Genomic DNA, 111,660 nt, shown 5'->3' with positions numbered 1-111,660 from the left:
TGGTGATCGGCGGTGGGGCCATTGGCCTTGCAGCAGCCTTGGCCCTGCGGGCACAGGGTATTGAAGACGTTACAATCGCGGAACCAAACGCGTTGCGCCGGGCTTATCTGGCGGAAATCGAAAGTTTTGCGCTCGTGGATGCGCCCAATGGGTCTTTCCCGTTGGTCATTGATGCTGTTGGATATGCCGCGACACGGTCGGTCGCTTCGGCCCTGGCCGCGCCGGGTGGCGTGATCGCGCATGTCGGATTGGGTGAAGATGCCGGAGGTCTGGACGTGCGTCGCATGACCTTGCAGGAGATCACTTTTATCGGAACCTACACCTACACCGCGCAGGATTTCCGCGACACGGCTCAGGCGATCTTTGACGGCCGTCTTGGCGCACTGAATTGGGTTGATGAGCGTGCACTGGCCGATGGCGCGCAGGCGTTTCGCGATATCCGCTCTGGCTCCGTAGCCGCACCAAAGATTATCCTGAGACCCTGGGGATAAACCTGACAGAACTGGAGGCCACCATGTACAAGAAAATTCTGGTCCCGATGGCTTTGGATCACGGCATTTCACAGCATACGCTGGAAGTCGCGCGTGCCTTGTCCGAAAACGGGGCCGAGGTCATCGGCTTGCATGTCTACGAAATGCCTCAGGGATCGGTCAGCACCTATCTGGACAAATCCGCAGTGGCCGAAGGGTTCGAGCGCGCGAGGCAGGCCTTGTTGCAAAAGGTTGACGGGCTGGATGGTGTGAAAGCCGAAATCATCAAAGGGCACACCGCCCGCACCATCATTGACTACGCGACCAGCAACAATGTGGACTGCATTGTCATAGGTTCGCATAAACCGGATCTAAGCGACTACTTTCTGGGATCGACAGCGTCACGCGTTGTTCGTCATGCCCCCTGCGCTGTACATGTGCATCGCAGAACCTGATTTCCTTAATCGCGCCAAGCGCCCCAACAGGACCAACAGCCCGACCATGAACATAGACAAGAAGATAACCGACGATCTGGTGGCCAACGATATCTCGTTCGTCACCACCGTCCCCTGCAAGCAACTGGCAGGCGTCATCGCTGAAATCGACCAGCGAGAGGACATCTATCACATCCCGTCCAACAAGGAAGACGAGGGGATGGGCCTGTGCGCCGGGGCATGGATGGGCGGCAAGCGTCCCGCGATCATCATGCAAAACACCGCAATCGGTGTGACGATCAACACGCTGGCGACACTGATCCAGTTTTACCGAATGCCTTTGCCCATGCTGATTTCCTATCGCGGAGAGCTGCGCGAACCGGTTGCCTGCCAGGTTGAAATGGCTGTGCATACCAAAGCGCTGCTGGCTCAGCTGAATATCCCGACTTATCACTTCCACCATCAGTCAGATGTTGAGGAGCTCGACACGATCCTCAAATACACCTTTATGTGCAACAAACCGGTCGCCATTCTGACCGATGCCAGTTTCTGGGGAGGCTATGGCGACCAATGATCCGTTCTGAGATTCTGAAAGAAATTGCTCCGATCCTGCGCGATCAGCTTGTTGTTTGTAACATCGGCATTCCAAGTCAGGAACTGCATGCCATCGATGACCAGCCTACCAATTTCTATATGCTGGGCACGATGGGGCTGGCCTCATCCATCGGTCTGGGTCTGGCCTTGTCGCAGCCCAAGCCGGTTATCGTGATCGATGGGGACGGGTCGGTTCTGACCAATCTGGGTACCTTGCCGACCATCGCCAACAACGTGGCGGACAACTATATCCTGTTGATCGTCGATAATGGGTCATACGGGTCCACAGGGGATCAGCCGACATATGCTGGGCAGAAGACCTCTCTGGCGAAAATGGCGGAAGCCGCAGGATGCGAGCGCGTCATCGAATGCCAGGCCGAAGACACCGGCCGCGTGCTGCAAGAAGCGCTGGATTCGAAACAGATGACCATCATCGTGGCTAAGTGCGAAAGCGGAAATGCCAAGATGCCTGTTATCACGATGGATCCGGTGGTGATCCGCGACCGGTTCATGAAGGCCGTACAGGCCTGATGTTATCCAGCGCTATCCACAGTTCCGAGGACGCCCGCCGCCTCGCGCGGCGGCGTCTGCCGTGGATGGTATTTGACTATATCGACGGTTCCGCCGGGGCCGAGGTTGGCGCAGCCCGAAACAGGGCTGCACTGGATGCGCTGACCCTTCGTCCTAGAATTCTGAAAGATGTCAGCGAAAGGTCGCTTGCTTGTTCCGTCTTTGGGAGGTCGACCCAACGCCCGTTTGGCATCGCACCGATGGGCATGTGCAATCTGTCGGCCCCCGGTGCAGATCTGATGTTGGCACGTCTTGCGGCGCGGTACGAGGTGCCGCTTGGGGTATCAACCGTCGCATCAACCCCGATGGAAGACCTGATTGTCGAGGCAGAAGGACATGCCTGGTTTCAGCTGTATTTCAGCGGCGATGGCAGTGGCACGTTCAAGCTGGTCGAGCGCGCAAAGTCTGCGGGGTACGAAACGCTGGTGCTGACGGTGGATGTGCCCGAAGTGGGACGTCGCCCGCGTGAATTGCGCCATGGGTTCAGGATGCCATTCAAAATGGGGCCGAAACAGGTGCTTGATTTTGCGTTTCACCCCCGGTGGTCGCTATCAACACTACTGCGGGGCAAGCCCGAAATGGCGAATTTCCTGATGGACGGATATGATTTTGATCGCCGGGAAAGCCGGGCCAAGGCGACGTGGGAGATATTGGCCCGTCTGCGCGACCAGTGGGCCGGGACACTGGTGGTCAAGGGCGTTCTGGATGCAGAGGACGCGCTGAGCCTCAAGTCGGCAGGTGTCGATGCCATTCAGGTCTCAAGCCACGGTGGGCGCCAGTTGGACAGTGCGCCCGCGCCGATTGCCGTATTGCCTGAAATTCGGAACGCCGTCGGTCCGGAATATCCGCTGTTTTACGACAGCGGTTTGCGCTCGGGCGAGGATGTTTTGAAAGCCTTGGCAAACGGCGCAGATTTTGCCTTCTTCGGCCGCATCCTGCAATTTGCAATCGCGGCAGAAGGGGAAGAAGGGCTTGAGCAACTGTGGTCTGTGCTGAGTGATGAAATGAGTATTGCCATGGCGCAGATGGGCGTTTCGTCGCTGGACGAGGTGCGTCTCGAAACCTGAAACCAGTTTGGGGAACGACCCGAGGCGTACTTGCGAGTCGTTCCTATGCTGGTCTAACCGCGGCGTCTGCGACGGCGCCCACCGCCTGTTTCGCTCTCTCCACCTGTGTTGAAGCTTGGATTGGGCAGCGTGACAACCTGCGCCAGTTCCGGAAACGGATCGGTTTTGTGCGGGATCGCGTTGGCGGCCACGAAATGATCCTGGAACTTCGGCTCAATTGCGGTTTCGATCTTGGTGATCTCGCGCACGACGCGTTCGATTTCAGCGCGTGATCCGATATTGCACAGCGCAATCCGCGCACCTGTACCAGCGGCGTTACCCGCGCTGGTGACCTTGTCCAGCGGTGCATCAGGGATCATGCCCAGAACCATGGCGTGCTTGGTCGAGATATGAGCGCCAAAGGCACCGGCCAGAACCACACGATCCACCTTGTCGACTTCCATCTCGTCCATCAGAAGGCGCGCACCGGCATAAAGCGCGGATTTTGCCAGCTGGATGGCGCGGATGTCGCCCTGCGTGACAGTGATGCGGGGGCCGCCTTCGGCGCTGGCATCGTGAATCAGGTAAGCATGTGTGCGGCCTTCAGGAATGCAGCGGGCCGTTCCAGTCTGCTCGGCCGATCCGATCAGGCCGCTTTCGTCCAGAAGGCCAGCCATACGCATCTCGGCCACAGCTTCTATAATGCCCGATCCACAGATACCGGTGATACCAGTGGTGGCGACATCAAGGTCAAAGCCGTCTTCGTCCGACCATTTCTCGGACCCGATGATGCGAAAGCGGGGTTCCTTGGTAAGGGGATCGATTTCGATCCGCTCGATCGCGCCGGGTGCCGCGCGCTGGCCAGAACTGATCTGTGCGCCTTCAAACGCAGGCCCTGTGGGCGAGGAACAGGCCAGAACGCGGCTGGTGTTGCCCAGCAGGATTTCGGCATTGGTGCCCACATCGACGATCAGAACCAAATCCTCGGACTTGCCGGGTTCTTCGGACAGGGCAACTGCCGCACAATCCGCGCCTACGTGGCCCGCGATGCAAGGCAGGATATAGACCTGCGCGCGGGGGTTCATGGTGGTCAGTTCCATCTCGCGTGCAGGCAGGGACATCGACTCGGACGTGGCCAAGGCAAAGGGCGCCTGACCCAGTTCGACCGGGTCCAGACCCAGCAGCAGATGGTGCATGACCGGGTTGCAGACAAACACCGTTTCAACGATCAGCGCGGTGTCAATCCCAGCTTCTTCAGCGATTGAGGTGGTCAGATCATTGATCGCCTCGCGCACGGCTTTTGTCATTTCCTGATCCCCGCCGGGGTTCATCATGGAATATGAAACACGGCTCATCAGATCTTCGCCAAAGCGGATTTGCGGGTTCATCAGACCCGATGACGCCTTGACCTCGCCGGTTTCCAAGTCGGTCAGATGAGCCGCAATCGTAGTTGAGCCAAGGTCGATGGCCAGCCCATACAGCCCGCCTTCGTGCAGGCCGGGCCAGATTTCGACAATGCGTGCGACGCTGTCCTTGTGACCTTTGTGAACGGCCACAGTGACCTCCCATTTGCCTTTGCGCAGAACCGGTTGCAGCTTGGACAAAAGTGACAGATCCGCTGTGACCACGTCAATTTTCCACTGCTGGCGCAGTGCGCGCTCAAGGCGCTCCAGATCGCCGGTTGGCGAATGCATGTCGGGTTCTTCGACCACCACGAAATACAGACGCGTTGCTGAATCCATGGTGATGGCGCGTGCCGTGGCGGCCTTGCGAACGACCTGACGATGTACCTGGCTTTCTGGCGGTACGTCGATCACGACATCGCCCTGAACCGAAGCCTGACAGCCCAGTCGACGACCGGGTTTCAGACCGCGCTTGTCGTCGTATCGTTGCTCGACAGCGTTCCATTCGCTCAGCGCATCCTTGGCCACCGTGACGCCGTGCTTGGGAAACTCGCCATAGCTTGGGGTGATCTGACACTTTGAACAGATACCACGGCCCCCGCAAACCGAATCCAGATCCACTCCCAATTGGCGGGCTGCGGTCAGAATGGGCGTTCCGACAGGAAAATGCCCGCGTTTGCCGGACGGGGTAAAGACGACAAGTGGGTCGGTGGTCATGAGTGACATGCCTTTTTGTGTTCGCGCGTTTTCCCGGCAAGATATGGGTTTGAGCGCAAAGGGAAAGGGCTATCAGCGGCACGATTTGCGCGGCATGCGTCGTTTTCTTCGGCTGTATAGGCAACTGGAGCCACAGAGTTGCCCCCAAGGGCTTTTCCTTTGGTTCAATCCATGCAATAGGGTCACCGCCAAACGGGCTTTTGCATGGGGTATTCAGATGCAGATTCGTGAGGCACTCACCTTTGACGACGTTCTTCTGGTTCCGGCCGCATCTTCAGTGCTGCCGGCAACAGCGAACACCACCACGCGTGTCACGCGTGAGATTACCATGAACATCCCGCTGCTGAGCTCGGCTATGGACACTGTGACCGAGGCGCGCATGGCCATTGCCATGGCACAGGCGGGAGGTATCGGGGTCATCCACAAGAACCTTTCCGTAGAAGAGCAGTCTCGCGAGGTTCGCCGCGTCAAACGGTTCGAATCGGGTATCGTCTACAACCCCGTTACCTTGCGTGCGGATCAGACCCTGGCCGATGCGAAGGCTCTGGTCGAGCGCTATAATTTCACCGGTTTCCCGGTGGTTGACGCAGATGGTCGCGTGGTTGGTATCGTGACCAACCGGGATATGCGCTTTGCCAATTCAGACGACACGCCGATCAAGGCGATGATGACCTCGGAAAACCTGGCAATGCTGAAAGAACCCGCTGATCTGGAAGAGGCCAAAAGCCTGATGCGGGCCCGTCGTATCGAAAAACTGCTTGTCGTTGATGGCACGAGAAAACTGACAGGTCTGCTGACGCTGAAGGACACCGAACAGGCCGTTCTGAACCCAACTGCGTGCAAAGACCGGCTTGGCCGCCTGCGAGTGGCTGCCGCGACTTCGGTTGGAGACGCGGGATTTGAGCGGTCCGAGCAACTGGTGGCTTCGGGCGTGGATATCATTGTCGTCGATACGGCGCATGGTCATTCTCAGGGCGTGCTGGATGCGGTCAGACGGGTCAAGACCCTGTCGAACGAGGTCCAGATCATTGCCGGAAACGTGGCCACAGGCGAGGCGACCAAGGCACTGATCGACGCGGGTGCTGACGCCATCAAGGTGGGCATTGGCCCCGGCTCGATCTGTACAACACGCATGGTGGCGGGCGTTGGTGTACCTCAGCTGACCGCGATCAGTGATTGTGCGGCTGCGGCGGGGGATGTTCCGGTCATTGCGGATGGTGGCATCAAGTTCTCGGGCGATTTTGCCAAGGCAATCGCGGCTGGCGCGTCCTGCGCCATGGTCGGTTCGATGATCGCGGGCACAGACGAAAGCCCGGGTGAGGTCATTCTGTATCAGGGCCGGTCGTTCAAATCCTATCGCGGTATGGGCAGTCTTGGTGCGATGGCGCGCGGATCGGCGGATCGGTATTTCCAGAAGGACGCAGCAAATGACAAGCTGGTACCCGAAGGGATTGAAGGGCAGGTTCCTTACAAAGGATCAGCCAGTGCAGTGATCCACCAGCTAGTTGGTGGTTTGCGCGCCGCGATGGGATACACCGGCTGCGCGACTGTCGAAGAGATGCGCAGAAACTGCCAATTCGTAAAGATCACGGGCGCAGGTCTGAAAGAGAGCCACGTGCACGATGTTCAGATCACACGTGAAAGCCCGAACTACCGGGTGATGTAAGCCGTTGCGCATGACATACGGCACCCATACTCGGGGTGCCGTAGTGATTTTGGATTGGCCTGTCATGGCCTGTTTCAGTCAAGGTAATCCGTGATGACACCTGCTGCCCGCGTTCAGGCCTCGATTGAAATATTGGATCAAATTCTGGCCGGGGCGCCGGTTGAAAAAGTGCTGACCGGCTGGGCGCGGCGAAGCAGGTTTGCGGGCTCCAAGGATCGGGCAGCTATTCGCGATCATGTGTTTGACGCTTTGCGGTGCAAACGCTCGTTTGCTGCGTTGGGTGGTTCCGGAACTGGCCGCGGCCTGATGATCGGCGCAATTCGCGCATCGGGTGAAGATCCGGTTGAGTTTTTTACCGGTGACCGCCACGCGCCAGAAGCCCTTCAAAATGACGAAGTATCAAGGGATTTTACATCCGACGCCGAGAGATATGATCTTCCCGACTGGCTGTGGCCAAGGTTCGTTGCATCCTTGAACGATGCCGCCGTGCCTTGCGCATTGGCAATGCAAGAGCGCGCCCCGGTTTTTCTGCGGGTCAATCTGTTGAAAACGGATGCAACCCGGGCGATTGATGCTTTGGCAACCGACGGTATTTCAGCCCGTCCAACACCGATATGTGAGACCGGGCTGGAGGTGACAGAGGGCGCGCGCCGGATCGCGCAAAGTCAGGCATACGCTCAGGGCCTGGTCGAGCTTCAGGATGCGGCAAGTCAGGCGGTTGTTGCCGCCTTGGATCTGCGCCCTGGAATGCGCGTTTTGGACTACTGCGCAGGGGGCGGTGGCAAGTCGCTTGCGATTGCGGCCAACAAGGGTGTCGAGGTTTACGCTCATGATGTGAATGCGCGCCGAATGAAGGATATTCCAGCGCGGGCAGAGCGGGCAGGGGCCAGAATAACCATCCTGAACAGCGCGGAACTTGCTGGTCACGGGCCTTTTGACGTCGTTTTGGCCGACGCCCCGTGTTCTGGCAGCGGTTCGTGGCGGCGCGCACCGGCAGGCAAATGGGCGTTGACTGAAGAACGTTTGCAAGAACTCACGGTCATTCAGGCTGACATTCTCGCAGATATCACGCCATTGGTCCAAGCAGGTGGAATGCTGGCTTATGCAACGTGTTCGGTTCTTGCCGACGAGAACGATGCGGTTGTCGACAGGTTTCTGACAAAACATGCGGGCTGGCGTGAAACCTTCCGGCAGGCGTGGCAGGTAACGCGCGGGTCCGACGGGTTCTTTACGTCACACTTGACGCGCTGATCTTTCGGTAAATACAACCCTGGGTAGCTGATTTGTTTTTTAGCGCCGTTAGGCGAGTGTTAACCAATTCTACCTGTTATTACCGCAAAACCTGTGCCCGAGCCGTTTATGCCTGACATCACTGAATTTGTTCCAGTCCCTTCAACCGCCGATACTCCATCGGTGTTTCGGATCGGGTCGTTGGTGTTTGTGGCGCTGTTGATCAGCTTGGCACCTGCGGTTGGGTTTCTGCCGTCGGATTGGACAAAAGGTTTGCTGGCAACAGGCATTTCACTGCTGGTTGTGGCGCTTTTGTTTGGGATCAAGGGGGCGATTGCAAACAGGCATTTGCAACAGATATCAGCCCTTTTTGTCGCTTTCGCAGAACGCGAGGATGTTCCAGTTGTGATCTCAAACGGGTATGGTGATATTTTGGCCGCAAACGTCCTGGCGGAGAAAAAGCTGGGGGCCGTACGGGGCGAAACCCTGGCCCGCTGTTTGCGCTCCAAGTTTGCCAATCCATCGGCGATTTTACTAAGCCTGCAATCGCGGGCGCAGTCCGCGGGACGCGCCCAGAGCGAGTTTCCCGGTGGCGACCGGACCATTTCGGTTTCCGTGCATCAATTGAGGCCGGGGCTGTTCTGCTGGAGTTTCAGCTGTGTTCAACAGGAGAGTTGGCAAACCCTTGGTTTGCCGGTTGTAACCCTTGGACGGGAAGGTGACGTGTTGCGCGTCAATGCCACGGCCGAGCGTTTGTTTGGTGCACACCCTGCCGGGGCGCAGGATATTTTCAGCGAAGCCGAACCGCGGATCGGGGCTGTCAACGCGGTCAGGACCCGCGATGGTCATGTTCTGGCAGCCGTCTCCGTACTTTCTCAATCCGGGTCAGAACGAAGCCTTTGTGTGTTACCGATCACGCAGAGACCCGCACAGGATGCGGTCACGTCCTTCTCTGACCTTCCGGTTCCAATCCTCAGGCTTTCCGAGGACGGCATCATCCTTGACAGTAATCGGCTGGCGGTGAAACTGTTGGGAAAGAAGCAGCTTGAAGGCAGTAATATCAGCGACATCATGCGGGGCATGGGTGGCCCTGCGCTGGATTGGTTGAAACGGACCGAAGCACATGAAGAAACGCTGCGATCCGAGTTTTTGCGGTTCATTAGGGACGACAAAGAAATATTTGTTCAAGTCACCCTGAGCCGCGTGTTTGTCGACGGAAAGATATGCCTGATCGCGGTTCTGAACGATGCAACTGAACTGAAGACGCTCGAAGCTCAATTCGTTCAGGGCCAGAAGATGCAGGCCGTAGGGCAATTGGCCGGAGGTGTTGCACATGATTTCAACAACCTGCTGACGGCCATTTCCGGTCACTGCGATCTGCTGCTGTTGCGCCATGACCAGAATGACCCGGATTACGGGGATTTGGTGCAGATCAATCAGAATGCCAACCGGGCCGCCGCGTTGGTCAGTCAGCTTTTGGCGTTTTCGCGAAAACAGACCCTCAGGCCCGAAGTGTTGGATCTGCGTGACACGATCTCGGACCTTATTCACCTGCTGAACCGTCTGGTTGGCGAGAAGGTGCAATTGACGCTGAGCCACGATCCGGTGCTCAAACCCGTGCGGGCAGACAAGCGTCAACTCGAGCAGGTGCTGATGAACCTTGTCGTTAATGCGCGGGATGCCATGCCGGACGGAGGCGAAATTCGCATTGAAACCAGTGTGTTGACCCTTTCGCAGCCTCTGATGCGGGACAGGGCAACCGTGCAACCGGGCGATTATGTGGCAGTCAAAGTTGTAGATAGCGGCGTTGGTATCCCAGCAGACAAGCTGCAGAAGATTTTCGAACCTTTCTACACCACGAAACGAACTGGTGAAGGCACTGGCCTTGGGCTGTCAACGGCCTACGGGGATCGTCAAGCAAACCGGCGGGTTCATATTTGTCGACAGTGCGATTGAACGGGGCACCGAGTTCACTGTCTTTCTTCCGATTTGCGAGACAGCGACCCATGTCGAAGCCGAATTGCCAGTCCAGCCCGAAGCCCAGAGCACCAGACAGGGTGAGGGCGTGGTGCTGCTGGTTGAGGATGAGGCACCAGTTCGCGCCTTTGCAACGCGCGCGCTGCGACTGAAGGGTTACACCGTGCTCGAGGCGGACTCGGCAGAAGAGGCGCTTCGACTGCTTGAAGATTCCGCGTTAAGTGTCGACGTATTCGTCACAGATGTTGTCATGCCGGGAATGGACGGGCCCACATGGGTTCGCAAGGCTAGGGAGACGCGCCCGGACGCGCGTGTGATCTTCGTGTCCGGGTATACTGAAGGTGTATTCGGCGATACTGGACCGGATATTTCCAACTCAACCTTTCTGCCCAAGCCGTTTTCCCTCAACCAACTGACTGAGGCCGTGTTTCAACAACTCAACTGATGGATCACATTGCGGCTTTGTGCAGCGCAAATTCTTCCGGGAAGGCATTTCGAAACTTCTGTTCGGTCGCAGGTGACAGATGCAAATCTCCCGGAGGCGAAACGTTTTCGCGCTTCAGGTCGATCTGCATGTCCAGACGTGTTTGCAGAAAGTCCAACACCTTGTCTTGATGCTCGAATTTGAAGATATGACGAGCGCCAGAACTGTCGTTGCGAGTACGGAAGAATTGCGCCTGGCTGCCGACATTGGCGAACTCGGGACGTGTGTCCTGCAAATAGGCTTGCACGAAGGCGTCAAAATTCATGTCACGTGTCGAGCGCGGTTGACCTATCAAGTCTTCGCGACTGCGGAACCGGTACCAGCTGCCCAGCCAATCCAACGGTTCGCGCACAACGGCCATAATTTCCATCTCGGTATCAAACAGTTTTCGAAACATGGTCTGGAAAAACCGGTCATACCGACGCACCGGGGCGTGTTTCAGCTCTGGCGGATGTGTCACGATGAGATCGGCCCGGTCACGCAACGCCGTGTGATAAGCCGTGCTACCGGTCTTGGGGACTGAAAGAAAAGCTAGTCGTTCTTTATAAAAAACAAGCATCTATCGGTTCCCAAGGTTGCCATGTTACTTGTGCAGATTGTCGTAAACGACTCTTTAACACAATTGCAGAAGACTGATTTCTGTAAGTTTTAGTTGAAATGTTCTCTTTTTGATCTCATAAGGAACAAGAGGCGAACAAAGCAGCGATTGCCGCCCGATTAAGGGTGTGACAAAAGGGAAGGCGACAGGACAATGGCGGATCTTCTGACAATGAGCGACAAGAAAAACGCAGACAAGCAAAAGGCGCTCGACAGTGCGCTGGCCCAGATCGAACGGCAGTTCGGCAAAGGGTCGATCATGAAGCTGGGCGAAGATGCCCGGCAGGACATCGAGGCGTGCTCGACCGGCTCGCTGGGTCTGGATATCGCGCTGGGTATCGGTGGACTGCCGATGGGGCGCATTGTTGAGATCTACGGGCCTGAGAGCTCGGGCAAAACCACTTTGACCCTTCATTGCATTGCTGAGCAGCAAAAGCGGGGTGGAGTTTGCGCGTTCGTGGATGCAGAACACGCACTGGACCCGCAATATGCCCGAAAGCTGGGTGTTGATCTGGATGAGCTCCTGATCTCGCAGCCCGATACCGGTGAGCAGGCGCTTGAAATCACCGATACACTGGTGCGCTCGGGCGCGGTCAATATGGTTGTTGTCGACTCGGTCGCTGCCCTGACGCCGAAATCGGAACTCGAAGGGGACATGGGCGACAGCAGTGTCGGTGTGCAGGCCCGGCTGATGAGCCAGGCGATGCGCAAACTGACCGGCTCGATCAGTCGCTCGAACTGCATGGTCATCTTTATCAACCAGATTCGGATGAAGATCGGCGTGATGTTCGGCAGCCCGGAAACCACAACCGGTGGCAATGCGCTGAAATTCTACAGCTCGGTTCGGCTGGATATCCGCCGGATTGGCGCGATCAAGGATCGGGACGAAGTTGTCGGGAACCAGACCCGTGTCAAAGTTGTGAAGAACAAAGTCGCACCGCCGTTCAAGCAGGTCGAGTTCGACATCATGTATGGCGAAGGCATCTCGAAGATGGGCGAGTTGCTGGATTTGGGTGTCAAAGCCGGTGTTGTTGAAAAGTCGGGATCCTGGTTCAGCTATGGTGATGAGCGGATCGGGCAGGGGCGCGAGAACGCCAAACAATACCTGCGGGAAAACAGCCGGGTGGCGCTGGACATCGAAGACAAGATCCGCGCGGCGCATGGGCTGGAATTCGATATGTCGCCAGACGTTGCCGAGGATGACGATATTCTGGAGGCCTGATGTCCTGAGGTGGGTAACCCCTGACATCTGCGCAAAGACTTTAACAGTTGAAACAAGGCGACCTGATCGGGTCGCCTTGTTTCGTTCCTGTGTGCCTCTCCTGTGGACACTCACCTGACAGGGGGCTAAACCAACGGAGACCAAGATATATGTGCGCCGAGAGAGCCCTATGCCAATCCTGAACGACATCCGATCGACTTTTCTGAACTACTTTGAAAAACAAGGGCATGAGGTCGTCGCGTCCAGCCCGCTGGTGCCGCGCAATGACCCGACGCTGATGTTCGTGAACTCAGGTATGGTGCAGTTCAAGAACCTGTTCACCGGTCTGGAAACCCGCGATTACAAACGCGCCACTACGGCGCAGAAATGTGTGCGTGCGGGTGGCAAGCACAACGATCTCGACAATGTTGGCTATACGGCGCGTCATCATACGTTTTTTGAGATGCTGGGAAACTTCTCATTCGGGGATTATTTCAAACATGAAGCGATCCCATTTGCCTGGGAACTGATCACCAAGGAATTCGGTATCGACAAGACCCGCCTGTTGACGACCGTCTACCACACGGATGATGAAGCCTTTGAAATCTGGAAAAAGGTCGGTGTGCCCGAGGACCGGATCATTCGTATCGCCACCAATGACAATTTCTGGCAGATGGGTCCGACCGGACCTTGCGGCCCGTGCACCGAGATCTTCTATGATCACGGCGATCACATCTGGGGTGGCCCTCCGGGATCACCCGAGGAGGATGGCGACCGGTTCATCGAAATCTGGAACGTCGTTTTCATGCAGAACGAGCAGTTCGAAGATGGCTCGATGGTCGAGCTTGACATGCAGTCCATCGATACCGGTATGGGGCTCGAACGGATTGGGGCGCTGTTGCAGGGCAGTCATGACAATTATGACACCGACCTGTTCAAGACCTTGATTGAGGCTTCGGCAGACGCGACCGGTGTCGACCCCTATGGCGACCAGAACGTGCATCACAGGGTGATCGCGGATCACCTGCGGTCGACCTCGTTCCTGATTGCAGACGGTGTGATGCCCAGCAATGACGGCCGCGGATACGTTCTGCGCCGGATCATGCGCCGCGCCATGCGCCATGCGCACCTGCTGGGCGCAAAGGATCCTGTCATGCATCGCCTGGTGCCTACGCTGGTGCAGCAGATGGGTGGGCATTATTCTGAACTGAAACAGGCGCAACCGCTTATCGAAGAGACGCTGCTGCTGGAAGAAACCCGGTTCAAGCAGACACTGGACCGTGGTCTGAAGTTGCTGGATGATGAGGTTTCGGGGCTTTCCGAGGGGGCGCCCCTGTCAGGTGAAGCAGCCTTTAAGCTTTACGACACTTATGGCTTCCCTCTGGATCTTACGCAGGATGCGCTGCGTGAAAAGGGCCTGAGCGTTGACACGGACGGTTTTGATACCGCGATGGCCGAACAAAAGGCCAAGGCACGTGCCGCATGGGCCGGGTCAGGTGAAGCAGCGGATCAGGTCGTATGGTTCGATGTTCTGGATGCAGCCGGTGCGACGGATTTCCTGGGCTACGATACTGAGAAAGCCGAAGCGCAGGTTGCCGCCCTCGTTGTTGATGGTTCGCTGGTCGACAAGATCGACGCGGGCAGCAGCGGTTGGGTCGTCGTGAACCAGACCCCGTTCTATGGAGAGGCCGGTGGTCAGGTCGGTGATACTGGCGCGTTGCGTCGGCTGGAGGATCGCGATCACCTGAGCCGCGTGGAGGACACGAGGAAGTTTGCCGACGGCAAGGTCTATGCTCATAAGGTGGCGGTTCAAAGCGGAGTCATTTGCAAGGGCGACGCGGTAGAGCTTGAAGTTGATCACGCCCGCCGTTCCGCCATTCGCGCCAACCATTCGGCCACGCACCTGCTGCATGAAGCGTTGCGCGAAACGCTGGGTGATCACGTGGCGCAGCGCGGCTCGCTGAACGCGGCGGATCGTTTGCGGTTTGACTTCAGTCATTCCAAAGCGCTGAGCCTGGAGGAAATTCAAAAAGTCGAACGTGAGGTGAACGATTTCATCCGCCAGAATTCGATCGTTGAAACCCGGGTCATGACACCTGACGACGCGCGCGCATTGGGCGCGCAGGCCTTGTTCGGCGAGAAATATGGTGACGAGGTTCGTGTCGTCTCCATGGGCAAGGCGCCAACAGGCAAAGGCCATGAAGGCGATACATGGTCGATAGAACTCTGTGGCGGCACACATGTGCGCCAGACAGGTGATATCGGCACCTTTGTTGTGTTGGGTGACAGCGCCAGCAGTGCAGGTGTGCGTCGGATCGAAGCGCTGACCGGGGGTGAAGCCTTCCGCTATCTTTCAGCTCAGGATCAACGTCTGGCTCAGGTGGCATCGGAACTGAAAGCGCAACCGGACGACGTGGTGGCGCGCGTGAAAAGCCTTCTGGACGAACGCAAGGCCTTGCAGAACGAAGTGGCTCAGTTGCGCCGGGATCTGGCTATGGCTGGCGGGGCCGGTCAGAGCGGTGGTGCCGAGGCGCGGGATGTAAACGGTGTGAAATTCCTGGCACAAGCGCTCAGCGGTGTTTCAGGCAAGGACCTTCCCGCGTTGATCGACGAACACAAAAACCGCCTTGGATCGGGTGCGGTGTTGCTGATTGCGGATACGGGCGGCAAGGCGGCCGTTGCGGCTGGTGTGACAGAAGACCTGACCGGACAGATTTCGGCGGTGGATCTTGTCAAAGCTGCGGTAATCGAGTTGGGCGGAAAAGGCGGCGGCGGTCGTCCTGATATGGCCCAGGGCGGCGGCAAGGATGCATCAAATGCAGATGCGGCAATCAAGGCCGCACAACAGGTTTTGGGAGGATAATATGGCTGCTCTTTGGATTGCACATGTCACGGTGACGAACACTGAGGCTTACGGCAAATACGCGGAACTGGCCGGACCGGCCATCGCCAAGCACGGGGGCGAGTTTATCGCCCGTGCTGCACGGTACGTTCAGCTGGAAGGTAAGGAACGTCCACGAAACGTAGTGGCGCGCTTCCCAACGCTGGAGGCTGCGGTTGAATGCTATCACTCGGATGAGTACCAGCAGGCCCTGAATCACGCGCGTGGAGCAAGCGAACGTGAACTGGTTGTGGTGGAAATCACCGAGTGACATTCGGGGCTTGCTTCCAAGGCACTGATATTTCCAAGAAAACCGGCAGTGAATGAGCAAGATTCGGCTTATGTCATGTTTGATTGATACTGATTAGCCCGCGACAGCGGGCTGTTTTTTGCTTAATTGATTTAATTCAATCACTTATCCTTCAATGCTCCTGTTCTGTTGAATGGTTCCTGGCCGAATTGTGGCCCCGCCAACAAAATTCTTACGTGAAATTGTCAGATTCTCGGACGAATTTCTGCCCTGTTTCCTTTGCAAGGTCTCAAAAGATTGCGCGTAACACCTGATCACAGATAGTTTCAAGAAACAGAATGTGGTGCAGGTGGCCATGTAATCATTCGAAGAACATCGGATCGGGGAACTCGCATGATTTCATTAGCGAATTTAACCAAGAGGTGTGTTTCCGTGCCTGTATCGGTTGCGGCGCGTGCATTGGGTATCTGCGCCGTGTGCATCGGTGGCTTGGCTTTAGCACCTGCTGCCCACGCTTCCGACGGTGTCTTTATTCCATTCATCGCGTCTTCGCCACCGCCTTCAGGTGCAATCAACCTTTGCAGCCAGTATGACTGGGCTTGCGCCGCTAAACGCTCGGTCAAACTTTCCAGCCAGCAAGAGCTGAAGGTGGTAAATCAGGTGAATCGCCGCGTAAACGCGTCGACCCGTGAAGTTACAGATCAGTCCCAGTATAAAATGCGAGAGCGATGGGCGCTGCCAACATCCAGAGGCGGTGACTGCGAAGACTTTGCTTTGTTGAAGAAAAGAGATCTGATCCATGCCGGGGTTGATCCAAGAAAGCTTTTGATTGCAACCGTACTGGACACACGTCGGACACCTCATGCGGTTCTGGTTTACCGTTCGGCACAGGGCGACCTGATTCTGGATAATCTTACAAACCGGATCAAACCCTGGACAGCTACGCGCTACCTGTTTTTGCGAATGCAGAATCCGAAGCGGCCCAGTCAATGGGTTGGCGTTTACGGACGCAGCTGATATCAGCGAAGAACTAAGTGTTGTCGTGGGCGCAGCGGTGATCTGCGCCCGACAGTGCTGTCGATAACCTGACGTTCGGAAAGGGAAATCCGGACGTTTTGCTTATCGGCGCTCTCTATTCCCGAGGCCACGGCCAGCGGAGTTTTTGCCATCAAATGCGCTCCGCATTCCTTGGGCGCGTTCGCTGACTTGTTGCTCCATATTCTTGGGCTCTTCACCACCGGGCTCTTCACCACCGGGCTCTTCTCCGCCGGGCTCTTCACCACCGGGCTCTTCTCCGCCGGGCTCTTCACCACCGGGCTCTTCACCGCCGGGCTCTTCACCACCGGGCTCTTCACCGCCGGGCTCTTCACCGCCGGGCTCTTCACCACCGGGCTCTTCACCACCGGGCTCTTCACCACCGGGTTCTTCACCACCGGGTTCTTCACCCCCGGTTGGGTTACCACCGCCGCCATTGGAGGTCGTGCCGTTTTCCTGGGAAGGTCCGTCTCCAGATCTCTGGTCTGAGACACCGATCGATGCGGTCGGGAAGTCACTCAGCAGGCCCGCCAGTGGGGCGCATTCTGCACCTACGCGCGCCAGTATCTGATCGAAGTCATGGCGACGTTGAATATAGCGGATCATGCCGGATGTCACGGCATCGCATTCGCATAAAACCTGAGCGGACGCAGCGGATTGCCGCGCTGTTGCAACTGTACATGTCCCAGCGGCAAAGGTTTCACCGGCAGGTGAAAGCAGAAAAGTTGTCGCAATAAAAAACAGCGGAAACTTACGAGCTCTATTACCCATTTTGAACTCCTTGGAACTCGATAACTAAACTTCGTCCTTCTATGCACCATTCCCGTGTCGGTGTTTGTGAAGGACGTCACACTTCTGACGTGTTTTGACCATAATTTGAGGGCGCCTACAATATCTTGTTGGTGAGGTTTGTGTCAGAAACCTTCAGTCATATGGAGAAAGCTGTTATTTTTCAAATAAAAACCGGGCAGTGAGCCCGGTTTTTCTGATTTCGTCTTTTGTCGAATTGGAAGCAAATTTGCCACACTAATGCCATTGTTTCCGTTTGGTCAGTTTGCAACCTGAGGGTGTTCTAGGCAGATTTGGCCATCCGCTTACGCTCGTGCGGGTCAAGAAAACGCTTCCGCAGACGCACCGCGTTTGGTGTGACTTCCACAAGTTCATCATCGTCGATATAGGCAATTGCCTCCTCCAGTGAGAACTGGATATGCGGCGTCAGGCGGACCGCGTCGTCGGATCCACTGGCGCGTACGTTTGTCAACTTCTTGCCTTTGAGCGGGTTCACTTCCAGATCGTTGTCGCGCGAGTGTTCGCCGATCACCATACCCTGGTACACGTCTGTTTGGGGACCAACAAACATGCGGCCACGCTCTTCCAGGTTCCACAGCGCATAAGCCACGGCCTGACCTTTCTCCATCGAGATCAGAACACCTGCGCGACGGCCCGGAATCTGCCCCTTATGTGGCGCCCAGTCATGGAACACGCGGTTAAGTACACCCGTACCGCGCGTGTCGGTCAGGAATTCGCCATGGTAACCAATCAGACCGCGGGACGGGACATGGGCGATGATCCGCGTCTTGCCCGTACCGGCTGGGCGCATCTCGACCAGTTCACCCTTACGTGCGCCGGTAACCTTTTCAATTACGGAACCAGAATATTCGTCATCCACGTCAATGGTAACTTCTTCGATGGGCTCAAGCCGCTGCCCGTCTTCTTCACGGAACAGAACCTGCGGGCGCGAGATGCTGAGCTCAAAGCCTTCTCGGCGCATATTCTCGATCAGAACACCCATTTGCAACTCGCCGCGGCCCGCAACCTCGAACGCCTCACCGCCGGGGGTGTCGGTGACACGGATGGCGACGTTCGACTCGGCTTCCTTCATCAGGCGGTCACGAATGACGCGAGATTGAACTTTTTTGCCGTCACGGCCTGCCAAGGGAGAATCATTGATACCGAAGGTCACGGTAATGGTCGGTGGATCGATGGGCTGTGCGGGCAGGGCCTCAGTGACCTGAGGGGCAACCAGCGAATCCGCTACGGTGGCTTTGCTCATGCCAGCGATGGTCACGATGTCGCCTGCTTCGGCCACGTCAATGGGCTGCTGGGCCAGTCCCCGGAACGCCAGGATTTTCGTGGCGCGGAAGTTTTCGATGACCGAACCATCGCGGCTGAGCGCCTTGAGGTTGTCGCCAGCCTTCAGCGTGCCGCTTTCCACGCGACCGGTCAGGATACGACCGATGAAGGGATCGCTGCCCAATGTCGTGGCCAGCATCCGGAAGGGTTCATTTTTGTGTTCGACCTGCTTCGGGGCAGGGACATGATCGACGATCAGGTCGAATAGCGCGCTCAAGTCTTTGCGGGGACCGTCCAACTCCATATCCGCCCAGCCCGAACGGCCCGAGGCGTACATTGAAGGAAAATCCAACTGGTCGTCATCCGCGCCGAGATTGGCGAACAGGTCAAAGCATTCGTCCAGTGCGCGGTCAGGTTCGGCATCCGGCTTGTCGACCTTGTTCAGAACCACGATCGGGCGTAGGCCCAGCGCCAGTGCCTTGGACGTTACAAACTTGGTCTGGGGCATCGGGCCTTCTGCGGCGTCCACCAACAGAACAACACCGTCGACCATGCTGAGGATGCGCTCGACCTCGCCGCCGAAATCGGCGTGGCCAGGGGTGTCGACAATATTGATGCGCGTGTCTTTCCACTCAACCGAGGTGGCCTTGGCCAGGATGGTGATGCCGCGTTCACGCTCCAGGTCGTTACTGTCCATGGCGCGTTCCGCGACGGCCTGATTTTCCCGGAATGCACCGGATTGTTTGAGCAGCTCGTCCACCAGGGTCGTTTTGCCGTGGTCCACGTGAGCGATGATTGCGATGTTGCGCAGGTCCATGAGAGGTCAGCCTTTGAACGGGAAGTTGCCGCGCGCATAACGCGGCGCGGCAAAATATACCAGCCCTAACCGGCCTTCAGTGCCCGGCAGTCTTTGAAAAGAGGTGAATGATCAGGATTCCCGCCAGAATCATCGCCAATCCGAGTATTGCCGGCCAATCCAAACGCTGACCGAAAACGATAAAACCGATGAGCGCGATCAGGAAGATGCCTAGTCCGGACCAGATAGCATAAACAATGCCGACAGGCATGACCTTCAACGTCATCGCCAAAAGGTAGAATGCAAACGCGTACCCAACGATAACGATCACGGATGGCCAGAACCGCGTAAACTGCTGGCTGGCTTGCAGGGCCGTTGTGCCAATGGTTTCAGCCAGCACAGCCAGCAACAGATACAGATAGGCTTGGGGCATTGAATACCTCGGAAAAGGGTGCGTCGGGTGGCTTGAGAGCGATTTGTGTGAGTGAAATACGCGGGCCGTCATGTTGTCTACAAGATTACCTTGGGTCAGGTATACCTGACTGTTTTTTCAGTCGAATGAATGTAATATTCGCCGTATATTTTTTCATTTTGTTAACGAGTTTTGAGCGATGACGTTATTTGCGAAATCAATCATATTTGCTTCGGGTCTGATAGTGGCGATTGGGTGGCTTGCTGACGGGGGGTCCGTCGAAGTGAATGCAGCCAACTTGGTTCAACAGTTTGATGGTAGTAGTGTTTTTTGAACGCCGCTAGAAACCGAGCAAGAAAGAAGGAGCCTTCAGGCTCCTTTTTTTATGCTTGAGGATCGGTTGTTTTGCCATTTTCGAAATGCGCAACCAGTTGCGGTTGCAGCCAGTCCCACAGCTGAGGCGCTCCCGCTGCAATAGCTGGTCGGACACGCGTTACAATCTGGTCGAATTTCACTTTGTATTCGACCCATGAGCCGCCACCTGTTTCCAGATTTGCTATGGGTGTCTGAAAGCGGTCAACAGCCTTTGCAAACCTGGCTTCTGCGGTCTCAGCTGCCTCAAACTCGTGCCAAAGTTCAGTAAATGGCCTGTGTTGACAGTCAGGCAAAAGGCCAAACAATCGCTTGGCGGCGGCCTGTTCCTTGGCTTCCTGTTCCGCGTGGTCGACATGTCCGTGGATCGGGTGGTCGCCCGCGTCGATTTCGACAACATCGTGCAAAAGCAACATCTGGAGGGTTCGGTCCACTTGAACGTCCGAATGCGCGTATTCCGACAATACCCATGCGTAGAGCATGACATGCCACGAATGTTCAGCCGAATTCTCGAACCTGTCACTGGCCATCAGGCGTGAGGCGCGCAGAACGGATTTCAACTGGTCCGCTTCTGTGAGAAATGCCAATCTTTTCGTGAATGCGTCATCCTGAGGGGCCGAGTTGGTCAAGAGGTTAGTGGCATGCTGGTGGGCCATTGGAAACGTATGGGCCAGATACGCTGCGCGCCCGTCTGCCAGATTTGACCGCGCAATCTCCACATGATCCTCTCGTGGGTCGGTGGCGCACAGAACCTGAAACAGCGGCTGGCAGCGATCCAGAATCTTGGCAAACCGGGCATCCGGGGTTTGGTCAGCCTCGAATTCGTGCCAGAGCGAAAGAAATTCCTGCGCTTGTTCGTCGGGCAACAGGCCAAACAATTCCTGTGCGGCAGCCTGTTCAGCCTCGGCCACGGTGTCCCAATCCGTGTTGAGGTGAATCGGGTGATCACCTGTCACGATCTCAACCAGATCATGCAGTAGCAACATGCGGATGACCCGGTCGACCGAGATGTCCGGCCCGGCCAGCGGTGCCATGACCATTGCCCACAAAGCCAAGTGCCAGCTGTGTTCAGCAGAGTTTTCGGGCCTTGACTGGTCAAGCAGGACATTTGCCCGCTCGACCAGTTTCAGATTGTCGGCCCGTTTCAGAAATGCGACCTGCGCAGCCAGGCGATCGGTCATTGCTTTTCAATCGCCTTGAGTTTCGCGCGATGCGTGGCGAGGCGCTTGATCACGAATTGTCTGGCCTTGCGTTCGGCCAGACGCACGCGGATTTCCGTCAGGAAAGCCTCTTCCAGTGATTGCGACGCCGCACCAAGCACTTCACCTACCTCCACGAAGAACCGGTCTTCGCCAGTTTCGTCCATGACCTTCATCGTATCTTCGGCCAGTTTGGCCGCGAGCGATGTGATGGTGTCGGACATTAGCGGGTGTTCTCGGTCAGCCGACGTTTCACATAGTCGCTGACATCTGTGATCAGCGTGTCCATGTGGCGTTCCTGGAAGAAATGATCCGCGCCCTCAACCTCGTTATGGGTGATTGTGATTCCTTTTTGCTCGTGCAGCTTGTTGACCAGCGCGGTGGTATCCGCTGGTGGTGCCACACGGTCAGCCGATCCGTTGATGATCAGACCCGAAGACGGGCAGGGCGCAAGGAAGGAAAAGTCATACATGTTGGCAGGCGGTGACACGCTAATGAAACCCGTGATTTCGGGGCGGCGCATCAGCAACTGCATTCCAATCCACGCCCCAAACGAAAAGCCCGCAACCCAGCAGTGTTTCGAGTTGTTGTTCATGGATTGCAGGTAATCCAGCGCAGATGCCGCATCGCTCAGCTCGCCTACGCCCTGATCATATTCGCCCTGGCTGCGACCGACGCCGCGGAAGTTAAAGCGCAGCACGGTGAAGCCCATGTTGTAAAAGGCATAGTGCAGGTTATAGACCACCTTGTTGTTCATAGTCCCGCCGAACTGAGGATGCGGGTGAAGCACGATAGCGATCGGTGCGTCTTTTTCCTTTTGCGGGTGGTAGCGGCCTTCCAGGCGGCCTTCGGGTCCGGGAAAAATCACCTCGGGCATGTGTGCTTTGGTCCTGTCATTTTCGTGCGGGTATCCGGATATACTTGACTATAATCGTCGGACACCTTAGAACGGTTCTAATTACATTGCTTGGCGCAATCGCGCTGTCAGTCGGAGATACGCACTGGCAGCGTCGGCGTCAATGATTTCGCGCAGATCCGGCTAAAAGGGGGCAGGGAATGAAGCTTTCGACCAAAGGGCGTTACGCAATGGTCGCTTTGGCGGATATTGCGCTTCAGCCAACAGACCGGCTGGTAACCCTGGGCGAAATCTCGGAACGGCAGGACATTTCTCTGCCGTATCTTGAGCAGCTCTTCGTCAAGCTGCGTCGCGCGGAACTGGTTGCATCAGTCCGTGGGCCCGGTGGAGGGTATCGTCTTGCACGTCCCGCCTCCGAGATTCGCGTGGTCGAGGTTCTTGCGGCCGTGGATGAGACGGTTGATGCCCTGCAAAAAGGGGCCGGAGCATCCGGTGCGTCATCGGGCAGCAGGGCGCAATCCTTGACGAACCGCTTGTGGGAAAGCCTAAGCGCGCATGTTTATGTCTTTTTGCATCAGACGCGCCTGTCGGATGTGATCAGGAACGACCTTGCGCCTTGCCCGGCAGTTCCAAGCCTGTTTTCCGTCGTGGATGAATGAGCTGGGTAAGTCGAACATGCATATGAGTTCCGTGCGGGAAAAGATGTATCCATGAAACGTGTTTATCTGGATCATAACGCGACCACGCCGCTGCGACCCGAAGCACGCGAAGCGATGATCGCGGCGATGGATGTGGTCGGGAACCCGTCATCTGTTCATGCAGAAGGGCGTGCCGCAAAAGCGTTGGTTGAACGTGCGCGGGCGCAGGTCGCCGATGCCGTCGGTTGCCGTCCGCAAGAGGTCATATTTACCTCTGGCGCGACCGAAGCGGCGCGGGTTCTGCAAAACCGCCCCGAAGGCTGCGACGTCTTTGTCGACAGCACCGCCCACGATGCGCTATGGTCGCATTTCGACTTGACCCATTGCAGCGAGCATCCCTTTGGCCCTGGGCACATAATGGCGATGGGGCTTGCGAACTCCGAGACCGGAGTCATCACGAAGCCGCCACAGAAAGTCGAGAACCAGTGGCCCTATGGCGCGCGGCGCGCTGATTGGCTGTTGCTTGATATTACGCAGGTTGTCGGACGCATTCCGTTTTCTTTTGCCTGGAGCGGCGCAGATATGGCGATCCTGTCGGCGCACAAGATTGGCGGGCCAAAAGGTGTTGGCGCTTTGATCCTGCGGCAAGGTGTCGATATCGAACCTTTGGCCAGCGGCGGCGGTCAGGAGTTGGGGCGAAGATCCGGAACTGAAAATGTGGTGGGTATCGCCGGATTTGGCGCGGCTGCCGAAGCTGCTCAGCGCGATCTGGCTGATGGAGTATGGGAAAAAGTCAGAGAACTTAGAAATATTCTAGAAAACGCCCTTGAGGCTGGTTCAATATCTACTATTTTTGTCGGGAAAGATCAGGAGCGACTCCCGAATACCCTGTGTTTTGCGACGCCCGGCTGGAAAGGCGAAACGCAGGTGATGCAGATGGATTTGTCGGGCTTTGCCATCAGTGCGGGATCCGCCTGTTCCAGCGGCAAAGTTAAAACCAGTCGGGTTCTGACAGCAATGGGATTTGATGAGACGGTGGCGTCATGCGCAATCCGCGTATCGTTGGGGCCAGAGACGACTGAAGAAGATGTGCTGCGTTTCGCCGAAACGTGGCTTGAAAAAGAGAAAAAGCATCGCGCGCGGGCTGCGTGATCTGACGGAGGGTAAGTCATGGCCGCTTTGGACCAGACCCAGGTAAAAGAAGGTGTCGATCAGGAAACCGTGGACGCGGTTCGCGAGGTCGGCACATACAAATATGGCTGGGACACCGATATCGAGATGGAATACGCGCCCAAAGGCGTGAACCCGGATATCGTCCGTCTGATCTCGGGGAAAAACGATGAGCCTGAGTGGATGACCGAATGGCGTCTGGCCGCTTTCGAGCGTTGGACAAAAATGGAAGAGCCCAAATGGGCCATGGTTCACTATCCTCCAATCGATTTTCAGAACCAGTACTACTATGCCCGCCCCAAATCGATGGAAGAGAAGCCCAAATCTCTGGATGAGGTTGATCCAAAGCTGCTCGCCACTTACGAAAAGCTTGGTATCCCTCTGAAAGAACAGATGATTCTGGCGGGTGTTGAAGGTGCAGAGGATGCACCTGCCGAAGGCCGCAAGGTAGCGGTTGATGCAGTGTTTGACTCGGTTTCCGTGGGCACGACCTTTCAGGCCGAACTGAAAAAGGCAGGCGTGATCTTCTGCTCGATCTCTGAGGCGATCAAAGAGCATCCTGAGCTGGTCAAGAAGTACCTGGGAACCGTGGTTCCCGTATCGGACAATTTCTATGCAACGTTGAATTCAGCTGTATTCTCGGATGGCTCATTCGTCTACATCCCGCCGGGCGTTCGCTGCCCGATGGAACTAAGCACGTATTTCCGCATCAACGCCGAGAACACCGGTCAGTTCGAACGCACCCTGATCATTGCTGACAAGGGCTCGTACGTCTCATATCTGGAAGGCTGTACTGCACCCCAGCGTGACACGGCACAACTGCATGCTGCCGTGGTCGAGATCATCGTCGAAGAAGATGCCGAGGTGAAATACTCGACCGTTCAGAACTGGTTTCCGGGGGATGAAAACGGCAAGGGCGGTATCTATAACTTCGTGACCAAACGCGCCGACTGCCGGGGTGACCGGTCGAAGGTGATGTGGACGCAGGTGGAAACCGGATCGGCCGTGACATGGAAATACCCGTCCTGCATCCTGCGCGGCAATGAAAGCCAGGGTGAATTCTATTCGATCGCGATTGCCAACAATTATCAGCAGGCTGATACCGGCACAAAGATGATACATCTGGGCAAAAACACCAAGTCGCGCATCGTGTCCAAGGGCATCAGTGCGGGTAAGGCCCAGAACACCTATCGTGGGCTAGTGTCGATGCACCCAAAAGCCAAGGACAGCAGGAACTACACGCAGTGTGACAGTCTGCTGATCGGTGACAAGTGCGGCGCACATACGGTTCCCTATATCGAGGTCAGGAACAACTCGAGCCGCGTTGAGCACGAGGCGACGACGTCAAAAGTGGATGACGATCAGCTGTTCTACTGCCGTCAGCGCGGCATGGACGAGGAAGAAGCCGTGGCTCTGGTGGTCAACGGGTTCTGCAAAGACGTGCTTCAGGCGCTTCCGATGGAGTTTGCGATGGAAGCACAGCAGTTGGTGGCCATCTCACTTGAAGGTTCGGTTGGGTGATGACGCGGTCACCCGGAACCCGCATCCGAAAGGATAATGTGCTGACCTGGCTTGGGTACGCATTGCCGGTTCTGGGCGGTCTGCTTGGCGTGGCCTACGTCAACACCCATTACATGGAATTCATCAACCCGGTTTGGGCAGTAGGTGGCGGGGCGATCCTGGGTTGGATCATCGCCAGACTGATCCGCAGATTACTGGGCTAGAACAATACGGGGCCAAGGGCCCCTTGCGATACGCAAAAGGACAAAAAATGCTGGAAATCAAAAACCTGCACGTACAGCTTGAAGAAGAAGACAAACAGATCCTCAAAGGTGTAGACCTGACGGTCGAGGCTGGCAAGGTACACGCGATCATGGGGCCGAACGGGTCGGGCAAATCGACCCTCAGCTATGTTCTGTCGGGGCGCGACGGGTACGAAGTTACCGAAGGTTCGGCCACTCTGGACGGTCAGGACCTGCTGGAGATGGAACCGGAGGAACGCGCAGCAGCAGGTGTTTTCCTTGCCTTCCAATACCCGGTTGAAATCCCCGGAGTTGGCAACATGACGTTCCTGCGCACCGCAGTAAACGCGCAGCGCAAGGCCCGTGGAGAAGAGGAACTGTCTGCCGCAGACTTCCTGAAAGAAGTGCGTGCCAAGGCCAAGACGCTAAAGATCGACGCGGATATGCTTAAGCGCCCGGTCAATGTTGGTTTTTCGGGCGGTGAGAAAAAGCGTAACGAAATCCTGCAGATGGCCATGCTTGAACCCAAGATGTGCATCATGGACGAAACCGACTCGGGCCTTGATGTGGACGCGATGAAACTGGTGGCCGAAGGTGTGAATGCCCTGCGGGACGAAGGCCGTGGGTTTCTGGTGATCACGCATTATCAGCGCCTGCTGGATCACATCAAACCTGACGTCGTGCACATCATGGCCGATGGCCGCATTGTCAAAACCGGAGGCCCGGATCTGGCGCTTGAGGTTGAAAACAACGGTTATGCCGACATTCTGGCCGAGGTGAACTGATGGCTTTGCCGCAAGCGAAACAAACCGCAACCGAGGCGCGTCTGGCTGCGCTGACCATGCCCGACGCGGGCTGCACCCGTGGTGCACGCGAAGACGCTTTGGCGCGTGTTCTGGAATCCGGGCTGCCGGGGCGCCGGGATGAGTATTGGAAATACACCCAGCCCGACAGTCTGATTTCTGCCGAGGCTTTGCCTGCGGCGGTGTTTGTCAATGATGAACCGGTACTTTTCAACGACCTCGACCGTTTGAAAATAGTCTTTGTCGACGGGGTGTTCAGCGCCGAGGAATCCGATGAGCTGTCGCTGGACGGTGTCAAGATCGACCGGATTGAAGACATCTGCTGCAAAGACATTCATTGGGCAAAAGACCTGTATGGCGTTCTGGAAGCGCGTGGCCAGTCCCCGGTTCAGCGCCCGTTGGCTGCATTGAACACGGCCTTTGCGTCGGATGGAGTTGCCATTCACGTTACGGGCAAACCCTCTAAACCGATCAACCTGATCTATCGTCATGCCTCACCGACATCCGACGCGATCCTGCATCACGTTATTCGTGTGGAAAGCGGGGCCGAGGTGACAATTCTTGAATCCGGTCCGGCGGCGTCGCGTTTCAACAAATGCATGGAGATTGAAATCGCCGACAAGGGGACGCTGCATCATGTGCGGGCACAAGGCAGGGACCATGAACGTCGCGCCGCGACCCATATGTTCACGCGTTTGGGGGCAGAGTCGGTCTACAAGTCCTTCACCTTGACAGCGAATGGGGTGCTGACCCGTAACGAACAGGTCGTTGAACTGACCGGCGACAATGCTGTGGCGCATGTGGCCGGGGCCTGTGTTGGGGATGGTGATTTCCACCATGATGACACGGTGTTCATCACCCATGACGCGGTGAATTGCGAAAGCCGTCAGGTCTTTAAGAAAGTGCTGCGCAACGGTGCGACCGGAGTGTTTCAGGGCAAGATCCTTGTAAAGGAAGGGGCCCAGAAAACCGATGGGTACCAGATCAGCCAATCGCTGCTTTTGGATGATGATAGCCAGTTCCTCGCCAAACCCGAACTTGAGATCTACGCCGATGACGTGGCGTGTTCCCACGGCTCAACCTCGGGGGCGATTGACGAAACAGCGCTGTTCTATCTTCGGTCACGGGGTGTTCCGGTCAAGGACGCGACCAACATGTTGACGCTGGCATTCCTGGCAGAAGCAGTGGACGAGATCGAAGACAGCGCTTTGGCAGATGAAATCGTAAGCCGTCTGGAAGGGTGGCTGGCGCGCCGAAGCTGATGGCCCTTTCGTCGGATATCCTGGCAACATACCGGGGGCCGGGGCGCGTGGTGCGCAGGCTTTTGGATATGGGCCAACGAGAAGACCGGGCGCTGATCTTTGTCATGGCGTTTTGCGTGGTGGCATTCATCGCCCAGATGCCTGGCCTTGCGCGCAAAGCGCATCTGGAAGGCGTTGAACTGAACATGCTATTGGGTGGTGCTCTGCTTGGATCAGTGTTCATTCTGCCCTTGGTCTTTTACACGTTGGCACTGGTGTCTCATTGGGCGGCGCGCCTGTTTGGCGGGCAGGGAAGCGCTTATGGTGCGCGTCTGGCGCTGTTCTGGGCGCTGTTGTCCTCTGCACCGCTGGTTCTGCTGAACGGCCTTGTCGCCGGGTTTATCGGACCAGGGCCTACATTGACGTTTGTGGGTTTCGTCTGGGTTGCTGTTTTTGTTTGGTTCTGGGTATCCGGTCTCAGACAAGTGCAAAGGTCCGTCGCATGAATTCGAGTTTCCTGGGAAATCTGGCGGTCTTGACGATCAAGAACCCGGCCGAAGCGGCGCGACGGCTGATGGCGCTCAAGCTGGGGCGAGAAGTGCTTTGGCTGGCATTTGCGCTGGCGGTCGTTTTGAACTGCGCTGTCCAATTGGGAATAGATTTGTCGATAACAATGGCGGCGGGTCAACCCTCTCCGGCGCTCGAGAGTATTCCCATCGTTTTGGTGCGCTCGGCCGGGGCCATGATGCTGAGCATCGTCGCATTCCTGCTGGTCGGGCGATTGCTGGGAGGTCTGGCGAGGTTCGATGATCTGATGGTTTTGACGATCTGGCTGCAGTTCCTGCAAATAGCCGCGTTGGCGGTGACGCTGGTCTTGAGTCTGACCCTACCATTCCTGATGATGATGACATTGTTGGCGACAGCAATCCTGAGCCTTTACGTCACGCTTCATTTTCTGAATGAAGCGCATCAGTTCGGGTCTCTCTGGAAATCCTTTGCGGTAATTGTGTTGTCAGCTTTTGTCGCCATCCCTTTCGTTCTGTTTCTAAGCCCAACCGGGCCCGTCTAGGAATACCACTCTTATGTATGATGTGCAGAAAATCCGCTCTGACTTTCCGATCCTGTCGCGTCAGGTGAATGGCAAGCCCTTGACGTATCTCGACAATGGTGCTTCGGCTCAGAAGCCTCAGGTGGTCATTGACGCGGTGACGCGGGCATATGCCGAGGAGTATTCGAATGTCCATCGTGGCCTGCATTTCCTGTCCAACCTTGCGACAGAGAAATACGAGGCCGTTCGTGGAACGATCGCACGTTTTCTGGGGGCATCGAACGAGAATGAGATCGTCCTGAACTCTGGTACCACAGAAGGAATAAACCTGATCGCCTATGGCTGGGCTATGCCGCGACTTGAAGCGGGGGATGAGGTCGTTCTGAGTGTGATGGAGCATCATGCAAACATCGTGCCCTGGCATTTCCTGCGCGAACGGCAGGGTGTCGTGCTGAAATGGGTCGATGTCGACGCAGAGGGCGGGCTGGACCCGCAGGCGGTAATCGATGCAATCGGACCGAAAACCAGGCTGGTTGCTGTGACACACTGCTCGAACGTGCTGGGTACGGTTGTGGATGTGAAGGCCATAACTGATGGTGCCCGCGCCAAGGGCGTCCCGGTTCTGGTTGATGGCAGTCAGGGTGCCGTTCACATGCCGGTAAATGTCGAAGAGATCGGGTGCGATTTCTACGCGATCACTGGCCACAAGCTTTATGGTCCGTCGGGGTCGGGTGCGATTTTCATCAAATCCGAACGCATGGCCGAAATGCGCCCCTTTATCGGTGGCGGCGACATGATCAAAGAGGTCAGTAAGGATCAGGTCATCTACAATGACCCGCCAATGAAGTTCGAGGCCGGCACGCCGGGGATCGTTCAGACCATCGGCCTTGGCGTAGCGCTAGAGTATATGATGGACCTGGGGATGGAAAACATCGCTGCCCATGAATCCAGCTTGTGCGATTACGCGATGCAACGTCTGACAGGGCTGAACTGGTTGCAGGTTCAGGGCACTCGCAAGGACAAGGCCGCGATTTTCAGCTTTACGCTGGACGGTGCTGGCCATGCACACGACGTCTCAACCATTCTCGACAAGAAGGGTGTTGCGGTTCGTGCCGGTCACCACTGTGCCGGGCCACTGATGGACCACCTGGGGGTGACGGCAACGTGCCGCGCCAGCTTTGGTCTCTATAACACTACCGATGAAGTTGATACGCTGATCGAAGCGCTTGAATTGGCGCATGATCTGTTTGCCTGATTTTGGCTTGATTGGGGTGCGGCAATCGCGATTTGCAGTTGCACCCGGATTGGAACAAGGTTAGCTAACGGCCAAGGCACCTGTAGCTCAGCTGGATAGAGCGCTGCCCTCCGAAGGCAGAGGCCAGAGGTTCGAATCCTCTCAGGTGCGCCACCCAATATTCAAAGTTGGATCGAAGTCGGGAGCCCAGAACGGTAGGCTTGTGAATTAGCTCGCTTTGCGCGTTGATCGTGCAGTCATCACAACGGCCCGCAAGCTAATAACCATAGCTGAGTTGTAGTGCTTGAGAGAGGGATACCCTGCCAGGTACCGAGAAATTCAAATTAGCAGACTTGGCGACTCTGCCGCCAATCGCCACGAAAACGATAAAACCGACCGGAATATACAGTCAGCTAAAGTTCTGAACAAACCGGGAGGAGTGTCCAGGTGTTACCCGCGCCAGGTGCGAACCACGCCGCAATCCATGTGTACGAAGTTCGATCCGTAATATTGACCAACACCACCTGCACGGCACGACATCGCCGCCTTGGCCATCTGCGAAACCGAGCGGGAGGCAAGGCGCAAATCAGCTGCTTGCCCTTCCATGTGAAGCGAATTGCGCGCCACACGGCGGGACCGGGAGCGGAGCATTGCATTGGTCTGAGGAGAGCGGTAGCCAGACAACAGCATATAGGGTTCGTTGACATCCAGCAGGCTGTGTGATGCCGCCATGATATCAATAGTGCGTAAATCGATTGATTTTACCTGATCTGTGCGCCAATCACGCATGAAGTTGTTCACTTCTTTGACAGCGTCCTTGATATACTTACCATCAACCCAATAAATCATATCCAACCGTTCGCCTGTGCGACCGGAATACATACGGATGCGACGGATGTCACCGCCACCGCGTAAAAAGCCCGCTGCGTTGGAGTAGGTTGGTGCTGCTGCGATTGCCGTTGCTGCAAACGCACCCAATAGGGCACGTCGGGTCAAGCCCGAGGAACTGCTCTCTGTCATTTTGGTTTCGTCCCGTACTGTTCCTGCCTGCACACGATGTTACGTGCACTGTCTTAATTATTCCCATCCCAGATGCGGAATTTATGGCACAATCGGAATCGAGGGCCAAGAAGTGTTTCATTTTCACCTTTTCAAGGGGGAGTTTTCGGCAGTTTTTTGCGCATTTGTCACAGAGCATTACAAATATTTCGCAGTTGTGGGCTTTGGGCCGCGTAGCCGATGCAAACGCGCATCAGGCCGACGAAGATGCGATTTGGTAAGGATATCGTGAGTGGACAAGCGTTCTGGCAAGACTGCATAGTTATTCGGCGTATAAATCACCAGTTCAAACTATTGAATTCCAAGGCTATCCTATGCTTTCTGTTCTCCGAACCAGTACCAGTATCCTGTTTGCCGCGTATTTCGTGGCCACCGCGTCTGTCGCCAATACGACGTCCGAAGCAGCGCCAGGAACTGCGTTTCAGATGGCCATCGCTGAACATACTCTGCAGGCACCGCAACTGGTTGAGTTCTACCGGGCAAACGGGTTCTCACCGCTTTGGGTCGGCGATACGCCTGAACACGCTCAACGCCGGGCGACGTTGATCAAGGCGCTTAAGGATGGGCATCTGCACGGTCTGCCACAGGCCGAGCCGATTATCGCCGCCGTGATGGAGAAGATGGAAAAGGCCCGTTCGGTGCGTGATCTCGGAACAGTTGAAGCCGAACTGAGCCGTATCTTTGTCGAATATGCCGACGCGCTTTATGCGGGCGTAATCCGGCCCGGCAGCGTGGATGATGGGCTGGTTCGGTCCGTAGAACGACGCAGCCCTGTAGAGCATTTGCAAGGAATAAGCACCCAGGGCGCGGCCTACTTTACAGCCTTGGCGCCGCAATCACATCAATACCGTGCGTTGATGAAGCAGAAGCTGTCCTTGGAAAAGCTGGTGTTTCAGGGGGGATGGGGGCCAACAGTTCCCGAAAGCAAACTGGAATACGGCGACACGGGACCAAATGTTATCAAGCTGCGCGATCGCCTAGTGGTAATGGGTTACATGAAACCTTCCGCCAGCCCGACTTTCGATAACGCATTGCTTGAGGGCGTTCGTGCCTTTCAAACCGCGCATGGGCTTGAACCCGATGGTGTGGCGGGTAAAGGGACGATTGCCGAGATGAACCGTCCAGCGACAGACCGGTTGAAAGCCGTTTACGTGGCGTTGGAACGTGAGCGGTGGCTGCCTCGGGAACGTGGCACGCGTCAAATTCTTGTGAACCAAGCCGATTTCACGGCGAAGATCGTGGATGACGGGCAAGTCACCTTTGAAACCCGTGCGGTTATCGGTAAAAATGTGCATGATCGCAGAAGTCCGGAGTTTTCGGATGAGATGGAGCATATGGTAATCAACCCCAGCTGGTATGTTCCCCGCTCGATTATAACCAAGGAATACCTGCCGAAACTGCAATCAAACCCAAATGCTGTTGGCCATATCCAGATAACAGATAGAAGCGGCAGGCAGGTCAATCGGGGTGCGGTAGACTTTACCCAGTTCACGACCAGCAATTTTCCCTTCGCGATGCGCCAACCGCCCAGCAAAAGCAATGCGTTGGGTCTGGTGAAGTTCATGTTCCCCAATAAGCACAACATCTATCTGCATGATACTCCACAGAAAAACCTGTTCTCGCGCGAAGTTCGGGCCTTTTCACATGGGTGTATCCGCTTGGCCCAGCCCTTTGAATTTGCTTACGCGCTTCTGGCCAAACAGGAGGAAGATCCAAAGGCATTCTTCCATCGCGTTCTGAACACCGGAAAAGAGACCAAAGTCAATTTGGAACAGAAAGTTCCGGTGCATCTGATTTATCGAACGGCCTATATCGGGCCCAAAGGCGAAGTACAGTACCGCCGAGATGTTTATGGACGGGACGGCAAGATTTGGGATGCCCTTCAAAAAGCAGGGGTGGCCCTGCCGGACGTTCAGGGGTAAGCACAGGGCAAATCCTGCCAAAAGGAAGCCCGCCATGCAGTTTACCGTACAACAGATCGCCGAGTCTCTGGGTGCTGAATGTCAGGGCGATGGCGGCCTGACGATTGTGCGCGCCGCCGAACCGGGCGATGCAGGCCCGACAGATCTGGCGATGGCTATGTCTCCGAAATACGCCGAGGCGCTTACCAACGGAGCCGCTCGTGCGGCCGTCCTTTGGGAAGGGGCCGATTGGCAGGCGATGGGATTGCGTGCTGCGATCTTTGTCAAACGTCCACGTATGGCGATGGCTGGCATTACTTCCATGCTGGACCGGGGGCAGGGGGTCGAGCCGGGGATACACCCTTCGGCCGTGATCGATCCAACAGCTGAAATCAGTCCTGACGTCGCGATTGGACCGTTGGTTGTTGTGGGCGCGCGCGCCCGGATCGGCGCAGGCTCTGTCATAGGGGCACATTGCGCGGTGGGAATGGATGCCATATTGGGCGACCAGGCGGTGTTGCGCGAAATGGTCAGCATTGGCGCACGGGCGCAGATCGGAGATCGTTTTATCGCGCAACCCGGTGCCCGGATCGGAGGGGACGGGTTCAGCTTCGTAACACCCGAAGTCTCGGGCGTCGAAAATGTACGCAAGACAATGGGCGATCAGGGTGAGGCCAAAGCGCAGAGCTGGCTGCGCATTCATTCGCTGGGTGCGGTGGAAATCGGTGATGACGTCGAAGTCGGTGCGAATTGCACAGTCGATAATGGCACGATCCGAAATACGTATATTGGCCACGGTTCGAAGTTGGATAATCTGGTCCATGTCGGGCACAACACCCGAGTCGGTCAGGACTGCCTGTTGTGCGGTCAGACTGGTGTGTCGGGTTCGGTTGAGATCGGAAACAACGTGGTTCTGGGCGGTCAGACCGGCGTTGTCGACAACATTTTCATCGGGGACGGGGTTATTGCCGGAGGCGGCACCAAGATACTTTCCAATGTACCCGCTGGTCGCGTGATCATGGGGTATCCCGGCGTCAAAATGGAAACGCATACAGATATTTACAAGGTGCAACGGCGCTTGCCCCGTATCGCCCGCGACGTCGAGGCATTGAAAAAGGCTGTTTTCAAACAGAACCCGAGCGATTAAATCAACCTCAAACTGATAATCAGGGGATCGACATGAGCATCAGCGACCGCGTCATCGCGATCATTGCAGAGCAGGCCGTTCTGGAGCCATCGGATGTAACGCCCGAAAGCACGCTGGAAGATCTGGGAATCGACAGCCTCGGGCTGGTCGAAAGCATATTTGCCATCGAGGAAGAGTTTGACATTTCGGTTCCTTTCAATGCCAACGAGCCTGAGGCCAATGATTTTGATATCTCCAATGTGGCCGCGATCATCTCTGGGATCGAAAAACTCGTTTCGGAAAAGGTCTGACAAACGCTCATGAAACGCGTTGTCATTACCGGAGCGGGTACGATCAATTCGCTGGGGCATTCGGTCCCTGATACACTGGAAGCCATGCGCGAAGGTCGTTGTGGTATTTCGGAGCTTGAATTCCGGGATGTCGATCGGTTGGCCATCAAGATCGGCGGACAGGTCCGGGGATTCGAGGCGGAGGGACGGTTCAACCGACAGCAGATGTCGCTGTACGACCGTTTCACCCAATTCACCCTGACAGCAGCCAAAGAGGCGATTGAACAGTCGGGCATCGAATTTCACGGCGAACTGGCGGCCAGATCAGGTGTCGTTCTGGGGACCGCGGGCGGTGGTGTTTCGACCTGGGATGACAATTACCGTTCCGTCTATGAGGATGGGAAGAATAGGGTACACCCCTTTGTCGTTCCAAAGCTCATGAACAATGCGGCCGCCAGCCATGTTTCCATGGAACACAACCTAAAAGGCCCCAGTTTCACGGTGTCGACAGCATGTGCGTCATCAAACCATGCGATGGCGCAGGCCTTTCAGATTGTGCGCAGCGGCGCGGCGCCGGTCATGGTTACGGGTGGGTCCGAATCCATGTTGTGTTTCGGCGGCGTAAAAGCCTGGGAAGGGTTGCGCGTGATGTCGAAAGACGCGTGCCGTCCGTTCAGTGCCAACCGCAACGGAATGGTGCAGGGCGAAGGAGCTGGTGTCTTTGTCTTTGAGGAATACGAACACGCCCGGGCCCGAGGCGCCGAATTACTATGCGAGGTTGCCGGCTTTGCCATGTCATCGGATGCCTCGGACATTGTGATGCCCAGCAAACAAGGTGCCGCGCGGGCTATGGCTGGTGCCTTAGCCGATGCGAAACTGAACGCAAAAGATGTGGGCTATATCAACGCACATGGAACCGGAACGGCTGCAAATGACAAAACTGAGTGCGCTGCGGTGGCCGACGTGTTTGGGCCGTACGCAGACGATCTGATGATATCGTCCACGAAGTCCATGCACGGCCACCTAATTGGTGGGACCGGAGCTGTTGAGCTGCTGGCCTGCATCATGGCATTGCGGGACGGTGTCATTGCACCGACGATCGGATATGAGGAAGCAGACCCGGAATGCGCGTTGGACGTCGTACCGAACGAATCGCGCGAGGCAAAGGTCGACGTCGCGCTTAGCAACGCATTCGCCTTTGGTGGGTTGAATGCCGTACTGGCCTTGAAGCGGATTTAGTGAAGAAGCCGCCGTTGATAAGGCGGCGGCTTTCACGGAATTAATTTCTTAGTTCGTGTTGACGTTCAGAGCGTCAAAGCCCGATGTGAAGCCGGAGAGCGACATGTCCATTTCAAGAACCTGATCCGGGAAACGGGCGGGAACCAGCGAAAACGTCGCCTTGGTACCAGCTTTCATCGCGTCAATATCGCCTTGGCTGAGACCCAGTTGCGCAATACAGCCCACCGGAACGCAGTGATGGTAGTTGTACAGCTTACGCGGCGCGCCATCGATTGACAGGGCTAGTTGTGCTTGCAGCAGTGTTTCCAGGGGTACGATGACGTTTGCCCAGGCAACAGCGGCACCACCTTCCGGCAGTTTTCCGATCGATACTTCTGCTATCGGATCACCATTGTTGCCTTCAAGAACCTGAACGATGGCACAAGGATCGTCACCTTCCTGTGCCTTGATACAGGAAACGTCCCAATCTCCGAATTCTTCCTTTACGAATTGTTCACCGGCCCGAGGTCCTTCTTGACCAAGGTCGAGGCCAGCTTCAGGCGCGGTTGTGGATGTGTCCTGTGCATACACCGCACCGGACAGAAGTACGGCGGCGATCGTGTTGAACGAGAGGATTTTCTTGATCATGAATGCCTCGGGTTGATGATTGATCTTTTTGCTTCGTTTAACACTCTTCTGAACCAGTGTCAGGCACTAACAGAGCAGCCTTTGTGAACGTGAACGGATTCTTGCCTGAAGGCTGAAGCTGCACCTTCGGATATTAGAAAAAGGGAGCTGTTCGACCAGCTCCCTTCCCCATAAGTTTCTCCCCGTCGGACTGGCCGACTTATTTATGCGCAAACCCTACGGAAGGGGCGCACACGGGTCAACAGCTATCCTCAATTTTTAACCTATGCGCCAAAATAATAATCTAGGGGCCGAACCAAAAGGGCCGTGCCAGCAGGCACGGCCAGTCGACAGGGAGGAAGTTTGCCCCGCAACGCAAGGCAAATAGACTATCGCAGTCAAAGGTTAACTTTGTATGCTGGCGGCGGATCGGTGAACAATAAGGCAATGTTAATGGGCACGAATATCTTTTTGGGCGGTGGCGGTGAAAACTATGCTGAGCCGCAGGAACTTACGTTGAAATATGCGAACCGCCATGGATTGATTGCCGGGGCAACTGGTACCGGCAAGACCGTGACATTGCAGATTCTTGCAGAAGGTTTTTCTCAGGCGGGTGTCCCGGTATTCCTCTCGGATGTGAAAGGGGACCTGTCTGGGCTGGCCCTTCCCGGAAGCGAGACCCACAAACTGAATCAGGCCTTTCAGGAACGGGCCAGTCGGATCGGGTTCGAGGATTTTGCCTATTCTGCCTGCCCGGTGACGTTCTGGGATCTGTTCGGTGAACAGGGCCATCCGGTGCGTACGACAGTGACGGAAATGGGCCCGCTGTTGCTGTCACGGTTACTGGAGTTGAGCGAGGCGCAGGAAGGTATCCTGAATATCGCATTCCGCGTAGCCGACGAAGAAGGGATGCCGCTGCTGGACCTCAAGGACTTACAGGCGCTGCTGATATGGATCGGAGAGAATCGGGAGCAACTGTCATTGCGATACGGCAACGTATCCACGTCCTCGATTGGGGCGATTCAGCGACGTCTGCTGGTCCTCGAGAATCAGGGTGGTACAAAGCTGTTTGGCGAGCCTGCACTGGATCTGGCCGATCTGATGCGAACTGACGAAAACGGGCAGGGGATGGTGAACATACTGGCGTCCGACCAGCTGATGGCCGCCCCACGGCTTTATGCAACGTTCCTGTTGTGGTTGATGAGCGAACTGTTCGAAGAGCTGCCAGAGGTTGGGGACCCAGAAATACCAAAGCTGGTGTTCTTTTTTGACGAGGCCCATCTGCTGTTTGACGATGCGCCTAAGGTTCTGGTGGACAAGGTTGAACAGGTCGCCCGCCTGATCCGTTCAAAGGGTGTGGGGGTATATTTCATCACTCAGAGCCCTGCTGATATCCCGGAAGATATTCTTGGACAGCTGGGCAACCGTATACAGCACGCACTAAGGGCATTCACGGCGCGGGACCGAAAGAACCTGAGGCTGGCCGCTGAAACCTATCGCGAAAACTCGACTTTCGACACGGAAACGGCAATTCGCGAAGTCGGCGTTGGCGAAGCGGTCACTTCAATGTTGCAAAAGAAAGGTGTTCCGGGCGTGGTCGAGCGTACGCTTATTCGTCCACCGGGATCTCAGCTGGGGCCAATTTCAGATGCCGAACGCCGGGATATCCTTGCCGCCTCGGCGATGGCAGGGAAATACGATAAGAGCGTAGATCGAAAATCTGCCTTCGAGATTCTTCGGGCGCGAGCCCAAGCTGCGGCCAGTGCAGCGGAACGGGCGGAATCCGACGAAGTTCTTGAAGCGCAATCGCCGATCGAACGCGAATACTCTTCCGCCCGCAGATATTCCGGCAGCCGGGTCGGTCGGTCCTCATCCCGAGTTGAGCGCAAGCAGGACACCTTCGCCACGGCAATGTCCGAAGCAGTGATCAAAGAGCTTAAGGGCACAACCGGGCGCCGGATTGTGCGCGGAATCCTTGGCGGTTTGTTTCGCAACAGGTAAGAACGCAGCGCCCGTTGGGGGCGCTGTCGCGTTTACTTCAGTCGGCGTTGACCTTCCTGACGACAATAGGCGTCAGCCTCGGGAACCGACATCTTCGTGGCCGGGAAGTCGATTGCACGGTCCCAGGTCACGCGATCCTGACGATATAGCTGACAGGTCACGACACCTTTTGGTGTCTGTACTTTGACCGGCGTCGTCTCAAGATCTTCGGGACTGGGGACGCAGGCGGATACTGCAACGGCAATAGCCGGAAACAGAATGAGTGATTTCAGATGTGGTGCTTTCATTTTCTACTCTTGTCTACTCGTCATGTTGATTGATTAAAACGGTATAGGCGGGTGTGAGTGCCAGGGACCTGCTGCAAATCAAAAACACTGTGGTGGGTCCGTTTATTCAGAAAAACCTTAAGAATCAAGAAACCGCGCCAGATTAGTGGCGCGGTTTTGCGTATTGGAACGTGGCGTTGACCTATTTCTCGGGGATCAGACCCCTTGGGCTGAATCTGAGAACAATCAACAGGATCAGGCCCATCGTGAACAGGCGCATATGTGCGGCACTTTCGATTAGATGTGTCTTCAGCGCGCTGCCATCCGGCAAGCCAGCGGTGATCACACTCATCAACCACAAGCCAATCGGCTCGACCTGAACCCACAAGAACCAGATCAGGAACGCGCCAAGTACGGCTCCGAAGTTGTTGCCGGAACCGCCAACAATCACCATGACCCAAACCAGAAAGGTAAAACGCAGCGGATTGTAGGTGCCTGGCGTCAGCTGTCCGTCCAGAGTGGTCATCATAGCGCCTGCGATTCCGCAAATGGCCGACCCCAATACGAAAATCTGCAAGTGGCGACGGGTGACGTCCTTGCCCATGGCTTCGGCCGCGACTTCATTGTCGCGGATTGCGCGCATCATGCGACCCCACGGGCTTTTCAGCGCCATCTGCGCCATCCACAGCAGCGCCAGAAGTACCAGCATGAACAGCAGCGAATACCCAAGTTTCACCGAGAGGGTGGATGCGGTGACCGGATCCAGCCCCAGCCATTCGGCGCGGGCCAGAAAAGCCGGATCTTGCTGCAATTCAACTTCGTACCCGACAACCGGTGAGGGGCGCGGAATGCCATAGACATTCTTCACGCCGCGGGCCAACCAGTCCTCGTTCTTCATGACGGCGATGATAATCTCGGCGATACCCAGCGTGGCAATTGCCAGATAATCTGACCGCAGTCCAAGCGCGGTTTTGCCAATCAGCCATGCCGCCCCGGCAGCCAGCAGACCTCCGGCAGGCCAGGCCAGCAGAACGGGCAGGTTCAGACCACCGATGTTACCGGCAATCGCCGGGTCAATGGCCTCGACCGCGGCAACATTGGGGTCGAACACGGCCCGGTAGAGGAAAAAGCCGACGATAAGGACAGTGATTATTGTCAGCGTCTGCACCCGGCCTTTGGGCATTTTTGTTGCCACCAGTACGGCTGCAACAACGGTGGCAGCCCCCAACAGCAAGGACAGAACGATACCATAACCGCCAGCGCCCCAGGCGCCCGGGGTGGGCGCTGTTGATACCAGCACCACGGCCAGACCGCCCAGCGCGACGAATCCCATGACCCCCACGTTAAACAGGCCTGCAAAGCCCCATTGCAGGTTCACACCGATCGCCATGATGGCCGAGATCAGCCCCATGTTCAGAATCAGAACGGCGGTGTTCCAGCTTTGCGTGAAACCGGTCAGCAGAATGAGGCTGCCAACAGCTATGAAAAGCAGAGTGTTTTTGACAGATTCGGTCATACTGCTTTTCCCTTGAACAGGCCCGTGGGCTTAAACAGAAGCACAATCAGCAGGATGACAAAGCTGACAGCGAATTTGTAATCGGTGGACAGGAGCTGAACCAATCCGGACGGCTCCAGGTTTTCGGGGGCCACATAGGTTAGTACTTTTTTCCAGGCATAGGTGATCGTCACCTCGGAAAACGCGATGATGAATCCGCCTGCAATTGCGCCCAGTGGGTTGCCTAGGCCACCCACGATGGCCGAAGCGAATATCGGAAGCAGAAGCTGGAAATAGACGAAAGGTTTAAAACTTTTGTCCAGCCCATAAAGTACACCCGCTGTGGTCGCCAGGGCGGCTACGATGATCCAGGTGATCATCACAACACGTTCAGGGTTGATACCGGACAACAGCGCGAGATCCTCGTTGTCGGAATAGGCACGCATCGATTTACCGGTACGTGTTTTGTTGAGGAACCAAAACAGCAAGGCCACGGCAATAACGGCCACTATCAGGGTGATCCCTTGCGAGGTCTTGATAGCCAGCCCCTCTTGTAGGCCCGTCATGGACTTAAAGTCCCGCGCGGATATCAGAAATCTTGCACCATCCGAGAACTTTTGGTCATCCGGCCCGATGATAAAGCGCACCAGACCGTTCATGATGAACATTACACCCATTGAAACGATCACAAGGATAACCGGCTTGGCCTTTTGTTCGCGGTAAAAGCGGTAGACCAGCCTGTCCGTGACCAACACCAGCAGGATGCAGCCAAGGATGGCAAAGGGCAGAGCAAGCAGGGCAGTCGGCAACGGCGCGAAGCTGACACCAGCGGCTTGCAAACCCCAGGTGACAAGCACAGCGATCATCGCGCCAAAGGCCATGGTGTCACCATGGGCAAAGTTCGAAAACCGCAGGATTCCGTAGATCAGGGTCACGCCAAGCGCTCCCAACGCCAACTGACTGCCATAGGCAATCGCAGGCACGATGACAAAGTTGGCAAGCGCAACAAGCGCGTTGAGTAAGTCCATTATTTCTTCTCACTGTCCGGGTGCGACCTTATGGCATAACGGTCTGCGCGGGCACAATGTTTTGCACGCGGTTTATCGTCATATTTTCCTGCTGGTAGCGCAAAAACCCTAGAAAAATTTTCACGAAGGACGGACTTTCCACATCTAGCCCGGCTCAGTCACGCACCGGTCAATTCCGATGCGTGGTTGAGATGGTCGGAAGGGGGCTCAGGCGTTTGTTTCAGTACAAGCGCCGCGATCGGTCCCCGCATTGGGGCCTTTGACCGAGAGATCAAAGGTCATGTCGTCATAGTTCACGACAAAGGTCATGACCTCATCGCCCTGGATATAGACAAACGTCATGTTGCCAACGCCTTTGAAGACCATCGCATCGCCAGAAACACTTGTGGTTTCGATGATGCCCTTGTCTCCTTCCGACGCCCGTTTGAGGCGCACTTCACTGCCGTCGCGGTCTGAGACGCAGACAAAGTGACGCTCTTCCGCAGTTGCTGCGGTCGTGCACAAAGTGGCGACGGCCACCCACATCCATTTTTTCATTCTTGGGTCCTGAATAGAGTTTTTCATTCAGAAGGTTCGCTTGATTTCTCGGAACCAGATCTGCTTGTCCGGGAAACCGTTTCCTTCACAGCGCCCGGCGCTAAACGCCCAATGTGACCGGATTGCAGCCGAGGCGTGGAAATCTTGAGATGGTTGTCGCGGTTGAAGACGGCCAGATACCGAGATTAACTAGCGTTTCCTTCTAAACTGGCGACTTCAGTTGATTGCGGAAACAAGAAGGAAGTTGGAGGGTGCAAAAATGGCTTTGAAAAAGCCCACTAGTTCTGTTGCTCGCCTTGGCAAAAACCCTCAACGGCCTCTACTATCAACCTTTCGCGCCCAACAAGCGTCTCGCTGAGGATTGCAGTTCCAAGGTCGTAGCCGGGCTTATCAGCGTGGAAGATACCTTGGTAAGTATCGAGCCTAGGGCTTCCGATGCCCACACCATAAGCAAATACTGTCAAGATTGGGTCATGCGATATCCGAATATGTGTCCAATCACTGGCAGGGTAATCAGAACCATTTTCCTGCCAAACAATCCTGTCATCGAGCGCCGATAGGATGACCGTTCGTTGATTCTCGAACTCGCAACGGAAGATCACCCCATTTCTAGACTGCTTAGCTTGCGGTGCTAGGCTCTGAGCAAACGCGATGCTGCCTAGCAGACATGAACAGAAAACGGCGAGTAGGCTGGTTTTCATAGGCCTCACCCCCCCAAGAAACTCTTCCGCACCTCCGGATCGGCCAGCAGCTCCTTGCCCGTACCGGTATAGGCGTTTCGCCCCTGAACCAGAACATATCCTTTATCCGCGATTTCAAGCGCTTGGCGGGCGTTTTGTTCAACCATCAGGATCGGCAGGCCGGTGCGTGCGACCTCGATGATGCGGTCAAAAAGCTCATCCATCACGATGGGTGAGACACCCGCGGTCGGCTCGTCCAGCATCAGGACCTTGGGTTGCGTCATCAGCGCGCGACCCACGGCAACCTGCTGGCGCTGACCGCCAGACAGTTCTCCGGCGGGCTGGTTGCGTTTGTCGCGCAGGATCGGGAACAGGTCATAGACCTGCTCCATCGTGTCCGAGAAATCGTCGCGCCGAATGAAGGCACCCATTTCCAGATTTTCCTCGACAGTCATCGAGGTGAAAATGTTCGACGTCTGAGGAACAAAGCCCATACCGCGGATTACGCGGTCTTGCGGGGTGAGGCTGGTGATATCCTCGCCATCCAGGCGCACTGAGCCGGCGCGCACATCCAGCATCCCAAACACGGCTTTCATCGCCGTTGACTTGCCCGCACCGTTGGGGCCGACAATGACTGCGATTTCACCCTTGTCCACGGCAATGGTACAGTCATGCAGGATATCAGGGCCTTTGCCATAGCCGCCGGTCATGGTGTCGCCAATCAGAAACGGGCCGCCTTCAACGCGATGAGTCGTCCCGCTTTTACGATGGGCAGGCGTCATTGTACCGATACCTTGCGTGTTGGTAATCGATGCGTCCTTGTTGCCCTTGTCGTCCTGATAGGGGTTATCACTTATGCCAGCGGTCATGTCTGGGCCTCCAGCTTGTCTTTGTTTTTGAGGCCGGTGCCAAGATAGGCTTCGATCACGTGCTCGTTTGCCTTGATCTCATCCAGAGTGCCCTCGGCCAGAACCTTGCCCTCGGCCATGCAGATGACCGGGTCGCAGATTTTACCGATGAAATCCATGTCGTGTTCGATAACGACGAACGTATAACCACGCTCTTTGTTCAGGCGCAGGATCGTATCGGCGATGGTCATCAGCAGGGTGCGGTTAACGCCTGCTCCGACCTCGTCCAGAAATACGATCTTGGCGTCCACCATCATGGTACGTCCAAGTTCCAGCAGTTTCTTTTGACCACCCGAAACCTGACCGGCCTTGTGATCGGCCAGATGTTCGATGGTCAGAAACTCCAGCACCTCGTCTGCCTTGGCTTTCAGCGCGCGCTCTTCATCAGCGATGCGCTTGCGTCCGAACCAGGTATTCCACAGCGCCTCACCCGATTGCGCACCGGGCACCATCATCAGGTTTTCGCGGCAGGTCATCGACGAAAACTCATGTGCGATCTGGAACGTGCGAAGCAAACCCTTGTGAAACAGCTCATGCGGGGGCAGGCCGGTGATATCTTCACCATCCATGACCACCTTGCCGCTGGTCGGGGGCAAAACACCGGCGATCACGTTGAACAGAGTGGTTTTTCCGGCCCCGTTGGGCCCGATCAGGCCGGTGATCGACCCTTTTTGGATTTCCAGCGACGCCCCATCCACCGCGTGAAATCCGCCGAAATGCTTATGCACGTCCTCGACGACGATCATGGTATCCCCTTGCCTTGTCCCCGTGAAACGAGGTGCAGCCTTTTGTCATTGAAACAGCCCGGGCACAAGGCCCGGGCTGTTTGATTTTATGGTTTGATATGCGGGATCAACGGAAGTTGACGGTCTTGTTTTCGCCGTCGGTCACTTCGATCTCGCGGTACGACCCTGCGCTTTCGCCGGGGCCGATCAACTCGACACCGGACGCGCCGACATAGTCGATGTCCTGACCGGCGGCCAGCAGTTCCAGACCTTTCGCCAGTTCACCGGGATAAATCTTTTCACCCGGCGCATTGGCGACGTCCATTACTTTGCCCGCGTAATCTGCGGGGTTGGTCGAACCGGCGGCCTGCATGGCGAACATGAACAGCGCTGCCGCGTCATAGGATTCGGGCGAATAGGGCGACGACCCGTCAAACCCGGCTGCTTCAGCCAGTGCAAAGTACTTTTCTGCACCTTCACCACCGGACCCGGCGATCTGACCGAACGAGCCGTTCAGGTCGGGGCCGACATTTGCGGGCAGCGAGTCACCGATCATGCCACCGGGCAGACCAAAGGTGTCGAACGCACCGCTGTCCAGCGACGACTGGATGATGCCCAGACCACCCTGGTCCAGATAACCCGCGACAACCAGAATGTCGCCACCGGCCGAGGCCAGCGCGCCAACTTCAGCCGAATAGTCGGCCTTGCCGTCTTCGTGCGCCGTCACGATGGTCACTTCGCCGCCAACCGCCTCGAAGGACGTCTGGATCGCATCGGCCAGACCTTTGCCATAGTCGTTGTTGGTATAGGTCAGCGCGATCGAGTTGATGCCACGATCCTTGAGGATATCAGCCATAACCTGACCTTCGCGAGCATCTGACGGCGCGGTGCGGAAGAACAGGCCGTTGTCCTCCATGGTCGACAGGCCGGGCGAGGTCGCCGAAGGCGAGATCATGACCATGCCGTTTGGAATGGCAACGTTCTGCAGGATCGCGCCGGTTACACCCGAACAGTCGCCGCCGATGATGCCTGCAACGCCGTCAGCGATCATACGCTCGCCGTTCGAGGTGGACAGACCATTGTCGATACAGCCGGTATCAGCACGTACACCAGCCACGCTGGCACCGTTCATGAACTTGCCGGATTCGTTGACTTCGGCGATTGCCAGTTCCGCGCCCGATCCCATGGCAGGGGCCAGCGATTCAATCGGGCCGGTAAAGCCGATCAAAATCCCCAGTTTGACATCTTCGGCCATGGCTGCGCCGGCCAGCAATGCAGTTGCTGCAGTTGCAGTAAGCAGCTTTTTCATATGGTTACTCCCAGTTGTGAACGTATTCGTTCTGGCGACGACCCTAGGCAAGCTGTTCGGAAAAGAAAAGTCCTAACGCAAACCTGTCTTTTTCGTTTGAAATCCTATCTGTTTTGTTGGGACTCACTCCTGATTGTCACCGAAAGGGACCAGAATGCTCAGAACGGCGATGATTCTGTCTTTCTCACTCTGCGCCTTGAATGCCGCGGCCCAGACGCTGTCGGTTTCAGCCGGGATGGTCAAGCTGGAAGAAATGGTCGGCGGGTTGGAGACCCCATGGGCAGTTGGCATTTTGCCCGATGAAAGCTTCCTCGTCACGGAACGGGATGGAAGGTTGCTGTATGTGCGAAATAGTCAAGTAGAGGGTGTTTCAGGCGTTCCAAAGGTCGCGGCTCTGGGGCAGGGCGGATTGTTGGACGTCACGATCTCACGCAATTTCAATCAAAGCCGAGAGGTCTTTTTGACTTTTGCAAAACCGCAAGGCGACGGTGCAGGAACTGCTGTTGCGGTTGCGCGCCTGTCCGAAACAGGCAAAAACCTTCAGAACTTCCGAGTAGTTTTCGAGGCATCGCCAGGTGGTACAGGTGGTCGCCATTTTGGCAGCCGTGTGGTCGAAGCGAATGATGGGACATTGTTCGTGACCTTGGGCGAGCGGGGACAGGCGGAGAAGGCACAGGATCGGTCCAATCCTATGGGCTCGGTCATTCGTATCAACCGCGATGGGACGGTTCCGGCAGATAACCCCTTTGTGGGGCAATTGAATATCGAACCCGAGATATGGTCTTACGGCCATCGAAATCCACAGGGCGCGGATTTGGACGCGCGTGGCCGACTTTGGATCTCGGAACACGGGGCGCGGGGTGGAGATGAAATCAACCAACCCCGCGCAGGTGCCAATTACGGCTGGCCTGTTATCTCGTACGGCACACATTATTCCGGAGACAAAATCGGGGAAGGTACAACCAAAGAAGGGCTGGAACAGCCGGTTCACTACTGGGATCCTTCCATAGCACCCTCTGGTCTGCTGGTTTATTCCGGCAAGCTCTGGCCGCAATGGGCAGGTGACATTTTCGTAGGATCGTTGAAGTTTGACTATATCGCCCGACTTAAGGGCGATCCAATGCACGAGGCCGAACAGATCAGAAGCCCTGAAACCGAGCGCGTCCGCGATATCGTCGAAGCGCCAGACGGGTCGATCTGGTTTATCTCGGTTGGGCAGGGGGCCGTCTACAGAATGGCCCCGGCAAAGTGACCTTACACCGATAGCCGCCCGCTTTGCGCACCGCGCTCGCGATAGGGCGTAGTGTTGTAATGCGCCCGGTAGCATTTCGAGAAATGGCTAGGCGAGGCGAACCCACAGGCCAGGGCTACGTTGATGACGCTCATATCGGTTTGCATCAGCAGGTTCCGCGCCTTGTGCAAACGAAGCTCCATATAGTACCGCTTGGGCGAGCGGCTGAGATAACGCCGGAACAGTCGCTCAAGTTGGCGGGTCGACATGCCGACTTCCTTGGCCAGAATCGAAGGTGAGATCGGCTCTTCTATGTTCTTTTCCATCATCAGGATGACCTGACTCAACTTGGGGTGACGTACACCAATCCGTGTCGGTGTAGACAGGCGCTGCGTGTCCTGATCTGTCCGGATAGAAGAATAGATCATCTGATCCGCCACCGCATTTGCCAGGTCTTCGCCGAAATCGTCTGCAATCAACTTGAGCATCAGATCAATGGATGAAGTCCCCCCAGCCGTCGTCATACGACTGCCGTCAATCTGAAAGACTGCTTTCGTCAACTCGACCTCATCGAATTCTTCGATGAAACTGTCGGAGTTTTCCCAATGTATCGTCGCCCGCTTGTTGTCCAGCAGACCGGCCTTGGCCAAGGTATAAGCAGCCGTGCACAAACCGCCGATCCGCAGTCCGCGCCGTGCCTCGCGCCGCAACCAGTTCAGAATGCGTTTGGTTGTAGCAGCCTGTACGTCAACGCCCCCGCAAATCAGAACGACATCGTCGCGTTGCAGTTCGTCCAGGTCACGATCAAGTTTGAATTCGGTTCCGGCCGAACATGAAATCGAATCTCCGCCTTCACCTGAAAGCGTCCATGTATAAAGCTGTTTGTCCGCCATGCGGTTTGCGATGCGCAGGCTGTCGAGTGCCGATGCAAAAGACAGCAGCGAAAACTTGTCCAAAAGGACAAAAACGAAATGACGGGGCATGGCCCCAGCATTTTCGACCGTGACTGCTTGGCGTTGCACTTGCATGACAAAATGTCCTTAATTCTGCGCGGGAAAACCAGGTATCCTGCGGCGTATTTGGCAGTCACCATGATCAAAGCTTGTTTGCGGCGTCAAGAGGCGCAAATGGGATATGGTCACTCTTCATTGCTTTTTGTATAGAGGCGACCTGAACACTTCAGCGGAGATCAAAGCTATGACCGAATGGCAAAAAACGAACTGGCGCAACAAGCCCCGGGTTCAGATGCCAGACTATACCGACGAGGCCGCATTGGCCAAGGTCGAGGCCCAGCTTTCGCAGTATCCCCCGCTGGTCTTTGCCGGTGAGGCGCGGCGCCTCAAGCAACATCTTGGTGCCGCCGGTCGCGGCGAGGCCTTCCTGCTTCAGGGTGGGGATTGTGCTGAAAGCTTTGAACAATTCAGCGCCGATGCGATCCGAGACACCTTCAAGGTGATGCTGCAAATGGCGATGGTTCTGACCTATGGTGCCAAGGTGCCGGTGGTAAAGGTCGGTCGAATGGCCGGCCAATTTGCAAAGCCGCGCAGCGCCCCGACAGAGGTTGTGAATGGTGTAGAACTGCCCAGCTACCGCGGTGACATTATCAACGAATTGGCGTTCACGCCCGAAGCGCGAATTCCGAATCCCGGCAAGATGTTGCAGGCCTACACACAGGCGGCGGCCACGTTGAACCTGCTGCGTGCCTTTTCAACCGGTGGCTTCGCCGACATGAGCCGTGTTCATTCGTGGACGCTGGGCTTTACCGACGAACAGGACGTTCAGAAGTACTCCGAGGTGGCAGACCGCATTCAGGACACCATCGACTTCATGGAAGCAGCTGGCATCACGGCAGACACGACGCACGAATTCTCGACTGTTGAATTCTACACCAGTCACGAAGGTCTGTTGCTGGAATATGAAGAGGCGCTGACCCGTCTGGATTCGACCTCGGGCAACTGGCTGGCCGGGTCTGGTCACATGATCTGGATCGGCGACCGTACACGCCAGCCTGACGGTGCACATGTCGAGTTCTGTCGTGGCGTTCTGAACCCGATCGGTTTGAAATGTGGTCCGACGACGACGGCAGAAGACCTCAAAGTTCTCATGTCGAAGCTGAACCCTGAAAATGAAGAGGGCCGCCTGACCCTGATCGCGCGTTTTGGTGCAGGCAAGGCGGGTGAACACCTTCCGCGTCTGGTCAAGGCTGTGAAGGAAGAAGGCGCCAAGGTCACCTGGGTCTGCGACCCGATGCACGGCAACACCATCAAATCGGCCACGGGCTACAAAACCCGTCCGTTCGATTCTGTATTGCGTGAGGTACGCGATTTCTTTGGCGTGCATCAGTCTGAGGGCACGATCCCCGGCGGTGTCCATTTCGAGATGACCGGTCTCGACGTTACCGAATGCACCGGTGGTGTTCGGGCCGTGACCGAAGAGGATTTGTCGGATCGCTACCACACCGCTTGCGACCCGCGCCTGAACGCGTCTCAGTCGCTGGAACTGGCGTTTCTGGTGGCGGAAGAACTGACCAACCTGCGCCGCAACGGATCAAAACGCGTCGCAAGTTAAGCGTTCCAAAAGAAAGAAAACAGCGGGCCACCAGTCCGCTGTTTTTTTGTTCCGGGTGTTCAGACTGGTTCAGTCATCGCGCGACACGACCAGACGAAGGTGCTTGGCCGCGCGTTTGAAATCCGTTTGGTCTTCGGCAAAACCGTCAACGGTTTGAGGCCCAGCAGGAGTTGGTATTTGAATTTCGGAAAATGACTTGATCCGCGTATCAGAAATCGAAAATCGGCGTGGGGTTTTACCAATCGCACCATCCGCGACCATGACGCCCAGAACCCGGCTGACGTCGCCCAGATCGCTTTTGAGCGGTAAAAAGATCATGCAGGCCTGCATCCGGGTACGCCCCAGTATCCCGTTCGACTCCAGACCCAGTTCTGCGACGGCGGGTGCTGCAAATACCTGCTCCAGAACGTCCTTAATCCTGGCGCGATCATCAGGCTGGAAGAAGGCCGTCACAGGCATGCCACGAACCTCCATCCCCGCAAGCGCGTTCAGGTGACTTCCGGCAAGGCGAAACCGGGCCAGTCCCGGGGCGATCCGTTCAAGAATGAAAGTATATTCGAGTATGTTTTCCAGTCCACGCGGGTCGACCTGGGACCGCATCGGAACACCGTCACCACTCAGCAATGCAGTCCAATACGCCTCGGCCTGGCGGATCGGCGTAAGGCTGCGCCCACTGTCAAAGCGATCCATTGCGACGATCTTTCCAAAATCTGACCCGGAACCAGTCCCGAAAAAGGTTTTCATTTTCTTCACCCGAACGTCAATTGGCCGCCATTTTCATAAAATGCAACACAACCGGAGCATTTGTGGCCTGCAAGCCATTACCAGGGGTAGTTTGACTCGGGTTTATTCAATTTTGGAGTAATTCTTTAACGAATGGTTAACTTACGCCAAACAAATGCTGCCTCAGCAAACTCTTGCTCTGCACCGGTCAATCGCATTAGGTGCGGCACACATCCAAAAGGGTGAGGTCACAGGAAAGGACAGTCATGATCAGATCCATGACCGGGTTTGCCTCGGGGAAAGGGGAATACGGACCGCACAGCTGGACGTGGGAGTTGCGCAGTGTTAACGGCAAAGGCCTTGATATGCGCCTGCGCGTCCCTGATTGGCTGACCGGGCTTGAGGTGGCCCTTCGGGCCGCGCTGTCAAAATCCCTGAGCCGTGGGAATGTGACCCTTTCAATGCGTCTGACCCGCGAGGACTCTGCCTCGGAACTGGCATTGAACGAGGTCGCTATGGCCGCTGCCCTGAGCGCGTTGGATCAGACACACAAGATGGCAGCTGCGCGCGGTATCGCTCTGGAACCGGCGCGCGCCTCGGACCTATTGGCACTGAAAGGCATGTTGGATGCAACCGCAGATGCGGATGATCCCGCTCCGTTGGTTGCGCGCCTGACCGAAGATTTCAACGACCTGTTGGCCGCTTTTGTCGAAATGCGCCGGGCCGAGGGCGAGGCGTTGGCTACTGTGCTGAACACTCAGTTGGATCAGGTTGCGGCGCTGACAGCACAGGCAGCTGATCTGGCCGTGCATCGTAAGGACAAGATGGCCGCGACATTGCGGGACAATCTGGCGCACGTACTGGACAACGCGCAGGGCGCGGACCCGGATCGCGTCGCACAGGAACTGGCATTGATCGCGGTCAAAGCCGACATTACCGAAGAGATTGACCGCCTGTCTGCACATGTCGACGCAGCAAGAGAGCTGCTTGGGCAGGAAGGGGCTGTCGGACGCAAACTTGATTTCCTGATGCAGGAATTCAACCGCGAAACCAACACGTTGTGTTCCAAGGCTCAGAGTACGGAGCTGACGGCTGTCGGGCTGGAACTGAAGGCGGTGATCGACCAGATGCGCGAACAAGTGCAAAACGTAGAATAATGATGGGAACGACTGATATGGCGGATCGCCGAGGCCTTTTAATCATCCTGTCTTCCCCGTCCGGGGCAGGCAAATCCACCCTGGCAAAGCGGCTGATGGACTGGGACAAGGACCTTGAGTTTTCGGTTTCGGCCACAACCCGTGCCCCGCGTCCGGGGGAAGAAGATGGGCGGGACTACTATTTTCTTTCTGAAGACGAGTTCAAGCAGAAGGTCGCCGATGGCCAGATGCTGGAACATGCGCATGTCTTCGGTAACTTCTACGGCTCACCCGCTGATCCGGTGCGCAGTTCGATCCACGCAGGCAAGGACGTGCTGTTCGACGTGGACTGGCAAGGCGAGGTTCAGATCCGCAACTCGGATCTGGGTAAGCATGCGTTGTCGATCTTCATCCTGCCGCCTTCGATCCCCGAACTGCGCCGCCGTCTGGAATCACGTGGGCAAGATAGCGATGAAGTTATCGCAAGGCGGATGCTCAAAAGCTGGGATGAGATCAGCCACTGGGGCTATTATGATTATGTCCTGATCAATGACGATCTTGAGGCGACCGAAAAGAAGCTCAAGACCATCGTCAGCGCCGAACGGATGCGCCGTATTCAACAGCCAAATCTGCAACAACACGTGCGCAAGCTTCAAAACGAATTCGAGGGGCTGTCATGACGATCTACGCGTTAGGCGAGCACATGCCCGAAATTCACGAGGACACATGGGTTGCACCCGATGCCAACCTGATCGGCAAGGTTGTGCTGGAACAGGGCGCCTCGGTTTGGTTCGGCTGCACGATTCGCGCAGATCACGAGGAAATCCGCGTTGGTGCAGGTAGCAACGTTCAGGAAAACTGCGTCATGCACATCGATGCCGGGTATCCTTTGTCGATCGGTCCGAATTGCACCATCGGACACAAAGTGATGTTGCACGGGTGCACAATCGGAGAAAATACTCTGATCGGAATGGGCGCGATTGTTCTGAATGGTGCCCGGATCGGGCGGAATTGCCTGATCGGGGCAGGGGCCCTGATCACGGAAGGCAAGGAGATTCCGGATAATTCCCTTGTGATGGGGTCTCCGGGCAAAGTGGTGCGCCAGCTTGACGAGGCCGCAGCAAAACGGATTACCCTAAGCGCGATGCATTATCAGGAAAACATGCGCAGGTTTCGGGACACTCTGAGACCTGTTCAATAAAGCGCGCGGATTGATCGGGGTTTGAAGCATGTCAGATGACCTTCTTGATGGGTTTGTTCAGGCCATCCCAATGCCCGCGCTGATGGTGGATCAGACTGAACGGATCATTGCCGCCAATACGGATGCGAAAACCCTTCTGGGGCAGAATATCGTGGGGCGGCATTTCGCGACCATCCTGCGGCAGCCACAGGTTCTTGAAGCGATTGAGCAAAGCCTTCAGTCCAAAGGAACAAAGGCAGCGCGTCATCTTTCCAATGATGGCGCGCAGGACACAACATTTGATGTGCAATGCCGGTATATGAACGGGGTCGGAGCTGTGTCGGGTGGGGCCGTTCTGACCACTTTTCAAGATGTCACGCATCTGGAACAGGCAAGTCAGATGCGCCGCGACTTTGTTGCCAATGTCAGTCACGAATTGCGGACGCCTTTGACGGCACTGATGGGCTTCATTGAAACCTTGCGCGGCCCTGCACGCAACGATCCGGCTGCGCGTGACCGGTTTCTGCAAATCATGGCCGATGAAGCCAACAGGATGAACCGGCTGGTTGGCGATCTTTTGTCACTGAACCGCGTGGAAAGTGAAGAAAGAGTTCGCCCAAATCAACAGCTGGAGCTGACAGGGCTGCTGCAATCCACCATGAACTCGTTGCGCCCCCTTGCGGAAGAGGCGGGCGTGACGCTGACGCTTGGCGCACTGGACGGCCCGCTTTCCGTGACCGGAGACAGCGATCAGTTACGGCAGGTATTCACCAACCTGATCGAAAACGGAATAAAATACGGTGCCAGCGGTGGCAGCGTCACGGTCAGCGTTTTGTCATCAGAGCGTGACGCGGCGATGCGTGGGCCTGGGGTGCGGGTGAAGGTCATCGACAAGGGGCCAGGGATTGATTCCGTACACCTGCCACGCCTGACCGAGCGATTCTATCGCGCCGACAACCACAGGTCCCGACAGTTGGGTGGAACGGGGCTGGGGCTGGCCATCGTCAAGCACATCGTCAATCGCCACCGCGGACGGTTGCGCGTGGAAAGTGAGTTGGGAAAAGGTTCCGTGTTTACGGTCATCTTACCACGGTAGCCCTTCCCGCATTACCACCCTACGAAATCTTCCTCGTTACGATTTTTTGACCCGAAATCTCAGGATATTCGAGAGTTGTCATAAAAGCGTTACACACTTGTCACAAAAGGCTTACGCACGACCCCTAGGGGTGCACGCAGGATCATCATGGGGGTGATCAATCATACCTTTTCAAGGAGACTGAAATGTCCTTTGTGAAACTGTCGGCTTCTGCGCTGGCAATCGCCGCCGTCTCGGCAACCACCGCTGCTGCCCGTGACAACGTTCAGGTTGCCGGTTCGTCGACCGTTCTGCCATATGCCTCGATCGTTGCGGAACTGTTTGGTGAGAACACCGATTTCCCGACCCCGGTTGTTGAATCGGGCGGTTCGTCAGCTGGTCTGAAGCGTTTCTGTGAAGGTGTTGGTGAAAACACCATCGACATTGCAAACGCATCGCGCGCGATCCGTGAAAAAGAAATCAAAGCCTGCGCCGAAAACGGTGTGACTGACATCATGGAAGTCCGCATCGGTTATGATGGTATCGTTTTTGCAAGCCAGCAGACCGGTCCTGCCTTCACCGCTTTTGAACCTGCCGACATCTTTAACGCTTTGGGCGCAAAAGTTCTGAAAGACGGTGAAGTGGTTGATAATCCTTACACTACTTGGGCCGAATTTAACTCTGAACTGCCTGATGTAGAAATCGCTGGCTTTATTCCGGGCACCAAACACGGCACCCGTGAAGTGTTCGAAGAAAAAGTTCTGCTGATCGGTTGTGAAGCGACCGGCGCGATGGAAGCCATGATTGCTGGCGGCATGAGCGAAGACGACGCAGAAGATGCATGTCTGGCCGTTCGTACCGACGGGAAAGCGGTCGACATCGATGGTGACTATACCGAAACGCTGGCGCGTATCGACACCAATCCCAATGGCATCGGTATCTTTGGTCTGGCTTTCTACGAGAACAACACCGACAAGCTGAAAGTGGCAACCATGTCGGGTATCGCTCCTTCGACCGAAACCATCTCGACCGGTGAATATCCGGTTTCGCGCCCGCTGTTCTTCTACGTGAAGAAAGCCCATATCGGCGTGATTCCCGGCCTGAAAGAATACGCCCAGTTCTTTACCCACGACGAAATCGCAGGTGCTTCGGGTCCTCTGGCAAATTATGGTCTGGTTGCGGACCCTGAGCTGGCAAAGACTCAGGATGCAATCGCCAACGAAGTAACCATGGGTTCGGGCAGCTAATCCGGCCTTTGGTTCGAAATACCGGGGGCGGCATTCCTGTCGCCCCCACATTTATTAGCTTTCCCGGCCAAGACCAAATGGGGGTTTCATGCCGATAGTATGGCTTGTTCTGATCGTGCTGGCGATTGCTGCAGTCGGTTACGTTTTGGGGCGCACACGCGCCCTGCAAAGCGCCACAGGAGATATCCGGGCATTGCACTCGCTGCCGTCGTATTATGGCGCAAATGTCGCCCTCAAGACGATCGTTCCCGCATTTGGCCTTATGATCCTCTGGTTGCTGGTACAACCGCTTTATGTGAACTCTCAGGTATCCGAAATGATCTCGGGTTTCGCCATCGAAGACGGCGCGTCCCTAAATCTGGTCATGGCTGAGGTCCGTCGCACCGCGTACGGTCTGGATAACGCAGTTGCCGCCGGGCAGATACCCGAGGAACTGGCGCGCAACGCGCGCGCGGATGTGATCGACATGACCCAGCGCCTGAAAGATGCCGGGCAAGTGGTGACGTCTGACATCACGCAACCTGTGCTGCGCGCGGCGCAAACCTATCGGATCATGAATGCGACCGGCTATTCGATCATGGCAGTCGCCGTCATACTGACCGCACTCGCCGGTGCTGCAGTCAGCTGGTTTCAAACTCGCGCGGAATACCGCGCGCGTAATGTGGTCGAGCAGGGGGTGCGTATCCTGTTGCTGGCGGCCGCATCCATCGCAATTCTGACCACTGTCGGGATTGTCCTGTCCCTGGTTTTCAACACTTGGGAATTCTTCAAGCTCTACCCTGCTACCGATTTCTTTTTCGGCACGACATGGGCCCCCAGCTTTTCGGGGCGCGGCGGGTCGTCTGAACTTGGTATTATTCCCTTGTTGTGGGGGACATTCTATATCTCGCTCGTTGCCCTGCTAGTGGCTGTCCCGATCGGATTGTTCGCCGCGATTTACCTCAGCGAATACGCGTCACCCCGTGTCCGCGCCGTCGCAAAACCGCTGCTCGAGATTCTGGCCGGTATCCCGACCATCGTTTACGGCCTTTTTGCGCTGCTTACTGTTGGTCCGCTTTTGCTTGGCCTGTTCGGGGATGACGGGCTTGGCTGGATGAAGGCTGGCACGGCAGTCATGACCGCTGGGTTGGTCATGGGCATCATGCTGATCCCGTTTGTGTCCTCGTTGTCGGATGACATCATCAACGCGGTGCCGCAGGCCATGCGCGACGGCTCTTACGGACTGGGCGCAACGCAATCCGAAACCATCCGTCAGGTTGTTTTACCTGCGGCCCTTCCAGGTATCGTGGGGGCGATCCTGCTGGCCGCATCGCGCGCCATAGGTGAGACAATGATCGTGGTCCTTGGGGCAGGGGCGGCAGCACGGCTGAGCCTGAACCCGTTTGAAGCCATGACGACGGTCACCGCAAAAATCGTGAGCCAGCTGACCGGCGACGCGGATTTCGCATCGCCCGAAGCGCTTGTGGCCTTTGCCCTGGGTATGACCCTTTTCACTCTCACTCTTGGGCTGAACATCTTTGCCCTCTACATCGTGCGTAAGTATCGGGAGCAATACGAATGACCGACGCCAGCATGCAAAGCCCTGAAACAGGTCATCGCTCTGTCTCGCTGACTGTAGCGGATGCACATACCAAAAAACGTGCAAATGCAGAGAAACGATTTCGGGCCTACGGGATTGTCGCTATTGCAACGGGCCTGTTCTTCCTGATCGTTCTGTTCGCCTCGATCCTGTCGCAGGGCATTCCGGCTTTTCAGCGCACTGTTGTCAGCGTGGATTTCACCCTGTCTGCTGCGCAACGAGACGAGGCGGAAAGTACGTTGTTCAAGACCAAAGCCTATTCCAACCTGTTCATCGCTCAGTTGAGCAAGGAACTGGAAGACCAGGGGATCAGCGTTGATTTCGACGAAGCGGCCATCGAACGTCTTCTTGGTAAAATCGGTGGAACCATCCGAACTTACTATGCCGATAACCCCGGCAAGCTGGGTGATCCGGTCAAGTTTGATCTGGCCGCATCCAGCCGGGTCGACGGGTATTTCAAAGGCCGCGTGTCCCGTGACACCTTGCAAGACAGCCGGTTTCTACAGCTAAGCGATCTGGATCTGGTTGATGCGCTGAAACAGGCGGGCATCATCAAGCAGGCCTTCAACTGGCCGTTCATCACCGGCGCCGATTCAGGCGTTGACAACCCGGGCGGTGCGGGCATTGGCGCCTCGGTCATTGGGTCGTTCTTCATGATGCTGGTGGTTTTGGGCCTGTCTTTGCCCATTGGTGTGGCAGCGTCGATTTATCTTGAAGAATTCGCCCCGCAGAACAGATTCACCGACCTGATTGAAGTGAACATCTCGAACCTTGCCGCCGTGCCGTCGATTGTGTTCGGTATTCTGGGTCTGGCCGTGTTTATCCAGTTCATGCACCTGCCACAATCAGCACCGCTGGTTGGCGGTTTGGTTCTGACTCTCATGACATTGCCGACGATCATCATCTCGACCCGCGCCTCGCTGAAAGCGGTTCCGCCGTCGATCCGTGATGCGGCGTTGGGGGTAGGGGCCTCGAAAATGCAGGCGGTGTTTCACCACGTGCTGCCTTTGGCCGCGCCGGGCATTCTGACCGGTACCATCATCGGTCTTGCACAAGCCTTGGGTGAAACCGCACCGTTGCTGCTGATCGGCATGGTAGGTTTTGTGGCGCGGGGATATCCCGACGGGTTCCTTGCCGGCTTTACCGAGCCGAACTCGGCAATGCCCGCCCAGATTTACACATGGGCCGCGCGCGCTGATGTCGGGTTCTACGAAAAGGCCTGGGGCGGCATCATCATCCTTTTGATGTTCCTGCTGACCATGAATATCATCGCTATCATCCTGCGCCGCCGCTTTGAACGCCGCTGGTAATTGGGGGCAACAATGAACGACATGACACGAGTGGAGAGAACCGTGAACTCCAAAGACATCAAGATCAACGCGAAGAAGGTTCAGGTTTATTACGGTGATACCCACGCCATCAAAGACGTGAGCGTTGAGATAGAAGACAAGACCGTCACGGCCTTTATCGGCCCTTCGGGTTGTGGAAAATCGACCTTCCTGCGGTGTCTGAACCGGATGAACGACACCATCGATATCTGCCGTGTCGAAGGTGATATCCTTTTGGATGGCGAAGACATCTATGACAAGCGGGTCGACCCCGTTCAGTTGCGCGCCAAAGTGGGCATGGTGTTCCAAAAACCGAACCCGTTCCCCAAGTCGATCTACGACAACGTGGCCTATGGTCCGCGCATCCACGGTTTGGCCAAGAACAAGGCGGAACTGGATGAGATCGTTGAGAAATCCCTGCGTCGAGGCGCAATCTGGGATGAGGTCAAGGACCGTCTGGATGCGCCCGGCACGGGCCTTTCAGGAGGGCAGCAGCAGCGTCTGTGTATCGCCCGCGCCGTAGCAACTGAACCGGAAGTCCTGTTGATGGACGAGCCCTGTTCGGCGCTTGACCCGATTGCAACCGCACAGGTCGAAGAGTTGATCGACGAATTGCGGTCGCGATACTCGGTTGTGATCGTCACCCATTCGATGCAGCAGGCCGCCCGCGTCAGCCAGAAAACGGCCTTCTTTCACCTGGGTAATCTGGTCGAATTTGGTGAAACCGGTCAGATTTTCACCAACCCGGTCGATCCGCGCACGGAAAGCTACATTACTGGCCGTATCGGCTAAGCACAGGTATCAAAAAATGAGCGAACAACATATTGCATCTGCTTTTGACCGCGACCTCGAGGCGATCCAGGCGCATATCATGAAGATGGGCGGCCTGGTTGAGGCAGCTATCATGAGCGCGGCGCGCTCGCTTGAAAGCCGCGACATTGAGCTGGCCCAGGAAGTGCGGCAAGGTGACAAGGCCATCGACGCGTTGGAAGACCTGATTGACGAGGAAACTGCGCGTCTGATTGCCTTGCGCGCGCCCACGGCCAGTGACCTGCGATTGGTGCTTTCGGTCCTGAAGGTATCCGGCAATCTTGAGCGGATTGGTGACTATGCGAAGAACATCGCCAAGCGTACGACCGTTCTGGCCAATGCTGGCGAGATCAGCGGCAGTGCCGCTGCCTTGCGCCGCATGGCGCGCGAGGTTGAACGTATGCTGCGCGACGCACTGGACGCTTATATTCAACGCGACGCGGAACTGGCTACCGACGTCATCAACCGTGATGAAGAGGTCGACCAGATGTATAACGGCCTGTTCCGCGAGTTTCTGACCTTCATGGCCGAGGATCCACGCAATATTTCTGCCTGTATGCACCTGCATTTCATCGCCAAGAACATCGAACGTATGGGCGACCACGTAACCTCGATTGCCGAGCAGGTGGTGTATCTGGTCACAGGCGACCGCCCGACCGAGGCCCGGCCCAAGGCCGACATAACGTCACAAACAGCGTAGGAGAGGCGTGAGATGTCCGCAGATCAACCGACGGTTCTGGTGGTCGAGGATGAGTTGGCCCAACGCGAGGTGCTGGCCTACAACCTTGAAGCCGAAGGTTTTCGCGTCTCAAAAGCGGCCAACGGTGACGAAGCTATGCTGCTGGTCGACGAAGACTGCCCGGATATCATCGTTCTGGACTGGATGATGCCCAACCTCAGCGGGATTGAGGTTTGCCGACGGCTCAAAAGCCGTCCGGACACACGTTCGATCCCGATAATCATGTTGTCGGCCAGATCAGAAGAGGTAGACAAGGTTCGCGGGCTGGAAACCGGTGCCGACGACTATGTGGTCAAGCCATATTCGATCGTCGAACTGATGGCGCGTGTTCGAACACAACTGCGCCGCGTCCGTCCGGCAACTGTTGGTTTGCGACTGGAATATGATGACATCATTCTGGATTCAGAAACTCACAAGGTCAGCCGCGACAGTAAGCCCTTGAAACTGGGTCCAACCGAATTCCGGCTTCTCAGCACGTTCATGGAAAAGCCGGGCAGGGTCTGGAGCCGTGAACAATTGCTTGATCGGGTTTGGGGACGCGATATCTATGTCGATACGCGTACGGTTGATGTTCACATTGGACGCCTGCGCAAAGCCTTGACGCAACATGGCGGCGAAGACCCGGTCCGCACAGTCCGAGGTGCCGGTTACGCGTTGGGATAACACGCATCAGACCTGTGTTGATCGCATTTATCTGATCGCTGATTGCGGTTGTATCTGAGTATTTCTCCGCCATGCCATATAACGTATAATTGGTATTATGGTAAAATAAGGGCACTTGTAATACGGAACGCAAGCCAACACATTGAAAACACAGTAACGAACCTGACCGGAATACGCATGGAGCTTGAGAACAAAACTGTCGTAATCACCGGAGCAGCCCACGGCATTGGTCGTGGTCTTGCGGAACGGTTTTCCCATGAAGGTGCACGTGTAGTCTGCTCGGATGTCGACATCGCTGGTGCAAATTTGGTCGCGGAGAAAATCGGCGGTCAGGTGTATCCCTGCGACGTTTCCAGCGAAGCGCAGATCAAGGATCTCATTGATTTTGTAGAAGAAACTGTCGGACCAATAGACCTGTTTTGCGCAAATGCGGGAATTCTGACGCTTGGTGGTCTCGATGTTGCGGACGAAGATTGGGATCGGATCTGGAAGATCAATGTCATGTCCCATGTCTGGACTGCTCGCCATCTGGTTCCACGCATGGTTCGTCGCGGCGGCGGATATATAATGATAACTGCTTCTGCGGCAGGTTTGCTGAACCAACCTGGTGCAGCCCCATATGGGGTTACCAAACACGCCGCTGTAGGATTTGCCGAATGGCTTTCGCTGACATACGGTTCGGAAGGATTGAAAGTCTCGGTCCTGTGTCCGCAGGCAGTGCGTTCGAAAATGACCGAAGGCCATGAGATCTCAGTAGCTTCGATTGATGGAATGCTTGAGCCCAGCGATGTGGCTGAATCCTGTGTGCAAGCTATTCGAGATGAACAGTTTTTGGTTCTACCTCATCCACAAGTTGCCGATTATTTGCAGTTCAAAGCGGCTGACTACGACCGGTGGCTTGTTGGAATGCAGAAGTTAAATCAGAGATTTAGTGGAAGCACTTAAGGTTGCGCGCGAACTCTGCGCATCAATCCTTCCTGTGCAACAGATGCAACAAGGGTACCGTCCTCGGAATAGATCGATCCACGGTTAAAGCTGCGTCCCTGCCCCGTCCACGGCGAATCCATCACGTAAAGATGCCAATTCTGAAAACTCACCGGGGCGTGAAACCATAGCGCGTGGTCCAGACTTGCGCCGTTGAACTCTCCGCTAAACCAGCTCAGCCCGTGTGGCCGCAACCCAGAGGACATCAGGTTCATGTCAGACGCATAAGCCAGCAGTAAGTGCTGCGTTCTGGTGTCGACCGAAGCAGCAGCGGGCATACGGAACCAGGTCTGGTTTCGATCATCAGAGACTTTCGGTGTGAATGGGTCCAGATGATCGACTTCACGGACCTCGATCGGGCGCTCGCGCAGCAATTCACCCCTCAACCTTTCCGGAACACGTTCAACGTATGTTTTACGCAATTCAGATCGGGACGGGTATGCTTCCGGTGCGTTCACGACGGGCATCGGATGCTGATGGTCCCAGCCTTCATCTTGGACATGAAACGATGCAGACATGTTCAGTATTTGCTTTCCGTGCTGAATCGCAACCACGCGGCGGGTTGTGAAAGAACCTCCGTCTCGCGCTCGATCAACTTGATAAATAACGGGTTTCTCCGGATCGCCCGGGCGAATGAAATAGGCGTGCAGCGAATGGCATAACCGTTCTTCAACAGTCCGATACGCTGCAGCCAGCGCTTGCGCGATGACCTGCCCGCCAAAGATGCGTGTTGGCGTTTCACCGCCCGACCCTGTCCCGCGAAACAGATCGACCTCAATACGTTCAATATCCAGAAGATCCAGTAAGATACGTTCCGCTTCGGTCATCGTCTGCTCGCAAGTTGTGTCGTCCGGCACCGGGTATCAGTACAGGGGAAATCATTCAATCATGGCCGCATGGACCAGCGCCTTGAGTTCGGCACGGGATGGGTACGAACTTGACGGGGACAATTGGGTAAAGAAAATCGCCGTCAGGTCATTCTGCCAGTCAATCCAGAAATAAGTCGAGGCCATGCCACCCCAGCTGAAATCTCCGATTGAGCCGGGAACTTTTACCAGACCGGGGTTCAGGACGACGGCTCCGGCCAGCCCAAAGCCCATTCCGTCCATCGGTTGCTCTGCAAAACTCTGCGGACCCATTGACGCAATGTCGCCGGGAAGGTGATTGCGCATCATGAAATCGACTGTTTTCGGACCAAGTATTCGGCACGCGTTCCCGGCCCCCCGATTTCGAAGCATGTCCGCGAATTTGGCATAATCATCGATTGTCGAGATCAGACCGCCACCGCCGGAAAAGGTCGTCGTGTTTTCGAACGGGGATCCTATGTGGGAATCGAACAGTCTCAGGCTTTCGCTACCGTGATCCGCGGAATTCAGCGCCATCGCGTCGCCAGCCAATGGGGTATAGAGCGATGCGAAACGATCCCCTGCCCCAGCGGGTACGGAAAAACCTGTTTCGCGCATGTCCAGCGGCTCAAGGATTTCGCTTCGAAAGAACTGCTCCAATGACTGGCCCGAGACCACCTCGATCACTCGACCCAGCACGTCAATCCCGACCGAGTATTCCCAGCGTGCACCGGGTTGGAACGCCAGTGGCAGCCCTGCCAGATCGCGCACAAGATGTTCCAGAAGCCCCTGATTGGGTTTGAAAATAAGGTCCCGTTCATCCATCGCTTGGGGCAAAAGCCCGGGGTTGAACGGATAGCTTAGCCCACTGGTATGCGTCAGTAACTGATGCAGAGTGGGAGGCGGTGCAGCCTCGGTCTGATCCAGTCTCTCCGCCCCTGGGACCAGCGCGTGCATATCTTTGAATTCAGGCAGAAACTCAGACACAGGCACGTTCAGGTGAACAAGCCCACGTTCGACCAATGTCATTAACGCGACCGATGTGACCGGTTTGGTCATGGAATAAATGCGCACCAACGTGTCGCGTTGGAAGGGCCGGCCAGTCTCCAGGCTGCTGAGACCACAGGCATGAAAAAAGGCCTCATTCCCATTTTGGCGCAGCAAAAAGGATGATCCGGCATATTTACGCTGCTCAACATAGCTCTCCATCCAATGGCTAAGCCGATCCAGCCGGGTTTGATCAAACATGGATTGCCTGTGGGACATTCGCGAGCTTCCGTGAGGTTCTGAATTGCGACTGTTTAAGCTTGTGACCTGAAATAACAGCAAAAAGCCGCGTGTTGCAGAGAATTTCGTGAACAGACTTCATCAGCGTGTCTCACAATGAAATGTTAGACTGATTTCGAAGCAGATTCGCCTGAAGTTCAATGAACAAGATTTCAAGGGACCGAAACGGAGGAACCCTATGACGCAGACCATAGACTTCATTTACGATTTTTGCAGCCCGAACGCTTTTCTCGCCCATAAGATCCTTCCCCAACTTGCCGAGCGCCATAACGCAAGCATTACATATGTGCCTGTCCTTCTGCCTGCGGTGTTCAAGGCGACGCATAACCAAAGCCCGTTTCAGGCATATTCCGAAAACCGCCAGAAAACGGCCTATTTGACGCATGATCTGCATAGGTTTGCCCGCCGTCGTGGGCTGAGCTTTCATATGAGCCCGCATTTTCCGATCAATACCAAACTTGCCATGCGCGGTGCGTGCTTTGCCAATGGAAAACCTTGGGAAGTCAAATATATAAACGCGATTTTTGATGCAATCTGGGTGCATGGTCAGAAGGTGGACGAGCTCGGTGTCCTAACGGATATCCTGCATGAAAACGACTTGCCCGTTCGCAAAATTCGCGAAGCCATGTCGAGCCCCGACGTTAAACTGAAACTGAAGGAGATAACCAAGTCGTCGGTTCGGCGTGGCGTGTTTGGGGTTCCCAGCATGTTCACCGGGTCTGAATTGTTTTTTGGAAAGAATAGCCTGCCAAACCTTGAGGTTGAGATTTCAAGAAAATAGAGACGTAAAAACAGTTTGATAGGGCGTCACTCTAATGTAGTTTCAAGCGCTTTCAGGCCATGCTGGGCGAATATCGGAACATATGCGCCAAAAGCCTTTGCTCGGTCAGGGTCGGATGCGTTCCCATCCAGCGCGCGTTTGTAGACACCCTGTAGAATGCCCGCCATGCGAAAGAAATTGAAGCCGAGATAAAAGCCGAAATTGTCTATGCCATCCAGACCTCGACGTTTGCAGTATTGGGCAATGAATGCCTCATCGCTGGGCAGGCCCAGACTTTTTCGATCGACACCTGCCAGCCCCCGGCCCTGTTTTCCCGGCGGCAACTGCCATTGCATGATTACTGCGGCAAGATCCGCATAAGGGTGACCGATCGTCGACAGTTCCCAATCCAGCACCCCGATACATTCCGCCCGATTTGGCGCGAACATCAGGTTGTCGATGCGGTAATCCCCGTGCACCAGCGTGCGCTGCCCGTCATCGGCCGTTACCGAGGTCTCGAGCGCATTGGCCAGCGCATCCATATCTGCAATGGCCGAGGTCTCGGACGCGCGGTATTGCTTGGTCCAGCGTGCGATCTGACGCTCGTAATAGTTGCCAACCGGCCCATAGTCAGACAGGCCAACGGCATCGATATCCACCATATGCAACTGGGCAAGAACCCTGTTCATCTCGTCAAGAATGGCGGCGCGGGTTTCGTTACTTTCTTTGGGCAGGGTTGGGTCTGGAAACACCCTGCCCTTCAAGTGTTCCATCACATAAAAGGCCGAGCCGATGACGCTGTCGTCTTCACACAGCAGATACATCTTGGGCACCGGAACCTCGCTTCCGGCAAGGGCGCTTTGAACCCGAAATTCGCGATCAATGGCATGTGCCGATTTCAGCAATATTCCGGCGGGTTTTCGGCGCAGCACAAAGGCTTTCTCTGGCGTGCGTAGTTCAAACGTCGGGTTGGATTGCCCTACATCAAATTTCCTCGCCTCCAATGGCCCGTTGTAGCCCGAAAGATGCGCGCTCAGATACGCATCTACTGCCGCCAGATCCAGATTTGTTTCGGTTCTCATTGGCTGTCTTCCTGTCACAGGGCCTCGGCAAAGATGTTTCCCGCAGTCACCACGTTGATCCCACCCGAAACCGGGATCACCGCACCTGTCACATAACTGCCGCCGCGACCGCACAGGAACAACATACAGCCTGCAATATCCTCGTCCCGTCCGACGCGACCCAGAGGTACAGACTTGCCAACCCTTTCTCTGGTATCCTCATCGGCTGTCGCAAAGGCTGTCATACGCGACACAAACGGCCCCGGCGCCAGCGCGTTCACTGTGATGTGGTACGGTGAAAGTTCCTTGGCCAAGACCTTGGTCAGATGCAGAACTGCAGCCTTTGAGGCCGAATAGCTGTAGGCTCCATCGCCCATTGGGACTTCACCCATGACTGACCCCACATTGACAACGCGCGCCGGGTCTTCGGCGGTGCCTGATTTCATTAGCATTGGCAAAAGCCGCTGGGTCAGTTCGAATATACCTGTCACGTTGACGGACATGACCTTTTCCCATGCATCGTAGGGAAACTGCCCCATAGGGGCACCCCAAGACACCCCCGAATTGTTCATCAGGATGTCCAGTTTGACCGTACGCTCCTGAATGTCAGAGACCAGCTTGCCTATACCGGCTGCGCTGCCAATGTCACCGGCAAAGCCTTCGGCGCTGCCCGGCGCGTCCAGCGCGTTCAGTTCTGCTGCGACCTCGGCACAGGCGTCTCCTTTTCTTGAGGCAATGAGCACGCGCGCACCCGCCCGAACCAGCGCCTCGGCTGCCATACGGCCAATACCTGTAGCCCCACCTGTTACCAATGCGGTTTTGCCGTGAAGCGAAAAGAGGGTGTCGGGGGTCATTTTGTGCTCCTCAGTTTCTTTGTCACCAGTTCATCCTGATACAAATTGCGTTCTTCTTGCCGTCGCGGCAGGCGTTGGACCGTAGCGTTGACAAAAAACCATGCTGCACCAAAACTTCCTCGACACAAAGTACAGGCAGATCAGAGGCGGTATGCAAGCATTACTCAGCGTCGCACCGGGCGGTCCCGCAACCCTGGAACTTACGACCCTACCCGACCCGAAGCCGTGCAAAGGTCAGCTTTTGATCGGTGTGAAAGCTGCGGGCGTGAACTTTCCGGACACGTTGATTATCCGCGATCTGTACCAGATGAAGCCGCCACGGCCCTTCGCCCCAGGCGGCGAGATCGCGGGTGAAGTTCTGGCTTTGGGCGAAGGCGTCAGTAGATTTAAGCCCGGCGACCGTGTTTTGGCCCTAACCGGACATGGTGGGTTTTCGACCCGCGTCACACTCAAGGCGGACACTGCGATCCGAATTCCTGATGCGATGCCCTATGAAGATGCCGCCTGTTTCATTTTCACCTACGGCACGTCCTACCACGCGTTGAAAGATCGGGCGGAGATTCAATCCGGTGAAACCCTGTTGGTACTGGGTGCCGCCGGAGGTGTGGGGTCAGCCGCCATTGAACTGGGCAAAGCCATGGGTGCCAGGGTGATCGCAGCCGTTTCATCACCTGAAAAGGCCGAATTCTGTAGCCAGATTGGTGCCGATGACGTGGTGATTTACCCGCGCGACATGGACAAGGATGCGCAAAAAGCCTTCTCAGCCGAAGTTAAGAAACTTGCAGGTTCTGATGGCGTGGACGTCGTCTACGACGCCGTTGGGGGTGCGCTGGCCGAACCGTCCCTGCGCAGCATGGCCTGGAAAGGCCGTTATCTTGTCGTCGGTTTCCCAGCGGGCATTCCGCGGATTCCCTTGAATCTGGCTCTTTTGAAAGGATGCCAGATCGTTGGTGTGTTTTGGGGCGCGTCAGTTTTCCGCGACCCAATCGGCCATGCTGACAACGTCAAGAACCTGTTCGATCTATATACAGCCGGGAAAATAAGACCGCGAATTGGCGCCCGGTTCCCGCTTGCCCGCGCGCACGAGGCGCTTGAACAATTGTCGCAACGATCCGTTCTGGGAAAAATCGTTGTCACCATGGAGGAAAGTTGAGGCCGGGAATAAAATGGCGGTCCGCTTCGCACACCGGTTTTTTGGCTGTACTCGATCCGGCAAAGTCAGGTAGACAACCCGACCTTTAGGCGTCTATGTACCATTCATGGGGATCGTGAAGACATGCACAACGTTTTGGTATTGAATGGCCCAAACCTCAACCTGCTTGGCACACGTCAGCCCGAGGTTTACGGCAGCACCACTTTGAAGATGATCGAGGAGGATTGCCTGCGCCATGGCGCGTCCATTGGCCTTGAAGTCTCGCATCTGCAATCCAACCATGAAGGTGTGTTAATTGATGCGATCCACGGCGCACGCGGTGTGCAGGATGGCCTTGTGATCAATGCGGGGGCGTTCACACACACGTCGGTTGCGCTGATGGATGCCATCGCGTCAGTTGACCTGCCGGTTGTCGAGGTTCACCTGTCCAACATCCATGCAAGGGAAGCATTCCGGCACAAGTCCTATGTCGCGCCTGTTGCTCTGGGGCAGATCTGTGGCTTTGGCGCCCAAGGCTATGTTCTTGCTCTGGACGCGCTGGCCGCGCATCTGAAAGCAGGTGGCACGGCATGACCCTCAGGGATTATCTGCGGTTTGTCAGCTATGCCAAGACCCTGGAAGACCTGTGGGATGCGCATTGCCGACAGATGGCGGAATTCGGGTTCGATCGCCTTATCTACGGCCACACGCAATACAGGACGGCAACCTCATTGGGTGATCCAGAGGACTTTGTCATTCTGACCAACCATAACCGTGCCTATGTGGATGGTTTCATCAAGGACGGTTTGTATTTTCACGCCCCCATGTTGAAATGGGCGCTGGACAATGAAGGCGCCGCCAGCTGGAAAATGTTGCTGGACATGCACTCTCGAGGGTCGATGACCGACAAAGAGCGCGAGGTTTTCGAATTCAACAAGTCCATGGGTGTCGTTTCTGGTTACACCATCAGCTTCAACTCGGTCTCGGTGCGGTCTAAAGGGGCGATTTCCCTGTCCGCCAAGGAAGGGATGAGTCAGGAAGACATTGACGCGATCTGGCACGAGCATGGCGAAGACATTCTTTTGATGAACAACGTTGCGCATCTCAAGATCCTGACCTTGCCTTTCAACCCACCGAACCGGGCCCTGACAAAGCGTCAGCGCGAGGCATTGCAATGGGTCGGTGACGGCAAAACCACGCAGGACATTGCCCTGCTGATGGGCCTGACAGCGGCAACTGTTGAAAAGCATCTACGACTCGCCCGTGAGGCGTTGTCGGTCGAAACGACAGCACAGGCTGTGTTAAAGGCGTCTTTGCATAATCAGATGTTCATTATGGAAGTTTAGGAGTGTTTTTCTGACGCCATACAGCGTCAGTTTACCTTAGGTAAGGAAATCACTACTTTTCAAATCTAACTTAAAAGTTGCAAAGTGAGAGTGTTCCGTGAGTGGTGGCTTTAGCCAGGGAACATTCGATTGGATCTTTGCAATTTCAAAGCTCTCCAATCACTCTGACAAGGGGGCGCCTATTCGTCCGCGTACCTGTGTCGGAATTTTGGGGGGCCTCGACCATCCCCATCATGCGGGGCCCTCCAATCCTTCACTTCTTCGCTAATTCTAAGATGTGTCACCAACAAAAAAGGGCTACGCGATGCGTAACCCTTTCATTTTGTTCAGAAAGGCCCCGGTTGGAGCCTCTCTTTAGCCTTGAGCGGCTTTTGCGACTTCGGCAGCGAAGTCTTCTTTTTCCACAACGATGCCTTCGCCAACTTCCAAGCGAATGAAGCCGGTGATGGTTGCGCCTGCTTCTTTTGCAGCGGCTTCAACGGTCAGATCAGGGTTCACAACGAATTGCTGGCTCAGCAATGTCGATTCGGCGACGAATTTCTTCATGCGGCCTTCGATCATCTTTTCGATCACCTGCTCCGGCTTGCCGGATTCGCGGGCGATGTCCATCTGAACCTGCTTTTCCTTCTCGACAATTGCCGGATCCATGTCGGCCTCGGACAGGGCGGCCGGGTTTACAGCTGCGATGTGCATCGCAACCTGCTTGCCGATAGCCTCATCACCACCCGACAGAGCGACCAGCACACCGATTTTGCCCATGCCGTTGGTCGCAGCGTTGTGCACATAAGACACAACAGTGTCGCCCGACAGCTTGGCCATGCGGCGCACCGACATGTTTTCGCCGATGGTGGCGATCTTGTCGGTCAGGGTGTCGGCAACGCTTTTGCCGCCCAGATCAGCAGCCAGCAGTGCTTCGATGTTGTCCACACCTTCAGCAGCGTTCGCAATCTTGCCGACCATTTCCTGGAACTCAGCGTTTTTTGCAACGAAATCGGTTTCCGAGTTCACTTCGACAGCAACACCGTTGCCACCGCTGACGTGAACAGCAACCAGACCTTCTGCTGCGGTACGGCCCGATTTCTTGGCTGCTTTGGCCAGGCCTTTGGTGCGCAGCCAGTCAACGGCGTCGTCCATGTTGCCGCCGGTTTCGGTCAGCGCTTTTTTTGCGTCCATCATGCCTGCGCCGGTCGAGTCGCGCAGTTCTTTAACCATTGCTGCTGTGATTGCCATCTTTTGGCTCTCCTCAATTCAAACGGAATTGGGGCAGGTCTACCCTGCCCCATATGTCATTTACGTGACGGGCAGCTTACGCTTCGGCAGGGGCTTCTGCGGCTTCTTCCGCAAGAGCTTCTTCAACCGGAGCTTCTTCGAATGCGCCCAGGTCAACGCCTGCTGCACCCATCTGCGCGGTCATACCGTCCAGAGCGGCGCGTGCGGCCAGGTCGCAGTACAGGGCGATTGCGCGAGCTGCGTCGTCGTTGCCGGGGATGATGTAGTCAACGCCATCGGGCGAGCAGTTGGTGTCGACAACAGCCACAACCGGGATACCTAGTTTGTTGGCTTCTGCGATGGCCAATGCTTCTTTCTTGACGTCGATAACGAACAGCAGGTCCGGAACACCGCCCATTTCGCGGATACCACCCAGCGACGCCTGAAGTTTGCCTTGGTCACGTTCCATGCCCAGACGCTCTTTCTTGGTCAGGCCTTCTGCGCCCGATTCCATGGCTTCGTCGATCTGGTTCAGACGGTTGATCGACTGGGAAACGGTTTTCCAGTTGGTCAGCGTGCCGCCCAGCCAGCGGTGGTTCATGTAGTACTGAGCCGACTTTTCAGCCGCTTCAGCAATCGGGCCAGCGGCCTGACGCTTGGTGCCAACAAACAGAATGCGGCCACCCTTTGCAACGGTGTCACGAACAGCCTGCAGAGCCTGATCCAGCATCGGAACGGTCTGGGTCAGGTCCATGATGTGGATGCCATTGCGCGAGCCGTAGATAAACGGGCCCATGCGGGGGTTCCAACGCTGTGTCTGGTGACCAAAGTGAACGCCAGCTTCCAGCAGCTGACGCATGGTGAACTCGGGAAGAGCCATGCTATTTTCCTTTTCCGGTTTACGCCTGGGCGGGGGTGAAAGAAGCGGACGCTCCAACCGGCGGTCTTGATGAGGATGTCTCCCTCAAAAAGGCCAAACCCCGCCTGCGGGTTTGAATGGCGCGCGTATAAGGCAGGTTTGCGCGCTACGCAAGGGCCAATCGCCCTTATTTTTCAAGCTGCGCCAATGCGTGCGCATGCCTGACGGCGTCTTCACAATGGGCGGCCAGAGCCTTGCGATTTTCAAAGTCACTGACCCGCGCTGGCGCATGATAGATTAGTTCAACCGTTCCTTGCCGACGTGCGCCAAGGGTCTTCAGCAAATGCGGCCCGAACTCCATATCCCCCCACCAGCCATAAAAGCGTTTTGGCTGGCCTTTGGGCGCGTGAAACACCACAGAAACGGGTTGGATATACATGAAATCACGCAACTCATCTGCAAAGAACGCGGCGAAAAGCGTTGTTTTGAAAGGTAAAATGCGAAGCCCGTCGGTTGAGGTGCCTTCGGGGAAAAACAACAGTTTGTGACCCACTTTCAGGCGGGTTTCAAACAGCTTGGTTTGTTCCTTGGCTTTCTTGCGATCCCGTTCGATGAAAAGCGTCCCGGTCGCACGGGCCAGCCAGCCGATACCGGGCCATTTGGCGACTTCTGCCTTGGAGACAAAATAGACCCGCTTGCGCGCGTTCAGAGCAAAGATATCCAGCCAGGACGTGTGGTTTGCCACCACCGCCCCCCTCTCTTTCATCAGCGCGCCTGATGTGCGGAACCCGATGCCAAGAATTCGAAACGCGTTGCGGCAGACAAACTGCGTGATGAACGGCGTCACAGGTCGCCGGACGCCGAAAATCGGATACTCGATCAGGCGAACGGCCAGAAGGATGATCAGGCCACCAAAGACAAGGGCCGCCAGCGGGACTCCGCGCAGAACGACCAGAACCCATCCGATAACGCCCAGCTCGATCGGATCGGGCGCGTCTTCACTATTCCAGAGCGGGTCGTTCACAGCGTCACGCCCCGCCATAAATTCGACGCTGCCGTTCATTCATGCGCGTCGTGTCGAGGATCAGGCACACATCCGTTGTGTTGAAGGTGTGGTCGATAAAGGCGCCCTCGCCCACGAAACCACCCAAGCGCAGGTAGGCTTTGATCAATGCTGGCACCTGAACCATGGCGGCGCGGCGGTCCAAAGCCTCTGGTTTCACAAGGTTCATCGACTGAAAAACATCGGGCTGCGCCCGTACGCGCAACTCTGGCGGAGCCAGATGGTTGTGGTAAAGCATCGACAAGGGCTGCGCCAATGTGGCCACGTCTGTTCCATGAAAACTCGCAACGCCGAACAGCACCTCAATGTCACGTTCCGCTACATAAACGGCCAAACCGTTCCACAGGTGGAACATCGCCGTACCCCCACGGTAGTCGGGGTGCAGGCACGACCGTCCCAACTCCAGCAGTTTGCGCCCACTGTTCTTGAGTACGGTCAGGTCATACTCGTCTTCAGAATAGAATTGCCCCAGTTCCGCAGCACGTTCGCCCGGTAACATCCTGTAGACGCCAATAATTTCGCCGGTGTGATCATCATAGGCCAACATATGATCGAAATACGGGTCGAAACGGTCTTTCTCGAGGCCAGCATCGTGATCGACCATTTCTCCGCCGCCCCCCAACTCACGCACGAAGACATCATAGCGCAGGCGTTGAGCTGCTTGCAGGTCGGCTTCGGTCTCGGCCAGTTTTACAGTGAAAGAAGGGCCAGTATCCGGCATATGGGGCGATCCGTGTTCTTTTGGCTGCTGATACCGCAGTTTTTTAGCCAAAGGCAACAAGCCCCGCTTTGGGCAGCATTTTTAACCTTTCCTAAACCACTTTCACGGATCAAAGACCGGCATCAGGGCGATGCGCGTTCCGTCGATCACCACTTTTCCCTGCTCACGAAAGTTGACGGTGATCTTGCCTGCAATGTTGGACTGAACCTGTCCGACGCCCCATTCGGGAAAATCCGGGTGGCGGACAAACATGCCCGGTGCAAGTATAGCATTCATGTCTGTCATAGGGGCCTCCGGGACGTGCGGCAGATACAGTCGGAGGTACGCATGGGCGAGAGCAACTTCAACCTGGCCGAATTGATCGGTTCGCGGATTTGCCACGATCTGATCAGCCCGATCGGGGCAATCACCAACGGGCTTGAGCTGTTGGATATGGTGGGCGCCGTACAGGGCCCCGAGATGGAGTTGATCTCGGGCAGTGTCGGAAGTGCCGGGGCACGTATTCGCTTTTTCCGCGTTGCCTTTGGCTCGGCCAGTGATCAGCCGCTTGGTCGGACCGAAGTAACCGAATTGTTGAAAGATATCGAGCGTGCCGGGCGAATACAGGTCAACTGGAACCTGTCCGGGCCTGTGCCGCGTAATCAGGTCAAACTGGCCTTTCTGGCGCTTATGTGCTGCGAAAGTGCCATGCCACTTGGCGGCGCGGTCGAGATCGTAAATCAGGGCAACAATTGGATAGTGACCGGGGTTGCAGACAGGTTGAATGTTGATGGTGATCTTTGGAAGAACGTCGTGACAGGTCGGTTTCCCACCAAGATCACGCCCGCGCACGTTCAATTCGCGTTGCTGCCTGAAACGGCGGCTGCGATGGGTCGGCGGATTGCCGTTGAAACTTCGGCAACCCGCGTGTCACTTCGGTTTTAAGCCCGGATCGTTCCGTTCCCACGCACGAGATATTTGAAACTGGTTAATTGCGCCGCCCCGACCGGCCCGCGCGCGTGCATTTTGCCCGTTGCGATTCCGATTTCGGCCCCCATACCGAACTCGCCGCCATCCGCAAACTGGGTCGAGGCATTGTGCATCAGGATTGCGCTGTCGAGACGCTCAAAGAAACGGGTCGCTGCCGCGTCATCCTCGGTCATTATGCAATCGGTGTGGTTCGAGCCGTATTGCTGAATATGGGCAATCGCCGCGTCGATATCGGCAACAGGCTTCGCCGCAATCACGCTGTCGAGGAACTCTTTTCCCCAGTCATCCGCCGTAGCAGCAACCGTACCCTCTCCAGCGAGAACACCGTCGGCGTGAACCTCGACGCCTGAATGGACCAGTGCCGCAACCACGTCGCGCCCAAGGGTTTCGGCGATATCCTGATGAACCAGCAAGCATTCAGCGGCTCCGCAAATACCAGTGCGGCGGGTCTTGGCATTCAGTACCACTTCCAGCGTTTTCTGCGGATCAGCAGCCTTGTCGATGTAAATGTGCACGATGCCTTCGAGATGGGCAAAGACCGGCACACGGGCCTCTCGTTGTACAAGGCCCACCAGTCCCTTACCACCGCGTGGAACGATGACGTCGACATAGTCGGTTAGCGTCAGCAACTCCTGCACAGCAGCGCGGTCGCGTGTGGGCACCAGTTGGATGGCGTCTTCGGGCAGGTTCGCGGCCTTCAGCCCTTCGACCAGACAGGCATGAATCGCAGCTGAGGAATGAAAGCTTTCGGATCCGCCACGCAGGATTACCGCATTGCCCGATTTCAGACACAGCGCCCCGGCATCCGCAGTCACGTTGGGTCGGCTTTCGTAGACCACGCCGATAACTCCCAACGGTGTCCGGACGCGCTGGATGTTAAGGCCCGTGGGCATGTTCCATTCAGACAGAACCTCACCCACCGGGTCGGCCTGATCCGCGACGGTTCTCAGCCCGTCCACCATACCCTGAACGCGCGCCTCATCCAGCAACAGGCGATCCATCATCGCAGGGCTCAGGCCTTTGTCGCGGCCGAATTCCATATCTTTTTGATTGGCTTCGATGATCCGTGCCCGATTGGCCCAAACCGCGTCTGCGGCTGCAATCAGCGCTGCGTGCTTTCGTTCAGCTGTTGCGAAAGCCAGTTCACGCGAAGCGGCTTTGGCACGTTTCCCAAGATCTTCCATCAGAGCAGGAATGCTGTCGAAGTCTTTCATATCGCGTGCCTTTCAGATCATCTTATTGAAGGTTAAAGGGCCAGGTCGTCCCGGTGGATGAGGGCTGCGCGGCCGGGATAGCCCAGCGTCGCTTCAATCTCAGAAGACTTACGCCCCTTGATCGCATCGGCTTCCTGCGCCGTATACCGGCTGATCCCCTGAGCCAGGCGACGGGACTCCAGATCAAGGATGGCGACAGGATCTCCACGACCGAAATCTCCGGTCACCTCCACAATCCCGGCCGGTAGCAGGCTTTTGCCATTGGCCAGTGCCTTGGCTGCCCCCTCGTCCACGATAATCTCGCCCCGAGGTTTCATTGCCGAAATCCAGCGTTTGCGGGCTGCATGTGGATCCAATGTCGCAGTAAACCACGTGGAATTGGCACCGTTTTCGAGCGTTTTCAGAGGGTTCAGAACCGATCCTTCGGTAATCGCCATGGCGCAACCGCCCGCGGTTGCCATCTTGGCCGCCAACAGCTTTGTCTTCATCCCGCCTTTGGACAGTCCCGAACCCGCGTCACCAGCCATGGCTTCAATCTGGGGTGTGATCCTGTCGATTGTCTCGAAGCGCTTTGCCGAAGTGTCTTCCTTAGGATTGCCCGAATAGAAGCCATCCACATCCGACAGCAGAATCAGTTGGTCGGCCCCTACTGTCACGGCGATTTGCGCGGCCAGACGGTCATTGTCGCCATACCGGATTTCGTCCGTTGCGACCGTGTCGTTTTCATTGACGATCGGCACGACGCCCAATACCAACAGAGTTTCCAAGGTTGCGCGTGAGTTCAGATACCTGCGGCGATCTTCGCTGTCTTCAAGCGTCACCAGAACCTGCGCCGTGGTGATCCCATGGGGTGCCAACGCTTCTTCGTAAGCGCGTGCAAGCCGGATTTGCCCAACCGCAGCAGCGGCCTGCGACTGTTCCAAAGGCAGTGCCGCCAACGGCAGACCCAATACACCGCGACCCAGTGCAATCGAACCGGACGAAACAAGGATTACATCTTTCCCCTGCCCCTTGAGCCAGGAAACATCCTGCGCCAACGACAGCAGCCAGTCAGACCGCAGCAGGCCAGTATCGCGATCAACCAGCAAAGCCGACCCGATTTTTACCACCAGACGGCGTGCCGAGGTCAGGGTTGCCAAGGCTGTGCCTCCTCAGCGGGTTTCTGACGCACACGGTTGTCGTCGATCTGGCTGCGCAGCGCCCGCAGAACTTCGGTTACACCCAGATGCGCCACACCGGACATCGTCATGACGGGGCCGCCCACGGCCTCCTCAAGCTCTGCGACGGCAAGGGCACGTTCTTCGTCATCCAGCGCGTCGATCTTGTTCAGAACAGTGATCCGGGGCTTTTCGGCCAGTTCGCCGCCATAAGCTTCGAGCTCGTGAATGATCGTGCGGTAATCATCGGCGACCGTCGCAGAGGTGCCATCGACCAGATGCAACAACACGGCACAGCGTTCCACGTGGCCCAGAAAACGGTCACCAATGCCACGGCCTTCATGAGCACCTTCGATCAGGCCAGGGATATCGGCCACAACAAATTCGACGTTGTCCACGCCGACTACGCCCAGATTGGGATGCAGCGTGGTAAACGGATAGTCGGCAATCTTGGGCCGCGCATTCGACGTGGCCGCCAGAAAGGTCGACTTGCCCGCATTCGGCATACCCAAAAGACCCACATCGGCGATCAGCTTGAGCCGCAGCCAGATTGTGCGGTCAATCCCCGCCTGCCCCGAATTGGCGCGGCGCGGGGCCTGATTGGTGGCAGATTTGAAATGCAGGTTGCCGAACCCGCCATTGCCGCCTTTGGCCAGCAGGACGCGTTGCCCGACTTCGGTCAGGTCGCAGATGACGGTTTCTTCGTCTTCGTCCAGGATTTCAGTCCCAACCGGAACACGCAGAACGATATCGTCCCCATCCTTGCCGGTGCGTTGCTGCCCCCGGCCCGGTTGCCCGTTTTTAGCGAAGAAGTGTTGCTGATAGCGAAAGTCGATCAGGGTGTTCAGCCCATCCACAACTTCGGCCCAGACAGACCCGCCTTTGCCGCCGTCCCCGCCATCGGGGCCGCCGTATTCGATAAACTTTTCGCGTCTGAAGCTGACGCAGCCGCTACCGCCGGCCCCGGACCGGATGTAGACCTTTGCGAGATCGAGAAATTTCATGTGTGTCCCCTACTGCAAAGGCCCCATCGGCCACAAGTCAGAGTTTTTTACTGTATGTCCAGGTGGGCACATTCGCATCGCGTGCCACCGAATAGCTTTCCGCATCGCCCAGATACTGGAACCCGCAATGGGTCAGAACCCGGGCCGAGGCCGGATTATCCTGAAACACACTGGCAAACATCGTCGCGTTTTCCAGCGGGTTAGCGTTAACAAGCGCTTCCACAGCCATCGAAGCAATGCCTGTGTTCCAATAGATCGGCGCGACCCAATAGCCAACTTCGGACTGATTCCGGTCCAGCCGTTTCAGCGAAATCACACCGATCAATTCCGGACCACCGTCCTTGGTAGCATCCATGACCCAGACGTCCTCGTCTCGGTTGTCAGCCATCGAACGGGCTACAAAGGCTTCGATCGAACCGGGGGCCAGTGGATGTGCAATACTGGTGGTCATCCGCGCCACGCGCTCATCACCTGCGTAATGCTCGATAAGGCCCATATCCGACCGGCGCAGGGGGCGCAGATCGAACCGCTCGGTTTCAATGACCGGCTGATTTATTATTGTCTCAAGTTTCATTGGTGTGTTCCTCCTCCGAACAACACGAACAGTACGGACGCGACCGTAAGACCCGCCAACGTCCACATCAGGTATTTTTCCGCCGGGCGACCTTCAACCGCATGCGCGATTCTATCCCCCGCAAAAGTCCAGATCGGGTGTAAAACGATCTGGCAGATCAACAAACTAAGAGCGATCGTGAGCGTGGCGTCAAAGCTGGAGGTCCCCGCAGCGACAAAGCCCGTAAAACCCGCAACAATCATGGCCCAGGCTTTTGGATTCAGCGGATGCACGATCAATCCCGCCCAAAATCCCGGAACATCACCGACCGCAGTTTCGCGCGACAGTCGCAAATTCGCGATCTTCCACGCCAGCCAGCAAATATATGCAGCCGAAGCATATTTCAGCGCCGCAAAGACCGTCGGAACTTGTTCCGCCAGTTGCAGCAGACCAAAGCCCACGGGCCAGATAATCAGCTGCTTACCAAGCACGACACCGGCCACAAAAGGCAATGCAGCACGAAACCCATAGCGCGCACCCGTTCCCAGCAGGACCATGTTGGCTGGCCCCGGCGTGCCAACCTGAGAGGCGGCAAAAATCAGGAAACTGGTGGTTGCGACTGTCATCGGTTTCTTCGATCACGACTGCGTTAAAACGAGAAAGGGGACCGGCACTTTGTGCCGGTCCCCCATGAATTTTTCTTAAACCTTCTGGGTCTCGGCTTACTCTGCGGCCTCCGCCACTGGCAGGACCGAAATAAAGGTGCGGTTTTTAAGTCCCTTGTGGAACTTCACGGCGCCATCTGTGGTTGCAAAGATGGTGTGATCTTTGCCCATGCCTACGCCTTCGCCCGGCCAGAACTTGGTGCCGCGCTGACGCACAATGATGTTGCCCGCAATAGCGGCCTGACCACCATACAGTTTTACGCCAAGGCGACGACCAGCTGAGTCGCGACCGTTACGGGAGGAACCGCCAGCTTTCTTATGTGCCATTCTCTCTCTCCTTAGCCTTTGGCCAGCTCTTTGGCCTGCTCAACCCATTCGGGTTTCACTTTGACCGTTTCGATAGCAGCAATCTGCTCGTCCGACAAGGTGGCCAGAGCGGCAAAGCTCTCGATACCGGCCTCAACCAGCTTCTTGGCGGCGGCAGGGCCAACGCCGTTCAGCTTGGTCAGATCGTCAGCAGCGGCAGTAGCGGGTGCTTCAGCCTTGGCTTCGGCTTTCTTGGCGGGCTTTGCGGCAGGTGCCGCTTCCCCAGCCGGAGCTGAACCGGTTGCAGCCTTGATGCCCGACTTGTCAGCGCCCGACGCCAGAATGTCGGTGATTTTGACCAGTGTCAGTTTCTGACGGTGGCCAACGGTACGCTTCGAGCTGTGCTTACGACGACGTTTGACGAACTTGATGACCTTGTCACCTTTGATCTGTTCGATCACTTCGGCCTGAACGCCTGCGCCTGCAACGAAAGGTGCGCCAACAACCGGAGCGTCACCGCCCAGCATCAGAACATCGTTGAATTGAACTTTTTCACCTGCGTCGGCAGCCAGTTTTTCAACGCGGAGGATATCGCCCGCCTGAACCTTGTACTGCTTGCCGCCAGTCTTGAGGACCGCAAACATGCGTCTTTCCTTTTCTAACCCGCGTTCTGTGGTCCCCTTTACGGGTGTTCTGGCCCCAAGAAACTTGAAAGCCACCTCGAACAGCGCGCCCTTTTCGGGCTGTGTGAATGGCCGCTGACAATGTCATGCGGGCCAAATAATAACGATACCCGGCGCGGAAAACCGGCCGGGATGCGCGCTTATCCATAGATTGCAGGCAAAAGTCAACACCAAAGCGGTATCAAAGATCGGACGCCCTCAGCGCCTGTGCAACCGCCTGCCCCAGGCGATAAGAAATATCATTGAATATGCGATCAAAGCCGTCAAACACGGCGTCATTCAGGGCCTGTCCCGTTTCGGTTCTGGAAAACGCGATATTTTCGCGCATCTGAGCCTCGTCCAACGGGCGGTAGGCCATAAGAAGAAACGAGAAAAGCCACTCCTCAGTTTCCTCGGCCCGGCTGTCTTTCTGCAACAATAGCTCGGCCAGCAGTTCCTGATCGTCAGTCCGCGCATCAACATCAAGACCCTGAAAAAAGCTGTAGTCGAACGTCAATGCCCCCTGAACATTCTTTTCGATCAAGTCATTTGCCTCGATATACTCCTTTACTAAAGTAAACTGAGCGGTGCTGCGTTTCGCGGATTTGTAGGCTTCTCGGGCCATGTCTTCGATTGCCTGATCCGACATCGCGCGCCGGGCCGAGTTTTCCAGCGTTACGATGGTCTGGCCAAGATCGCTTTCAAAAAACAAGATGGCCTGATCAAGCTGAACATCGGACAAACCATCTTTGAAGGCGTTCGTCATGTGTTGCCGCATCCAAAGCGGATCGTAGATACGATTGACCTGCGACTCGAAAAAAGCGCCGCCCTTGTTGTCCAAAAAGGTATTGTCCAGAGTCTCGCGGTGGCCCTGACCCTCGTGAACAAGGATTTCCATCACCTGTGTCAGACGCATGGCTTTTGCCAATCGATCGACTTTTCCATCGGCATACAGTGGCAGTGCCCAACACAAGGCGACCACAAATGCCAGAATAGCGCGCTGCATCAAATGTCCTGTGCCGGGTGCAATTCGGCCATCCGCGCGGCCAGAACCTCGAACCTCATGGCCATGATCTCATATTGGATGGCGTTCAACAGCTCGTAGACTTCCTGCATCAGCGGCTGTTCCAGCGCGTCAACATACGTATCCACATCAGCGTCAGAAAAATCCTGATAGGTGTAAGCAGCGCCCGCCAGATTAGAAAGTTGCAGTGACTGACGCATTGCCGGTTCATTTTGCCTCATCAATTCACGTAGTTCATCCCCGTTCAGCTGCAACTCGATGACGCCCGATGCGCTGGCCGCCAGCAGGAAGCGCACCTGAATTTCCTGCAAGGCACGCAACGCCGTATCAGCGGAATCGATTGCGGAGTTCATGCGTTTAAAACTTTCGACCCGTTTCGATCCGTTCTTGATCAGGTCAGAGATGATCCTTTGGCCTGCCAATTGCTTGACGTCATCGTCTTCTTGCATGTGTGAGGCATTTTCGGCCTCGACCAGACGCTGCCCCAGATCAGACGCGTAAAACTCCACCGCGTGTGAAAGGGCCTCTTCGCTTAGGGTCTGCTCCAGAATGGACACCGCGGTGTCGTGCATTGCACCGACTTCAAAAACCTCGTCCGTCAAACGGGTCCAGTCCGAGCCGAACCCCTCGGGGTCGACACCCAACATCTGCGGCGCGGACCGTGAACTCAGGGCGATGCTTTCAAGTGCTACGTCAAAGCCCGTTGTGATCAGAAAAGCCTCAATCCGATCCCGGTTCGCTGCGGAAAGCTCGGGAGGAACCAGAACGAGTGCCAGAAACGAGGCGAGAAACCAAAAGGCGATGCGGCGTGCAAACTGTGTCATACCTTTCAGAGTAGGTGTTTTACGCTGGCAGGCAACGGAAAATCCCGGCATTCACGATTTCCGGAATTTTATGCTTGCACCCCCGTTCGTTCCTGACTAAATCCCCCCCTCACAGACCCCCGCGGAGAGGTGCCGGAGTGGTCGAACGGGGCGGTCTCGAAAACCGTTGTGGGTGCAAGCCCACCCAGGGTTCGAATCCCTGTCTCTCCGCCATAACTCCAATATCGAAAGCCGTCAGAAAACGTCCTCCGGTCGGATCTGGGTTCTCAGAAAAATTGCAAGTGGTCCGCTGTCAGAAACTGTGGTGGCACAGGTCACCCGGCGTGTTCTTGCCGTGAATTCAAGTGCAATCAGCGTAGCCCGGCTCAAACCTCTATTCTGCTGAGAATTCACAGGAATTCCCCTTTGTATATCCGCTACATTTAACGCATCCCGGCGACACATTTTCCAAAGGAGACACACATGTCGCGTATTCTCATCCTCCTCATCATCGCCGCTGTCGGTGTTGGTGGTTACTACTATCTCAACCAGTCCGAACAAACCCCGGCTGAACAAGTGCAATCCGCAACGCAGGAGGCGGGCGATGCAGTGGCTGATGCCGCGTCAACTGCTCAGGAAGCTGCGACTGACGCGCTTGAAGACGCAACAGAACAGGCCAGCGAGGCAGCTTCATCCTTGACCGAACAGGCGCAGGAAGCCGCATCGTCGGTTGCCGATCAAGCCAGCGAGGCAGCTTCGTCTGTCGCGGAGCAAGCATCCGAGGCAGCACAGCAAGCCGGTGATCAGGTGGCGTCGCTGGCGGGTCAGGGACAGGAATTGCTGAGCTCCTGGATTCAGGAAGGCAAGCTGGACCCCACCAACTTCGACTATGAAGGTATCATGACCTCGATTCAGGACAGCACATTGGCCACGGATCTGAAAGAACAGGCGATCAAGATCGTAAATGACATTAAAGAGTCGCCTGAAACCATCGCCTTGAAGATTCAGGAACTGACCGCGCTGTTGACGCAGCAATAACAAAGAAGGGGCCGGTTGCCCGTTCCCGGCCCCTACCCCGTACGCCAATTTTCCAGTCGTGCCCTTACGTTATCGTTTCTCTGAATTGACCCAGTGTGTGGCTTTTGATTGGCTGCCCCGACAACACATCCTCACCCCGGGGTCGCCCGTTGGCAATCTCCTGTTTAAGGGGGTGTGCGCATTGAACAAGCCATCTTGAGGATGATCCCATGACTGACCTGCCCCAAACAATGAAAGCTGCCATCCTGAAACACGGCGGGTACTCGGCCACTTCGACCGGACCGGTTATCGAGGATGCAGCAGACTGGCTTGAAGCAGCAGAGCTGCCCGTTCCCAATCCCGGCCCCGGTCAGGTTTTGATCCGCCTGCGCGCGTCGTCGGTCAATCCGTCCGACCTCCACTTCATCAAGGGTGAATACGGCCAGCCGCGCCTCAAAGGTGCGGCGGCCGGTTTCGAAGGCTGTGGCGACGTCGTTGCAACCGGAAAAGGTGCCGAGGCGCTGAATGGACAGCGTGTCGCTTTCGTGGCCGCAGGTTCCGGTGCCTGGGCGGAATACATCGTGACGCAGATGCAAATGTGTATTCCCTTGCGTCCGGATATTTCAGATGATGACGGGGCCGCGCAAATCGTCAACCCTCTCACCGCGATGGCGATGGTGGACATGGCAAGGGAAGACGGCGATGCATTTGTGATATCCGCTGCATCCAGCCAATTGGGAAAACTGATGTGCAGCCTCGGGCGTGATCTGGGGTTGAAACCCATCGCGCTGGTGCGCCGGGCCGAGACAGTCGAAATGCTGAAAAGTCTTGGAGCAGCCGAAGTGCTTGTGACTTCCGATCCTGAAATCGTCGAGAAGTTTGCCGCGATAAGCGCCACGCTGAAGCCTCGGGTCTTCCTTGATGCGGTGACGGATCAACTGTCCGAGAAACTGTTCTGCACCATGCCCAACCGGGCGCGCTGGGTTACCTACGGCAAACTTTCGACCGAAGCGCCAACGCTTTCTCAGACCGGCCAGCTGATCTTCATGGGGAAACGGATCGAAGGTTTCTGGCTGACGCAATGGATGATGTCGACACCGCCCGCTGACCAGATGCGGGTTGTGGCCGAAGTTCAGGCCCGCTTTGCCGATGGTCGCTGGAAAACGGATGTTTCCGAACACCTTACACTCGAAAATCTCGTGTCGAATCTTGCCGATGCGCTGAAAAAGAGTGACGGAAAGGTGATTATCACCCCATAGTAGAACTCACCTGCGTTGCCGGAGGATACACGCGGGCGGAAGAAGACGCTGGAAAACCGGTGGAGGGAGGACAGTGTGGATAATGCGCAGCTGCTGATTAGCGGGCTGGCGAACGGGTGTGTCTACGGCCTGATCGCGCTTGGCTTTGTATTGATCTACAAGGCAACCGAAGCGGTGAACTTTGCGCAGGGCGATTTCATGATGCTGGGCGCATTTGTGACCATTGGCCTGACAAATACCGAATATATGGGATTGCCGTTCTGGCTCGCTCTGCCTGTTTCATTGGGAATCATGGGGGCGCTCGGTTATCTTCTGGATCGCCTGATCATTCGCCGCCTGTTTGGTGAAAGCCAGACCGCCGTTGTCATACTGACCATTGCTTTGGGCTTTGTGATCCGTTTCATTGCCGGTCTGTTCTGGGGGCACGAGCCGCAAACGCTGCAAAACCCGCTTGCGGGCAAAGAAGTGCGTATGGGCGGTCTTGTACTGGGGATGGAAGATGTCGCGATAATCATCGTCACGGTGCTGCTGACATGGTCGCTCTATGTTTTCTTCAGCCGCACCAAACTGGGGCTGGCGATGCAGGGCGCCTCGCAAAACCAGCTGGCAGCTTATTACATGGGCATTCCCGTCAGGCGTGTTCAAGGATGGGTCTGGGCTTTAGCCGGAAGCGTTGCGGGAATTGCCGGAATTCTCTTTGCCGCAAAAGGTGCTGTGGATCCGACAACCGGATTGCTGGGTATCAAGGCGTTTGCCGCCGCCGTTATCGGCGGGTTCGGCAGTTTGCCGGGGGCATTGGCCGGAGGGCTGATTGTCGGTGTTGTCGAACCCTTCGCCAGCCGGTACATTGCGGCAGGTTACAGCCAGGTCGCGCCATACGCTTTGCTGCTTGCTGTCCTGATCTTCCGACCAAACGGGTTGTTCAGTCAGGTTCGGGTCAAGAAAGTCTGAGCCATGCGGATCGTTTTCAAAACCGACTACATGCAGGATATTCGCCCCTGGAAAGACGGGTTCCAGCTGCGCCTTTATCTACTTCTTCTGTTTGTCGTCGCGGCTGCGCCTTTCGCGCTCGACGATTTCTATCTGGGCGAACTGACAAACGTTCTGATCTGGGCCATCGCCGGGCTGGGTCTGATGATCCTGACCGGACATACAGGGCAAGTCAGTCTGGGCCATGCGGCCTTTCTGGCCTTTGGCTGTTACGCCAACGTGGCCCTGATTGAGGCAGGCGTGCCTTTTCTGGTCGCGTTTCCGCTGGCCGGAATTCTGACCGGGATCGCGGGCGTGACCGTTGCAGTCCCTGCCCTGAGGCTTCACGGTATCTACCTGGCGATCTTTACCATGGCGCTGTCCATCCTGATGGATGACATCATCGTATTGTCCGAGCCGATCACTGGTGGTGTCGCGGGCAAATATATCGGCGGGGTCGATATCTTTGGCCTTACGGTTGACCGCTGGGGGACGCCTGATCTTTTTTATTGGCTGGTTCTGTTCGTCACCGTTCTGGTCACGTTGGGATATATAAACCTGCTGCGGGCCCCGCTAGGACGCAGCTTTATCGCCGTGCGCGACTCCGAGGTATCGGCGCAGGCGATGGGTATCGATATCGCGCGAACAAAGATGATTTCATTCGCCCTGTCCTGTGCGGTTACAGGTTGGGCTGGCGCGTTGATGGGGCTGTTTGCCGGTGCGTTTAACAACGAAACCTTCAGCGTTCTGATCTCGATCCAATTGCTGATGATGATCGTTATCGGCGGGCTGGGCTCGATCCACGGCGCGTTTCTGGGCGCGATTGTCATCGGTTTTTTGCCGCAGTTTCTATCGATTTCAAAGGAATATGTCGGCGCGATCATCGGCGGAAACACCGTTGCCATTCCGGGGCTGGAGTTCGGCATCTTTGGCATGATCCTGATCGGCTTCATCCTTTTCGAACCCATGGGCATCTATGGCCGCTGGCTGAAAATCCGCACCTGGTTCGAACTGTTTCCCTTCTATCGCAAGGACATGTTCAAACGGCAGAAATCCTATCTCAAGACGGAGCGTCTGAGATGAGCTTGCTTGAATTTGAAAACGTTACCTTGAAATTTGGTGGTCTGACGGCCGTGGACAATTTGTCCTTCGAGGTTCAGCAGGGCGAAGTCTTTGCCATAGTCGGGCCGAATGGCGCGGGCAAATCGACGGTCTTCAATCTGATCTCGCGCTTTTACGATCCGTTTTCAGGGTCGATCCGGTTTGATGGTCACGATCTGCTTCAGGCCAAACCATCAGGCGTGGCGGCCTTTGGTGTGGCGCGGACCTTCCAGAACATCGAGCTCTTCGAACACGCAACTGTCCTGCAAAACCTTTTGGTTGGACGGCATCGGCACCGCAAGACGAACCTGATTTCAGAACTCTTGTTCACCCCTGCGGTCCGACGGCAAGAGCTGGAGAACCGGGAAAAAGTCGAACAGATTATCGATTTCCTCGACCTGCAGGCCTATCGCGACAAGTTGATTTCCGGGCTGCCTTACGGCGTGCGCAAAGTGGTCGAAGTTGCACGTGCCCTGGCGACCGATCCCAAGTTGCTGCTGCTGGATGAACCGGCCTCGGGACTTTCAGTGGAAGAGACGACCGATATGCGTTGGTGGATCGACGATATCCGGCGGCAAATGGGCATTACCGTGCTGATGGTCGAACACGACATGGGATTGGTATCGGGCGTGTCCGACCGGGTCCTGGCCATGGCAGATGGGGCAAAGCTGGCCCTCGGGCCACCGGCAGATGTGCAATCGCACCCGGCCGTGATCGAGGCATATCTGGGGAAAGCCTCATGAACGCTCCGATCTTGCAAGTTCGCAATATCGAAAGTTTCTATGGCCCAATCATGGCCATTCGGGGCGTTTCGCTGGATGTTCACGAAGGCAAAATCGTGTCGATCCTTGGCGCAAACGGCGCGGGCAAGACCACATTGATGAAAACCATCTCTGGTGTGATGGACCCGGAAAAGGGAACGATTACCTTTGACGGCGGTGACATCCAGGGCTGGGAGCCGCACAAGGTTGTCCAGCGCGGGGTGGTCCACATCCCGGAAGGGCGCGAAGTTTTTCCACTGCTGACGGTTGATGAAAACCTGATCCTCGGCGCCTACACCCGCAAAGACAAAGACCAGATCGAACAGGATCGTGAGCTGGTCTTTCGTTATTTTCCGGTTCTGAAAAGCCGTCGGTCGCAAGAGGCCGGAACCCTTTCGGGTGGGCAGCAACAGATGCTGGCCATAGGGCGCGGATTGATGGCCAGGCCTCGTATCATGTTGCTGGATGAGCCGTCTTTGGGCCTGTCCCCTCTGCTGGTGCAAGAGATCTTCGGCATTCTCAAGCGCTTGAACGAAGAGCAGAATATGACGATGTTGCTGGTTGAACAGAATGCCAATGCGGCGCTGGAACTGGCGCATCACGGCTATGTCATGGAGGTGGGTCGCATCGTCATGGACGGTGCCGCGGACGCGCTTTTGCAATCCGAGGACATTCAAAGCTTCTATCTTGGAAAACAGGAAGAAGGTGCACGCGAAAGCCGCCGCTGGAAGCGGAAAAAGACGTGGAGGTAAAACGGATGGACGCCACGCCCCTCCCCCCTCAGGTCGTGATAAACGGCGTTCAGTTCAACGCAACAGCGGGTCAGCGACCGGTACGAGTTGATGGCTGCATCACCATTGCCGAGTTGTTCCAAAGCCGATGTGCCGAACTGGGCAGCCGAACGGCGCATCGCGAAAAAGACCTGGGTATCTGGAAATCCTATTCCTGGGCCGATTACTGGCAGCATGCCAAGTGGATCGGGCTGGCCTTGCGCAAGCTGGGGCTGGAACGCGGCGATGTGGTCTCTATCCTGTCCGAAGATCGCAAGGAATGGGCTTGGCTCGACATGGGTATTCAGGGCGTTGGCGGTATCGCTTCCGGCGTCTACACGACGGATTCTGCCAGTCAGTTGCAGTATCTGATCAACGACAGCGGCAGCCGGTTTCTGATTGTCGAGGATGAAGAGCATCTGGACAAGTTTCTGGGAATTGAGACCGAGGTTCCCGATCTGATCAAGGTGATCATCCTCGAGGACGAAGGACTACATGACCTGAACCATCCGCGCTGCATGATGATCGACGAGCTGTTCGCCTTGGGCCACAAGGCCGAGTTGGCCGAGCCCGGGCGCTTCGAAGCGGAAATTGCATTGGCCAAACCGCAGGACACTGCCTTGCTGGTCTATACGTCGGGCACAACCGGTCAGCCGAAAGGCGCAATGCTTAGCCATGAAAATATTCTGGCGGCCATCGAATCCGCGGCACGGGCGCTGCCAGCGCTGCCCAGCGATGAACAGCTGTGTTTCCTGCCTCTGTGTCACATTCTGGAACGTAATGTCTCGGTCTATTTTCCATTGGCGGCCCGCTGCACTGTCAATTTTGCCGAAAGCCCTGAAACTGTTTTTGCAAACCTTCAGGAGGTTTCGCCGACAACCTTCACAGCGGTGCCAAGGGTTTGGGAAAAGATCTACTCACATATCCAGATCCTGACACAGGAAGCCACACCTTTGGGGCGGCTGGCATTCGGCCTGGCATTGAAAACTGGTGCGCGCCGTGCCGGATATTTGAGTGCTGGCCAACCTGTTCCAACCGGCGTCGCCACCAGATTCTGGTTCTGGGATCAGCTGGTTTTGAAAAACCTGCGCCGGATGCTGGGTCTGGACAAACTGCGACGAGGTGGAACAGGTGCCGCCCCAATCTCGACTGATCTGCTGAAATGGTACTGGTCCATCGGCGTGCCGTTGGTGGAAGGGTTCGGGATGACCGAAACTTCGGGCCTTGCCACGCTCAACACCACAGACCGCAATAAGATCGGAACCATAGGCAAAGCCGTCGAAGGCTGCGACATCCGCATCGCGGACAATGGCGAAATCCAACTGAAAGGCCTGAACATTTTTCAGGGATACTGGCGCAACAACGCGAAAACCGCAGAAACCTTCACCGCCGACGGCTGGCTGCGTACCGGGGATATGGGGACATTAGATAAGGATGGCTATGTCACCATCACGGGCCGCCTGAAGGACATTATCATCACCGCAGGTGGTAAGAACATCACCCCCGCCCAGATCGAAAGCCGCCTTAAGTTCTGTCATTATGTCGCGGATGCAATCATCATCGGGGACAGGCGCAAATTTCTGACGGCACTGATCATGATTGATCAGGAAAATGTCGAAAAATACGCGCAGGGCCATAAAATCCCCTTCTCGAATTTTGCCTCGCTATGCGCGGCACCGGAAATCAGGCAGTTGATCAGTTCGGAAATTGCCGCTGTGAATGCAGAATTTGCGCGGGTCGAGCAGATCAAGGATTTCCGTCTGATTGATGTCCTGCTGACCGCTGAAGACGACGAGCTTACAGCCACGATGAAGCTGAAACGCGGATTGGTTGAAAAGAAACACGGGCATCTGATCGAAGACATGTACACTTGACCAAAAGATTAACGGGAGGAAAGAGATGAAGAAATTATGCAACAGGCTGGCGGCTGCATCACTGCTGACAGCATCGGCAACACTTGGTTGGGCGCAAACACAGGGCGTGACCGATGATGAGATTGTCATTGGTTCGGTCAACGACCTGAGCGGGATATTCGCCGCGGTGGGTGTTCCGGCAACCAAAGGTGCAAATGTTGTCTTTGATCGGGTGAATGCGGCTGGCGGCGTGCACGGGCGCAAAATTCGTTACGTGGTCGAAGACAATGGCTATCAGATGCCGCGAGCCATGCAGGGCTATAACAAACTGCTGAATCGCGACAAGGTATTTGCCATGTTGCAGTCGCTTGGAACGCCGATGAACATGGCAGGGTTCAAGCTGTTGGATCCCAAAGGCATTCCCAACGTGGCGCCTCTTACTGCTGCACGTCAGATGTTGCAGGAACCCATGCGGAACAAGTTCACCTCCTTCTCGACCTATTTCGATCAGGCGCGTGTCGGTGTGAACTATCTGGCTGGCGAGTTTGGATCAAAGACGGTCTGCACCATGTACTTGCCGACAGATTTTGGTGAGGAAATTCTAGAAGGCAGCAAGGCCGGAGCCGAAGAAGCCGGGATCACTTTTGGATCAGAAACCACCCACAAACCGGATGAGACGGATTTCGTTGGATCGCTGAGCAAGCTCAAGGAAGAGGGTTGCGATATCGTCACCATGGCGCTTGGGGTGCGGCAGGCGATCACTGTCGTGGGCACCGCTAAGAAAATGGGCCTGACCGATATGAATTTTCTCGGCACCTCGGCCAGTTTCCTGACGGTCGTGGCGCAGGTACCCGGTGGCGTGACCGATGGATTCTACGCGGCGGCTTCGTGGCAGGATCTTTGGGCGCGTGCGGATCAACCTGCTCCGGCCGCATTTATCGAGGAATACAAGGCAGCCACGGGCGAAGATCCGGTCGGATTTGCCATGCTGGGTTATTCGGCGGCTGAGATGATGGTCAAGGCGTTAGAAGCCGCAGGCCCCGATCTGACGCAGGACAGTTTCATCGCAGCGATGGAAACGCTGGATTATCAGGACGATCTGGTCGGCAACCACATCACCTATGGTCCTGAAGACCATCAGGGCGCGGATACTGTGTTCGTCAACGTTGTTGAAAACGGTGCGTGGAAACTCGTTTACGAAGAATGAATCCCTGACCAGCGCAAAGCAAAAGGGCTCGCAAGTGCGAGCCCTTTCTTTTGGGTATTCCCAGCGAATTAACGCTTCGAGAACTGGAACGAACGGCGGGCTTTACGCTTACCGAATTTCTTACGTTCCACAACGCGGCTGTCGCGGGTCAGGAAGCCAGCGGCTTTCAGGGCACCACGCAGGTTCGGATCATAGAGTTGCAGCGCTTTCGAGATGCCATGCTTGACCGCACCGGCCTGACCGGTCAGGCCACCGCCTTTGACGGTTGCAACAACGTCGAATTCACCTTCTACGCCGGCAACCTGGAACGGCTGGCGCAGGATCAGCTGCAGAACGGGGCGTGCAAAATAGACGTCCTGATCTTTGCCGTTCACGGTGACTTTGCCGGAACCCGGCTTGATCCAGACGCGGGCAACAGCGTCTTTACGCTTGCCGGTGGCATAGGAGCGGCCCAGCTCGTCACGTACGGGTTCACGTACGATGACTTCTTCGGCCACGGTTTCAACGCCTGCGACGGCGCTCAGCTCTTCGAGAGTATTGATCTGATCAACCATCGGTCATTAGCTCCGGGTGTTTTTCTTGTTCATGGACTTGACGTCCAGAACTTCGGGGGCCTGGGCCTCGTGCGGGTGCTCGGCACCGGCATAGATACGCAGGTTGGTCATCTGCTGGCGCGACAGGCGGTTGCCTGGCAGCATGCGCTTGACGGCCTGGAAGACCACGCGCTCGGGGTGTGCACCTTCCAGAATCTGCTGTTTGGTGCGCGACTTGATGCCGCCCGGGTGGCCAGTGTGCCAGTAGAAGTTTTCTTCGCGCTTCTTACCAGTCATCTGGATTTTGTCAGCGTTGATCACGATGACATTGTCGCCCATGTCCATGTTCGGAGTAAACGACGCTTTGTGCTTGCCACGCAGGCGCATGGCGACGATCGAGGCAAGACGGCCCAGAACAACGCCTTCGGCGTCGATCAGGATCCACTTCTTGTCGATGTCTGCAGGTGTTGCAGAAAAGGTTTTCATGGCAGGATAGTCCTGTTTGATGTGAAAGACCGCCCCAGCGGAGCGGCCCGAATTCGATGGACGGGTTTTATGAGGTGCCTGCACGCAGGTCAAGCGGCACTTGGCTTATTTATATTCGTAAAAACAACGCGTTACAAAATAGGTATTATTTTACCCCATCTTCAAACGCTGATTTGTTCTGGCGGATTGTCCAATAGAACACGCAGGCGCTGCATCGCGTCCTCGAACCGTTCAAGCGACACATGACCATTCATGGCGATACGGACCGCGTTCGGCGCGCGCCCATCGCGCAGCGCGAACTCGTCGGCGGATCGGAGTTGTATCCCTTCCCGCTCGGCCGCGCGACTGAATGCAGCCGACCGCCAGCCAGACGGAAGGTTCAGCCAGACAAAGGGAACGTCAGGGGCCCAGTTCAGATCAAACCCACCCAAGGTATTGACGGCAACGCGTAGATAATCCCCCATCCGCGTACGCACATCCCTGGCAATCTGGCGCGTGCGCGGATCGGACAGCAGAAGGCGGGTCAATTCCGCCAAGGGTTGGGCCAATCCGAAATATCCGTATTCAGCGGACCGGCGCAGATCCACACTTCTTTCTCTGGGGGCGATAGCAAAACCCACACGCAATGCCGGTGTCAGAATTTTCGAGATTGATGACACATGCCATCCCCGTTCAGGCGCCAGCGCTCGAAAGCTGGGCTCTCGGGCATCGCCCATGCGATAGCAGTCATCTTCAATGATCTGCAAATCAAAGCGCCGGGCAATCTCAACGATTTCCTTTCGACGCGCCAACGGTGTGTGCGCGCCCGTTGGGTTTTGAACCTCTGGCGACACGCAGACGGCCTGCGCTGTGGTTTGGCGCAGAACATGCTCTAGTACCGCGGGATCGACACCCCATTTGTCCATCTTTACACCGACCACTTCCGCCCGCATCAGTTCACCTGCACGGCGGAACCCGGCGTAAGACAGGTCCTCGACCAGTACGACAGGTTTGGGCCCGCGCAGGATCGTCTGAAACACAACGCAAAGCCCGTTCTGGCCACCGTGTGTCAACACAATATCATCATGGGTCAGCGCGCCCAGCGGGAGGTCTGACAACCAGTCCACAACCGCCTGTCGTACGGGCTGATACGCATCGCGCGTCGGGTAATTCAGAAACAAACCCGGATCGGCTTGCGACACTTTCTTCAGACATTCACGGATCAGGGACACCTGCCCCATATCTGCCAACCTTGGGCTGAACAGGCTTACATTGGCATTGTACTTGTCGTCCCGAAGGTGCAGTTGCCGCGCCCAAACGTCGTCAAGAATGGGCGATTTCGGCGGCGCAACAAATGTACCACGCCCGACTTCGGCTTGTAACAACCCCTCATCTGTCAGGATTGTATAGGCGCGCGCGACTGTCCCAGGTGTTATTTGCAGGCGATACGCCAGTTCGCGCACCGGAGGAAGTTTGACGCCGACTTCCAAATATTTGTTATCTATGGCTTTTCGAATTGTGTCTGCAACCAGAGTGTATTTCGGTCCTTTGGATTTCGGCAACGCCTCTGGCCAAATTGTATCCATTACAATTCTTCCTTTGCTTTTGACACAATTTCAAATGTATCAGTCATGTGTACCAAGTACAACTAATTTGTGTCAATACAATTTGAAAGGAATTCCGAGATGACACGCACAATGCACACCCCCGCCCTTCTGCTGCTGACCGACAGCCCCCGGCTGCCTCTGGCCGCCGCACTGGCCGTGCGGTTTGCGGCGGCGGTCACTCAATGGGAACGTCGTCGTCGCAGCCGCATAAATCTTAGTTATCTGGATGACCGCTTGCTCAGAGATGTCGGTTTGACACGCCATGATGCGCGCCGCGAGGTAAAGCGCCATTTTTGGCAGATTTAACTGATCCCCAGTCCCATTATTGGGACCTCTTCCTGGCCGGGGCTTGTCCCCGGTCTTTTTTTATCCGAATTTCGCCGCCGCAGACCCTGCAGGTGGCAGGGAATAGGTCATCGTCGCTCTGGCAACAGGGTCTTCCGCGCCATCGGAATACATCAGCACGTCACCGACGGCCAAAGTCCGGCCCAGTTTGAGCAGGCGACATTTGGCGATCATGTCCGTGTTGCCTTCTGGTTTGCGCAGAAAGTCCAGGGAACTGTTCGTTGTGACCGCCAGGGATTGACGCCCTTTTCGCGCCAGAACCATCGCGTAAACACAAACATCGGCCAGCCCAAACATGGATGGCCCTGAAACCGTCCCCCCCGGCCGCAGATGCTGATCCTGCACAACAAGGCGCATGGTGATTGTATCTTGGGTCAGATCCTCGACGACAAAGTCTTTATGCACCTGTGGGAAAACCTCCTTAAGGTATTGTGACAGTTCGTCCCGGTTCATTGCCAACGCCATGCTTTCCCTCCTGCTCATACCGACTTAGAGTTGGCCCAACATGGGATCGGAGGGCAAGATGGCAATTCTGGAACGTAACGACACCGGCGCTGTTGCACGGCTAACAATGAACGCCCCAGAGCGGCTGAACGCGCTGAGCGACGAGATGCTTTCGGCGCTTCAGGCTGAACTGGACACGTTACGTGAAGACACTTCGATCCGGGCAGTGATTCTGGCGGGTCAGGGCAAGGCATTTTGCGCCGGGCACGACCTGAAACAGATGACGGCCGGACGCCAGTCCGAAGATGGTGGCAAGGCTTATTTCAATGACCTGTTTTCGCGCTGCGCGAAGGTGATGATGTCGATCCAGTCCCTGCCCCAGCCCGTCATCGCACAGGTCCACGGCATTGCAACCGCCGCCGGGTGTCAGCTGGTGGCCACCTGTGACATGGCCGTCGCCGCCGAAGGCACACGGTTTGGGGTGAACGGGGTCAATATCGGCTTGTTCTGCTCGACCCCCATGGTGGCCCTCAGCCGCAATATCCCCAGAAAGCAGGCATTTGAAATGCTGACAACCGGAGACTTCATATCAGCCGAACGTGCCGCCGATCTGGGTTTGGTCAACCGCGTTGTCCCCGAGACACGGCTTGAACACGAAGCCAATGCGCTTGCAGAACTGGTCGCCTCCAAACTGGGAGCCGCGGTCAAAATCGGTAAAGAGGCGTTTTATCAACAGCTTCTGATGCCGTTGGATCAGGCCTATGCCTATACCGGCGACGTCATGGCGCAGAACATGCTGTACCGGGATACCGAAGAAGGCATTTCAGCCTTTATCGAAAAACGTCCCCCAAATTGGTCCCAATAAAGCAATTGTTTTGCACATTTTTCGCCACTGTTTTGAATTTTGCACTTTTCAAAAGGGCGACTCTGTGGCAAAGCTGGGTCGAGGCCAAGGCCTCAGGACACTTTTGGGTCGCCGTGGGCGGAAGGTCCCTCCAGCTGGTCTCTCTCACCAGCGCTGACAATCCCGCAGCGGCGACCCCAAGACCCCTTTCATAAAATTCGCCAAACTGCTTTGCCTCAGTTGCGCCCGATTGTGGTCTGCCCTATGTGGCATCGCATGACACAAGTTTTGCATATTGTAGGCGGCGGCATGGCCGGGTCAGAAGCTGCCTGGCAAGCTGCTGAAATGGGCGTGGATGTTGTGATTCACGAAATGCGTCCGACCATCGGCACCTTTGCACACCAGACCGGCAACCTGGCGGAAATGGTGTGCTCGAACTCGTTCCGTTCGGATGATGATGAGCAGAACGCAGTGGGCCTGCTGCATTGGGAAATGCGCGCCGCCAATGGGTTGATCATGACAACAGCCGATGAACACCGCTTGCCAGCCGGTGGCGCTCTGGCTGTGGATCGTGACCCGTTTGCAGAAAGTGTGACTGCAAAACTTCGCGCCCATCCGCGCGTGACGGTAACCGACGAAGAAGTAACGACCCTGCCCGACCAAGGTCAGTGGGTCTTTGCGACCGGTCCCCTGACGTCGTCCGCGCTGGGTCAGGCCATCCAGGCCGAGACAGGGTCTGACGCACTTGCCTTTTTCGACGCCATCGCACCGATCGTCTATGCCGAGAGCATCGACATGAGCAAAGCGTGGATGCAATCACGCTACGACAAGGGCGAGACTGAAGAAGAGCGGACAGCCTATCTGAACTGTCCGATGGACCGGGATCAGTACGAAGCCTTCATAGATGCGCTTCTGGCAGCAGATAAAACCGAATTTCACGAAGGAGAGACAGCAGGTTACTTTGACGGCTGTCTACCCATCGAGGTTATGGCCGAACGCGGTCGCGAAACGCTGCGCCATGGTCCGATGAAACCGGTCGGGCTGACCAACCCGCATGAGCCCAATGTGAAACCGCATGCAGTGGTGCAGCTGCGCCGTGATAACGCGTTGGGCACCTTGTTCAACATCGTGGGTTTCCAGACCAAGATGAAGTATGGCGCCCAGACCGACGTGTTCCGAATGATCCCGGGTTTGGAAAATGCCAGCTTTGCCCGGTTGGGCGGCATCCACCGCAACACGTTCATCAACTCTCCCACGCTTTTGGATTCGCAAATGCGGTTGAAATCCAAACCCAACATCCGGTTTGCCGGACAGATCACGGGCGTCGAAGGCTATGTAGAAAGCGCCGCGATGGGGTTGCTGGCTGGTCGGCTTGCCGCTGCTCAGATTTTGGGGCGTGACCTGCCAACCGTTCCGCAAGACAGCGCAATGGGTGCTTTGATCCATCACATTACGGGCGGTGCCGAGGCCAAGACCTTTCAGCCGATGAACGTGAATTTCGGCCTGTTTCGCCCCGTGGATGGTCTGAAAGGCGGTCGTCGGGGTCGTAAAGACCGGTACAAGGCCTATACCGACCGGGCCAAAGCTGAATGGAGTACCTGGTTGGAACATTGCTGACTGGACGCGTAATGCGGTCTCGGCCTAGCATGCTGGAATGAACGACACGTTTCTGAACAGCACATACAACCTCAGCACGCCTGAAGCGACTGAAGCGCACTATCAGAACTGGGCTGCGACCTATGAAAAGGAAGTTGGTGAACACGGTTACGCCACGCCGGGCCGTGTAGCAGCGGCTTTGTGGTCGTTCGCGCCAAGGCCGCAGACCCCAATTCTGGATTATGGCTGCGGCACCGGGTTGTCGGGGCTTGCCCTGCGCGCTGTTGGCTTTGAGGTCATCGACGGGATGGACCCAACAGAGAACATGCTTCAGGAAGCCGCCAGCAAAGGCGTTTATCGAACTCTGACCGGATTCGATATCGCCAAGCCCGCTCCGTTGAAGCGTGGGGAATACACGATGATCACTGCCATAGGAGTGATCGGAAAAGGTGCTGCCCCGCCCGAGACACTGGATCTGCTGATGCACGCACTGCCCAAGGGTGGTTTGCTTGGCTTTTCGCTGAACGATCATGCGTTGGCGGACTATAAATTCACCTGCCGTCTGACGGATTGGGTCGACATGGGGGCCGCACGTTTGTTATTTCGCGAACACGGCCCCCACCTGCCCGGGATCAACCTTAACTCTGACGTGTATGTATTAGAAAAAGCGTGACTCTCGTAACGCGCTTTGCGCCATCCCCAACAGGCCCCCTTCACCTTGGGCACGCATATTCTGCGTTGGTTGCCAGCGATCGTGCTGCTTCTGAAAACGGCCGGTTCTTGCTGCGAATTGAGGATATCGATCAATCCCGCTCGCGGCAGCTATGGGAGGATCAGATATACAGCGACCTCAGATGGTTGGGGCTGACATGGCCGGAACCAGTGATGCGCCAATCGGATCGTATGGGCGTTTACCAAAAGGCGCTGGATCAGCTATGGGCGCAGGGTCTTTTGTATCCATGCACGTGTAATCGCAAAGATATCGCCGCTGCAACCAGTGCGCCGCAGGAAGGCGCGCCGATGCTTGGACCCGATGGGCTTGTTTACCCCGGAACCTGTCAAAAAAGGTTTGCTGGCAAAGATTTATCGAAACTTCCTCGTCCAACTCAGGATCCATTGCGATTGGACGTGGTCAAGGCGTGTCAGGCGGTCCGCAACCCCGACAGGTATCGGTTTCTTGAGCTGGGTTCGGGTCCGGGCGGTGAAACCGGCATTATCACTTTCACGCCTGATGAGTTGATAACCACCATAGGTGATGTTGTTCTGTCCCGCCGTGACATGGGGACGTCGTATCATTTGTCCGTCGTTCTTGACGATGCTGCTCAGGGCGTAACACAGGTGGTTCGAGGACGGGACCTGTTTGACGCGACCCGCATCCACGTTCTTTTGCAGGCGTTACTGAACCTGCCGACACCTGAGTATTTCCACCATGATCTGATCCGCGATGGTGCAGGCAAACGGCTGGCCAAACGCGACGATGCCCGCGCGATTTCAAAATACCGGGCCGAAGGAGCCAGCCCCGACGACATTCGCCGAATGGTTGGGCTTTGACCCCTACTCCATTGGCGCCATCAGTTCAGTTTCGATCCCATCCCGAACGGCGGTAAAAAAACAGGTTCGTCGGTTAGTATGGCAGGCTGCACCGGTTTGACGGACCAGAACCAATAGGCAGTCCCGGTCGCAATCGATCCGGAAATCCACCAATTCCTGCACATGGCCCGAGGTTTCGCCCTTGATCCAGAAGGCCTGCCGCGAGCGCGACCAATAGGTTACCCGCCCGGTTTCAAGGGTCTTCTCAACCGACTGCACATTCATCCAGGCCATCATCAGAACTTCGCCTGATGTTTCATCCTGCGCAATCGCCGGGATCAGACCCGCCTCATTAAATCTCAAGGTAGAGGGATCAAACACGACTGGGTCAGACATCTTAAAAACCTTTTGCAACCGGTGGGCTGGCCACTATGTATGGGTAACACACGACGAGGGAAAGCCATGAGCGGCGAGAACGACCTGATTAAGCTGTACTCCGGGCGCATTCTGGCGCTGGCTGCGGATATTCCGTATCTTGAACGACTGGAAGATCCCGATGCAACTGTTAAGAAACGCTCACCTTTATGCGGATCGACTGTAACTGTCGACATCAAGGTTCGCGACGGTCAGATCAGTGCCTTTGGTCAGGACGTCAAGGCCTGTGCTTTGGGGCAAGCGTCCGCCTCGGTCGTCGGAGATGCAATAATTGGCGCGTCGCGGGCGCAGGTCGAAGCTGCGCGCGATCAGTTGGCGGCCATGCTCAAGACTGGTGGCCCTGCACCCGATGCGCCGTTTGACGGGCTTGAGGTGCTTATGCCCGCACGGGATTATAAGAACCGCCACGCGTCGATCCTGCTGGTTCTGGATGCCGCGGCTGAGGCTATGGCGCAGGCTGAACAGGCAAACTGTGCCTGATTATAGCTATTTGGCGTAAACCCGTTTACCCTCAGCACAGATTTCAGGAGGGATGGGTTTGAATAATTTGCTCGAGCATTTCGTGACGCTTTGGGTCGTTATCGACCCGATTGGAACAATTCCCGTTTTCATCGCCGTTACGGCCGGATTGGACGCGGCAGGCCGGCGGCGGACAGCGCTGTTAGCAGCCGTGATAAGTGCTGCCGTATTGCTGTTCTTCCTAGTATTTGGTCAGGTGCTGATTGAAGCGCTGGATATCGGGCTGAATTCGTTTCAAGTCGCTGGCGGCATTATCCTGTTTCTTTTTGCCCTGACGATGATCTTTGGTGAGAGCAAACAAGAGGTTGAACAAAGGCAAGCCGAAGAAGATCGTGAAGACGCGTATCACCAGCAGAACCCCGCGATCTTCCCGCTTGCCGTGCCTTCACTGGCATCCCCCGGCGCAATGCTGGCAATCGTTATCCTGACAGACAACCACCGCTACAGTATTGCAGATCAGGGTATCACAGCGCTTGTCATGCTTTCTGTATTGCTGGTTGCGTTTGTGCTGATGCTATTGGCCGAGCCCATCATTCGGCTGATCGGTCATTCAGGCGCGGCCATCATCAGCCGTGTCATGGGCATGATCTTGGCCTCGGTTGCTGCCAACTCAGTCCTGTCCGCGCTGTTGGAAATCTTCAAAACCGGCCAGTTGTAAAAAAAAAAGCCGCCGCGCTTTCCGGGCGAAAGGGCGGCGGCAGGTATTGCGTGTCTCGCGTGGGGTCCGGTGTACCGCGCGGGGCCGAGGCATGGCCCCTCAAGGGGTTTGGGACAGGCAGGTCACCCTTGACTGAAATGGGGATGACAGCGCGGATATTTCGGCACGAGATCGCAGGCAGAAAGGCTTAGAAACCAACCGGCAGGTGAAGGGCCACCATCAGAATCACGACCAAAGACACCACGCCAACGGCATCCTGCAGGATAGTCGATTGCGCGCGGCAGAAAGCGGTCTTGATCTGGGTCAGCATAGGGTCACCTCCGGTCAGAGTTTTAATCCTTTGTTGACCTTTTGTTCTCATATTTCCAAGCGCAGGTAAAGAACTTTTTAAGAACATTTGTGAACTTTAGGGAACGTTGCAGCTAACCCACTGAAATCAAACGGATCGCCTGATCCTGTTTCATCAGCCAAAGCAGAACACGCGCGGCCTGTCCCCTGACCGAGGTCAGCTTGGGATCGGTCGTCAGCAACGCCCGCGCATCGGATTGGGCGACTGCCATCAATCCTGCCTGACATTCCAGGTCCGCGATATGGAATTTTGGCAACCCGGATTGCGCAGTCCCGATCAGATCGCCCGCGCCTCGCATCTCAAGGTCAGTTTCCGAGATTCGGAAGCCATCCTCTGTCTCGCGCAGAACCTCCAGCCGCTTGCGCCCTCCCTCGCTGAGCGGTGGTTGATACATCAGCAAACAGGTGGATTCCGCATCCCCGCGCCCAACGCGCCCCCGCAACTGGTGCAATTGCGCCAGCCCAAAGTTCTCGGCCCGTTCAATGACCATGATCGTTGCGTTGGGTACGTTCACGCCGACCTCGATCACCGTCGTGGCAACAAGGACCTTTGTTTGCCCAGTCTGAAACGCGCTCATCGCGGCATCTTTGTCGGCGGGTGGCATCTGTCCATGAACCAGCCCCACCACTCCCTCGCCTAAAATGGCCCGCAAACGTTTGAAGCGTTCCTCGGCCGCTGTCAGGTCCGAAACTTCGGATTCGTCGACCAGAGGGCACACCCAGTAACACTGTCGCCCCTCATCAATCGCGCGCCGCAGGTGGGCGATGACTTCGTCCATACGCTGTGTGCTGACAATTGCCGTTTTGATCGGTTTTCGCCCCGGAGGTTTTTCATCCAACACCGAAACATCCATATCGCCATATTGCGCCAGCGCCAGACTGCGCGGGATCGGGGTGGCAGTCATTACCAGAACATCGGCCCCCTTGCCTTTTTCCGACAATTCCATCCTCTGCCGCACGCCAAACCGGTGCTGTTCGTCGACGATGGCCAAGCTCAGCGCCTTGAATTCAACATCGCTTTGAAACACTGCATGTGTGCCAACCAGAATGTGAATATCGCCTTGTTTAAGCGCCTCAAGCTTGGCGCGCCGCTCCGCGCCCTTGTCACGCCCGGTGAGCAGTTCCAGAACCACTCCGGCCTGCTCGGCCAGGGGGCGCAACCCTTCCAGATGCTGGCGTGCCAGAATTTCAGTCGGGGCCATCATCACGCCCTGCCCGCCAGCCTCAACCGCGATCAGAAGGGCCATGAAGGCCACCAGCGTCTTACCGGCGCCGACGTCGCCCTGTAACAGCCGGTTCATTCGGGCGTCTGACGCCATATCAGCCGAGATCTCATCAATAGCGCGCGTTTGTGCACCAGTGGGGCGATATGGAAGGCTTGCCAGCACTTTCGATTGCAGTGCCCCGGTTCCAACGCTGACGATCCCCCGCGACTTGCGCTCTCGCTGCCGGGCCAGAGCGAGCGTCAGCTGATGCGCAAACAATTCGTCATACGCCAATCTCTGACGCGCAGGGGCAAACGGCGCGACATCATCAGCGCCACGCGGGTTGTGACCGGCGTGAATGGCCGCCGACCAGTTCGGCCAGTTTTGCTGTGACACCTGCGCCGGATCGATCCATTCCTCTAGCTTGGGAGCGCGTGCCAATGCGCTGCGGCTGGCCTTGAATGCTGTTTTCTGGGTCAGCCCTTGCGTCAGGTGGTAAACCGGTTCGAATTCCGGGATATCTCCGGCTTGTTCAACGGGCAGCATGTGATCCGGATGCACCATCTGTGCCATGCCGTCGAACAGTTCCAACTTGCCGGAAACCACGCGGCGTGATCCTTGCGGCAACACTTTCTTCAGATACTCACCACGTGCGTGGAAAAAGACCAGCTGGAAATCGGCCTGACTGTCTTCGACATGAACGCGGTAGGCCCCCCCTTTGTTGCGGGGCGGTCTGTGCGGGCCAACTGTCACTTCCACAGTCAGAGTGGCCGGCAGGTCCACCCCTTGAATTGTATCCCGCCTGCGCCGATCCACCACGGCATAAGGCAGGCTGAACAGAACATCGCGCGGGGATTCCACCCCGGTCTGCGCCATTGCCTGTGCCGTCTTGGGGCCGACACCATCCAACGTTTCCAGCCCCGCGAATAGTGGGAAAAGCTGTTCGGGCCGTCCGCTCATGCGCTTTCTATCAGCTGAAGCCAGCCATCCTCGTCCAAAGTTTCGATCCCAAGTTCCGCCGCCTTTTTCGCCTTTGATCCGGCCCCGGGACCGGCGATCAGAATATCGGTTTTTTTGCTGACAGAACCGGAAACCTTCGCGCCCAACGCCTCGGCCCGCGCTTTGGCTTCGGCGCGGGTCATCTTTTCCAGCGTTCCGGTGAACACTACGGTTTTACCCGCGACCGGACTGTCCGAGGCTGGCGCGTCGGGGGCGATAACCGTCAATTCGCTGCGCAGCGTGTCGAAAGCCCGTCGTTCCTCTTCATTGGCAAATGCGTCCGACAGCGAAAGGCCAAGCGTTGCGCCAATACCGTCGATGCCGATCAGCTCTGTCCAGGCGGCATTGGCATCTGCACCGACATTGGCATCCGCGATGGCTGCGTCCCGCACTTCTTTCACGCGCGCGCGACGCCCTTCAAGCTGGGCCGCCGCACGCTCGGCATCTTCCGCCTCATCCGCCCGCCTTTGGGCCAGCGCAGCCGGGCGTGCAGTGTCCAACGCGAGCGCCATTGCATCCCAGTCGCGGTAAAAAAGTGCCAGATCACGCGCGCCCACTTCACCAACATGTCGAATGCCCAGTGCGAACAACAAGCGCGCAAAGGGAATCTTCCGTTTTTCATCAATGGCTTCGAACAGGTTCCTGGCGGATGTTTCGCCCCACCCGTCCCGGTTTTTCAACCGCGTCAGACTAGCTGAGTCCCGCTGTTCCAGCGTGAAGATATCAGCTGGCGCATTGATCGGAAGGGTTGGATCACCATAGAACATTTCAATCTGTTTTGCACCCAGCCCTTCTATATCAAAGGCTTTGCGCGACACGAAATGTTTCAGCTTTTCAACGGCCTGCGCAGGACAGATCAGGCCGCCGGTGCACCGTCGAACCGCGTCGCCTTCTTCGCGGATCGCATCGCTCTCGCATTCGGGGCAATGTGTCGGAAAGGCAAAGGGGCGTGCATCGGCGGGGCGTTTGGACAAGTCGACATCCGACAGTTTGGGGATCACGTCGCCCGCGCGATAGACCTGAACCCAATCGCCCACTCGGATATCTTTTCCATCACGGATCGTGCCGCCTTTGGCATCGCGCCCGGCGATGTAATCTTCGTTGTGCAATGTGGCATTGGAAACTACCACCCCGCCAACCGTTACAGGATGCAACCGTGCCACGGGGCTGAGCGCCCCTGTGCGACCAACCTGAATGTCGATCGCCTCCAATCTGGTCCAGGCCAGTTCGGCTGGGAACTTATGTGCGATTGCCCATCTTGGCGTCGTTGAGCGGAAACCCAAACGCGCCTGCAACGACAGATCGTTTACCTTGTAGACAACCCCATCGATATCATACCCCAAGGTCGCACGCTGCGCTTCGATATCCCGGTAATGAGCGATCATGTCCTCAGTCGTGGTATATAGCCGGGTCAAGGGATTCGTGGGGAACCCAAGGGCCGCAAGACGCTCAATTGCTCCCATCTGGGTATCCGCCAAAGGCTCTGACAGTTCACCCCAGGCATAGGCGAAGAAGCGCAATGGGCGGGAACGGGTGATTTCCGAATCCAGCTGACGCAGCGACCCTGCCGCCGCATTGCGCGGGTTGGCAAAGGACTTGCCCCCCCGTTCAGCCTGCCGCTTATTCAACGCTTCGAAATCAGAGTGAGACATGTAAATCTCGCCCCGGACCTCAAGAATTTCGGGCGCGTTTTCAATCTGCTGTGGAATATCAGAGACGGTGCACGCGTTGGCCGTCACGTTCTCGCCAACTTCACCGTCGCCCCGCGTTGCGGCCTGAACCAGCTGTCCGCTCTCATAGCGCAAGGACAAAGACAGGCCGTCAATCTTGGGTTCGGCTGTGAAAGCCAGCGGCGCGCCTGCATCAAGGCCCAGATATTTGCGAATCGAGGTGTCGAAATCGGCAATGTCCCCATCGTCGAACGCGTTGCCCAGTGACATCATTCGGACGGCATGAGTAACTTTCGAAAACCCGTCCGCCGGTTTGGCACCGACTTGCTCTGTCGGACTGTCAGCACGTTTCAAGTGGGGGAAACGCGCCTCGATCTCGGCGTTTCTGCGTTTGAGGGCATCATAATCCGCATCCGACAACTCGGGCGCATCTTCTGCGTGATACAGAGTGTTGGCTCGCGACAGGATGTCCGCCAACCGCGCCAGTTCGGCACGCGCCTCATCATCCGTCAGGTCTGATATGGGAATGGAATTGCTCATGGCCTCGCCCTGTCACGCGTTCTTGGACCTCAGTGATAGGGCGAGGTCATGGCCAGGTCCAGATGTGCTGAGCCGTGTGTGCAACGTGCCGCCCTAGACTACCAGCGACACAAACGGTTCAAATCAGAGGCCGACCGCCATTCGCGTCTCGTCCAGAGTGTTGCCTTGCGGATCGCGCAACACGTAACCCCGGCCCCATACGGTTTCGATATAATTCTCGCCACCCGTTGCGTTGCTGAGCTTTTTGCGCAGTTTGCAGATGAAGACGTCGATGATCTTCAACTCGGGTTCATCCATGCCGCCGTATAGGTGGTTCAGAAACATTTCCTTGGTCAGAGTTGTGCCCTTACGCAAGCTGAGCAATTCCAGCATCTGGTACTCTTTTCCTGTCAGGTGCACGGTTTTTCCGTCCACCTCAATGGTCTTGGCGTCCAGGTTTACAGCCACGCGACCAGTGTGGATGATGGACTGCGAATGCCCTTTCGACCGGCGGATGATGGCATGAATGCGAGCCACCAGTTCTTCGCGATGGAAGGGTTTGGTCAGATAGTCATCCGCGCCAAACCCGAAACCTTTGATCTTGCTGTCCGTATCATCTGCGCCCGACAGGATCAGGATAGGTGTTTCCACCCGGGCAATCCGCAACTGGCGCAACACTTCATGCCCGTTCATGTCCGGCAGGTTCAGGTCCAGCAAGATCAGGTCGTAATCGTAGAGCTTTGCCAGATCGATACCTTCTTCGCCAAGATCCGTTGCATAAACGTTTAGGTTCGCATGCGTCAGCATCAGTTCGATGCTTTTAGACGTGGTCGGATCATCCTCGACAAGAAGTATACGCATTTTCACTGCTCCAATTCGGGTCAATAATTCCAATTAAAATCAAACCTGACCAAGAATGGTTAATCTGACGTTACCGTTGAATCATTTATTTCCGCTCTCCTTTAGGTTGTCGATACTTTTTTAAGGCCGTGGCTTTCAAAGCCTCGACACCGTGTTCCGCGACTAGGGAAACCCAGCCGTTGAACTCTTCGTCACTTATGCCGTATTTCTGTTTTGCCTCAGACAGGCTGATCAGCCCGTAAAGCACCCCACGCACGACCAGAATCTTGCGTGAGGCCACCCACCGCCTTGTGCTTGTCGGCGGCAGATCGGCGCGCGTCAGTATGGACCCATCCGGCAAAGAAACAGACCTTGGCCCTTCCACTTTGTGCAAATACATCGCTTTACCCTTTTTTGCTGCATCAAAGCTGACGCCAGCCTACTTAAGGTCGTATGAAACCGCCTCTTGAGAGTGTGTAGAATTTTCCTATATTCTGCCGGTCTTTCTTAACCCGGACAGGAACCGCCAATGGCCCTCGACACCGAGACCCCGCTGAACTCGCTTGGCTTTGCCAAACCACCGTCGGAAACGCGGGTGGTTGTGGCCATGTCAGGGGGCGTCGATAGCTCTGTCGTCGCGGCCTACTTGGCCGATCAGGGCTATGATGTGGTGGGGGTGACACTGCAACTCTATGACCATGGCGCGGCTCTGGCCAAGAAAGGGGCGTGTTGTGCCGGGATCGATATCCACGATGCGCGCCGTGTGGCGGAAGAGCGCGGGTTTCCCCACTATGTTCTGGACTATGAAAACATCTTCAAAGACGCGGTGATCGATGAGTTTGCGGAAAGCTATCTGGCAGGCGCAACACCCGTCCCCTGCATTCGCTGCAACGAGCGGGTAAAATTCAAGGACCTTCTGGAAACCGCCAAGGATCTTGAGGCCGACTGTATGGCCACCGGGCACTATATCCAGCGCAAAATGGGGCCAGACGGCCCGGAACTGCACAGCGCCGAAGATGCCAACCGGGACCAATCCTATTTCCTGTTTTCGACAACGCCGGAACAGCTTGATTTCCTGCGCTTCCCGCTTGGTCACCTGCCGTCAAAAGACGCGACCCGCGAAATGGCGGCTCAATATGGGTTGTCTGTGGCGGACAAGCCTGACAGTCAGGACATCTGCTTTGTGCCCGACGGCAACTATGCCAGCGTCATTGAAAAGCTGCGCCCCGGTGCTGCGGAACCGGGCGAGATTGTTCATGCCGATGGCCACGTACTGGCACAGCATAACGGGGTGATCCACTACACGATCGGCCAAAGGCGCGGCTTGGGCATCGGCGGCCTGAGCGAGCCGCTTTATGTGGTCAAATTGGACGTGGACAAGAAACAGGTTGTCGTCGGCTCCAAAGAGATGCTGGCAACGCGTGTCGTTCCCGTGCGTGAGATCAACTGGCTGGGCGATGAACCCTTCACATCGCGCGAAGAATGGCACCTTTCAGTCAAGGTCCGTTCGACCCGCCCCCCGCGCGAGGCCATTATTCGACCGCTGTCCGACACCACTGCCGAGGTTGAATTGCTGACACCCGAAGAAGGCATCTCGCCCGGTCAGGCCTGCGTCTTCTATGCCTCAGAAGGCAGCCGCATCTTTGGTGGTGGCTGGATCTGGCGCGGGTACTAGGCCGAAACCGGTTCAACCTCGGGTTCGATCTGGATCTGAAGCGCATCGTTGAACCGGTTGAATGCACCGCACAACGCGATACGCCAGGTTAACTCGACAATCTGGGCATCGCTGAACCAGTCCCGCAGGCCGGAAACCTCGGCGTCGCGCATACGGCCTGATCGTGTCGTTACAGCCTCGGCGTATCGCACGACGGCCTTGTCGCACGCGTCCAGTTCGGGGTGGTTGTCGACATCTAGCAAACGCGCAGCGCCTTCGGGGCTGAGACCTGCAACCGTCAACAGCGGAGTATGATGCGAGACACAGTAGTCACAGGCGTTCAATTTGGAAACCGTCACCATGGCCAGTTCCAGCGCACGACGCGGCAAGGTCTGCTGTTCCCGCAACGCCGTCAACATGCCCGCGATATGTTCCAGAACCGGTGGACAATGTGCGGCGACCCGGGCCCAATTGTCGAACGGGCCATAAGCACCCAAAGCCGCATGTGACACGCGTGTCTCGTCTGCCATCTCGGCATCTGCCAAAGGGGGGATGCGGGTCATGATTAAATCTCCTTTTCCGCGAGGATATCTTAAGTCCGCTCCACAGCAACAGACGCTCGCGGATCACAAACCCGAGACGGAACGCCGGAACAAGCCTTTTACAGGGTATCCGTGGGCGAATTGAAGAGGATATAGAGCCCGACGCAGACCATGATGTATGGGGCGATCCGATCCATACGGGCAACGCGTGGCCCCAGGCTTTTGGCCCGAGGGGCGCCCCAGGCGGCGATAAAGACCAGAACTGAAGCAGCCAATGCTGCGCCAATCAAGGCGGCAACACGGTATGAAGGAGCAGAATCCGCCAATAGCGGTGTCATGACCGCGAAACTGTCAATCGACAGGCTCAGGAACAGGGTAACCACCGATGTTACGGCCCCTTTTGCCTCGGTTTCTTCAGAATTGGACCCGACGAACTGCCGCCAGATACCGCGCAGACCAAAGACCAGTGGCACAAGACCCAGAAACCCGATCCAAAACGGCGCGCCACTTTGGTCAACACCCAATGCGACGGTCATGGCCAATGTCAGAACGATTGTCTGTGCGACAGCAAAGCCAATGATGGCGCGGCGCTGCTCGATCACCAATATCAAACCCAGCAAGACGGCCAGATTGTCCAGATTGGTGGATATCATGGCAATTCCGGCTGAAGCGGCGAACAGCGCGTGATCAAGCATTCTTAATCTGCATTCTGTCCAGCACAGCCCGTGCCGCCCGCAACCCCGGTGCTTCTCCTCCGCGCCCCAACCGTTCCATTGTCAGGTTCATCGCGAGTTGCTGAACGTCAGGGGCATTGATCACATCATGCAGGGCTTTGGCGATCATTTCTGGCTGGCAATCGTTCAGCAGGCATTCAGGCACGGCGCGTGTTTCAGATACCAGATTGACCAATGTAACAGTGTCCAGCTTGACCATGCGTTCGGCCATTTTCTGAGTTAGCCAATTGAGTTTGTAGGCGATCACCATAGGTGTATTCTGCGCGGCCAGTTCCAACGAAACAGTACCCGAAGCGGCCAGCGCAATACATGCCGTGCCAAAGGCCGCGCGTTTTTCGACCGTGGCTAGCCCGGCCCCCATTTGTCGCGGGTCGAGCACTTTTGGTGCGCCCGGCCAGTTTTGCGTCAGAGCGTTGACCAAATCAGTTGTCGCACCCACGGTTGGAACCACGACGCGATAACTTGGATGGTCCTTCAAAAACAGCTTCAATGCCTCACCGAACGTGTCTGCCAGACGCTCAATTTCACCCCGGCGCGATCCGGGCAGAGCCAGCAGGATTGGTGCATCGCCCAGGTCGTACTTGCTCCGGAATGCCGAAATCTCGGCCGGTGTTGCCGTCGGTTCGCTGGCGACCGGGTGGCCGACAAAGTCGCACTCCATCCCGGCCCGCTCCATGTATGGCGGCTCGAACGGAAGCAGTGCCAGCACATGGTCGATAACCTTTGCCATTTTATCCGCCCGTCCCGGACGCCAGGCCCAGACACTGGGCGCGACGTAATGCACGGTGCGAATATCACTGGCGGCTTTGACGACTTTGGCGACACGCAGGCTGAAATCGGGGCTGTCGATGGTAATTAAGACATCCGGCTGTGTGTCCAACACAGCTTGCGCAGTCTCCGAGATTCGACGCTTGAGGTGGAAAAACTTCGGCAGAACCTCGATCAAACCCATCACCGAAAGCTCCGACATGGGAAACCGGCTGGTCAGCCCCTGAGCCGCCATCAAAGGTCCGCCCACCCCGTCGAATTCAATATCGGGGATCAGTGTTTTCAGCCCCTCCATCAACGCGCCGCCCAGCCGGTCGCCCGAAGGTTCACCGGCGACCAGAAAGACGCGCATCAGACCGCCCGCTCGCGAATATACAGGAACAGCCCAAGACGGTTACATTCGGCGACGACCTGTTCTTTTTCCAAAACCAGTACACCGCCCTTTTCCAGAACGATGCCAGACAAGCCTGCCGCGACCGCATCCGTGACGGTATCGGGCCCGATGGCAGGCAGATCAGCACGCCGGTCCTGATCGGGCTTTGGGCCTTTGAACAATATGCCGCCGCCCGCGTCCGGGCGTTGCGTCAGGGATTGAAGCATCCAGGCGGTTCCAAAGATACCCTCGACTGCCAACACCTGCCCTTTTGAGACGGCACAGGCCTGACCAATATCCGCAGCCCCCATGGCCCGCAGAATTCCGGCAGCACGGTCTGCATCTGTCATGTCACTTTCGGATGGATGCACTTCGGTCAGACAGCCCAAAGGCGGCAACAGGCTTGGGGCGATTTCCTGCGCTGCCCGGACTCGCATACCGGCACCTTCCAGCAGGCCAATGATAGCCCGCAATGCTCCGTCATCACCCGACAGCATGGCCTGCTGGATCACCGGAACCAACGGCATCGTTGCCGCGTCAATAAGTTTGGGATCAACCTGCGGGCGCCGAACTGCACCGGCCATGCAGATCTCGGTCACGCCCCTTGCCTGAAGCCCTGCGATAAAACTGCCAAGCTGTTCAAGCGGAAACACGACATCTGCGACCAGATCATCCGGCAGGAACCCTTCCATCGCGCAGATCAGCGGGCGTTCCGCCAGTTGGGCAACCAATTCGGTCGGCAGCGCCCCGGTTCCCGCAATCAACGCAAGCATGTTCCTATTTCCTCGGTGTTAGGAACGACCGATCGCTGTGTCCGGTGACAAAATCAACGATCCGCTGCACATAGTCACTTTCGTTACCCTGACCAAGACGGTTTGCGCGATCCATGAACGTTCCATCGCCTTCAGACAGCTCCTTGAACGCGGAACGCAATGCCGATATGTCTTCGCGCGAAACACCTTTACGCTTGAGACCCACGAGGTTCAGACCTTCAAGCTCACCCCTGGATGCCTGTACTAAACCGTATGGAATGACGTCTTTGGGCACCATCGTGAGCGCACCGATGATCGCCCCACGACCAACACGCACCCACTGGTGCAGGCCTGAAATGCCACCGACGATTACATCATCCTCGACAATGCAGTGGCCGGCTGCTCCGGCGTGGTTCACCATGATAACCCGGTTACCGATCTGCACGTCATGGGCCACATGAACACCTGCCATCAGCAGGCAATCATCCCCGATCCGGGTTACGCCACCGCCGCCTTCGGTTCCGGTGTTGATCGTTACATGTTCGCGAATGCGGTTGCGCTGACCGATTTCAAGGCGGGTATTTTCACCGCCGAATTTCAGGTCCTGCGGAATCTCACCGATCACCGAAAAATTAAAGATCACGGTGTCTTCGCCGATCGATGTATCACCGGTCACAACAACATGAGACTTCAACTCGACGCGGTCGGCCAGTTTTACATTGGCACCCACATAGCTGAAAGGACCGATGACGCAATCCTGCCCGATCTGCGCCCCGTCTTCGATAATCGCGCTGGGGTGGATACCGCTCATGTTGTTTTTTCCATATCCCAATCGACATAGGCCGAGAATTCTGCTTCCGCTGCCACTTCACCATCAACAGTGGCCCGGCCACTGAACTTGAAAAGCTTGCCACCCTTCTTGCCGCGAACCGTTTCGACATGCATCTCCAGCACGTCGCCAGGAACAACTTTCCTGCGGAATTTGCACTTGTCTATGCTCATGAAATAGATCAGCAACTCGGTGTCGATGACATCCATCCCCACGCCCAGCATTACGCCTGCGGTCTGCGCCATCGCCTCGACGATGGTAACACCCGGCATGATCGGTGTTCCCGGGAAGTGGCCCTGGAAATGCGGCTCGTTCATGGTGACGTTCTTGATACCTCGGGCCGATTGATAGCCAGAGATGTCCACCACCTTGTCGACCAGCAAAAACGGATAACGATGCGGCAGGATCCTTTGGATCAACTGAATATCGGCACTTTTGGTTTCCGTTGTCATGATGCGGTTATCCTGTTCTGGATGTTTCTTTTTCAGCGTGGTTAGCAATACAGCCCCGTAAGGGCAAGCGAACCTATTCGCTTGTGTCCTTTTGAAGTCCGCTGCCATCGCCGATTGCTGTGTTCACGCGGATTATCGCAGCCTCTGTGATATCAGACGTGCTTACAACGACATTAGAGCGTTCGATGATCACGCTGGCACCAAATTCGCGCAGCAAATCGACAAGGATCGGGCGAACTATTTCGAAAAACGTTTGTTGCGCATCCTCGCTGCGACGTGCCAGCGCGTCAAGCTTTGCCCTTTGCCCGTCGCGATGGGACTGAACCTTGACATCGAACGCTTCGGCCAGTGGGCGAAACTCCTCTGCTGGCATGGTTGCGCGCTTTTCGGTCAGGTCTTTTTCTTCTCGGCTGAGTTCCGCGACAATCCGTTCGTTTTCTTCCGCCAGCATCGCGCTTTCTTTTTCGATCTCCCGCAGTACGCGCTGCCCGAATGCCGAGTTCTTGAACAGCTGCTCGCCGGACAACGTGACCACGCTGGCTTGTGGAACACCCAGTTGCTGTGCTTCAGCCGAAGGGACCTGAAACAGCATCAAAAATGCACACAGGGCCCAAAGCGGGCCCTGTATCAAGGTAAAGAACCTGTTCGTCATCGCAGATCAGAACCGGGCCTGAATGGTCAGGTCAAAGTTCTGTTCCTTGTCAAACGTTTCCTTTTTCAGAGCTTTCGAAAAGTTGAACTGCAAAGGTCCAAACGGCGTCTCCCACAAGACCGAGATGCCGATTACGTGACGAATGGACCCGTCTGCACCAACGATATTTGCCCCTGCGGTGTTCACATCGTTGATGTTGTAAAGGTTCCCAACGTCGTAGAACAGACCGCCCCGCAGGCCCAGCTCCTCGGGCAGACCCAAGGGAAAATCGGTTTCAAAACGCGCGACCCAGTAATAGTTGCCGCCTATGGCATCATCCTGGCCATTGGACAAATCACGCGGGCCAAGCCCTGCAGGCTCAAAGCCGCGGAAAGTACGAGGCCCTAACACAAAGCGGTCGACGGTGCGGCTGAAATCATTTCCGCTCCAATTCAACGCACCCAATTCCAATGTGGCACGTAGTACGACTTCTTCATTCCAGACTCGCGTTTGAGCGATGCCGCGCGCGGTAGTCTTGAAATACTTGTTGTCGCCGCCAAGGCCTGCTGCGTCGACGCCCACCTCAAACAGAACGCCTGAGTTCGGGTCCAGACCACCAATCCGGCTGTCATAAATGTAGGACAGTCCCAGCGAGCTGGACGTCCGTTTGCCTTGCGCGATCTCGGACGCAATTACTGCGCCGTTGGCCTGATTGCTCTGTTGCGTCATCTCGCTGCGGTCCCAGCCATAGCGCAGCCGAAGAGCAGACAGTTCACCAATTGCATAGGTTAGTTGAGGTGTGAAAAACAACGAGCTCGTGTCGTAGCTTGCAAAGCCCGAATTGGTTGCCGACAAACCCAGTCCAAGGTCGAAACGCAGCTTGCGGCCAAGCAGATAGGGTTCGGTGAAGTTAATGGTGTACTGTTCCGAATCCTGCGCTGTTGACAGCGACACACCAAGATTCTGACCACGCCCCAGGAAATTTGCCTCGTTCAGGCCGATTGCAATCCCAAAACCGTCTGTGACCGAGTAACTGCCGCCCAGGCTCAGCGAACCTGTAGGTTGTTCTTCGACATCCACATCCAAAATGACCTGACTGGGGGACGACCCTTCCCGAGGTTCGACCTCGGCAACGGCAAAGAACCCGAGCGCATTGATGCGTTCCGCGGCCTGACGGATTTCACGCGGGTTGAAGGGGTCACCTTCTACAGTGTCGAACTGGCGGCGGATCACACGGTCCAGCGTGGTGGTGTTGCCTTCGATATCGATCCGCTCGACAAAGATCCGCGGACCCTTCGTCAGAACAAATTCGATATCCAGAGTAAGGTCGCGGTCATTGCGCGTCACACGTGGTTCCACCCGCAG

General features: G+C 56.3%; 117 protein-coding genes and 2 tRNA genes (2 of these 119 cut by a window edge). 63 read left to right on the top strand and 56 right to left on the bottom strand.

The window, feature by feature from the left end; translation table 11 throughout:
- The 5 genes in view from I9182_RS02825 to I9182_RS02805 are tightly spaced (at most 46 nt apart) and all read left to right on the top strand, a layout consistent with a single transcriptional unit that may run on beyond the window.
- Positions 1–491 carry the 3' portion of an alcohol dehydrogenase catalytic domain-containing protein gene (locus I9182_RS02825; RefSeq protein ID WP_209596324.1) on the top strand. It extends 490 nt beyond the left edge of the window, so the window shows 491 of its 981 coding nt (coding positions 491–981); its start codon lies beyond the left edge, outside the window; its stop codon occupies positions 489–491.
- A 23-nt stretch (positions 492–514) separates the two neighbouring features.
- Complete coding sequence (locus tag I9182_RS02820) at positions 515–925, top strand: universal stress protein (protein WP_209596322.1); 411 nt, start codon at positions 515–517, stop codon at positions 923–925.
- A 46-nt stretch (positions 926–971) separates the two neighbouring features.
- Entirely contained in the window at positions 972–1,478 is a 507-nt protein-coding gene (comD, locus tag I9182_RS02815) for a sulfopyruvate decarboxylase subunit alpha (RefSeq protein WP_209503876.1), read from the top strand.
- Positions 1,475–2,029 carry a sulfopyruvate decarboxylase subunit beta gene (gene comE, locus I9182_RS02810; RefSeq protein ID WP_209503877.1) on the top strand — a complete coding sequence of 185 codons (555 nt, stop codon included), beginning with the start codon at positions 1,475–1,477 and terminating at the stop codon, positions 2,027–2,029. Before comD ends, comE begins: the two co-directional genes overlap by 4 nt.
- A complete protein-coding gene (locus I9182_RS02805; protein WP_209503878.1) occupies positions 2,029–3,135 on the top strand; it encodes an alpha-hydroxy acid oxidase in 1,107 nt (368 codons plus the stop codon). Before comE ends, I9182_RS02805 begins: the two co-directional genes overlap by 1 nt.
- A gap of 53 nt (positions 3,136–3,188) precedes the next feature.
- Here I9182_RS02805 and I9182_RS02800 read toward each other — a convergent pair whose 3' ends face one another.
- On the bottom strand, positions 3,189–5,234 hold the full coding sequence (locus I9182_RS02800; protein WP_209596320.1) for an ASKHA domain-containing protein: 2,046 nt from the start codon (positions 5,232–5,234) through the stop codon (positions 3,189–3,191).
- A gap of 217 nt (positions 5,235–5,451) precedes the next feature.
- Here I9182_RS02800 and guaB point away from each other — a divergent pair, with 217 nt between their 5' ends.
- The 4 genes from guaB (at position 5,452) to I9182_RS20590 (ending at position 10,552) form a co-directional block, all read left to right on the top strand.
- The gene (gene guaB, locus I9182_RS02795) at positions 5,452–6,900 is read left to right on the top strand and encodes an IMP dehydrogenase (protein WP_209596318.1); all 1,449 of its coding nucleotides are present in this window, start codon (positions 5,452–5,454) and stop codon (positions 6,898–6,900) included.
- A 93-nt stretch (positions 6,901–6,993) separates the two neighbouring features.
- Positions 6,994–8,151, top strand: a complete 1,158-nt coding sequence (locus I9182_RS02790; protein ID WP_209596316.1) for an RsmB/NOP family class I SAM-dependent RNA methyltransferase — start codon at positions 6,994–6,996, stop codon at positions 8,149–8,151.
- A gap of 108 nt (positions 8,152–8,259) precedes the next feature.
- Complete coding sequence (locus I9182_RS02785; protein ID WP_348540369.1) at positions 8,260–10,086, top strand: ATP-binding protein; 1,827 nt, start codon at positions 8,260–8,262, stop codon at positions 10,084–10,086.
- On the top strand, positions 10,001–10,552 hold the full coding sequence (locus tag I9182_RS20590) for a response regulator (RefSeq protein WP_348540368.1): 552 nt from the start codon (positions 10,001–10,003) through the stop codon (positions 10,550–10,552). The genes I9182_RS02785 and I9182_RS20590 overlap by 86 nt, the downstream gene beginning before the upstream one ends.
- A 4-nt stretch (positions 10,553–10,556) precedes the next feature.
- Here I9182_RS20590 and I9182_RS02780 read toward each other — a convergent pair whose 3' ends face one another.
- Positions 10,557–11,150 (bottom strand): sulfotransferase family 2 domain-containing protein, encoded by a 594-nt coding sequence (locus tag I9182_RS02780; protein ID WP_209596314.1) that lies wholly within the window; start codon positions 11,148–11,150, stop codon positions 10,557–10,559.
- Between the two features lie 192 nt (positions 11,151–11,342).
- Here I9182_RS02780 and recA point away from each other — a divergent pair, with 192 nt between their 5' ends.
- The 4 genes from recA to I9182_RS02760 all read left to right on the top strand — a co-directional run bounded on the left by recA (position 11,343) and on the right by I9182_RS02760 (position 16,537).
- Positions 11,343–12,410 (top strand): recombinase RecA, encoded by a 1,068-nt coding sequence (gene recA / locus I9182_RS02775; protein WP_209596312.1) that lies wholly within the window; start codon positions 11,343–11,345, stop codon positions 12,408–12,410.
- A 169-nt stretch (positions 12,411–12,579) separates the two neighbouring features.
- Positions 12,580–15,252, top strand: coding sequence for an alanine--tRNA ligase (gene alaS / locus I9182_RS02770; protein WP_209596311.1), 2,673 nt, complete (start codon positions 12,580–12,582; stop codon positions 15,250–15,252).
- A 1-nt stretch (position 15,253) separates the two neighbouring features.
- Entirely contained in the window at positions 15,254–15,541 is a 288-nt protein-coding gene (locus tag I9182_RS02765) for a DUF1330 domain-containing protein (RefSeq protein WP_209503886.1), read from the top strand.
- Between the two features lie 411 nt (positions 15,542–15,952).
- Positions 15,953–16,537, top strand: a complete 585-nt coding sequence (locus I9182_RS02760; protein WP_348540316.1) for a transglutaminase-like cysteine peptidase — start codon at positions 15,953–15,955, stop codon at positions 16,535–16,537.
- A 102-nt stretch (positions 16,538–16,639) separates the two neighbouring features.
- Here I9182_RS02760 and I9182_RS02755 read toward each other — a convergent pair whose 3' ends face one another.
- From I9182_RS02755 to I9182_RS02730, 6 genes are all read right to left on the bottom strand, one after another.
- Positions 16,640–17,326: a hypothetical protein gene (locus tag I9182_RS02755; RefSeq protein WP_209596308.1), complete on the bottom strand. Its 687-nt coding sequence runs from the start codon at positions 17,324–17,326 to the stop codon at positions 16,640–16,642.
- Positions 17,327–17,627: 301 nt separating this feature from the next.
- Positions 17,628–19,445, bottom strand: coding sequence for a translational GTPase TypA (gene typA / locus I9182_RS02750; RefSeq protein ID WP_209596307.1), 1,818 nt, complete (start codon positions 19,443–19,445; stop codon positions 17,628–17,630).
- A gap of 76 nt (positions 19,446–19,521) precedes the next feature.
- A complete protein-coding gene (locus I9182_RS02745; RefSeq protein ID WP_209596305.1) occupies positions 19,522–19,857 on the bottom strand; it encodes an SMR family transporter in 336 nt (111 codons plus the stop codon).
- A gap of 362 nt (positions 19,858–20,219) precedes the next feature.
- Complete coding sequence (locus tag I9182_RS02740; RefSeq protein WP_209596302.1) at positions 20,220–21,389, bottom strand: HD domain-containing protein; 1,170 nt, start codon at positions 21,387–21,389, stop codon at positions 20,220–20,222.
- Complete coding sequence (locus tag I9182_RS02735; RefSeq protein WP_209503892.1) at positions 21,386–21,631, bottom strand: hypothetical protein; 246 nt, start codon at positions 21,629–21,631, stop codon at positions 21,386–21,388. The genes I9182_RS02740 and I9182_RS02735 overlap by 4 nt, the downstream gene beginning before the upstream one ends.
- Positions 21,631–22,284 carry an alpha/beta hydrolase gene (locus tag I9182_RS02730; RefSeq protein WP_209503893.1) on the bottom strand — a complete coding sequence of 218 codons (654 nt, stop codon included), beginning with the start codon at positions 22,282–22,284 and terminating at the stop codon, positions 21,631–21,633. Before I9182_RS02730 ends, I9182_RS02735 begins: the two co-directional genes overlap by 1 nt.
- A gap of 179 nt (positions 22,285–22,463) precedes the next feature.
- On the opposite strand from I9182_RS02730, the gene I9182_RS02725 reads away from it, so the two are divergent.
- The 10 genes from I9182_RS02725 (at position 22,464) to I9182_RS02680 (ending at position 30,313) form a co-directional block, all read left to right on the top strand.
- Positions 22,464–22,922, top strand: coding sequence for an Rrf2 family transcriptional regulator (locus I9182_RS02725; RefSeq protein WP_209596301.1), 459 nt, complete (start codon positions 22,464–22,466; stop codon positions 22,920–22,922).
- Positions 22,923–22,973: 51 nt separating this feature from the next.
- Positions 22,974–24,053, top strand: coding sequence for a cysteine desulfurase family protein (locus tag I9182_RS02720; RefSeq protein WP_209596299.1), 1,080 nt, complete (start codon positions 22,974–22,976; stop codon positions 24,051–24,053).
- An 18-nt stretch (positions 24,054–24,071) separates the two neighbouring features.
- The gene (sufB, locus tag I9182_RS02715) at positions 24,072–25,592 is read left to right on the top strand and encodes a Fe-S cluster assembly protein SufB (RefSeq protein WP_209503896.1); all 1,521 of its coding nucleotides are present in this window, start codon (positions 24,072–24,074) and stop codon (positions 25,590–25,592) included.
- On the top strand, positions 25,592–25,795 hold the full coding sequence (locus I9182_RS02710; protein WP_209503897.1) for a hypothetical protein: 204 nt from the start codon (positions 25,592–25,594) through the stop codon (positions 25,793–25,795). Before sufB ends, I9182_RS02710 begins: the two co-directional genes overlap by 1 nt.
- Before the next feature lie 47 nt (positions 25,796–25,842).
- Complete coding sequence (sufC, locus tag I9182_RS02705) at positions 25,843–26,598, top strand: Fe-S cluster assembly ATPase SufC (RefSeq protein ID WP_209596297.1); 756 nt, start codon at positions 25,843–25,845, stop codon at positions 26,596–26,598.
- Entirely contained in the window at positions 26,598–27,878 is a 1,281-nt protein-coding gene (gene sufD / locus I9182_RS02700; protein WP_209596296.1) for a Fe-S cluster assembly protein SufD, read from the top strand. Before sufC ends, sufD begins: the two co-directional genes overlap by 1 nt.
- Positions 27,878–28,363, top strand: a complete 486-nt coding sequence (locus tag I9182_RS02695) for a YIP1 family protein (protein WP_209596716.1) — start codon at positions 27,878–27,880, stop codon at positions 28,361–28,363. The genes sufD and I9182_RS02695 overlap by 1 nt, the downstream gene beginning before the upstream one ends.
- On the top strand, positions 28,360–28,926 hold the full coding sequence (locus I9182_RS02690) for a YIP1 family protein (RefSeq protein WP_209596294.1): 567 nt from the start codon (positions 28,360–28,362) through the stop codon (positions 28,924–28,926). Before I9182_RS02695 ends, I9182_RS02690 begins: the two co-directional genes overlap by 4 nt.
- Before the next feature lie 13 nt (positions 28,927–28,939).
- Positions 28,940–30,160, top strand: coding sequence for a cysteine desulfurase (locus I9182_RS02685; RefSeq protein ID WP_209596291.1), 1,221 nt, complete (start codon positions 28,940–28,942; stop codon positions 30,158–30,160).
- Between the two features lie 76 nt (positions 30,161–30,236).
- Positions 30,237–30,313: transfer RNA gene (locus I9182_RS02680), tRNA-Arg, on the top strand.
- 276 nt (positions 30,314–30,589) lie between these two features.
- Here the strand turns inward: I9182_RS02680 and I9182_RS02675 are convergent.
- Positions 30,590–31,159: a DUF882 domain-containing protein gene (locus tag I9182_RS02675; RefSeq protein WP_209503903.1), complete on the bottom strand. Its 570-nt coding sequence runs from the start codon at positions 31,157–31,159 to the stop codon at positions 30,590–30,592.
- Positions 31,160–31,512: 353 nt separating this feature from the next.
- On the opposite strand from I9182_RS02675, the gene I9182_RS02670 reads away from it, so the two are divergent.
- Genes I9182_RS02670 through I9182_RS02655 form a run of 4 tightly spaced genes read left to right on the top strand, consistent with a single transcriptional unit; the run spans position 31,513 to position 35,754 of the window.
- Entirely contained in the window at positions 31,513–33,120 is a 1,608-nt protein-coding gene (locus I9182_RS02670; RefSeq protein WP_209596289.1) for a L,D-transpeptidase family protein, read from the top strand.
- A 34-nt stretch (positions 33,121–33,154) separates the two neighbouring features.
- Positions 33,155–34,246: a UDP-3-O-(3-hydroxymyristoyl)glucosamine N-acyltransferase gene (lpxD, locus tag I9182_RS02665; RefSeq protein WP_209503905.1), complete on the top strand. Its 1,092-nt coding sequence runs from the start codon at positions 33,155–33,157 to the stop codon at positions 34,244–34,246.
- Between the two features lie 32 nt (positions 34,247–34,278).
- Complete coding sequence (locus I9182_RS02660; RefSeq protein ID WP_209503906.1) at positions 34,279–34,536, top strand: acyl carrier protein; 258 nt, start codon at positions 34,279–34,281, stop codon at positions 34,534–34,536.
- Positions 34,537–34,545: 9 nt separating this feature from the next.
- Positions 34,546–35,754: a beta-ketoacyl-[acyl-carrier-protein] synthase family protein gene (locus I9182_RS02655; RefSeq protein WP_209596287.1), complete on the top strand. Its 1,209-nt coding sequence runs from the start codon at positions 34,546–34,548 to the stop codon at positions 35,752–35,754.
- A gap of 48 nt (positions 35,755–35,802) precedes the next feature.
- On the opposite strand, the gene I9182_RS02650 is transcribed toward I9182_RS02655, so the two are convergent.
- Positions 35,803–36,381: an invasion associated locus B family protein gene (locus tag I9182_RS02650; RefSeq protein WP_209596285.1), complete on the bottom strand. Its 579-nt coding sequence runs from the start codon at positions 36,379–36,381 to the stop codon at positions 35,803–35,805.
- Positions 36,382–36,813: 432 nt separating this feature from the next.
- On the opposite strand from I9182_RS02650, the gene I9182_RS02645 reads away from it, so the two are divergent.
- Complete coding sequence (locus tag I9182_RS02645) at positions 36,814–38,361, top strand: helicase HerA-like domain-containing protein (protein ID WP_209596283.1); 1,548 nt, start codon at positions 36,814–36,816, stop codon at positions 38,359–38,361.
- A gap of 32 nt (positions 38,362–38,393) precedes the next feature.
- Here the strand turns inward: I9182_RS02645 and I9182_RS02640 are convergent, their stop codons facing one another.
- From I9182_RS02640 to I9182_RS02605, 8 genes are all read right to left on the bottom strand, one after another.
- Positions 38,394–38,648: a hypothetical protein gene (locus tag I9182_RS02640; protein ID WP_209503910.1), complete on the bottom strand. Its 255-nt coding sequence runs from the start codon at positions 38,646–38,648 to the stop codon at positions 38,394–38,396.
- A gap of 181 nt (positions 38,649–38,829) precedes the next feature.
- Positions 38,830–40,143: a branched-chain amino acid ABC transporter permease gene (locus I9182_RS02635; RefSeq protein ID WP_209596282.1), complete on the bottom strand. Its 1,314-nt coding sequence runs from the start codon at positions 40,141–40,143 to the stop codon at positions 38,830–38,832.
- On the bottom strand, positions 40,140–41,150 hold the full coding sequence (locus I9182_RS02630; protein ID WP_209596280.1) for a branched-chain amino acid ABC transporter permease: 1,011 nt from the start codon (positions 41,148–41,150) through the stop codon (positions 40,140–40,142). The genes I9182_RS02635 and I9182_RS02630 overlap by 4 nt, the downstream gene beginning before the upstream one ends.
- Before the next feature lie 207 nt (positions 41,151–41,357).
- The gene (locus I9182_RS02625) at positions 41,358–41,687 is read right to left on the bottom strand and encodes a hypothetical protein (protein ID WP_209596278.1); all 330 of its coding nucleotides are present in this window, start codon (positions 41,685–41,687) and stop codon (positions 41,358–41,360) included.
- A gap of 278 nt (positions 41,688–41,965) precedes the next feature.
- Complete coding sequence (locus I9182_RS02620; protein WP_209596276.1) at positions 41,966–42,388, bottom strand: hypothetical protein; 423 nt, start codon at positions 42,386–42,388, stop codon at positions 41,966–41,968.
- Positions 42,389–42,393: 5 nt separating this feature from the next.
- Complete coding sequence (locus I9182_RS02615; RefSeq protein WP_209504888.1) at positions 42,394–43,224, bottom strand: ABC transporter ATP-binding protein; 831 nt, start codon at positions 43,222–43,224, stop codon at positions 42,394–42,396.
- Positions 43,225–43,232: 8 nt separating this feature from the next.
- Positions 43,233–44,021 carry an ABC transporter ATP-binding protein gene (locus I9182_RS02610; RefSeq protein ID WP_209596275.1) on the bottom strand — a complete coding sequence of 263 codons (789 nt, stop codon included), beginning with the start codon at positions 44,019–44,021 and terminating at the stop codon, positions 43,233–43,235.
- Positions 44,022–44,127: 106 nt separating this feature from the next.
- Positions 44,128–45,309: an ABC transporter substrate-binding protein gene (locus tag I9182_RS02605; RefSeq protein ID WP_209503916.1), complete on the bottom strand. Its 1,182-nt coding sequence runs from the start codon at positions 45,307–45,309 to the stop codon at positions 44,128–44,130.
- Between the two features lie 169 nt (positions 45,310–45,478).
- Here I9182_RS02605 and I9182_RS02600 point away from each other — a divergent pair, with 169 nt between their 5' ends.
- Positions 45,479–46,561: a PQQ-dependent sugar dehydrogenase gene (locus tag I9182_RS02600; RefSeq protein WP_245222462.1), complete on the top strand. Its 1,083-nt coding sequence runs from the start codon at positions 45,479–45,481 to the stop codon at positions 46,559–46,561.
- Between the two features lie 2 nt (positions 46,562–46,563).
- Here I9182_RS02600 and I9182_RS02595 read toward each other — a convergent pair whose 3' ends face one another.
- A complete protein-coding gene (locus tag I9182_RS02595; RefSeq protein ID WP_209503918.1) occupies positions 46,564–47,568 on the bottom strand; it encodes a GlxA family transcriptional regulator in 1,005 nt (334 codons plus the stop codon).
- A gap of 169 nt (positions 47,569–47,737) precedes the next feature.
- Here I9182_RS02595 and I9182_RS02590 point away from each other — a divergent pair, with 169 nt between their 5' ends.
- The gene (locus tag I9182_RS02590) at positions 47,738–49,108 is read left to right on the top strand and encodes a 3-deoxy-7-phosphoheptulonate synthase class II (protein ID WP_209596271.1); all 1,371 of its coding nucleotides are present in this window, start codon (positions 47,738–47,740) and stop codon (positions 49,106–49,108) included.
- Positions 49,109–49,177: 69 nt separating this feature from the next.
- Here I9182_RS02590 and I9182_RS02585 read toward each other — a convergent pair whose 3' ends face one another.
- Positions 49,178–49,852, bottom strand: coding sequence for a PAS domain-containing protein (locus I9182_RS02585; RefSeq protein ID WP_209596269.1), 675 nt, complete (start codon positions 49,850–49,852; stop codon positions 49,178–49,180).
- A gap of 245 nt (positions 49,853–50,097) precedes the next feature.
- On the opposite strand from I9182_RS02585, the gene I9182_RS02580 reads away from it, so the two are divergent.
- The 11 genes from I9182_RS02580 to I9182_RS02530 all read left to right on the top strand — a co-directional run bounded on the left by I9182_RS02580 (position 50,098) and on the right by I9182_RS02530 (position 60,533).
- A complete protein-coding gene (locus tag I9182_RS02580; protein WP_209596267.1) occupies positions 50,098–50,988 on the top strand; it encodes a YicC/YloC family endoribonuclease in 891 nt (296 codons plus the stop codon).
- A gap of 17 nt (positions 50,989–51,005) precedes the next feature.
- Positions 51,006–51,647, top strand: a complete 642-nt coding sequence (gmk, locus tag I9182_RS02575; protein WP_209503922.1) for a guanylate kinase — start codon at positions 51,006–51,008, stop codon at positions 51,645–51,647.
- Positions 51,644–52,168, top strand: coding sequence for a gamma carbonic anhydrase family protein (locus I9182_RS02570; protein WP_209503923.1), 525 nt, complete (start codon positions 51,644–51,646; stop codon positions 52,166–52,168). Before gmk ends, I9182_RS02570 begins: the two co-directional genes overlap by 4 nt.
- Positions 52,169–52,196: 28 nt before the next feature.
- Positions 52,197–53,243, top strand: coding sequence for an ATP-binding protein (locus tag I9182_RS02565; RefSeq protein ID WP_209596265.1), 1,047 nt, complete (start codon positions 52,197–52,199; stop codon positions 53,241–53,243).
- Between the two features lie 185 nt (positions 53,244–53,428).
- Positions 53,429–54,469 (top strand): substrate-binding domain-containing protein, encoded by a 1,041-nt coding sequence (locus tag I9182_RS02560; RefSeq protein ID WP_209596263.1) that lies wholly within the window; start codon positions 53,429–53,431, stop codon positions 54,467–54,469.
- A gap of 88 nt (positions 54,470–54,557) precedes the next feature.
- On the top strand, positions 54,558–56,030 hold the full coding sequence (gene pstC / locus I9182_RS02555) for a phosphate ABC transporter permease subunit PstC (protein WP_209596260.1): 1,473 nt from the start codon (positions 54,558–54,560) through the stop codon (positions 56,028–56,030).
- On the top strand, positions 56,027–57,358 hold the full coding sequence (pstA, locus tag I9182_RS02550) for a phosphate ABC transporter permease PstA (RefSeq protein WP_209503927.1): 1,332 nt from the start codon (positions 56,027–56,029) through the stop codon (positions 57,356–57,358). The genes pstC and pstA overlap by 4 nt, the downstream gene beginning before the upstream one ends.
- A gap of 12 nt (positions 57,359–57,370) precedes the next feature.
- Positions 57,371–58,168 (top strand): phosphate ABC transporter ATP-binding protein PstB, encoded by a 798-nt coding sequence (pstB, locus tag I9182_RS02545; RefSeq protein WP_209503928.1) that lies wholly within the window; start codon positions 57,371–57,373, stop codon positions 58,166–58,168.
- A gap of 16 nt (positions 58,169–58,184) precedes the next feature.
- Entirely contained in the window at positions 58,185–58,886 is a 702-nt protein-coding gene (gene phoU / locus I9182_RS02540; RefSeq protein WP_209596259.1) for a phosphate signaling complex protein PhoU, read from the top strand.
- Positions 58,887–58,898: 12 nt separating this feature from the next.
- Positions 58,899–59,588: a phosphate regulon transcriptional regulator PhoB gene (gene phoB, locus I9182_RS02535; protein ID WP_209503930.1), complete on the top strand. Its 690-nt coding sequence runs from the start codon at positions 58,899–58,901 to the stop codon at positions 59,586–59,588.
- A gap of 177 nt (positions 59,589–59,765) precedes the next feature.
- The gene (locus I9182_RS02530; protein ID WP_209596257.1) at positions 59,766–60,533 is read left to right on the top strand and encodes an SDR family NAD(P)-dependent oxidoreductase; all 768 of its coding nucleotides are present in this window, start codon (positions 59,766–59,768) and stop codon (positions 60,531–60,533) included.
- Here the strand turns inward: I9182_RS02530 and I9182_RS02525 are convergent.
- Both I9182_RS02525 and I9182_RS02520 read right to left on the bottom strand, forming a co-directional pair.
- Entirely contained in the window at positions 60,530–61,399 is an 870-nt protein-coding gene (locus I9182_RS02525; protein WP_209596255.1) for an acyl-CoA thioesterase II, read from the bottom strand. The genes I9182_RS02530 and I9182_RS02525 overlap by 4 nt on opposite strands.
- 51 nt (positions 61,400–61,450) lie before the next feature.
- The gene (locus I9182_RS02520) at positions 61,451–62,665 is read right to left on the bottom strand and encodes a serine hydrolase domain-containing protein (protein WP_209596253.1); all 1,215 of its coding nucleotides are present in this window, start codon (positions 62,663–62,665) and stop codon (positions 61,451–61,453) included.
- 217 nt (positions 62,666–62,882) lie between these two features.
- Here I9182_RS02520 and I9182_RS02515 point away from each other — a divergent pair, with 217 nt between their 5' ends.
- Positions 62,883–63,485 carry a 2-hydroxychromene-2-carboxylate isomerase gene (locus I9182_RS02515; protein ID WP_209596251.1) on the top strand — a complete coding sequence of 201 codons (603 nt, stop codon included), beginning with the start codon at positions 62,883–62,885 and terminating at the stop codon, positions 63,483–63,485.
- 26 nt (positions 63,486–63,511) lie between these two features.
- Here the strand turns inward: I9182_RS02515 and I9182_RS02510 are convergent, their stop codons facing one another.
- Both I9182_RS02510 and I9182_RS02505 read right to left on the bottom strand, forming a co-directional pair.
- On the bottom strand, positions 63,512–64,546 hold the full coding sequence (locus I9182_RS02510) for a phosphotransferase family protein (protein WP_209596249.1): 1,035 nt from the start codon (positions 64,544–64,546) through the stop codon (positions 63,512–63,514).
- 14 nt (positions 64,547–64,560) lie between these two features.
- Positions 64,561–65,379 carry an SDR family NAD(P)-dependent oxidoreductase gene (locus I9182_RS02505; RefSeq protein WP_209503935.1) on the bottom strand — a complete coding sequence of 273 codons (819 nt, stop codon included), beginning with the start codon at positions 65,377–65,379 and terminating at the stop codon, positions 64,561–64,563.
- Between the two features lie 151 nt (positions 65,380–65,530).
- On the opposite strand from I9182_RS02505, the gene I9182_RS02500 reads away from it, so the two are divergent.
- From I9182_RS02500 to I9182_RS02490, 3 genes are all read left to right on the top strand, one after another.
- Complete coding sequence (locus I9182_RS02500) at positions 65,531–66,532, top strand: NADPH:quinone oxidoreductase family protein (protein WP_209596248.1); 1,002 nt, start codon at positions 65,531–65,533, stop codon at positions 66,530–66,532.
- 123 nt (positions 66,533–66,655) lie between these two features.
- The gene (gene aroQ, locus I9182_RS02495) at positions 66,656–67,105 is read left to right on the top strand and encodes a type II 3-dehydroquinate dehydratase (RefSeq protein WP_209503937.1); all 450 of its coding nucleotides are present in this window, start codon (positions 66,656–66,658) and stop codon (positions 67,103–67,105) included.
- Positions 67,102–67,857 (top strand): autoinducer binding domain-containing protein, encoded by a 756-nt coding sequence (locus I9182_RS02490; RefSeq protein WP_209503938.1) that lies wholly within the window; start codon positions 67,102–67,104, stop codon positions 67,855–67,857. Before aroQ ends, I9182_RS02490 begins: the two co-directional genes overlap by 4 nt.
- A 354-nt stretch (positions 67,858–68,211) precedes the next feature.
- Here I9182_RS02490 and tsf read toward each other — a convergent pair whose 3' ends face one another.
- The 5 genes from tsf to I9182_RS02465 form a co-directional block, all read right to left on the bottom strand.
- Complete coding sequence (tsf, locus tag I9182_RS02485; RefSeq protein ID WP_209503939.1) at positions 68,212–69,087, bottom strand: translation elongation factor Ts; 876 nt, start codon at positions 69,085–69,087, stop codon at positions 68,212–68,214.
- Positions 69,088–69,163: 76 nt separating this feature from the next.
- Complete coding sequence (gene rpsB / locus I9182_RS02480; protein ID WP_209503940.1) at positions 69,164–69,946, bottom strand: 30S ribosomal protein S2; 783 nt, start codon at positions 69,944–69,946, stop codon at positions 69,164–69,166.
- 166 nt (positions 69,947–70,112) lie between these two features.
- A complete protein-coding gene (locus tag I9182_RS02475; protein ID WP_209596714.1) occupies positions 70,113–70,967 on the bottom strand; it encodes a lysophospholipid acyltransferase family protein in 855 nt (284 codons plus the stop codon).
- The gene (locus I9182_RS02470) at positions 70,954–71,709 is read right to left on the bottom strand and encodes a GNAT family N-acyltransferase (RefSeq protein ID WP_209596246.1); all 756 of its coding nucleotides are present in this window, start codon (positions 71,707–71,709) and stop codon (positions 70,954–70,956) included. The genes I9182_RS02475 and I9182_RS02470 overlap by 14 nt, the downstream gene beginning before the upstream one ends.
- A gap of 102 nt (positions 71,710–71,811) precedes the next feature.
- Positions 71,812–71,994 (bottom strand): DUF3553 domain-containing protein, encoded by a 183-nt coding sequence (locus I9182_RS02465; RefSeq protein WP_050602459.1) that lies wholly within the window; start codon positions 71,992–71,994, stop codon positions 71,812–71,814.
- A 42-nt stretch (positions 71,995–72,036) separates the two neighbouring features.
- Between I9182_RS02465 and I9182_RS02460 the strand changes: the two genes are divergently transcribed.
- A complete protein-coding gene (locus tag I9182_RS02460; protein ID WP_209596244.1) occupies positions 72,037–72,633 on the top strand; it encodes a histidine phosphotransferase family protein in 597 nt (198 codons plus the stop codon).
- Here I9182_RS02460 and I9182_RS02455 read toward each other — a convergent pair.
- The 9 genes from I9182_RS02455 to I9182_RS02415 form a co-directional block, all read right to left on the bottom strand.
- Entirely contained in the window at positions 72,630–73,892 is a 1,263-nt protein-coding gene (locus I9182_RS02455) for a glutamate-5-semialdehyde dehydrogenase (protein ID WP_209596242.1), read from the bottom strand. The two genes, I9182_RS02460 and I9182_RS02455, sit on opposite strands and share 4 nt — an antisense overlap.
- Before the next feature lie 32 nt (positions 73,893–73,924).
- The gene (gene proB, locus I9182_RS02450; RefSeq protein WP_209596240.1) at positions 73,925–75,031 is read right to left on the bottom strand and encodes a glutamate 5-kinase; all 1,107 of its coding nucleotides are present in this window, start codon (positions 75,029–75,031) and stop codon (positions 73,925–73,927) included.
- Positions 75,019–76,053: a GTPase ObgE gene (gene obgE / locus I9182_RS02445; RefSeq protein WP_209596239.1), complete on the bottom strand. Its 1,035-nt coding sequence runs from the start codon at positions 76,051–76,053 to the stop codon at positions 75,019–75,021. The genes proB and obgE overlap by 13 nt, the downstream gene beginning before the upstream one ends.
- Before the next feature lie 37 nt (positions 76,054–76,090).
- Positions 76,091–76,627 carry a GNAT family N-acetyltransferase gene (locus I9182_RS02440; protein WP_209503947.1) on the bottom strand — a complete coding sequence of 179 codons (537 nt, stop codon included), beginning with the start codon at positions 76,625–76,627 and terminating at the stop codon, positions 76,091–76,093.
- Positions 76,624–77,232, bottom strand: coding sequence for a LysE family translocator (locus tag I9182_RS02435; RefSeq protein ID WP_209596237.1), 609 nt, complete (start codon positions 77,230–77,232; stop codon positions 76,624–76,626). The genes I9182_RS02440 and I9182_RS02435 overlap by 4 nt, the downstream gene beginning before the upstream one ends.
- A 96-nt stretch (positions 77,233–77,328) precedes the next feature.
- A complete protein-coding gene (gene rpmA / locus I9182_RS02430) occupies positions 77,329–77,598 on the bottom strand; it encodes a 50S ribosomal protein L27 (RefSeq protein WP_039535512.1) in 270 nt (89 codons plus the stop codon).
- Between the two features lie 11 nt (positions 77,599–77,609).
- Positions 77,610–78,221, bottom strand: a complete 612-nt coding sequence (locus I9182_RS02425; RefSeq protein ID WP_209596235.1) for a 50S ribosomal protein L21 — start codon at positions 78,219–78,221, stop codon at positions 77,610–77,612.
- 220 nt (positions 78,222–78,441) lie between these two features.
- Complete coding sequence (locus tag I9182_RS02420; RefSeq protein ID WP_209596233.1) at positions 78,442–79,245, bottom strand: DUF2059 domain-containing protein; 804 nt, start codon at positions 79,243–79,245, stop codon at positions 78,442–78,444.
- Positions 79,245–80,087: a DUF2059 domain-containing protein gene (locus tag I9182_RS02415; RefSeq protein ID WP_209596231.1), complete on the bottom strand. Its 843-nt coding sequence runs from the start codon at positions 80,085–80,087 to the stop codon at positions 79,245–79,247. Before I9182_RS02415 ends, I9182_RS02420 begins: the two co-directional genes overlap by 1 nt.
- Before the next feature lie 123 nt (positions 80,088–80,210).
- On the opposite strand from I9182_RS02415, the gene I9182_RS02410 reads away from it, so the two are divergent.
- The 9 genes from I9182_RS02410 (at position 80,211) to I9182_RS02370 (ending at position 89,003) form a co-directional block, all read left to right on the top strand.
- Positions 80,211–80,300: transfer RNA gene (locus I9182_RS02410), tRNA-Ser, on the top strand.
- 249 nt (positions 80,301–80,549) lie between these two features.
- Complete coding sequence (locus I9182_RS02405) at positions 80,550–81,104, top strand: hypothetical protein (RefSeq protein ID WP_209503951.1); 555 nt, start codon at positions 80,550–80,552, stop codon at positions 81,102–81,104.
- A 209-nt stretch (positions 81,105–81,313) separates the two neighbouring features.
- Complete coding sequence (locus I9182_RS02400; protein ID WP_209596229.1) at positions 81,314–82,342, top strand: zinc-binding dehydrogenase; 1,029 nt, start codon at positions 81,314–81,316, stop codon at positions 82,340–82,342.
- 75 nt (positions 82,343–82,417) lie between these two features.
- Positions 82,418–83,293 (top strand): branched-chain amino acid ABC transporter permease, encoded by an 876-nt coding sequence (locus I9182_RS02395; RefSeq protein ID WP_209596227.1) that lies wholly within the window; start codon positions 82,418–82,420, stop codon positions 83,291–83,293.
- Positions 83,294–83,296: 3 nt separating this feature from the next.
- Positions 83,297–84,394, top strand: coding sequence for a branched-chain amino acid ABC transporter permease (locus tag I9182_RS02390; protein ID WP_209596225.1), 1,098 nt, complete (start codon positions 83,297–83,299; stop codon positions 84,392–84,394).
- Positions 84,391–85,155, top strand: coding sequence for an ABC transporter ATP-binding protein (locus I9182_RS02385; protein ID WP_209503955.1), 765 nt, complete (start codon positions 84,391–84,393; stop codon positions 85,153–85,155). The genes I9182_RS02390 and I9182_RS02385 overlap by 4 nt, the downstream gene beginning before the upstream one ends.
- Positions 85,152–85,925, top strand: coding sequence for an ABC transporter ATP-binding protein (locus I9182_RS02380; protein ID WP_209596223.1), 774 nt, complete (start codon positions 85,152–85,154; stop codon positions 85,923–85,925). Before I9182_RS02385 ends, I9182_RS02380 begins: the two co-directional genes overlap by 4 nt.
- 5 nt (positions 85,926–85,930) lie before the next feature.
- Positions 85,931–87,817 (top strand): long-chain fatty acid--CoA ligase, encoded by a 1,887-nt coding sequence (locus I9182_RS02375; RefSeq protein ID WP_209596222.1) that lies wholly within the window; start codon positions 85,931–85,933, stop codon positions 87,815–87,817.
- A 25-nt stretch (positions 87,818–87,842) separates the two neighbouring features.
- Positions 87,843–89,003: an ABC transporter substrate-binding protein gene (locus I9182_RS02370; protein ID WP_209596220.1), complete on the top strand. Its 1,161-nt coding sequence runs from the start codon at positions 87,843–87,845 to the stop codon at positions 89,001–89,003.
- A gap of 68 nt (positions 89,004–89,071) precedes the next feature.
- Here I9182_RS02370 and rpsI read toward each other — a convergent pair whose 3' ends face one another.
- The 3 genes from rpsI to I9182_RS02355 all read right to left on the bottom strand — a co-directional run bounded on the left by rpsI (position 89,072) and on the right by I9182_RS02355 (position 91,587).
- Complete coding sequence (rpsI, locus tag I9182_RS02365) at positions 89,072–89,557, bottom strand: 30S ribosomal protein S9 (RefSeq protein ID WP_209503959.1); 486 nt, start codon at positions 89,555–89,557, stop codon at positions 89,072–89,074.
- Between the two features lie 6 nt (positions 89,558–89,563).
- Positions 89,564–90,022 (bottom strand): 50S ribosomal protein L13, encoded by a 459-nt coding sequence (rplM, locus tag I9182_RS02360; RefSeq protein ID WP_209503960.1) that lies wholly within the window; start codon positions 90,020–90,022, stop codon positions 89,564–89,566.
- A 161-nt stretch (positions 90,023–90,183) separates the two neighbouring features.
- Positions 90,184–91,587: a PLP-dependent aminotransferase family protein gene (locus I9182_RS02355; RefSeq protein WP_209596218.1), complete on the bottom strand. Its 1,404-nt coding sequence runs from the start codon at positions 91,585–91,587 to the stop codon at positions 90,184–90,186.
- 99 nt (positions 91,588–91,686) lie between these two features.
- Here I9182_RS02355 and I9182_RS02350 point away from each other — a divergent pair, with 99 nt between their 5' ends.
- Entirely contained in the window at positions 91,687–91,914 is a 228-nt protein-coding gene (locus I9182_RS02350) for a DUF1127 domain-containing protein (RefSeq protein WP_209503962.1), read from the top strand.
- A 60-nt stretch (positions 91,915–91,974) separates the two neighbouring features.
- Here I9182_RS02350 and I9182_RS02345 read toward each other — a convergent pair whose 3' ends face one another.
- Entirely contained in the window at positions 91,975–92,418 is a 444-nt protein-coding gene (locus I9182_RS02345) for a PaaI family thioesterase (RefSeq protein ID WP_209503963.1), read from the bottom strand.
- 58 nt (positions 92,419–92,476) lie between these two features.
- Here I9182_RS02345 and I9182_RS02340 point away from each other — a divergent pair, with 58 nt between their 5' ends.
- The 4 genes from I9182_RS02340 (at position 92,477) to gluQRS (ending at position 96,388) form a co-directional block, all read left to right on the top strand.
- On the top strand, positions 92,477–93,262 hold the full coding sequence (locus I9182_RS02340; RefSeq protein WP_209596216.1) for an enoyl-CoA hydratase: 786 nt from the start codon (positions 92,477–92,479) through the stop codon (positions 93,260–93,262).
- Positions 93,263–93,517: 255 nt separating this feature from the next.
- Complete coding sequence (trmFO, locus tag I9182_RS02335; protein ID WP_209503965.1) at positions 93,518–94,858, top strand: methylenetetrahydrofolate--tRNA-(uracil(54)-C(5))-methyltransferase (FADH(2)-oxidizing) TrmFO; 1,341 nt, start codon at positions 93,518–93,520, stop codon at positions 94,856–94,858.
- A 37-nt stretch (positions 94,859–94,895) separates the two neighbouring features.
- Positions 94,896–95,510 carry a methyltransferase domain-containing protein gene (locus I9182_RS02330; RefSeq protein WP_209503966.1) on the top strand — a complete coding sequence of 205 codons (615 nt, stop codon included), beginning with the start codon at positions 94,896–94,898 and terminating at the stop codon, positions 95,508–95,510.
- Positions 95,507–96,388 (top strand): tRNA glutamyl-Q(34) synthetase GluQRS, encoded by an 882-nt coding sequence (gluQRS, locus tag I9182_RS02325; protein WP_209503967.1) that lies wholly within the window; start codon positions 95,507–95,509, stop codon positions 96,386–96,388. The genes I9182_RS02330 and gluQRS overlap by 4 nt, the downstream gene beginning before the upstream one ends.
- A gap of 3 nt (positions 96,389–96,391) precedes the next feature.
- Here gluQRS and hisI read toward each other — a convergent pair whose 3' ends face one another.
- Complete coding sequence (gene hisI / locus I9182_RS02320; RefSeq protein WP_209596214.1) at positions 96,392–96,781, bottom strand: phosphoribosyl-AMP cyclohydrolase; 390 nt, start codon at positions 96,779–96,781, stop codon at positions 96,392–96,394.
- A 48-nt stretch (positions 96,782–96,829) separates the two neighbouring features.
- On the opposite strand from hisI, the gene I9182_RS02315 reads away from it, so the two are divergent.
- Positions 96,830–97,282: an iron-sulfur cluster assembly scaffold protein gene (locus I9182_RS02315; RefSeq protein WP_209503969.1), complete on the top strand. Its 453-nt coding sequence runs from the start codon at positions 96,830–96,832 to the stop codon at positions 97,280–97,282.
- A 58-nt stretch (positions 97,283–97,340) separates the two neighbouring features.
- A complete protein-coding gene (locus tag I9182_RS02310) occupies positions 97,341–97,979 on the top strand; it encodes a MarC family protein (protein ID WP_209596212.1) in 639 nt (212 codons plus the stop codon).
- A gap of 187 nt (positions 97,980–98,166) precedes the next feature.
- On the opposite strand, the gene I9182_RS20520 is transcribed toward I9182_RS02310, so the two are convergent.
- The 5 genes from I9182_RS20520 to I9182_RS02290 form a co-directional block, all read right to left on the bottom strand.
- Positions 98,167–98,289 (bottom strand): hypothetical protein, encoded by a 123-nt coding sequence (locus I9182_RS20520; RefSeq protein WP_280922658.1) that lies wholly within the window; start codon positions 98,287–98,289, stop codon positions 98,167–98,169.
- A gap of 112 nt (positions 98,290–98,401) precedes the next feature.
- Entirely contained in the window at positions 98,402–100,492 is a 2,091-nt protein-coding gene (gene recG, locus I9182_RS02305) for an ATP-dependent DNA helicase RecG (protein ID WP_209596210.1), read from the bottom strand.
- Positions 100,489–102,741: an NAD-dependent DNA ligase LigA gene (gene ligA / locus I9182_RS02300; RefSeq protein WP_209596208.1), complete on the bottom strand. Its 2,253-nt coding sequence runs from the start codon at positions 102,739–102,741 to the stop codon at positions 100,489–100,491. The genes recG and ligA overlap by 4 nt, the downstream gene beginning before the upstream one ends.
- A 123-nt stretch (positions 102,742–102,864) precedes the next feature.
- The gene (locus I9182_RS02295; RefSeq protein WP_209596206.1) at positions 102,865–103,581 is read right to left on the bottom strand and encodes a response regulator transcription factor CtrA; all 717 of its coding nucleotides are present in this window, start codon (positions 103,579–103,581) and stop codon (positions 102,865–102,867) included.
- 85 nt (positions 103,582–103,666) lie between these two features.
- On the bottom strand, positions 103,667–103,960 hold the full coding sequence (locus I9182_RS02290) for a DUF1153 domain-containing protein (RefSeq protein WP_209596204.1): 294 nt from the start codon (positions 103,958–103,960) through the stop codon (positions 103,667–103,669).
- Positions 103,961–104,089: 129 nt separating this feature from the next.
- Between I9182_RS02290 and mnmA the strand changes: the two genes are divergently transcribed.
- Positions 104,090–105,235, top strand: a complete 1,146-nt coding sequence (mnmA, locus tag I9182_RS02285) for a tRNA 2-thiouridine(34) synthase MnmA (protein ID WP_209596202.1) — start codon at positions 104,090–104,092, stop codon at positions 105,233–105,235.
- On the opposite strand, the gene I9182_RS02280 is transcribed toward mnmA, so the two are convergent.
- The 8 genes from I9182_RS02280 to bamA all read right to left on the bottom strand — a co-directional run.
- Positions 105,232–105,777, bottom strand: a complete 546-nt coding sequence (locus I9182_RS02280; RefSeq protein WP_209596200.1) for a carboxymuconolactone decarboxylase family protein — start codon at positions 105,775–105,777, stop codon at positions 105,232–105,234. The genes mnmA and I9182_RS02280 overlap by 4 nt on opposite strands.
- Positions 105,778–105,875: 98 nt before the next feature.
- A complete protein-coding gene (locus tag I9182_RS02275; RefSeq protein ID WP_209596198.1) occupies positions 105,876–106,451 on the bottom strand; it encodes a cadmium resistance transporter in 576 nt (191 codons plus the stop codon).
- Positions 106,444–107,610, bottom strand: coding sequence for a lipid-A-disaccharide synthase (gene lpxB / locus I9182_RS02270; protein ID WP_209596196.1), 1,167 nt, complete (start codon positions 107,608–107,610; stop codon positions 106,444–106,446). Before lpxB ends, I9182_RS02275 begins: the two co-directional genes overlap by 8 nt.
- On the bottom strand, positions 107,610–108,404 hold the full coding sequence (gene lpxI / locus I9182_RS02265; protein ID WP_209596193.1) for a UDP-2,3-diacylglucosamine diphosphatase LpxI: 795 nt from the start codon (positions 108,402–108,404) through the stop codon (positions 107,610–107,612). The genes lpxB and lpxI overlap by 1 nt, the downstream gene beginning before the upstream one ends.
- A gap of 4 nt (positions 108,405–108,408) precedes the next feature.
- Positions 108,409–109,194 carry an acyl-ACP--UDP-N-acetylglucosamine O-acyltransferase gene (gene lpxA, locus I9182_RS02260; RefSeq protein WP_209596191.1) on the bottom strand — a complete coding sequence of 262 codons (786 nt, stop codon included), beginning with the start codon at positions 109,192–109,194 and terminating at the stop codon, positions 108,409–108,411.
- Entirely contained in the window at positions 109,191–109,664 is a 474-nt protein-coding gene (gene fabZ / locus I9182_RS02255; RefSeq protein ID WP_209596189.1) for a 3-hydroxyacyl-ACP dehydratase FabZ, read from the bottom strand. The genes lpxA and fabZ overlap by 4 nt, the downstream gene beginning before the upstream one ends.
- 73 nt (positions 109,665–109,737) lie before the next feature.
- Positions 109,738–110,316 (bottom strand): OmpH family outer membrane protein, encoded by a 579-nt coding sequence (locus I9182_RS02250; protein ID WP_209596187.1) that lies wholly within the window; start codon positions 110,314–110,316, stop codon positions 109,738–109,740.
- Positions 110,317–110,322: 6 nt separating this feature from the next.
- Positions 110,323–111,660 carry the 3' portion of an outer membrane protein assembly factor BamA gene (gene bamA / locus I9182_RS02245; RefSeq protein ID WP_209503982.1) on the bottom strand. The gene runs 1,023 nt beyond the window's last position, so the window shows 1,338 of its 2,361 coding nt (coding positions 1,024–2,361); its start codon lies beyond the right edge, outside the window — the gene reads right to left on this strand; the stop codon is at positions 110,323–110,325.

This window comes from Ruegeria sp. HKCCSP351, from assembly GCF_017872535.1.
Taxonomy (GTDB): Bacteria; Pseudomonadota; Alphaproteobacteria; order Rhodobacterales; family Rhodobacteraceae; genus Ruegeria.
Note: the sequence above shows the minus strand (reverse complement) of the source record. Positions and strands in the feature narration are given on the sequence as shown.

Excerpts from the sequence above, each read along its gene's own strand:
- phoB (WP_209503930.1), top strand. The coding sequence starts at position 58,899 with ATGTCCGCAGATCAACCGACGGTTCTGGTGGTCGAGGATGAGTTGGCC.
- I9182_RS02470 (WP_209596246.1), bottom strand. The coding sequence starts at position 71,709 with ATGCCGGATACTGGCCCTTCTTTCACTGTAAAACTGGCCGAGACCGAA.
- I9182_RS02620 (WP_209596276.1), bottom strand. The coding sequence starts at position 42,388 with ATGAAAACCAGCCTACTCGCCGTTTTCTGTTCATGTCTGCTAGGCAGC.
- I9182_RS02295 (WP_209596206.1), bottom strand. The coding sequence starts at position 103,581 with ATGCGTATACTTCTTGTCGAGGATGATCCGACCACGTCTAAAAGCATC.
- I9182_RS02345 (WP_209503963.1), bottom strand. The coding sequence starts at position 92,418 with ATGGCGTTGGCAATGAACCGGGACGAACTGTCACAATACCTTAAGGAG.
- rpmA (WP_039535512.1), bottom strand. The coding sequence starts at position 77,598 with ATGGCACATAAGAAAGCTGGCGGTTCCTCCCGTAACGGTCGCGACTCA.
- I9182_RS02605 (WP_209503916.1), bottom strand. The coding sequence starts at position 45,309 with ATGAAAAAGCTGCTTACTGCAACTGCAGCAACTGCATTGCTGGCCGGC.
- I9182_RS02460 (WP_209596244.1), top strand. The coding sequence starts at position 72,037 with ATGGGCGAGAGCAACTTCAACCTGGCCGAATTGATCGGTTCGCGGATT.
- I9182_RS02280 (WP_209596200.1), bottom strand. The coding sequence starts at position 105,777 with ATGACCCGCATCCCCCCTTTGGCAGATGCCGAGATGGCAGACGAGACA.
- fabZ (WP_209596189.1), bottom strand. The coding sequence starts at position 109,664 with ATGACAACGGAAACCAAAAGTGCCGATATTCAGTTGATCCAAAGGATC.
- I9182_RS02520 (WP_209596253.1), bottom strand. The coding sequence starts at position 62,665 with ATGTTTGATCAAACCCGGCTGGATCGGCTTAGCCATTGGATGGAGAGC.
- gmk (WP_209503922.1), top strand. The coding sequence starts at position 51,006 with ATGGCGGATCGCCGAGGCCTTTTAATCATCCTGTCTTCCCCGTCCGGG.
- I9182_RS02600 (WP_245222462.1), top strand. The coding sequence starts at position 45,479 with ATGATTCTGTCTTTCTCACTCTGCGCCTTGAATGCCGCGGCCCAGACG.
- I9182_RS02745 (WP_209596305.1), bottom strand. The coding sequence starts at position 19,857 with ATGCCCCAAGCCTATCTGTATCTGTTGCTGGCTGTGCTGGCTGAAACC.
- phoU (WP_209596259.1), top strand. The coding sequence starts at position 58,185 with ATGAGCGAACAACATATTGCATCTGCTTTTGACCGCGACCTCGAGGCG.
- I9182_RS02380 (WP_209596223.1), top strand. The coding sequence starts at position 85,152 with ATGAACGCTCCGATCTTGCAAGTTCGCAATATCGAAAGTTTCTATGGC.
- I9182_RS02315 (WP_209503969.1), top strand. The coding sequence starts at position 96,830 with ATGAGCGGCGAGAACGACCTGATTAAGCTGTACTCCGGGCGCATTCTG.
- I9182_RS02290 (WP_209596204.1), bottom strand. The coding sequence starts at position 103,960 with ATGTATTTGCACAAAGTGGAAGGGCCAAGGTCTGTTTCTTTGCCGGAT.
- I9182_RS02570 (WP_209503923.1), top strand. The coding sequence starts at position 51,644 with ATGACGATCTACGCGTTAGGCGAGCACATGCCCGAAATTCACGAGGAC.
- I9182_RS20520 (WP_280922658.1), bottom strand. The coding sequence starts at position 98,289 with ATGCTGACCCAGATCAAGACCGCTTTCTGCCGCGCGCAATCGACTATC.
- I9182_RS02720 (WP_209596299.1), top strand. The coding sequence starts at position 22,974 with ATGAAACGTGTTTATCTGGATCATAACGCGACCACGCCGCTGCGACCC.
- I9182_RS02275 (WP_209596198.1), bottom strand. The coding sequence starts at position 106,451 with ATGCTTGATCACGCGCTGTTCGCCGCTTCAGCCGGAATTGCCATGATA.
- pstB (WP_209503928.1), top strand. The coding sequence starts at position 57,371 with ATGAACGACATGACACGAGTGGAGAGAACCGTGAACTCCAAAGACATC.
- recA (WP_209596312.1), top strand. The coding sequence starts at position 11,343 with ATGGCGGATCTTCTGACAATGAGCGACAAGAAAAACGCAGACAAGCAA.
- I9182_RS02525 (WP_209596255.1), bottom strand. The coding sequence starts at position 61,399 with ATGACCGAAGCGGAACGTATCTTACTGGATCTTCTGGATATTGAACGT.
- I9182_RS02490 (WP_209503938.1), top strand. The coding sequence starts at position 67,102 with ATGACCCTCAGGGATTATCTGCGGTTTGTCAGCTATGCCAAGACCCTG.
- lpxI (WP_209596193.1), bottom strand. The coding sequence starts at position 108,404 with ATGCTTGCGTTGATTGCGGGAACCGGGGCGCTGCCGACCGAATTGGTT.
- I9182_RS02505 (WP_209503935.1), bottom strand. The coding sequence starts at position 65,379 with ATGACCCCCGACACCCTCTTTTCGCTTCACGGCAAAACCGCATTGGTA.
- I9182_RS02500 (WP_209596248.1), top strand. The coding sequence starts at position 65,531 with ATGCAAGCATTACTCAGCGTCGCACCGGGCGGTCCCGCAACCCTGGAA.
- I9182_RS02660 (WP_209503906.1), top strand. The coding sequence starts at position 34,279 with ATGAGCATCAGCGACCGCGTCATCGCGATCATTGCAGAGCAGGCCGTT.
- I9182_RS02565 (WP_209596265.1), top strand. The coding sequence starts at position 52,197 with ATGTCAGATGACCTTCTTGATGGGTTTGTTCAGGCCATCCCAATGCCC.
- tsf (WP_209503939.1), bottom strand. The coding sequence starts at position 69,087 with ATGGCAATCACAGCAGCAATGGTTAAAGAACTGCGCGACTCGACCGGC.
- I9182_RS02250 (WP_209596187.1), bottom strand. The coding sequence starts at position 110,316 with ATGACGAACAGGTTCTTTACCTTGATACAGGGCCCGCTTTGGGCCCTG.
- I9182_RS02385 (WP_209503955.1), top strand. The coding sequence starts at position 84,391 with ATGAGCTTGCTTGAATTTGAAAACGTTACCTTGAAATTTGGTGGTCTG.
- I9182_RS02730 (WP_209503893.1), bottom strand. The coding sequence starts at position 22,284 with ATGCCCGAGGTGATTTTTCCCGGACCCGAAGGCCGCCTGGAAGGCCGC.
- I9182_RS02655 (WP_209596287.1), top strand. The coding sequence starts at position 34,546 with ATGAAACGCGTTGTCATTACCGGAGCGGGTACGATCAATTCGCTGGGG.
- I9182_RS02390 (WP_209596225.1), top strand. The coding sequence starts at position 83,297 with ATGCGGATCGTTTTCAAAACCGACTACATGCAGGATATTCGCCCCTGG.
- trmFO (WP_209503965.1), top strand. The coding sequence starts at position 93,518 with ATGACACAAGTTTTGCATATTGTAGGCGGCGGCATGGCCGGGTCAGAA.
- aroQ (WP_209503937.1), top strand. The coding sequence starts at position 66,656 with ATGCACAACGTTTTGGTATTGAATGGCCCAAACCTCAACCTGCTTGGC.
- lpxA (WP_209596191.1), bottom strand. The coding sequence starts at position 109,194 with ATGAGCGGTATCCACCCCAGCGCGATTATCGAAGACGGGGCGCAGATC.
- I9182_RS02340 (WP_209596216.1), top strand. The coding sequence starts at position 92,477 with ATGGCAATTCTGGAACGTAACGACACCGGCGCTGTTGCACGGCTAACA.
- I9182_RS02735 (WP_209503892.1), bottom strand. The coding sequence starts at position 21,631 with ATGTCCGACACCATCACATCGCTCGCGGCCAAACTGGCCGAAGATACG.
- I9182_RS02635 (WP_209596282.1), bottom strand. The coding sequence starts at position 40,143 with ATGACCGAATCTGTCAAAAACACTCTGCTTTTCATAGCTGTTGGCAGC.
- I9182_RS02355 (WP_209596218.1), bottom strand. The coding sequence starts at position 91,587 with ATGGATACAATTTGGCCAGAGGCGTTGCCGAAATCCAAAGGACCGAAA.
- I9182_RS02765 (WP_209503886.1), top strand. The coding sequence starts at position 15,254 with ATGGCTGCTCTTTGGATTGCACATGTCACGGTGACGAACACTGAGGCT.
- typA (WP_209596307.1), bottom strand. The coding sequence starts at position 19,445 with ATGGACCTGCGCAACATCGCAATCATCGCTCACGTGGACCACGGCAAA.
- comD (WP_209503876.1), top strand. The coding sequence starts at position 972 with ATGAACATAGACAAGAAGATAACCGACGATCTGGTGGCCAACGATATC.
- I9182_RS02560 (WP_209596263.1), top strand. The coding sequence starts at position 53,429 with ATGTCCTTTGTGAAACTGTCGGCTTCTGCGCTGGCAATCGCCGCCGTC.
- comE (WP_209503877.1), top strand. The coding sequence starts at position 1,475 with ATGATCCGTTCTGAGATTCTGAAAGAAATTGCTCCGATCCTGCGCGAT.
- I9182_RS02455 (WP_209596242.1), bottom strand. The coding sequence starts at position 73,892 with ATGAAAGACTTCGACAGCATTCCTGCTCTGATGGAAGATCTTGGGAAA.
- I9182_RS02420 (WP_209596233.1), bottom strand. The coding sequence starts at position 79,245 with ATGCAGCGCGCTATTCTGGCATTTGTGGTCGCCTTGTGTTGGGCACTG.
- I9182_RS02805 (WP_209503878.1), top strand. The coding sequence starts at position 2,029 with ATGTTATCCAGCGCTATCCACAGTTCCGAGGACGCCCGCCGCCTCGCG.
- I9182_RS02530 (WP_209596257.1), top strand. The coding sequence starts at position 59,766 with ATGGAGCTTGAGAACAAAACTGTCGTAATCACCGGAGCAGCCCACGGC.
- I9182_RS02515 (WP_209596251.1), top strand. The coding sequence starts at position 62,883 with ATGACGCAGACCATAGACTTCATTTACGATTTTTGCAGCCCGAACGCT.
- pstC (WP_209596260.1), top strand. The coding sequence starts at position 54,558 with ATGCCGATAGTATGGCTTGTTCTGATCGTGCTGGCGATTGCTGCAGTC.
- I9182_RS02650 (WP_209596285.1), bottom strand. The coding sequence starts at position 36,381 with ATGATCAAGAAAATCCTCTCGTTCAACACGATCGCCGCCGTACTTCTG.
- I9182_RS02800 (WP_209596320.1), bottom strand. The coding sequence starts at position 5,234 with ATGACCACCGACCCACTTGTCGTCTTTACCCCGTCCGGCAAACGCGGG.
- I9182_RS02670 (WP_209596289.1), top strand. The coding sequence starts at position 31,513 with ATGCTTTCTGTTCTCCGAACCAGTACCAGTATCCTGTTTGCCGCGTAT.
- I9182_RS02415 (WP_209596231.1), bottom strand. The coding sequence starts at position 80,087 with ATGACACAGTTTGCACGCCGCATCGCCTTTTGGTTTCTCGCCTCGTTT.
- alaS (WP_209596311.1), top strand. The coding sequence starts at position 12,580 with ATGCCAATCCTGAACGACATCCGATCGACTTTTCTGAACTACTTTGAA.
- I9182_RS02710 (WP_209503897.1), top strand. The coding sequence starts at position 25,592 with ATGACGCGGTCACCCGGAACCCGCATCCGAAAGGATAATGTGCTGACC.
- I9182_RS02425 (WP_209596235.1), bottom strand. The coding sequence starts at position 78,221 with ATGTTTGCGGTCCTCAAGACTGGCGGCAAGCAGTACAAGGTTCAGGCG.
- lpxB (WP_209596196.1), bottom strand. The coding sequence starts at position 107,610 with ATGCGCGTCTTTCTGGTCGCCGGTGAACCTTCGGGCGACCGGCTGGGC.
- I9182_RS02375 (WP_209596222.1), top strand. The coding sequence starts at position 85,931 with ATGGACGCCACGCCCCTCCCCCCTCAGGTCGTGATAAACGGCGTTCAG.
- recG (WP_209596210.1), bottom strand. The coding sequence starts at position 100,492 with ATGAGCGGACGGCCCGAACAGCTTTTCCCACTATTCGCGGGGCTGGAA.
- guaB (WP_209596318.1), top strand. The coding sequence starts at position 5,452 with ATGCAGATTCGTGAGGCACTCACCTTTGACGACGTTCTTCTGGTTCCG.
- I9182_RS02685 (WP_209596291.1), top strand. The coding sequence starts at position 28,940 with ATGTATGATGTGCAGAAAATCCGCTCTGACTTTCCGATCCTGTCGCGT.
- I9182_RS02625 (WP_209596278.1), bottom strand. The coding sequence starts at position 41,687 with ATGAAAAAATGGATGTGGGTGGCCGTCGCCACTTTGTGCACGACCGCA.
- I9182_RS02435 (WP_209596237.1), bottom strand. The coding sequence starts at position 77,232 with ATGACAGTCGCAACCACCAGTTTCCTGATTTTTGCCGCCTCTCAGGTT.
- I9182_RS02820 (WP_209596322.1), top strand. The coding sequence starts at position 515 with ATGTACAAGAAAATTCTGGTCCCGATGGCTTTGGATCACGGCATTTCA.
- I9182_RS02790 (WP_209596316.1), top strand. The coding sequence starts at position 6,994 with ATGACACCTGCTGCCCGCGTTCAGGCCTCGATTGAAATATTGGATCAA.
- lpxD (WP_209503905.1), top strand. The coding sequence starts at position 33,155 with ATGCAGTTTACCGTACAACAGATCGCCGAGTCTCTGGGTGCTGAATGT.
- I9182_RS02370 (WP_209596220.1), top strand. The coding sequence starts at position 87,843 with ATGAAGAAATTATGCAACAGGCTGGCGGCTGCATCACTGCTGACAGCA.
- ligA (WP_209596208.1), bottom strand. The coding sequence starts at position 102,741 with ATGAGCAATTCCATTCCCATATCAGACCTGACGGATGATGAGGCGCGT.
- I9182_RS02725 (WP_209596301.1), top strand. The coding sequence starts at position 22,464 with ATGAAGCTTTCGACCAAAGGGCGTTACGCAATGGTCGCTTTGGCGGAT.
- I9182_RS02400 (WP_209596229.1), top strand. The coding sequence starts at position 81,314 with ATGACTGACCTGCCCCAAACAATGAAAGCTGCCATCCTGAAACACGGC.
- sufB (WP_209503896.1), top strand. The coding sequence starts at position 24,072 with ATGGCCGCTTTGGACCAGACCCAGGTAAAAGAAGGTGTCGATCAGGAA.
- mnmA (WP_209596202.1), top strand. The coding sequence starts at position 104,090 with ATGGCCCTCGACACCGAGACCCCGCTGAACTCGCTTGGCTTTGCCAAA.
- I9182_RS02630 (WP_209596280.1), bottom strand. The coding sequence starts at position 41,150 with ATGGACTTACTCAACGCGCTTGTTGCGCTTGCCAACTTTGTCATCGTG.
- I9182_RS02350 (WP_209503962.1), top strand. The coding sequence starts at position 91,687 with ATGACACGCACAATGCACACCCCCGCCCTTCTGCTGCTGACCGACAGC.
- I9182_RS02475 (WP_209596714.1), bottom strand. The coding sequence starts at position 70,967 with ATGGCGGGGCGTGACGCTGTGAACGACCCGCTCTGGAATAGTGAAGAC.
- sufC (WP_209596297.1), top strand. The coding sequence starts at position 25,843 with ATGCTGGAAATCAAAAACCTGCACGTACAGCTTGAAGAAGAAGACAAA.
- I9182_RS02640 (WP_209503910.1), bottom strand. The coding sequence starts at position 38,648 with ATGAAAGCACCACATCTGAAATCACTCATTCTGTTTCCGGCTATTGCC.
- pstA (WP_209503927.1), top strand. The coding sequence starts at position 56,027 with ATGACCGACGCCAGCATGCAAAGCCCTGAAACAGGTCATCGCTCTGTC.
- I9182_RS02440 (WP_209503947.1), bottom strand. The coding sequence starts at position 76,627 with ATGAAACTTGAGACAATAATAAATCAGCCGGTCATTGAAACCGAGCGG.
- I9182_RS02785 (WP_348540369.1), top strand. The coding sequence starts at position 8,260 with ATGCCTGACATCACTGAATTTGTTCCAGTCCCTTCAACCGCCGATACT.
- I9182_RS02595 (WP_209503918.1), bottom strand. The coding sequence starts at position 47,568 with ATGCAAGTGCAACGCCAAGCAGTCACGGTCGAAAATGCTGGGGCCATG.
- rpsI (WP_209503959.1), bottom strand. The coding sequence starts at position 89,557 with ATGGTTGATCAGATCAATACTCTCGAAGAGCTGAGCGCCGTCGCAGGC.
- I9182_RS02740 (WP_209596302.1), bottom strand. The coding sequence starts at position 21,389 with ATGACCGATCGCCTGGCTGCGCAGGTCGCATTTCTGAAACGGGCCGAC.
- I9182_RS02590 (WP_209596271.1), top strand. The coding sequence starts at position 47,738 with ATGACCGAATGGCAAAAAACGAACTGGCGCAACAAGCCCCGGGTTCAG.
- I9182_RS02695 (WP_209596716.1), top strand. The coding sequence starts at position 27,878 with ATGGCCCTTTCGTCGGATATCCTGGCAACATACCGGGGGCCGGGGCGC.
- I9182_RS02465 (WP_050602459.1), bottom strand. The coding sequence starts at position 71,994 with ATGACAGACATGAATGCTATACTTGCACCGGGCATGTTTGTCCGCCAC.
- I9182_RS02645 (WP_209596283.1), top strand. The coding sequence starts at position 36,814 with ATGGGCACGAATATCTTTTTGGGCGGTGGCGGTGAAAACTATGCTGAG.
- I9182_RS02330 (WP_209503966.1), top strand. The coding sequence starts at position 94,896 with ATGAACGACACGTTTCTGAACAGCACATACAACCTCAGCACGCCTGAA.
- I9182_RS02405 (WP_209503951.1), top strand. The coding sequence starts at position 80,550 with ATGTCGCGTATTCTCATCCTCCTCATCATCGCCGCTGTCGGTGTTGGT.
- sufD (WP_209596296.1), top strand. The coding sequence starts at position 26,598 with ATGGCTTTGCCGCAAGCGAAACAAACCGCAACCGAGGCGCGTCTGGCT.
- obgE (WP_209596239.1), bottom strand. The coding sequence starts at position 76,053 with ATGAAATTTCTCGATCTCGCAAAGGTCTACATCCGGTCCGGGGCCGGC.
- I9182_RS02610 (WP_209596275.1), bottom strand. The coding sequence starts at position 44,021 with ATGATCGTCGTCGAGGACGTGCATAAGCATTTCGGCGGATTTCACGCG.
- I9182_RS02585 (WP_209596269.1), bottom strand. The coding sequence starts at position 49,852 with ATGAAAACCTTTTTCGGGACTGGTTCCGGGTCAGATTTTGGAAAGATC.
- I9182_RS02675 (WP_209503903.1), bottom strand. The coding sequence starts at position 31,159 with ATGACAGAGAGCAGTTCCTCGGGCTTGACCCGACGTGCCCTATTGGGT.
- rpsB (WP_209503940.1), bottom strand. The coding sequence starts at position 69,946 with ATGGCTCTTCCCGAGTTCACCATGCGTCAGCTGCTGGAAGCTGGCGTT.
- I9182_RS02580 (WP_209596267.1), top strand. The coding sequence starts at position 50,098 with ATGATCAGATCCATGACCGGGTTTGCCTCGGGGAAAGGGGAATACGGA.
- I9182_RS02755 (WP_209596308.1), bottom strand. The coding sequence starts at position 17,326 with ATGGGTAATAGAGCTCGTAAGTTTCCGCTGTTTTTTATTGCGACAACT.
- I9182_RS02690 (WP_209596294.1), top strand. The coding sequence starts at position 28,360 with ATGAATTCGAGTTTCCTGGGAAATCTGGCGGTCTTGACGATCAAGAAC.
- rplM (WP_209503960.1), bottom strand. The coding sequence starts at position 90,022 with ATGAAAACCTTTTCTGCAACACCTGCAGACATCGACAAGAAGTGGATC.
- I9182_RS02780 (WP_209596314.1), bottom strand. The coding sequence starts at position 11,150 with ATGCTTGTTTTTTATAAAGAACGACTAGCTTTTCTTTCAGTCCCCAAG.
- I9182_RS02510 (WP_209596249.1), bottom strand. The coding sequence starts at position 64,546 with ATGAGAACCGAAACAAATCTGGATCTGGCGGCAGTAGATGCGTATCTG.